This window comes from Roseivirga sp. (assembly GCF_049099775.1).
Taxonomy (GTDB): Bacteria; Bacteroidota; Bacteroidia; order Cytophagales; family Cyclobacteriaceae; genus Roseivirga.
This window is the reverse complement of sequence record NZ_JAGDZM010000002.1, coordinates 1-115,343: the sequence shown is the minus strand read 5'-3', so window position 1 is coordinate 115,343 and position 115,343 is coordinate 1. Positions and strand designations below refer to the sequence as shown.

Sequence of the window (115,343 nt, the reverse complement as noted above, 5' to 3'; positions counted from 1 at the left end):
ATACTGATACTTTTGAATTTACTATTAAGCGAGACTTCTGGAAAATGTGGGGGTATTGGATTATAATAGCCTTTGCCTTAACGCTTATTTTTTTCATTATCTACAGAATTAATGTTTCAAGAAAACTTCAGAATGCAGATCTCTTAAAACAACTATCTGAGGCTGAACTCAAGGCAATTCGATCACAACTGAACCCGCACTTTTTATTCAATGCACTAAATGCAATTCAAAACTTGGTAAATAAGAATGACACGGAAAAGGCAAACGATTATATAGTGAAACTATCTCGTTTAATGAGAACAGTGTTGTCCCAATCTGATGAATCATTGCATAGTATTGATGAAGAAATAAAGTTAAGTCAGCTCTATTTAGCGCTAGAAAATATGAGAAATCCTTTTGACTTTGAAATTGAGGTTGCTGAAGCGATTGATCAAAACTTGCTGGTGCCTACTATGATTTTACAACCATACTTAGAAAATGCGGTGCTACATGGAGTAGGTAATTGTGGTGCCACGGAAATTAAGGTACAGGTGAATGTAGAGCATTCTAGTTTAGTTCTTCAAATTAGTGATAATGGTAAGCCAGCTACTACTGAGATTAAAGAAGGAAGGGGCATGAGCTTGGGAAAAGAACGTATGGAGATAATTAGAAAGCAACTAGGTATAGAATCCGAAATAGGTGTCAAAACTAGATCGTCTTCTGAAAAGGGGTTTGTTGTCATTATTCGTTTACCATTAAACTTATAAAATGAGACAGTTTACGGCCATAATTGTTGATGACGAGCTTAATAATAGGGAGAATCTATTTGGGCTATTGTCTAAATATTGTCCCAAAATTGAGATAATTGGTCAAGCATCATCGGTAGTCGAAGCAAAAACACTTATAAACACCACCTCTCCAGAGGTGGTGTTTTTAGACATTGAAATGCCTGGAGCCAACGGCTTTTCGCTCTTGGAGCATTTCCCAAATCAAAATTTCCAAGTCATATTTATTACTGCTTATGATTCCTATGCCTTAAAGGCCATAAAATTTAGTGCCCTCGATTACATTTTAAAGCCAATTGATAAGGAAGAGCTTATTGGGGCAGTAGAAAAGATCAAATCACTTACAGAAAATGATAACAGGAAGCTTAAAAACCTAGGTCATTTCTTAAATGGTGAAACGAAGAAAATTGCCCTGAGTCTTATCGATGAAGTCCGTTTGATTGATATTGATAAAATCGTTCGGATAGAGGCCGATAACAATTATTCCACTTTTGTTCTGCAGCATGGTGAACGTATTATCGTGTCTAAAAATTTAGGTCATTTCTATGATTTATTGAAAGACCATGGATTCTCAAGAGTACATCAGTCGCACCTTATCAACCAGAAATTCTTGGAGCGCTATGTTCGCAAAGATGGAGGCTATTTGGTTATGGAGAACCAGGATGAAGTACCCGTATCACGAACACAGAAACAAAATGTAGCCAAGCTGTTTTCTTCGCTTTAGGAGAATGGATTATTCGTTCGGATTCTTTGTATCAGTAAACTTTGCCACAATACTTCCGATTTGCTTGGGTGTCAGAGTTAGGTTTTCGACCGGTATAAGAACAGGCTCATTTTTACCATGAAGTTTCAGCAAAAGGCTTGATTTTTCAGCATCGAGGTATATGTAAGAGAACTGTACGTCTTCCCAAGGCAAATACTTTTCTTTGTCCCATTTTATGCCCTTTTCATTGATTATAATGCGTTCACCTTTTTTGAATTTTATGAAGGCCTGAAAAGAATAAAGTATGAAGAGGATTATTACCTCTTGCGCACCCAAACTTCGATTGAAATAATAAAGCGCACCAGCTAGTAAAGTGAATCCAAAAAGGAAAAACCCGAAATTAAATTCGGCAGATTGAATATCATACGCTCTTCGATATACCTTATTTGGGTTAATATTGGTTGCTTTGAAATTACCGGTATACTTTTCTTCTTCAAGTTGTACTCTATATTCTTGGTAATCAGTTGACTTTGTTGAAATCGGATCGACTTTGGCATTTATTTTATCAGAAAACCGCTCTAAATAATCAATAATGGAAAACCAGCGTTTGTGAATCAAATTGGTTAGAATAACCAGTAACAAACCGAGTAATAATTTTAAATAAAAGTTATACTGATTTCTACTTTCGATCAGTTCTTCATATTCTTCAAAGTCGACAAACGTGTCGTCATCTGACCAATATGAATAAGCTTTAATAGTTGAGCTTATGTCTATTCCTCTTCGGATTTTCACATTCAAGCTATACGAAATACTGAACTCTAAATACTCTCCTTTTTCCGGTAAGACTAAATTTTTAGAGCGCAAAAGATGCTGAACATCCTGATTGAATTCTACTGTAACCGTATCTGCTAACTCATAGGAGTACAACGTAAATTTTTCTTGCACACTTGAGCCTTCAATTAGATAACCACTTAAAGTATAAGGTGCGTAAACCGATGATTCACGAGTCATTTCAGCATAAAAAGGGAAGATTACCATCAAGCCAATCAAACCTCTAAATAGAACTTTGTTTGACTTGATGAGATCTTTTGCTTTAGCTGAAATGATAGGAGTCTGTTTATTGCCCTACTAAGAAAATCGCGTTTGCCATAAACATCTTCCCGTTTTCCCAGAATGCACGGAAAAGAGGGTTGTCGGCAAAATAAATCATGGCACCACCACCTTTATTTTCAACACCAAACACCATTGATTTAGCCAATTGTGCTTTAGCATCTTTACCTGCAACTCCAGAAACATGAGACTCCGCACTTTCGATGGTGCCTACATTCCAACCATTTGGTAGGTAAGCCAATCTAGAACTATTGTTTTTTATTGTGAAGTATTGGTTGCTATAGCCAAACCCTAATGGATGTGTATTGTCAATTTTTAATTTAAAAATAGCACCCGGCAACCTAGAATCTTCAAATCGTTTTCCACGATCAGCGTAAGCTGTAAGGGCATTCTTTTCTTTTTCTTCAGCCGTTCTCTTTTTAGGCTTGTTATCTTCAGAAGTTCGTTTCAGTTGGAAACCTTTTTTGCCAACAAATGAATTGATTGCTCTTTCTATCGCTATCACTTTTCCACCTCTTCTTACCCAATCCATGAGTGTTTTCATGCCCGCTTCAGTTAAGATACTTCCGTACCCACCTGATGGCATTACGATAACGTTGTAGTTGTCTAGGTTTACTCTGCCGAAGGCATCTGTATTTACCATGGTAATCGGGTAGTTGAGTTCTTGCTCCATAAAATACCAGAACTCACCAAAACCAAGTGATGAAACACCATTGCCGCGAAGCGCTAGGACTTTCGGTTTTTGAATGAATGGCACATTATTAGAACCAAAGTCTTTTCCAGACTCAACAAACGTTGTAGGGGTAGAGTAAAGGCTTCGGTTATATTTGGAAGCAGTGCTTTTTACAAGCTCGTCGAACTTGCCTTTCATGCTGGTATTACCTTTTCGAGTAATGATTATTGTACCCGGGTTGAACTCCCTTCCGGTAACGCTAAACTTCTCTACTGCGTAACGAATCTTAATATCATGCTTCAGTAGTTCACCAAGGAATTTAGCATCCTCAAGCGTCTCCCATTTCGCTAAATAAGCAGCCGGTTTATTACCAACTAATACCTTTTCAGGTTTTGCAATAGTGATTTCAGCAGGGCTCACATTTACTTTAGTTTCTGTGGCAAAAGCTTCTAAACCTAGCATATAAGGTGCTGCCCATGCAGTAATATCGTAGGTGTTGGTGGTGCTTGTGTAAGTATCTGGCTCAAAAAATGCTTGAACCAAAACCGCTTTAGGTTGGAAAGCAGAAATTACGATATCGCCATTTTGAATTGACATGTTTTTCGTAGTTCCGGTTGAATAATCGAATGCTGATACTGCTTTTCTTGTAGAACCCGTGCCATATTGAATCTGGTGCCTTTTCAAGAAGTCTTCTAACTGCGCTAGTTTATCAGGGTGATTCGTTCCTCTGATCACATAGGTCTTGAATTTGGCTTTTGGATTATTGACAGCATTGTCAAAATAAGCTGTAAACTCATCAACCATTTTTGTTGAATTGACCGATGCCGTTTCAACAGTAGACATTCCTGTCGTATAGTGATGAGCAATCGCATCTTTTAACCTAAGTGTATCTCCTTCATCCGTAAGGATTTCAAGGTCACTACTCCCTTGTTCGTAAGTCATACCAATAGCACCATTATACATTGGGTAAGAATCGCCATAGCTTGGGTATAGAATATCAAAACTCTCTTTGGTAAAAAACAACCATCCATTTTCGTCGAAATATTTTGCATGGTTTTTACCAATCATTTCTTGTAAGTCTCTTTGCCATTGTGTTACCTGCTCGTGAACAGGTTCAGCTGCCGGGGCGAAATAATAAGGGCTATTGCTGCCTTGTTCATGAAAATCAACATGAATATGTGGCATGATGGTATTATAAAGTTTCATGCGATGCTGAGACTCTATTTGCTTCTGCCAAGCCCAATCTCTATTTAAGTCAAATAAGTAATGGTTGGCTCTTCCTCCTGGCCAAGGCTCATCGTGCTCTGCTGCATCTCTGCTTGGGTTTGGCGTAGTGCCAGCTACTTGGTTTATCCAGTTAGAGTATCTGTCTCTACCATCAGGGTTGACACATGGGTCCATGATAATTACTGTGTTTTTTAACCACGCTTTTGATTTAGCGTTATCAGGCCTAGCGAGTTCATACAATGTTTTCATAGCCGTTTCTGTTGAATTGGCTTCGTTTCCGTGAACATTGTAGCTCAACCAAACAATTCCGATTTTTTCACCAACCGGATCTCCTGCCATAAGGTTGGCACGCTTTAGGTTATCCGTTCGAATTTGCTCCCAGTTGTCCATGTTCTCTTGAGAAGAGAGCATGTTCACAATTAAAGGCCTAAGCTCATTGGTTTGACCATACTCTTGAGTAGTTACATTACTCATTTCGCGGGCCACGTATTGGTAATAGGCTACTACTTTATAGTGAGGAGTAAATCGAGTACCCAACTCATACCCCAAAAAGTCATCAGGGCTTTTTAAAGATTGCGCAAAACTGCTGGTAACGGCAAAAAGTAGTAAAACGATAATACTCAGAATTCTTTTCATTATGTCGGTTTTAAGGATGCGGAATTTACATGAAATGCTTTCCCTAAACAATAGATTCTTATGTAGGAGAACAGCACGCGGATTTCTTAAAATCTTAAGGGTTGTTTAGAACTGATATGGTTTTCAGGAGTCTTCATTTCCTGATAGTCATTAAAATATTAAAATAATGACTAATATGATTTAAATAATTATCTAATTTTTTTATTTTTCTATTCTTAATTAGAGCTGGCAGGCAAAATATTACTTACCAATAATGGTTTTATTATGACTGCGGTTAAAAAACACACTATAAAGGACATACAGGCCTATTATTTAAAATTTGGAAGGCAATGGGTTGTAGAGCAGAAAAATGAAAAAAATGTCTTTGACACTTTTGAATCCATGATCGAATCTTTTCCAATTCTTATGAAATTGCCTGTAATGCAAACAGCTTTTAAAAGAAGAAAAAGATTAAAGTTTAGACCTTATAAGCGAAAAAATACACAGCCTTTTTTGGACAAAGTGCCAAAAGTTGTCACGGAAAAGTTAGTAGCCTGTTACTATTGTTCTGGTAAAGGGGAATTATCTCACGGAATGCTTTGCCCTAATTGTAAAGGGCAGAAAGAAATTCTTGTGACGTCTAAAGGTTTTGGTTAGTGTTTAGTCAGTTACAACTTTCAGTTTGTAGAAAGTTATGAATTCAGGTTCTTCGTCAATATCACTGAGGTCTTTTTGTGCCCAAATATATCCCTGATCATCAGATATTATAAGGCTGGCAATCTTTTCTGGAATTCTGAGTCTTGTATTCATTCGTTGACCGTCTTTAAGAATCAAATACTTTTGATAATCTTCTTTAGCAAGTATTTGTCTTATGTCGGGTGAAGTTTTATCGAATTTTTGCATTTCAGACATTTTCATGCCTGAATGGTAATTGACAATATCAAACCCATCTACACTAAAAACCTTTAATATTCTTCCCGACCTATCACTCGGTTTGTCTTGTTCTGCAATACCAGCTGGCCCCATAGCATAGCCGTTAAAATTGATAAACTTATCGAAAGGTATTTTGTATTGCTCAAACATTTCACCTGAAGGTAATTGTCGTTTGTAAAGTGTTGTATCGTCTTTAAAGGCATAAATCAAATCATTGTCTTTAACATCAAAAACAGGTGTGATGAAGTAAAATGCACGGCCAGATAAGTACTTACTATCTTGAGTAAATTCTCCTATAGGCTTGAAAAGCTCTGCGTTTGATAATTCGGTTGTAAGAGACTCGTTGCTGATTACTAGATTTGGATCTACAATATCAGCAATGTTATACTGTTCGTAGAATTCTTTTTTAAGTGGGCTGGTGTTCACTTGAGGCCCTCCGAAAAATGCGAAAAGCTGTTTGTTTTCGTTTCCAAACTCTATCAAATGATTATACCCTGAAAAAAACATTCCTGTAGGGCTGTAATGTGGCTTGAGAGATTTTCTGACTTTAAACTCCATATCATATGTTTTTAGACGCATTTGGCCCATTAATGCGACGCCATCTTCATAAAACTCTCCAGAATGTATTGAATTACCTACTCCACGAGGATCATCACCAGGCCTTTCAAATTTTCGGATCACTTTTCCTTTAGGGTCAAGTATGTAGGCTGTGGGTGGTCCATTACGAAGTGCTAAGATGTTTCCGGTTCCATCTTGTACATCTACTAAGGATAAGTAATTCGCGAAAATGTCAACTTGAATTGAATCGACTATCGCTAACTTGAAATTGTTTATAGCCCCAGTGGAGGCTTGATTCTTCTGATTTCCACAAGCCGAAACCAGTAATATTAGCGATAGAAATGTGATGTTTTTTGCCCATATTTTCATACAATGAATAAGGTAGTTGATTCACGCGGTAAGCCCTAACAAAGCAATTGTAAATTCAGTTGAGTAAGAACAATCACATGTTTCTTCAAACAAGAATTATGACTAGTTTTCCTGCGTGAAGCCGAATCAACGTCGATATTTTCTTGCATTAATTCCTCCAGAACCACTTCAAAGTGAGGTTCTTCAAATTAAAGATTACTTCCTTGAAAAATATGATAGTAAAGGAGCCTTGAGATCCCCAGGGCACATAACGCTTCATATGCCTTTCCTTTGGAGAGCTGATAAAGAAGAAAAATTGAAAAACTTACTTGTGCATGCAACTAAAGAATCATCATTTACCATTCAACTAGATGGATTTGACTGTTTTGTGCCTAGGTCAATATTTATTAAGAATAAGAAGTCACAAGAACTGATTGATTTTCAAAAGAGGCTTTCTAATTACACCAAAAGGTCAATGAACCTATTCAATTCTACACACAATAAGGGTTTTCATCCTCATATGACAGTGGCATTTAGAGACTTGAAAAAAGAGAAGTTTAACGAAGCCTGGTCGGAATTTGAATCAAAGTCCTTTCAAGCGGATTTCAAAGTGGACTCTTTTTGGCTTTTAAAACATGATGGTAAGGTTTGGGAACCTTATCATGAGTTTCAGTTCGAAGCATAAGGAAGTTTTATTTCTATCCTTACATTGTCGCCAAGTATTAAATGGTTTTTACCTACTTTATAATCTCTTCTATCAAGCGCTAAGCCACCAATGAAAAACCAGGAATCCGTGCTTTTATCTAAAGTAAAATCAATCTGGACTTCACGTTTCGTCCCTTTTATGGTTAAGTCACCTCGCATGGAATAGCCCTCGCTAGTTTTGGTAATACGATTTGATTTGAAGCTTAAATTAGGATGATTTTCAACATCGAAGTATTTAGTCTTTCTCAGGTGTTTATCTCTAGCTTTGTTACCTGTATTAATGGATTTAGTAGGGATAGTTACTTCAAACCGAGATTCATTAAGATTTTCGGCATTGAATTTCTGTGTTACTGATATTTCATTGAATGTTCCATCAACGGTAATGCCCGCATTCTTGATGAAAAATGTCACCTCAGCTTTATCCGTTTGCCCATAACCAATTGATGTTAGGCAAATGAAAAGAATGATATGGCTAATTCTTGTAAGCATTTAGTACTCCTGTCTCTTTAATTAAATTCACGTAATCTGTCAATTTCAATTCCAATTCTGTAGGTCCTACGGCATAAGGCGCTATTTCGAATGGGTTGAAGTAAAAAATTAAGCTTTTATTGATGATGGCGAAATTGTCGTTCAACTCGAACTTGCCGTTTTCAAAGAAATAGCCCTTTACCTTCAATGCTTGTGAAGGCGGAATTTCTTTGAGCATTCTAAATTCAATCTCAGCCGCTTCATTTAAATCTCTTTCAAAACCGAGGCCAAGAATATCGCTAAGCTTGATTGGGTCACCTGTGGCTAAATCATAACTTCTATAAACTTGGTAAGCGTCAGGGTGTGCGCCTCCTGTATAAGAAAAAATGGTAGAAGCGACACTTATAAATGCTGTATCCTGATAGATAATATCAGAATTTACTTCCATTGACCAAGAGGCCTTGTACTCAGGAATATCTTTCAATACGTCGTTATAAGCTGTTGCCAACTCACTCACTAAACTTTCGAAGCTTTCAGGCTTTTCGGATATAAAGGCATACTCGAAAATATTTAGTTTTATGTTCTGATTGATTTTTTGAATAACGCGCTCAGGGATTTTCCCCGTTAATTTTGGGTACTCTACGCTATAATCGAGACACTGGGTGGAAAGGCTATCAGCCTCACAGGGGCCTTTCTGACCAATTAGCCTTTCTACCTTATAGTCTACAAATGAAGGAACCGCTTCAGGAACCTCAATTGGTAAATTTTGCTCTGATTTAGAGCCGAAATTGCATGATGATAGCGTAAGAATAAGTAGAAAAGGTAGCAGGTAGGATTTCACTCGTTGAATTTGAAGTTGATGAACTTAGTGTCTTTATCAAGCTTATAACTCTTAAGCTTACCTTTTGATTTAAAATGCACAATGTTTTGTTGATCGTCAAAGGTTTCCATCAAAGCCATATTGGTTACTTCTGCCTCATTCACCGTTTCCACGTCTGATATTTCATAGTAACACCACCGAGCATCCCCTTCCAGTTCAGAGCCAAGAAAAGTGAATTCCTCTTTCGATCCATTGATTAAGAACGAAACTTTTTTCTTCAAATAAGTCCCGATAAGGCTGTCTAAAACTTGCAGATTCTCCGGTTCATAAGTATCTAATCGTTCAATCTTGTGAAACTGCTTTAGCCCCATTTCTAAATCATCAAGAAAAATACGATGACTTATTTGAACAGATTTAGTTTCCGCATTGTGCTCAATATCTGTAACACTTACGTGAAAGGGGTGCCATAACAGATAAGCACTGAATAAAACCGAATAAATAAGGTTTAGCTGCATGCCTTTAAGTTTTATAGGGTGATTCAAAATTAAACTTTATTATTGCATTCCTTACAAATTCCGGACCCTAATTAAATCCACCTTATGAGCCAATTTGGCATGTATTTCGACATTGGAAGAGCACATATCCTTGATTGGCAAGCGTATGATCATATCTTGTTCCTAGTCGCTCTATGTGCTATTTACCTCCTACAAGATTGGAAAAAGGTCTTAATCTTGGTTACAGCTTTTACCATCGGTCATTCAATTACACTTGCCCTCAGTACGCTTGAAATTGTAAATGTGAGCTCCGACCTGATCGAGTTTCTAATACCGGTAACTATCTTTATAACAGCCTTGTCCAACATGCTGCGGAAACAAAGTGCGCTCACGCCGTCAAATTTGAACATGAATTATTTCTTCGGAATGTTCTTTGGCCTGATTCATGGTTTAGGGTTCTCAAATTATTTAAAAAGCATTTTAGGAAAAGAAGACAGTCTTGTAACGCCTCTTTTATCCTTCAACCTAGGTTTAGAACTAGGTCAGATTATCATTGTACTTGTATTTATGATAATTTCTTTTGTCTTCGTAAACCTATTTAATGTGGCGAGAAGAGATTGGAACTTAATAATTTCATCGGCTGTCGGAGGAATAGCTTTGACCATGATGATAGAAACGAAATTTTGGTAAACTAAACATAATTAAGAATGAAAAGACTTTGGCTTATTACAATGGCTATGACATTTATGGGTGTCGGTGCTTTTGCGCAGGTGGTAAATAGTAACCACGGCAAAAGGTTTGAGCAGCTTGAGCGAATGTTGCGAGATCCTAGTGTATACAGGTCCGCATCAGGAGCCCCTGGACCTCAGTATTGGCAGCAAAAAGCAGATTATAAAATTGAAGCAACGTTAGATGATGAAAATCAAAGACTAACTGGGGCTGAAACAATTACTTATTATAATAACTCTCCTGACCCACTTGAATACCTGTGGATTGCGCTAGATGAGAATGTAAGAAAGCCGGATAATGACTCCTATAAGTATGAGCCAAGCAGCATTCGTCCTAGAATGACTTATGGCCAGCTTGAAGGATTAGATGGACATGACAATGACTGGGGTTTCCATATTATGGAAGTCAAAGATGCAAAAGGTGCCGATATGAAATACATCATCAATCAAACAATGATGCGCGTTGACCTAAAGTCTACATTAAAGCCAGGTGCTAAAATTGAATTGAATATCAAATGGTGGTACAATACTACGCCGAGAGCCATTTCTGGAGCACGCGGTGGACATGAGTATTTCCCAGAAGATGGCAATTATATCTATACTCTCACAGGATGGTTTCCAAGAATGGCTGTTTACTCTGATTTCCAAGGTTGGAATAACAAGCAATTTACGGGTAGAGGTGAGTTCGCTTTGACATTTGGCGATTATGACGTGAAAATGACCGTGCCTTCTGACCACGTAGTTGGGTCTACTGGTGTTTTAAGCAATGCTAAATCAATCCTTACTTCTGAACAGCAAAAGAGATGGTCACAAGCCCAAAAAGAGCTTGTTGAGCCAGTGAAAATTGTGACCTTGGAAGAAGCTAAAGAGAACGAAAAGACAAAAGCTTCAGGAACAAAAACGTGGCATTATAAAGCCGAAGATGTACGTGATTTTGCATGGACTTCTTCAAGAAAATTCGTTTGGGATGCAATGGCTGTTGAGATTGAAGGTAGAAGCGATAAGCCGATGGCTATGTCTTACTACGCCAAAGAAGCCTATGGCATTTACGAAAGATATTCTACTAAAGCAGTAGCACATACGCTTCGTACGTACTCTAATTTTACAATTCCGTACCCATATCCAGTAGCTATTTCAGTGGAAGCATCAAATGGTATGGAGTACCCAATGATTTGTTTCAACTACGGAAGAACATTGCCTGATGGCTCATATGCGGAATCAACGAAATATGGTGCTATTGGTGTAATTATTCACGAAGTAGGACACAACTTCTTCCCGATGATTGTGAATTCTGACGAACGTCAGTGGACTTGGATGGATGAAGGGCTTAATACATTCATGCAGTATTTAACAGAGCAAGAGTTTGATCCAAACTATCCGCATAGAAGAGGCCCAGCACACAAAATTGCTCCATACATGGCTTTACCAAAAACACAATTGGAGCCAATTATGACTAACTCAGAGAATATTATCGGCTTCGGTAATAATGCTTATGCCAAAGCTGCTGCAGGACTTAATATTCTTCGTGAAACCATTATGGGTCGTGAGTTATTCGACTTTGCCTTTAAAGAATATGCAAGAAGATGGGCCTTTAAACACCCAACGCCAGACGATCTTTTTAGAACATTAGAAGATGCTTCTGCCGTAGATATTGACTGGTTTATTAAAGGATGGTACTTCACGATCGACAACGTAGACATTGCCATCGATGATGTAAAATGGTATCAATTAAGCACTAAGAACCCTGAAATTGAATACCCAATCTTAAAAGAAAGAGCTAAGAATTCCCAAAGCCAAATGGCGGCAAACAGAAATAGAGCTGAAGGACGTAAGTTCTATGTTGAAGAAGATGAAAGGCTTCAAGACTTCTATTATTCTTACGATCAGTTTGAAGTGACAGATCAAGCTAAAGCTGCTTATGAGAGGTTCGACGCTTCGTTGTCTGATGATGAACGTGCTATTTTAGGCGATAAAGCCAACTTCTACGAAATAGAGTTTTCTAACGTGGGTGGTTTAGTGATGCCTTTAATTATTGAATGGACTTTCGCTGATGGTTCTAAAGAAGTAGACAGAATTCCTGCTTATATCTGGAGAAAGAATGAAGAGAAAGTGACTAAGGCTTTTATGAAGAAGAAGCAAGTCGTTCAGATTACGCTCGATCCGGATAGAGAAACTGCTGATACTGATGTGGAAAACAATAGTTTCCCAAGAATCAACAAGCCTTCAAGATTTGAATTATTCAAAAGTAGAGGAGGCGCAGCTAGAGGCCAATCTTCAGGTTCTAACCCAATGCAAAGAGCTGGCGGTAGATAAAAATTTCTAAAGCATCACATTAAAAGCCTTTCCTGATTTCAGGAAAGGCTTTTTGTTTTCTCAAAATAGTTTCTTGAAAAAATATAAATAATATTAGTCTGATAAGATTGTATTATATATGTTTGGAAAAACTCTAAAATAATATTAGAGACTATAGAAAAGAAAATAAAGTATAATTATTCCATTACCTTAAAAGAATTACCAGTGTATTTCTTTTAGTATTCTTGATGCTAGCCTTTTTCCAAAATCAAAAAGTTGAAGCAAAACAGGCTGAATTCAAGTATAAGTCAATTACGTACATAGAAATGGAGGTAAGGAGATTTAATATTTGTTGGCACCCTACTACTGAATGTACAAATGAAAAAGGTAGCTCATGTACTTTAGTGGGTTCTAAGGTTAGAGGGATTGCGCATTGTCTATTAACTAATTTTATATAATCATGAAGAGTTTGATCAGATGAATGTATTCATTATCATATTGATTGCGATAGTCGTGCTTCTCTTTCTGCTAGTCGCAGGCACTATTATTAAAGGCTTTAATGAAGTCATTAAGTCAAACCAAGAGGTTTACAATGTGCTTAAGAGAATTGAAGACAAAATGGACTGATGAAGTGGTTTAAGGCCTATTTTTTATGCTTTGGCTAGGGTTAATTTTGAGGTTCTAGTTTTAAGTACTTTCTCTCAGGTACTTCCAAGCCATCATATATGGGAAAGAAAACCCCTTTTAACTCATTCTCTTGATCCTGAAAAATGTAGACCGTACCCAGTTCTTGCTGAAACCCTGTGCCTGCTTCAGGATAGAAGTCAAACTCAAACGCACTAATATCATCTAAGTCATATGTAAAGAATACTTTCCTTAATGATCCCGCTTTGTTATTAAATACTTGAGTAGTATCGGTTGTAAATGTGAGTTTATTGTTACTGAGAATGTGATTATCGATATTGACGGTATAGGTTTTGCTTACTAAATTATTTGTGGATAGTGTTTTGGCATCTAACTTTTCGAAATAATAAAATGTCGGTCGATCATCTAGTGTAGAACTCAAAACGATTTGCTTATTTTCAACTTTTCCATACAAAGTGTCCCTTTGTCCGTAAAGTTGTATTTCATTTTGGTCTAAATCGAAGGTCCACTTTTCTGGACCATCCCAAGAAATGCTTGTCGCCCTATTTTGAGCGCCAAACTTAAAAGTCATTAAGCCTGAATTGTAAAGGAAAGATGAATCTTGAGGGGCAGAATCATCAATTTCAAACGATCCATTATTATCGACCATAGTATACACCGGCTGGAGTACTTTTACGTAGGTCATAATCCATAACTCGTTTTGCTTTTGGGCAATGGCTGGTATAGAACAGAGAATTAAGCTGAATACGACAAGATGTTTTCGCATAACCAAATATACATGGAAAGAACTAATTCCTAAAGCCTTAGTTATGCGAGTTTTCCGAACTGTAGTCGCCAAACTTTCTTATAACGGACAAAGAATACGGTTCCAAGCATCATGATAGCCGCCGTGGCAATACCGACCATTCCAAAAAATGGCGTTTCCGGTATACGCGTAAGTGCTTCAGAGGCAAATGCGGCATAGAGGCCTATGACTGACCAGTACATAAATGAGAAATGTCGGTAAATCCAGCCCTTATCTTTGCGTCTTATTATGGGAACCATTCCTCCTATGAGTGTAAGCATACTGGCAACAGCAGCAACGTGAAATATTCCGAACCCACCGAAAAGCCTGTAGGTCATGAAGGCAGTAATGTTAAGCACGAGCATTGACCCAGTATAGACATAACCGAGCTGAATATGTCGCCGAGTTCCTTTTGTAATGATGAGCACGATAGAACCAGTGAGCGTTGCTAATAGTGCCGAAATCAGGTGTACTAAACCAATATCACTAACTATTAAGTTGTTCATACAACTACTTGTCTAACCACTTTTTGAATTCCTGCACTTTATCTCTACTTACAATGGCATCCATTTCGTCAGATCCATTTAGAATTAGCCTTAAACGACTATTTGAGTAAGTAACAATATCTTTAACCGCTTCTAATGTGACGAGGTATTTCCTATTGATACGAAAGAATTTTTCGGGATCGACAAGTTGTTCTACCTGCTCCATGGTATAGTCAATAATAAAACGCTTGTGTTCTAAGGTTTGCAGGTACGTAGCCTTTTCCTGACTAAAGAAAAACCCAGTTTCAGAAACCGCAAGCGTTCGAATGTGCTCCCCTATTTTCACCACAAAACGTTCTTTGTACTTTTTAGTCATCATTTGAACGGCCTGCTCAATGAGTGTCATATTGACTTGTGCTGGTTGCTGAGATTGAAACCGATTTTGATATTTATTGAGTGCATTTTCTAATTCCTCTGGATCAATTGGTTTCAGGAGATAGTCAACACTATTGAGTTTAAAAGCTTGGATTGCATACTCATCAAATGCTGTAGTGAATATAATTGGGGAAGTCACTTGTGCTTGCTCAAGAATTTCGAAACTGAGCCCATCGGCAAGTTGAATATCAAAAAACAGTAGATCTGCCTGGTTTTCATTTAACCAAGCAACGGCTCTTTTTACAGAATCCAATTTGGCTAATATTTCAATAGTCGGATCAAGTTTTTCGAGCAAGGAGATCAACCTTTTTGCAGCCATTGATTCATCTTCTACAATAAGTACTTTCATGGTATAAAGGACAATAGAGGTAGTTTGACAATAAATTCAGATGTTGTTTCCTGTATTTCTACTTTCTGCTCACTTAAGAAATCATAGCGAGCGATAATGTTTTTTAGGCCTACTCCTGCCGATTCTTCGATAGGGATATTCTTCTTTTGCAAATTGTTTTTCACAATCAGCATGTCGTTATTCTCAACAGAGATATCAATAGTTAGTGGCTCCTCTTCTGCTATAGTATTATGTTTTATGGCATTTTCAAGTAGCATTTGAAGCGCTATCGGAGGAACCATTTTTTGCTCATGGCCAGCAATGTCAATATTGACCTTCAGTTTATCGTCGAACCTGATTTCCTGAAGAAATAGATAGGACTTCACAAACGCCATTTCCTTTTCCAAAGAAACTACTTCTTGAGACTGAGTATCAAGTACGTAACGATAAACTTTTGACAGTTTTCTAATGAAATCTGCGGCCATATCTTGGTTTTCGTAAACCAAGTTTGTTAATGCGTTTAAACTATTAAATAAGAAGTGTGGGTTTACTTGGTTTTTGAGAGATTCATATTTCGAGGACATTTGTTCTCGCTTGATGCGTTCTGAATCGAGCGACGCTTTTCGCCAGTTGTCGAGAAAGGTTTTTGCGAATAGAAAAAAGGAGATAAAAAAGGTGATTCCGATCGAAATCCAAATATCGTTGCTCCCCCAAGTTGTGCTTACACCAGGAAATAGATTATAGGCCCAATTTAGAAAAACTATAACCAGGGGAGTATAGATGAAAACAGTTAGAACGCCCAGGATGAATCTTTTCCCAGGGTTTTCAAGCCAAGAAATTTTATTATTCCAAAAGTCGACTAAGTACTGATTCCCCTTCCAGAAGAAAAGCCACATAAACCCAGAGTAGGACACACTGTATTTTATGATAATCCAGCTCTTATCCACCATGTTTGGATTGAAAGCGAATGACATGGCACAGCCAAGCATGAAAATCAAGAATCCTTGAAATATTTCGTTTTGCCAGCGTTTTTTAAATTCAGGAATCCTCATTTCTAAATATAAGATTTATACAGATTGTGATTTGAACTGCGCTCGATATTTCCTGCTCCAATAACTGATGATGGGTGAGCCTACAAAAGCAGGTAAAACCCAAAGTATCCAACTCATTTCCGAAGGAACCTTGAATATTTCTCCGTTTTGAACAAGGAAAGCAGTTATGGAAGCGATAAGACTGCCGGCCATGGCATTCATATGTGCAAACCACCACCACATTTTTTCAGCCGATGCTAAGTTTTTGAATCCTTTGATACTCAGCCTACCTGTTTGCGTTGTAAAGTATCCGAAGAAAAGGCAGAGGTAACCGAGTATGGATGAGAAATCTGATTCGATAAGATAATTAACGCCCATACCGATCATAACTAAGCCGAAACCCATGGTGATAACTGCTGCTATCCAGTCAATGGGAGCGGCTTTCATCGTTTTCTTAATCTTGATGACTCTATAACCCGAAAAGGCCATGTAAAAGCTGAAAACGGCAATCACCATTAAGAAAGAGTTGAATCTAATCAGGCTTATAATGAGCATTGCACTAATGAAAACCCAGAACATGCACCAGAAATATATCCTACCTACTTGTCTGTGCAACTTTTCGCCTTTCTTTCCAATAAATGCGGATGATAGTCCAGCTAAAAGAGATATAATAGCAGTAACAACATGCGAGGTAATGAGTGTTTTTTCTAGCAGTTCCATGCCTATAATTCAATTGTGTTTTATCGTAAGTTAATAGTTTGGTTCTCCCAAAAGAGAACCAAATTATGTTATTTACCGCACTGTCCAATCATAGACTCAGCCATGTCTTTACCCCAAGTTGGGTCAAGGCTTTTTCCCGTTTCTTGTGCGTCAAAAGCAGGTAGCGTTTGCTTAGCCATTGCACATGGTTTGTCAGTTGGTGATCCAAAGAATTGAGCCATTCCGTACTGCATTTGTGCTAATAAAGCTTGAGCTCTCGGGTTTTCAGGGTTTAATTTTAATGCCATACTAAAGTTTTGCATAGCCTTTGGCGAAAGCATTTGGCCTCTGTTTCCAGAGTCTGCTGCCAATTGAGCCATATAGTTATAACCTTGCAAAGCAACAACTTCAGAGTTGTTTGGTGCCGCCGCTTTGGCTTTGTCTATGAATGTTTGTGCTTTAGCAGTATAGCTGTCTTTAGTAGCAAGATCTTGCGCCATAAAAGACATATTGATGTAGTTTAATCCCGCGTAATAGTGTGGGTGCCATTCGGTCTCTACTTTGGCTGCAATTCTTTCGAACTGACTTGCTGCTGCTTGAGTTGCTTCTATGCCTTTGGCCTCTCCCATGGCCGTTAAGCCCTTTTGCATGGCTTTGATATAGGCTTCCTGACCTTGACCGTGTAATGCGAAACCTGCTACTAATAATCCGATTAATAAAAATATCTTTTTCATGATTTTGAATTTTGCGTTTGTGATGATATAAAAGTAATGTCCCCATGGTCTGAGAAGAAAAAAGTCTTACCCAATCGTAGTATTTCAAGGATGAGTCGTAGGTATTGCTTGATTATGTTCTAGCCTTTTTGTTTTTGAACATTCGGTCAGGTACAATTTCCTAAATAGAGGCAAAGAAATATTAAAAGAAAAAGCCCTTACTCCATGAGAGAAAGGGCTTTATTTAAACCTTAAGTAATATTACCTAGTAACCTCCTAAATACATTACTTCTATATACTGATCGCTATCTTCTGTTACTTCAAATGCAGCATCATCGAAATCCGGAGGACCCATTTCACCTTGTGCTTCATTCGAAAATCCGTAACCTTCTAAAGGCATTCCATAGCTATTAAAATCTAGTTCTTCATTACCGTTTTCATCGTGCATAACGGCAATTGCATATTCTCCTTTAGGAACTTCTTCAAATACTATTTCGATGGCACCTTCTTCCACAGCTACAGATTTAGTTTTAAAAGCATCGTCGCTCGGAAACTCTGTTTCGCCATTGAAGAGTGCTACCATAACGTAACCATCTTCATTTCTTAAACCATCTACAGTTACTGTAATAGTTACTTCTTCTTGTTTCGTTGGCACCATTCCTAATACAAGTCCCAAGGTTAATATCATTGCTGTAATTGTTTTCATAACTCTGTTTTTTAGTTTTTGATATTATAAATGTAGGGTGACATGGAGTGCCAATGAAAAAGGACTTACCGAATCGTAGAATCACACCGATGAATCGTAATTATCCAATTCTTTAGTGTTAATCAGGCTTTTTGAAAACAAAAAAAGCCCACTATTTAAGTGGGCCCTTTAATTAAGCTTTATGGATTTACATGCCCATATAGACTATTTCTATACTATGATCGGTGTCTTTTTTGATTTCGAACGACGCATCGTTAAAACCAGGAGGGCCCATTTCGGCGGTAGCTTCATTTGAGAAACCAAAACCTTCGATTGGCATCCCGTACTCGTTAAAATCCATCTCTTCATTACCGTTTTCATCGTGTAATACGGCGATGGCATATTCTCCGACCGGTACTTTTTTAAATACCACTTCAATACTGCCTTTTTTAGCATCAGCAGACTTTGTCATAAAGCCTTCATCTCCGGGAAATTCGGTTTCTCCGTTGTGAAGGACTACGGTTACGCTGCCATCACTATTTCTAAGGCCATCGATTGTTACAGTAAGTGTCACGTCTTCTCTTTGTTCTTTAAAAGGGACGAATAAAATGCCTAGGGCAACGATTAATGTTGTAAGAGTTTTCATCTGTTTTATATTATAAGTTATCTAATTGATTTTCCTGACCGTCTTTAGTCAGTGTAATGAACAAGCCTAGAAAAATAAATCTTTTGGCAGCTTGTCTTATAGGTTGTCTATCGTAAAACCCAGTGTTATCAGGCTGAGCAGCATATTGGTAACCAAATACGTTGTCTCTTCCTAAAACATTAGATGATGATACATATATGATAATATTCTGTTTCAAAAGAATGGCCGCACCAAGGCTTATATCATGATAAGCAGGCGTTTGGTCGTTCTGAAATCCATCTCTATTCGGATTATGAAACCCTCTAGCCGAAGCATAATTGTAAGTAGCACCAAACTGAACTCTCAAAGGCTCTACAAAGTGTTTTAAAACGAAAGAGAAATTGTGTTTCGATAAAAATGAAGGTGTCGCTACACTGTTAAAATCTTGGTAGTCACGCTCAGAATCTACATAAGAGTATGAAACCCAGTAGTCCGTTTCTTTGAACGTTTTTCCATCTCTCCAGAACACATCTACACCTTTAGCTTTTCCAAAACCGTTGTTATTGAAGTTCAATGGATTAAAATCATTCAAATCCTGATACTTCACTAAGTTGTCATAATCCTTCAAGTAAGTTTCAACTCTGAAAACACGACTATCCTTAAAATACTGATAATTCAAAATATAGTGTGTCGCGCGTTCAGGCGCCAAATTGTTGTTTACCAAGGCAAATTCATTTTGAGGTGCCTGCAAAAACTTGCCATAGGCCAATGAAAATTGACCAGCTTCGCTCACTTTGTATGACATGGCAATTCTTGGGCTTACCCATGCCTGATTTAAGAGCGATGAATGTTCAAATCGAAGTCCCGTTCTCAAGATCAATTTATTGGAAGCAAAGTAATCTGACTCAACAAATGTAGCCATCGTGTTGTCTTCAAAATTGAAGGCGTCCTGAGCGTTCGTTACTTCAAACTCACGATCGAATCGCTTGTGAAAAACTTCAGTACCCATGTTTACGGAAATTTTCTCGTTGGCATCCCAGTTGAAGGCCAATTTGCCATGTACACCGCGCTCAGTCTCATCAATTTGATCAGTATTGAAACCGATATCTTCCTTATTATAAGTAGTAGAAAGCCCACCGCGAACCGACCACTTTTTATTCAGAATGTCTTTATAGTTTGCGTTTACATAGAAGTATTTATTGTCTATGCTGATGGTGTCTTTTAAACCACCTCTATCAATGTTTGGCTGGCGAATAGTAAAATTCGACAAATCAACATTTGCGTATACTTTGAGTAGACCATTGTTCTTCACTTTCTGACGGAAAACAAATTCTCCGACCTTACCAACTGGCGCGCTTTCCCAATCAAAATTCTGACTGATTAAGTCTTGATAAGGACGTAAATCAGTGTACTGAATTTTCCCTGAAATAGAAGTCTTATCCCATCTTTTAGTGTAAGCTAAATCGCCACCAACCGACATTACTGAAATATCACCTTGTGTTTTCTCCGCAATATCATTCGAGTTTAAAACCAACGCAGAAGAAAGCGCTTGACCATATTCCGAAGAATAACCCCCTGTACTAAACGTAGTACCTTTGAATAAAAAAGGGCTAAATCTACCACGAGTTGGCACATTAGGGGCAGTGGCGCCAAAAGCGTTTCTAACCTCCAGTCCATCAATGAATACTTTGGTTTCGTAACCCTCTCCACCGCGAACGAATAATCGACCGGATTCTCCCACGGTTGCAGTTCCAGGTAAGGTGTTGATAGCACCCATGATATCGCCAGCAGCACTTGCTGTTGTTACGATATCAAGAGGTTTCAGTACCGTGATTTTCTTTACATCACTGGCTTCGAAAGCACCAGCAGTAATAGTTACACCATCGAGTTTGTTAATAGCCTCTTTGATGATCAAATTTAGATCGATGACTTTTCCGTCGATCTTAATGGCTTGTTCGAGTGTTTTGTAACCAATGAAACTAACGATCAGTATTTTATCACCAGTTTCTGTGGTTTCAAATGAGAACGACCCGTCTGACTTAGTACTAGTACCGTCGAACGAGTCTTTCACATAAACATTCGCCCCTGGAATGGATTCTCCTTTATTATCACTGACCTTACCTTTTATTAAAGTTTGCGACCAAGCATTGACAGTGCTGATAAGGATGATTGTTAGAATTAATTTGAGCCTTTGCATATCTTGTTGTTTTGATACTCAAATGTGCAATGACTCACGCACTCCTATAAATAAGACTTACCGAATCGTAGAATTTATAGGATGGATCGTAAGATGTAGAGTTTTAGAAGCTGGAGATTAGTACTTCAGCACTTCTTTCAACTTAGAATGGCCGCTTCTGCTCACGGGAAGTTGACTACCAGTTTTAAGAGATAAGAGGTAAGAGTCCTTTTCGTAAAGTTCTAGCTTTTCAATTTGCTTTACGTTTACTATATGTGATCTGTGAATTCTCACAAACTCACCATTTGGTAACTTGTTCTCCAAGTGCTTCATCCGCATGAGCTTCAAGAACTTCCCTTGCTCGGAATGAATCGCCACATAATCGTCTTGGGCCTCAAAATGAGAGATTACATCTAAAGGAAGGATTTGAATTTTATTGCCTGTTTTCACCACAATTCTATCCAGCGACTCATCACTTTCCGATCTTGTTTCTTGCAGTTCGGTCAGTTCCTCTTTCACCACGGTTTTGCTTCCTATTTTAGCTTTAGCCTTGGTGACAGCCTCATTAAAACGCTCCTCGGCATACGGCTTTAATAAATAGTCAGTGGCGTTTAATTCAAAAGCCTTAATGGCATATTGGTCGAATGCGGTGCTAAAAATGATTACTGGTGGCTCATCGAGTAACTCTAGCATTTCAAAGCCGGTAATCTTTGGCATCTGAACATCTAAAAAGATAAGATCAGGTTTGTGTTCTTGAATAGCTTTTAGGCCTTGAAATCCATCACCACATTCTTGAATGACGTCAATATCATCGAATTTTTGCAAGTAGGCTTTTATCAAGTCCCTTGCTAAACTTTCATCATCAATAATTATAGTGCGGATCATTCGTCGGTTGCAATTTGTGGTATATCGAGCCTAACAGTGAATAAGTTATCAGTCTTCTCGGTAACAACCAATTGGGGAACGCCATAAATAAGTCGAAGTCGCTCAGTTACATTTTTCAACCCTATGCCTTTTCCTTTTTTACCAACCGCTTTTGGGTCGAATTGATTGCTTACTTCAATTCTCAAGAGACTTTGTTCTTTCCAAGCCTTTAACTTAATCGTTACCTGCTCTAAACTTTCATAGATGCCATGCTTAATGGTATTCTCAAAAATTGGTTGAAGAATTAAGTTCGGAAGGTTTAAGTTCAAACAGTCTTTTTCAATTTCACTTTCTACCGAAAGCCGATCTCCAAACCTTACTTTTTCAATATCTAGGTACAACATGATGTTTTTGATTTCATCATCCATTGTATTCATCTGGTCGTTTTCTTTACCTAGTGAGTAGCGCAAGAATTCGGATAGTTTTACCACCATATTTCTCGCTTTCTCAGGTGAAATTATCGTTAATGAAGCTATTGAATTCAGGCTATTGAATATAAAGTGAGGGTTTATCTGAGATTTAAGCATCTCAAGTTCGGAGCTTTTGAGCATCGTCTCCAATTGCGATCGCTCTTGACTCTTTTGATTGACATCATCATAGTATAGGATAAGGTAATACACCAAAATGATGATGAAATAATACATTAAACCCAAGGCACCTCGCCATGGTAAGGATTCTCGCAGAAAGTTTAGGTACTCTTCTTCGTGACCTAGCCGGCTAAGAATACTATTTGTAAGAAAAAGAGCTAAGCCTACTGAAATAACCAATGCTGCGGCATGGCTTATAATAAGATTGAGTAGTTGTGATTTGTCGAATGAACTATAGCGAACATTGAACCAATATGATAGGCCTAAACCGAAGAAAATCCCATTAAAAATGGCACTGTCTATAGCAGCCATTTTTACTTCAAGGTCATTAAAGTAATATAACCCAAAAGCAAATAGGATACTGATCATCAGCCAAATGGCCGTGTAAACAATGATATTTCTATTTCGGATAAAAGGGTGGTTCATAAAAAAATCCGCCGAAGCGGAAATTACAAAAAAGCTAGAAAGGAATAACGGTGGGCTTCATTAATAAAGCTGAAGCCCACCTATTTAGAACCTGTTGTTTATTTAACCTCTCCGCCTCCAAAGAGTACTAAACCTTTAATAACCAATTCTTTGCCGTCGTTAGCATCATTTTCGTTGATTACTTTGCGCTCATCTGAGAAGCCTCCAAAAATTGCAGTGACTTTTACTTTCACATTCATGTCTGATGGTACTCTTATGTCGCAACCTCCGAATAGAACAAATACATCCAATACGTTCGTGCCCCAGGCTAAATCAGAGTTGGTAAGGTTTAAACTTGTTCCTCCAAATATTGAAGTGAGTTTGCCTCCTTTGAATTCTTTTGATGTGACCACTCGCTCGGCTCCTGAAAATACTGCCAGTTCGTCGACGTAGTCGAGTTCATTTTCAAAACTTTTTTTTTCATACTGATCTTTATGGCTGTTACGCTTCAATATTAAGGAGAGACCAACTCCTACAAGCGCTAATGGCCATAAGTCGAATATGTCATTGAAACCAAAGTTCCAGTAGTAATAATCTGCCATGTCGTCCAGCAAGAAGATACCGCCAATGATGAGCAATGTGATTCCTAGTCCGACCTTATCTCTAACGGTTAGCATAAATACACCAATTATGATAAGTATTGAATGCCATCTGAAAAGATAGTAAGGTAGATTAAATCTGAAGATTTCGAGATTATCGAAAGTCAATAGAAGGCCTATGATTAAGAAGGCTGCTCCTACAAATATTCGTCTGTTTAATTTTGATTCCATGATTGTTAGCTTTTAAGCGTTTTGTTGTTTTTGAGTTTTGACCTTTGGACTTTTAAAATGTCTCTGACCAAAGAGACGTACCGACCAAAAGTTGTTTTGTTGTTTTTGACTATTCAAATGTACGCTGATTAATAACCGAATAGATTCGTGAAATCGGTAAACAAACGCCACGTCTCGGTAAACGGTCAGAGCTTTCGACCAAGTATTTTCACTTCTGGCTACCGTTCGGTGAATAACCCGAGTTTTCCTTTATGTTCAACCTGCCAATGCCTAATTTTGAGCTGCTTAAAAACATCTCATTCACAATGGAATACAGAATAGAAAAAGATACAATGGGCAATGTAGAAGTACCTGCTGAAAAGTACTGGGGTGCCCAAACTCAAAGATCTCGTAATAACTTTAAAATAGGCCCTGAGGCCAGCATGCCTTTAGAAGTGGTTCATGGATTTGCCTATCTAAAAAAAGCAGCTGCGCACACTAATTGTGAATTGGGAGTGCTAAGCGAAGAAAAGCGCGATTTAATTTCTGCTGTTTGTGATGAAATTCTTACTGGTTCTCTAGACGATCAATTTCCGTTGGTGGTATGGCAAACCGGTTCAGGAACGCAGTCTAATATGAATGTGAATGAAGTTGTTGCCAACAGATCTCACGTTTTAGCAGGCAACAAATTAGGTGAAGGAACCACTTTTATTCATCCGAATGACGATGTGAATAAATCCCAATCATCAAACGATACCTATCCAACAGGTATGCACATAGCAGCCTATAAGATGATTGTAGAAACTACTATTCCTGGAGTAGAGCATTTAAGAGATACCCTCAAGGCAAAGTCAGAGGCTTTTATGAATGTGGTAAAAATTGGACGTACTCACCTAATGGATGCTACTCCGCTTACCTTAGGCCAAGAGTTTTCTGGCTATGTTTCCCAGTTGGATCACGGTCTTAAAGCCCTTAACAATACATTGGCTCACCTTTCAGAATTGGCATTGGGCGGTACGGCTGTAGGTACGGGTATTAATACACCAGAAGGCTATGCTGAGCTAGTGGCAAAAAAGATTGCTGAGTTTACAGGCTTACCTTTTGTAACGGCCGAGAATAAGTTTGAAGCACTAGCAGCTCATGATGCCTTTGTAGAAACACATGGTGCCTTAAAACAACTCTCAGTATCTCTAAATAAGATAGCCAACGACATTAGAATGCTTGCTTCTGGGCCAAGGTCTGGAATCGGCGAAATCATAATTCCTTCAAATGAGCCAGGTTCGTCAATTATGCCTGGTAAAGTTAATCCTACCCAATGTGAAGCTATAACTATGGTATGTGCTCAAGTAATGGGTAATGATACTACAGTATCAGTTGCAGGTGCCCAAGGACATTATGAACTAAACGTATTTAAGCCGGTAATGGCTTATAACCTGTTGCAATCTGCCCGACTGATAGGAGATGCTTGTGTTTCTTTTGAGCAGAATTGTGCTATAGGCATAGAACCAAACCATAAGAGCATTCAGCAGCACTTGAATAACTCACTAATGTTAGTTACTGCATTAAACACCAAAATCGGCTATGAAAAGGCTGCAAAGATTGCTAAAACGGCACACGAGAATGGCACTACGTTGAAGGAAGAATCTGTTAATTTAGGTTACTTAACCGCAGAGGAATTCGACGAATGGGTGCGCCCTGAGGATATGATCGGTAGTTTGAAAAGCTGATCATATTGTCATAACTTGTAAAACTGAATCCAATTTTACCCGAATGAAAGGTCAAAAAGTATTTTTAACCATGCTGCTTGGCGTTTTTGTTGCAACCGCAGCACTAGCCCAAACCATAGATGTTAGACCCTTAACTAAGAAGGAAATTAGTGAGTGGAAGAAGCGTAAAAAGAAGCTAACGGTCGAGGAGTTTAAAAGACTTTCTGACGAAAATGTTGAGCAAAAGGCGCAAATAGCGGCTAGCCAAGGAGAGATCCAAAACCTAGAAAGGCAACTCTCTAGCAAGGATGATCGAATTAGTGAATTGCAAAAGCAAGTAACTAGAATGCAGGCGGCCTTTCAGGTTTCTCAGCGTGAAATTGAAAACCTAAAATCTCAACCGAACAGACGTCCAGTTAAAGTGGAAAGAGACGGTGGAGAAGATTTTAGTGTCGGGGTGGTATTCAAAGTACAAGTAGGAGCATTCAGAAAAATTGACCTGAACAAATATGCTAACAGCGCTAAAGATTTCTCTGAGGAGGAAATGGAAGAGTTGAGAAAGTACGTAATCGGTAATTTCAGGAATTACGATGACGCTAACGTATTGAAAAGATACCTAAGAGAAATGGGTGTAGAAGACGCATGGATCGTTCCTTACAGGGATGGGAAGCGTGTTCCACTAAAAGAAGTTTTGGACATAAAGAAAGTGTCTAACTAGTTTTTTAAACGTATTCTTAGGCAGTGCCTTTTCTAGGGCACTGCTTTTTTTTTGCCTTTAATAAAGGATTATAAAGTAAATTTAACTTAATGCAGAAACGGTGGCTATTTGAAGAAGGGCATAATGAAGAGGCCCTCAATGTTCTTCAAGAAGAGCTTAAAGTTGATGAGACTTTAGCCAAGTTACTGGTGCAAAGGGGTGTTTCGACTTTCGAGGGGGCTAAAAGCTTCTTTCGCCCCTCACTAGAACAGCTGCACGATCCTTTTTTAATGAAAGACATGGATCGGGCGGTAAACCGCCTGACGGATGCCATAGCCAATGATGAGAAAATCATGATCTATGGAGATTATGACGTTGATGGTACCACTTCCGTAGCCACTGTTTTCGGGTTTTTACGAGAGATTTACGACAAGTTAGGCTATTACATTCCCAACAGATATAAAGAAGGTTATGGCGTTTCTAGTCAAGGCATTCAATACGCAAAAGCGGAAGGCTATTCCCTTATTATAACGCTAGATTGTGGTATAAAGGCAGTCGATCGGGTGCAAGAAGCTAATGATCTTGATATAGATGTTATCATTTGTGATCATCATACCCCGGGAGAAGAATTGCCTGCAGCTTTTGCCGTCTTAGACCCTAAAAGAACGGATTGTACTTACCCTTATAAAGAGCTTTCAGGCTGCGGCGTTGGCTTTAAATTACTGCAAGGCTTCTGTATCCAGTCCGGTATAGAACTTTCAAGACTCTACCCTTATTTAGACTTATTAGCCGTAAGTATTGCCTCAGATATAGTGCCGATTACAGGCGAAAACCGAGTGATGGCTTTTTTCGGTTTACAAAAAGTGAACAAGGAACCGCGTCCAGGATTAAAAGCACTCATCGAGTTGTGTAGGGCCCAAAAAGCACTCACAATTTCAAGTATTGTATTTGGTATTGGGCCAAGAATAAATGCAGCTGGAAGAATGGACGACGCTGGAGCCGCAGTAGATCTTTTACTTGCGGAAACGGAAGAAGAAGCTTTAAAGTTGGCCGCGACCGTTAATGATAAAAACGATGCTAGACGAAATTTTGATAGTGCTAATACTGAGGAAGCGATTGAAATGATAGCGTCAAATGACGAATTCAGGAATGCAAAGTCTACCGTATTATATAAGGAAGATTGGCACAAAGGCGTTATCGGAATTGTAGCCTCACGTTGTATCGATAAGTTTTATAAACCGACCGTTATTCTGACGGAGTCGAATGATATGGTTACAGGTTCTGCTAGGTCCGTTATGGGATTTGATGTTTATGCCGCTATTTCTGAATGTTCAGACTTATTGGAACAGTACGGAGGACATATGTATGCCGCAGGTGTTACCATGCCGATAAACAATGTGGATGCCTTTAGAAAGAAGTTTGAAGAAGTAGTGTCACGTGACATTACAGAAGATCAACTTACACCTGCCATCAATATTGACAGCCTAGTCAATTTAGAAGTAATCAATGACCGATTTTATAGCATAATTTCTCAAATGGCACCTTTCGGACCGGGGAACCCACAACCAGTCTTAGTAACAGAGCATGTACATGCCGAAAATGTAAAAGTCCTGAAAGAGCAGCATTTAAAGTTTACAGTCCGACAACAAGGAACGAATGTTGCTTATGATGTGATAGGCTTTGGATTCGGAGAGTATTCAGATTTGATTTCTAGCGGAATGCGATTTCATATTGCTTTTTCGGTAGAAGAGAATGATTTTCGTGGAAGAAAGTCGCTTCAACTCTTTCTAAAAGACCTCAAGTTTGATTGATTAGACTAATTTTACAAAAATGAAGTTATCCGCTGAACATCTTGTTAAAACCTACAAAAAGAGAAAAGTAGTTAATGACGTTTCAGTAGAAGTAAAACAAGGAGAGATTGTAGGGCTGTTAGGGCCGAATGGAGCCGGAAAAACCACTACTTTCTATATGATAGTAGGCTTGGTAAGACCAAACGAAGGCCAGGTATTATTGGATGGCGAAGATATTACCGCACTCCCCATGTTTAAAAGAGCACAAGCCGGCTTAGGGTATTTAGCGCAAGAACCTTCCGTTTTCCGAAAACTAACAGTAGAGCAGAATATTATGGCGGTGCTCGAAATGACAAAATTGCCAAAGCAAGCTCAGAAAGAGAAAATGGAATCTTTGTTGGAGGAATTTAGCCTTACCCATGTTCGGAAAAACCTTGGGCGTGTACTTTCAGGAGGAGAACGCCGTAGAACCGAGATTGCAAGAGCACTTTCTGTAGACCCAAATTTTGTTTTGCTCGATGAGCCTTTCGCTGGTGTAGACCCAATTGCAGTAGAAGAAATACAGACCATTGTAGCCAAATTGAAAGATCGTAACATCGGTATTCTCATTACCGATCATAATGTGCAAGAAACCCTTTCTATTACAGATAGAGCCTATCTTATGTTTGAAGGGAAACTTTTGAAGGCCGGTACGGCGGAAGAACTTGCTGCTGACGAACAAGTCAGAAAAGTGTATCTTGGTAAACACTTTGAATTGAAAAGAAAAATTTAAGCTTTGGCCATTCTGAATTCCATACTCACCTGGGTCATGAAGAAACGCATGCATCAGATTGAGCTATTCATGAAATACCCTCATGATGTTCAGGAAGAACTATTTAAAAAACTCATTACCACAGGAAGAAATACTGAGTTTGGAAGAACACACGGATTTTCGGATGTACACACCGAAGAGCAGTTCAGGCGATTAATTCCAATTTCCTCTTATGAAGACATTTGTCCTTACATAGAAAGGAATATGGCAGGAGAGCAAAACTTGCTTTGGCCGTCGGATGTGAAGTGGTTTGCGAAGTCTTCCGGAACCACCAATGCAAGGAGTAAGTTTATTCCTGTCTCGTATGAAGCTTTAGAGGAGTGCCACTTTAAGGGAGGTAAAGATATGCTCTCCATTTATTGTAATAATTACCCACAAACAAAGATGTTTGATGGGAAAGGACTAACGATAGGAGGTAGCCAGCAAATCAACCAATTTGATAGTAATAGTGAATCCTTTTACGGAGATGTTTCCGCTGTTATTATGTCTAATTTACCTTATTGGACCAAGTTTGTAAGAACGCCAACGCTTGATATTGCCCTTTTAGAGGAATGGGAAAGTAAAATAGACCTGATGGCACAGCATACCATGAATGAAAATGTGACGAGCATTTCTGGCGTGCCGACATGGACCATAATCCTTCTTCAAAAAATAATGGAACTCAAAGGCGTGGATAATATTCATGAAGTTTGGCCAAACCTGGAAGTATTCTTCCACGGTGCCGTCGCCTTTGGCCCATATAAGAGCATTTTTAAAAGCATAATTCCATCGGATGACATGCGCTATATGGAAACTTATAATGCGTCCGAAGGGTTTTTCGGTATTCAAAACGAAGTAGGTTCCGAGGACATGCTGCTTATGCTAGACTATGGCATTTACTATGAATTTATTCCGTTTGCTGAAATTCATAAAGAGTCACCACAAACAATAGGACTAAGTGAAGTGAAACTAGGAGAACAATATGCCTTAATTATCTCCACTAATGCCGGTCTTTGGCGTTATAAGATTGGTGATACCATTCAGTTTACTTCCATTAACCCCTTTCGCTTTAAAATTTCTGGTAGAACAAAACACTTTATCAATGCTTTTGGAGAAGAAGTGGTTGTAGAAAATGCTGAAAGAGCAATTGCCCTCGCTTCTGAAAAAACAGGAGCTCAGATAAATAATTTTACAGCCGCTCCACGCTACTTCAAGGAAAACGAAAAAGGCGCCCACGAGTGGATTGTGGAATTCGAAAGAGACCCTGACGATATGGATCGTTTCGTTAAGCTGTTAGATGAAACTTTGAGAGATATCAACTCAGACTACGATGCCAAACGGCATAGAAGCTTAGCCTTGGAACAACCCATTGTTCACCAAGCGGCTACAGGAACTTTCTATGAGTGGATGCGGAGTCGAGGTAAGCTAGGTGGGCAGCATAAAGTACCAAGGCTCTCCAATTCAAGAGAATACCTAGACGATATCCTTACCCTGATGAGTATTGGTAAAGCGCAATAAAAAGAAATTCAAATTTTGGCTATTTCGGTAGCTTCTTCTACGTGGATTATCCGCATTTATTTCACTTTATCTTAAACTCAAGAATTTGATATTTGCAGCTATAAAAATGTAGCGTATTCCTTAATTTAAAATTGTACTATTCCAAGTAGGGCGGTTTTCAGAGTCTATCCAATGTGTACAAAAAGTTAATCGAATGTAAAAAACTATAATCCATTGTCTTAGTGTTCTTAATATTTAGGTAATCAATGATTTAAAACAATGTGGCTAGGTTAGGTAAGCGATGACTAATTAGGAGCGAAATAATGAAGTCAATTATTTACGCCTTATATTAAGTGAAATACTGGTAAAACCATATTTTTGATTGTCATCAAAATTGACCGTTTTTAGACAAAAAAAAGAATCAAAAAAATGACCTATTTTTTTTCCACATTTTTCGTTTTTTATCCACAGGGTTTGCTTAAAAACCCATAAACACCAGTAAATCAGTGAGTTATGGAACAAATTTAAAGCTAAAATTTTGTTGATAACTATTTCAAGATTGCACCAAAAGAGAAAATACCGAAAGTTTTATCTTATTGGTTTTCAAGGGCTTTGAGGCTATTTTAGGGGCTTATTCCTTGTTTTGCCTTTTGAGCTTTGTTCTATAGGTATTAAAGATTCTGGATTTGGATACAATACCTACGTACTCGTCATTATCTATGACTGGTAAATTCCAAGCACCAGTTTTTTCGAATTTACCCATTACCTGTTGCATGTTTTCTTTTGAACTAACCGTTTCAGGGGGTTTATGCATCAATGTTCCAACAATTACATTTTTCTGTGATTCCTTGTCAAACATGATTTCCCGAATATCATCAAGTGTAATTATGCCTTTTAGTACGTTATTTTCATCTACAACAGGAAAGATATTCCGCTTAGATTTCTTCACTAAATCTACCAAATCATCGAGTTTTCTCTCGGGATGAATAGTCAGCAAGTCTTTCTCAATTAACTTGCTAATGTTCATTAAGCTCAGCAGCTGTTTGTCTTTATCGTATTGAATTAAATCACCTGATTCAATGAGTTTCGAAGTATAGAAAGAGTGCTTTTGGAAATAGCTGTTGGTGCTGTAGGCAATAGCAGATACGAGCATTAATGGTAAAAACAAAGTATAGCCGCTGGTGATCTCGGCAATTAAGAAAATTGCGGTGAGCGGAGCATGTAAAACACCACTCATTACGCCACACATTCCTACTAAAGTGAAGTTGCTTACAGATATAGTTTTGCCCAATTCTAGAAGGTTATTTACCGAGGCAAAAAGAAACCCTGTGATCCCACCTATAAACAAAGAAGGAGCGAAAATACCACCGTTACCTCCTGCACCAATTGTAAAGCCAGTAGCAAAGGGCTTGAGCAATAAAACTAATAAGGCAAAGGCTACAATAGCCCATGGGTCGGAGAAGCCAGATAAGAATTCGCTTTGGCTAAATACAGAGGAAGCTTCGTCATTGAGAATCAATTTAATTGTATTGTAGCCTTCACCGTAAAGTGGATTAAAGACTAGTATCAATACACCGAGGGCAAGACCACCAACTAAGGCTTTAATGATGGGCTGTTTAATTTTAGAGACAAGTCTTTCGGCAAATAACGTGGTGTTGGTAAAGTAATAGGCTACTAAGCCGCAAATAGCACCGAGTAATAAGTAAAACAGAAAGTCATTGGTTAAAAATGGATCCGTTAGGTTGAATGAAAAAAGAACATCGTCCCCTGAAAACAACATTGAAATGAGTGAACCGAGTACAGAAGCGATTAATAGAGGAATGAAAGCACCAATGGTAACCTCGCTTAAGATTACTTCAATACTAAAAATTACTCCTGCCACAGGTGAGTTGAATATACCTGATATTGCCGCTGCCGCACCACACCCAATCATTAAGGTTCGCTGTCTATAATTGAGGTGCATTAAACGGCCAATGTTAGATCCGATAGCTGAACCAGTAACAACAATTGGTGCCTCTAGACCTACTGAACCTCCAAAACCAACAGTAATGGCAGAGGTAATCATCCTGCTATACATTTTTATACGCTTAATGATACTCGACTTTTTGGAAATGGCGTATAGAATGTACGTTACCCCATGGCCAAGCCTTTCTTTAAGCACGTATTTGGCGATGATAGCTGTAATCAGTATTCCTACGACAGGAAAGAAGATATAAGCAAAAGATAGGTTTAACGATAGTAAACCTGATTGTATTAAATGAACAGTACCTTTTAGTGTAACGGCTGCAAGGCCACCAATCACTCCAATCACTCCTGCCAAAAGGATGACGAAATTTTTGATGCTCAAATGTCTGATTCTCCAGACGAGAAATTTACCAAGGAGTCGTTTAAAGATCATTTTAATGCTTTGGCTTTTTCCCAATACTCATCCATTTCAGCTAAGCTCATGTCAGAAATACTTTTTCCATCTTTTTTAGACTCATTTTCTAAGTATTGAAAACGCTTAATAAATTTCAAATTAGTTCGTTCCAGCGCTTCTTCAGGGTCTATTTCGATGAATCTCGAATAATTGACTAGAGAAAATAATAGGTCACCAAATTCTGCTTGTGCTCTTTCTTTATTCATCTCTTTATCGGAAGACACATTGAATTCCTCTTTGAACTCTTGCATTTCCTCTTCCACCTTCTCCCAAACCTGCTCCTTCTTTTCCCAATCAAAACCAATTCCACGTGCCTTGTCTTGTATTCTAATGGCCTTTACCAAAGCGGGTAAAGATTTAGGTACACCGCCTAATACTGAGACATTACCTTTCTCCTTTAACTTAATCTTCTCCCAATTCGCTTTTACAGCTTCCTCATCTTCCGCTTTCACATCCCCATAAATGTGTGGGTGTCGGTGAACGAGTTTATCACAAATGGCGGTTAGCGCATCAGCCACATCAAACGCTTCTTTTTCATCAGCAATTTTTGAGTAAAACACCATGTGAAGCATAAGATCACCAATCTCCTTTTTTACTTCATCAAGGTTTTCATTAATGATGGCATCAGAAAGCTCATAAGTTTCTTCTATCGTTAAATGCCTAATCGTTTCAAGCGTCTGTTTTTTATCCCAAGGACAATTGAGCCTTAATTCATCCATAATGGTCAATAATCTATCAAAGGCAGCTAGTTTTTCTTTCCTTTTGAGATCTTTTGGTGGTTGAATCATTGAGCTATTGGGTTTTATCGAAACTTATGTTGCAAAGGTAGTGTTATGAAACCAAGTATATTTAAATTTGCTTCAAATTAGTCTGTTATGACCACTCTCGTATTAACATTAATTTTAGTCGGGTTATTCTTTGTAGGAATGTCAGTAAGACTCATCTTATTGAAGAATGGAGAATTCAAGGGTACATGCGCTTCGCAAAGCCCTTTCTTAAATAAAGAAGGTGTTCGCTGTGGCTTTTGCGGCAAAGATGTCCAAGCTGGTGAGTCTTGTGGTAACCCTGATAATGAGGTTGACAAGGTCTTAGCAAAGTTTAAATAACACCTCTAGTTATTTCCTTTTTACATCGTGGATAATTGGCTTGTTTCTGCACTTGTTTTGCTACTTTTGTAGCTAAATCAAACAAGGTACAGTGACATTAATTAAGTCTATCTCAGGAATTCGCGGAACCATAGGAGGAAGTGTTGATCAAGCATTGACTCCCATCGATGCGGTTAAGTTTGCAGCAGCGTTTGGAACCTGGGTAAAAGAAAAATCTGGCAAGTCTAAAATCGTAATTGGTAGAGACGCACGCCCTTCTGGAGAGATGATTTCTAACCTCGTTTCTTCCACACTAATTGGATTGGGAATCGATGTCATTGATTTAGGATTGTCAACAACTCCAACTGTCGAGTTTGCCGTACCATTAGAAGAAGCAGGGGGGGGAATCATTCTAACTGCAAGTCATAATCCGGTGCAGTGGAATGCACTCAAACTACTTAATGAAACTGGGGAATTTATAAGCGGACAAGACGGGCAAGAGGTTTTAGCGATTGCAGAGAACGACGCTTACAGTTTTGCTGAAGTTAGGGACCTAGGAAAAATCAGCCAAGACGATACTTATATCGACAAGCATATACAGTCCGTTTTAGAATTAGCTTTAGTAGACGCAGAAGCCATAAAAGACGCTCGCTTTAAAGTAATTATTGATTGTGTAAACTCTACAGGAGGCATCTCGCTACCACCGCTTTTAAAAGCGTTAGGAGTAGAAGTTGAAGAAATGTTTTGTGAACCAAATGGTCAGTTTCCACACAATCCCGAGCCTTTGCCCGAGCATTTAGGACAAATTTCCTCGGCTATGGAAAGCCGAAAATATGATTTAGGCATTGTAGTAGACCCTGACGTAGATCGTTTGGCCTTTCTTACGGAAGATGGTACTCCTTTTGGGGAAGAATATACCTTAGTAGCAGTAGCCGATTATGTGCTTTCACAAACAAAAGGCAATACAGTATCTAACCTATCATCGACTAGAGCTTTAAGGGATGTTACCGAAAAGCATGGTGGAACCTATAATGCTTCAGCCGTGGGAGAAGTGAATGTGGTAACTAAAATGAAGGATACCAATGCTGTAATTGGTGGCGAAGGAAATGGTGGAATCATTTATCCAGACTCACATTATGGTAGAGATGCGCTAGTAGGAATTGCCCTATTTCTAACACATTTAGCTAAATACGGAAAACCAGTTTCAAGACTTAGATCTTCCTATCCGAGCTATTTTATTTCTAAAAATAAAATTGACCTTTCACCAGATATCGATGTAGATAAAGTATTGGAATCGATGAAAGAAAAGTATAGCGATCAGCCCGTTAATACTATTGACGGGGTAAAAATCGAGTTTGACAAGGAATGGGTACATTTAAGGAAGTCAAACACTGAACCAATTATTAGAATATATGCCGAATCTGAATCGCTGAATACTGCGGATCATTTGGCAAACAAAATTATTTCTGATATTAAAGAAATTGTGTCCAATTAATATTACTGACATGAATATCTATTTCGATAATGCAGCAACCACACCACTAGACCCTGAAGTGTTTGAGGAAATGAAGCCTCTTATGCTCGATGTATTTGGTAACCCATCTTCCACGCATGCTCACGGCCGAGAGGCACGTACTAAAATTGAACACGCCAGAAGGAAAGTTGCAGATTTGTTGAATACGGCTCCTTCCGAAATATTCTTTACCTCTGGAGGAACCGAGGCCGATAATACAGCCATTACATGTTCAGTTGATGCCTATGGATTAAAGCATATCATTACTACAGAAATTGAACATAAAGCCGTACTAGAAACTTCCAGGAAAATGGAAGAAATGGGTTTAGCCAAAGTAAGCTATGTGGAGTTAGATGATCAAGGGCACGTTAATCTAGACCACTTGCAATCGCTGCTTAAGAACAATAGCCGATCGCTCGTTTCGATTATGCACGCCAATAATGAGATTGGCACACTAAATGATATCAATACTATAGGAGAGATAGCTTCTGAATACGACGCTGTTTTTCATTCAGATACTGTGCAAACCATGGGGCATTTTGCTCATGATACGCAAAACCTAAAGTGTCACTTCTTAGTAGGTGCAGGCCATAAATTTCATGGACCGAAGGGTGTCGGCTTTTTAAGAGTTTGCAAGAGTAAAAGAATAGGCCGTTTTATCCACGGAGGTGGCCAAGAAAGAAACCATAGAGGAGGAACAGAGAATCTCTACGGTATTATAGGTATGGCTAAGGCTTTAGAGATAGCATACCGCGAAATGGATCAACATCAAAAGCACGTGAGAGGCTTAAAAGACAGAATGATTGCTGGTCTGACCGAAAAAATTTCAGGCGTTTCTTTCAACGGAGACGTTAGAGATGGGCACAGTTTATACACGGTGCTTAATGTTAGTTTCCCGCCATCGGAGGACAATGACATGCTCTTGTTCAATCTGGACATCAATGGAGTTTCTGCATCAGGAGGTAGCGCTTGCAATAGTGGTGCTGCTACAGGATCTCACGTGTTGAATGGCATAAAAGCCGATCCGGACAGACAAGGAATTAGATTCTCTTTTTCAAAATATAATACGGCCCAAGAAGTTGATTATGTACTAGAGAAGTTGGTCGAAATTTTAGACCCAGTTCTAGCTTAAGACAACTTTTTTCACTTTTGACAGTCTATTTAGTGTAACGGTTATAAACTATGAACCTAAAACCCCTCATTTTATGTCTATTGCTGACAGCTGCTATGTCTTGTAGTAACGAGGGAGTCCAAACAACAACGGCTAATGGGACAATAGTTGATGGTTCAACTCAAACTGGATTCGAATCCTGTGGTTTTCTAATTCGTATAAATGGCACCCTCTACAAACCAACTTATTTGAATTTGGAATACGAACAAGATGGTCTTGACGTTTTCTTAAAAGTTGAATTTTTGAATCAAACAAATGATTGTGGGGGGACAAATAGTATTTCGATGCTTAGAATTGAGCAAATAAGTCCGTCGAATTAATATTGTCCGTATATTGTAGCCTAAATCCTCAACATGTATGCTTACCGTTTAAATCTACGGCAGAATCGTAGATGAAAATGATATAAAACATGAAGTTAAAACACGCAGTATTCTTAGGTTTAATCCTTTTCCTCTCCAGTTGTAAAACTGTGAATGTAAAAGCTGAACAGCTGGCTACAATTCGAAGTGGCTCAAGTGTAACGGGTTTTCAGAATTGTGCATTTGTTATACAATTCGATAATGAGTTTGGGTCAACAGTAGTTCCTATTAACCTTGATCCTATTTATCAAATAAACGGGCTAAAAGTAGAGGTAATACTAACGAACAGTACCGAATTGGCCACCTGTGCCCAAGGTTCTCCACCAATGGTTGAAGTTGTTTTTATAAGAGAATTGCCGCAGAATTAGGCTTTCTTAACCAAGTCTTCTAAGCATTCAATCCAAGTATCAGAATCGTTCAAACTAGGAACTAAATCCCAAACTTCGCCACCCGCTTCAATAAACTCTTCTTTAAATTCTTCGCCCACCTCAATGGTTGTTTCAAGGCAATCAGAAATAAATGCAGGAGAGAACACTAATGCTTTTTTGATGCCTTTTCCTGGAAGGTCTTTCAAAACCTCATCCGTATAAGGTTTAATCCAAGGATCTTTACCAAGTCTCGATTGGAAGGTCGTAGTGTAGTCATCTTCCTTCAGGCCCAAACGCTTGGCTAATTCTCTAGAAGTATAGAAGCATTGAGCCCTATAGCAATATCGATTTCTTTCATGAAGCACACTGCAACAAGATCCGAGTTGACACTGATTTCCTACAGAGCCTTTTTTAATATGCCGCTCAGGTAAACCGTGGTAACTAAAAATCACATGATCATATTCCTGTTTTTCCATAAACGTCTTGCCATTGTTGGCGAAAGCTTCTAGGAATTTCGGATGATCCATGAATTGATTTATATGAGATACTGAAGGAATAATTTGCCATTTGCTAACAAGTTCATTCACTTTTTCAGAAACAGAACCAGTACTCGCTGAAGCATACTGTGGGAACAAGGGTATAACGATAATACGCTTTACATTTTCTGATTTCAGCTCGTTTAATCCTTCTTCAATACTAGGGCTTTGATACCTCATTGCCAGAGTAACCTTGTAGTCGTCACCCAATGCCTTTTGAAGCAAGTCACGAACATCGAACCCATAGAATTTTAAAGGGGAACCACGCTCCACCCATAATTTTCTATATTCTTTTGCGGATTTAGGGGCCCGTAAAGGTGCAATGATTCCATTAACAAGTAAAAACCTAGGGATAACAGGTATGTCGATAACTCTACCGTCCATTAAGAATTCTCTCAAATATTTTCGAACATCCTTAGTAGCAGGGCTATCTGGTGTCCCTAAATTGACTATTAATACGCCTATTTTTTCTTTTCCCATTTGTAAAGACTATTGCACCAAAACAGGTTGCAAAGATATTTGTTTTGCTGATAAGGCCTATTTCTACTTAAATATGATTCTGGACAAAAATAAAGCCCTGTCTTAGTAGGCAGGGCTCGTGATTTATGGTCTCGTTATCAAATCGAATGCTTGTTGCAACCAGTAATTTCCTCACTTTCCGGTAGCCATCGACGCAAACAACGGACTTAAATGGTAGTCTATTAAAGAACACCTAAAAAATTGGTTACCCTTATAATTCAAGAAATAATGCGCTTATGTAGGTTGAAAGACACCCGTTTTCCTGCTAGAATTTCATTTTTGTTAGGTCATGGGGCGTCAAGAACACAACAAAAAGAGGAATCTGCTGAAAAGTATTTTTTCAGATAAGGCTAATTTGATGCTCGCCATTAAAATGTCGCTCATTGTTGGTACCACACTAAACTGTATAAATCAATGGGAATGCTTAGTAAACCAAGAATTGGATCAGCTGAATATTTCTAAGTTATTGATCACTTACTCAGTACCCTTTTTCGTGTCTTTATACTCCACAAGTATCATAAAACTCAAAGGCTGAGATCGAACTTTTTCTGGTGGAATCCGCTTTCTTTATAAATCACGGTTATGAAAACAATTAGACTTCACTTTCCAAATGCTCATGGCGAGCAGCTATCTGCCAAATTGGAAATGCCGGTAGATAAAAAACCAGTGGCCTTTGCACTCTTTGCGCATTGTTTTACGTGTTCTAAAAACTTAATGGCGGTAACGCATATTAGTAGAGGTTTAACCGCAAAAGGGATTGCCGTTTTAAGATTTGACTTTACGGGTTTGGGTGAAAGCGAGGGCGATTTTGCAGACACGAATTTCTCAAGTAATGTAGAAGACTTGATTGTAGCGGCGGAATATTTGAAAACTGAATATGAAGCACCGAAACTATTAGTAGGCCATTCATTAGGAGGCGCAGCGGTGCTGATAGCAGCGAATAAGTTAGCATATATAGAAGCCGTAGCCACAGTAGGTGCACCAGCTGACCCTCCACACATTAAACACCTTTTTAGTAGTTCAATTGACGAGATTAAAGCCTCTGGGAAAGCTGATGTATCTTTAGGTGGACGACCTTTTACGATAAAAAAACAGTTTATAGACGACCTCAAGCACTATGAACAGTCAGAAGGAATCAAAAACCTGAATAAGCCACTCCTTATTTTACACTCACCACAAGATGAGACGGTAGATATTAAAAACGCAGAAAAAATATATACTACCGCAATGCACCCAAAGAGCTATATTTCTTTAGATGGTGCAGATCATTTACTAACAGACAAAGTGGATGCACAATATGTTGGTGAAGTAGTAGCATCATGGGCAAAAAGATACGTGAGCTTTGAAGAATCAATAGATTTAACTACTGACAGGCAAGTTGTCGTGAGAAATGAAAAAGACAACGGTTTGCTTACAGAAGTAGTTGCTAACGGGCACTACTTAATAACGGACGAACCAACTGATGTTGGTGGCACTAACTTAGGAGGAACACCATATGATTTATTAGTGGCTTCATTGGGAGCATGTACTGCCATGACGATCAGAATGTATGCCAACCATAAAGGAATTGACCTACAAGAAGTAAAAGTTCATCTATCGAGAGAGAAACGTCATGCTGCCGATGCTATGAACTTAGATGAAAACAGCAAAGTAGAATTTATAGATAGAGAACTAGAACTTACAGGAAACCTGTCTGAAGCCGAAAGAAATAGGATCGTAGAAATTGCTGATAAATGTCCTGTTCACAAAACACTTACAAAAGGACTTCAGGTTACAACAGTCTTGAAATAATCACGTCAATTTGTGTCTGTTTGGCGCGTTTCGTAAGCGAAATTTGTTAATTTGGTAGCTTACACAAAACTCAATTTTGTTAAAAAACCATTGATTTGTTCGTGAATGACTGATATTCAACAAGTTTTATTATTGTTAGGCGGCTTTATTATTGTGGCTGTGGCTGCCAATCAGATCGCTGGTTTTTTTCAGAAGATTAAACTGCCCTTTATTACAGGAATTCTTGTTGTAGGACTCTTTTCTGGACCTTTCATTTTCAAGCTTCTTCCTCAAAACACCGGTGCAGGGCTTCAATTCATAAATGATATTTCCCTTGCCTTTATTGCCTTTGCCGCCGCCGCTGAGCTCTATTTAAAAGAACTTAGAGGTAGAATGAGAAGCATTAAGTGGATGACCTTCGGCCAGTTAATGGTGACCTTCGTGGGGAGTTCGGTGCTGATCTATTTTCTATCAGATCAAATAGCCTTTATGCGATCAATGAATGCAGCCTCTAAAATTGGCGTATCTATAATGATGGCAACAATTTTTGTGGCACGATCACCAGCCTCTGCCATCGCCGTGATTAATGAAATGAGGGCCAAAGGACCATTCGTTCAAATGGCCATGGGAGTCACAGTCATTAAGGACTTTCTAGTGATTATTTTGTTCGCAGTTTGTCTATCCGTTTCAACAACGCTGATTAACGGAGACCCTTTCAATATTCAGTTTTTGCTTGTCCTTTTAGCCGAATTGGCGGCCTCATTTGGTTTAGGATATGTCGTGGGGCGCTTACTGATACTAACCTTAAGTATTCGAGTCAACGCCTATATGAAAATGGCGCTTATACTCGTTGTCGGCTATGCTGTTTACCTCTTTTACTATTTCGTAAAGCACTATACCGAAGATCACTTTGGTTTTGAATTCCACATTGAACCGTTATTAATCTGTATCATCGGTAGTTTTATAGTCACCAATTATTCGCGCTTCAGGCATGAGTTTATCAAGCTGTTGGAAGAAATGGGCCCAATTATTTACATCTGTTTCTTTACATTGACAGGAGCCTCCGTTTCCATAGATATACTCGTTAAAGTAATTGGTGTGGCCTTTATGCTTTTCGGTATTAGACTCGTCACCATGATTGCTGGTTCCTTCTTGGGGGGTGCACTAGCAGGTGATTCAGCACTTTTTAGAAAAATTGGATGGATGCCTTTCGTTACCCAAGCAGGTGTTGGTTTAGGGCTTGCTACAATTGTGGCCAACGCCTTTCCAGCGTGGGGTTCTGAGTTTCAAACTATCGTTGTAGCGGTTATCGTTTTAAATCAATTTGTAGGGCCACCGCTCTTCAAGTGGTCAATTCAAATGGTGGGAGAAGCCAGAGTAAAAGCCAATACACCGCATTTTGATGGTGTAAGAGATGCAATGATTATTGGCGTTGAATCTCAATCTGTCGCTTTGGCAAAACAGCTTAAAGAACACGGTTGGGAGGCTGAATTAATCACCAAGAAGCAAGACATTCAAGCTGATGAATATCCAGATTTGGTTATCCATAAAGTCAATGAGTTCTCACTAGCGTCTCTAACTGAAAACAATGTTCAAAAAGCCGAAGCAGTAGTACTTACCTTAACTGATGAAGAGAACTTGGCCATTGCCGAAATCCTTTATGAACATGTAGGTACTAAGGATATTGTGGTACGCTTAAACCACCGCTATAACTTCGAGAAGTTCCATAAGCTAGACTGTCTAATAGTAGACCCTTCTACAGCTATGGTAAGTCTAATGGATCATTTAGTAAGATCTCCGCAAGCCGCAACCCTCTTATTGGGTATGCAAGAAAATCAGGATACTATGGACGTAGAAGTTCAGAATCCGAATCTTCGAGGCTTGGCTTTAAGAGATTTACGTTTACCATCCGATATCATTGTGCTATCTGTAAACCGCGGAGGCCAAAGTATTATTACCCACGGCTATACTAGACTTAGACTTGGAGATGTACTCACTATGGTAGGTTCCAATGACAGCCTTCAAGATGTGTCCTTGCGCTTTGACCGATAATCAGGTTGCCGTTGGTAAATTGGCGTTTAGCACTTTTCGGTAGCTTTATTATCTTTCAGTAAATCGCATGGCCATGAAAACCTCTTTATCCTTAGTCCTCAGTCTTTTATGCTTTTTTATTGGATCAACATTAGTTGCTCAGAACCTTTACATCAAAGGAGGACACTATTTCGACACCGAGTCGGGAGGAATGATTGAGAATAACGGAATTGTAGTGCGGAGCGGAAAGTTTGTTTCGGTCAATCAGTTACTTGAAAATGCCGAAGGATATGAAGTCATCACGCTGGCTGAAAATCAATATCTGTTACCCGGTTTATTCGACTTACATGCGCACTATCGGGTTACTTTCGACGGCGTGCGCCGAGACGAGGTTGAAGCTAACCCTGTTATTTTTCTAGCCAATGGCGTTACGTCGACGTTTCCCGGCGGTGAAATCCAACCAGAGGTGATGCTAGAGGCGAGAAGAAAGATTAATCGGGGTGAAAAAGTAGGGGCAAGAATTCATAGTTCAGGTCCATATTTTGGTACAGCATTTCCTGCCTGGAATAGAGGCACTACCATTCAAGATATATACGATAAAGTAGATAAATGGGCCGAGCTTGGTGTTGCTGGGTTTAAGGCCAAAGGCATATCCCCCGTTTTATTGAAAGCTTTAGTCGAAAGAGCGCATATGCATGGCTTGCCAGTAACCGGTCATTTAGGTTCGGGTTTCCGTAATACGGTAAATCCACGCGACGCCATTAGTATGGGTATCGACAGGATTGAGCACTTTTTGGGTGGAGATGCCCTGCCAAATTCACAATCGGCATATGCAACACTACAAAACTTGGACACAAGTGATCCAGCGATCGACAAACAGATTGATCATTTTATTCAAAACGGAGTCTTTTTTGATGCTACTTTAACAGCCTATGGCTACTATGGGAACCGAGATCAGTTTTATGATTATTGGCATGACGAACGCAAATATTTAACCCCATATGCTTTCGAAATCACGAAAGAAACCCGTCAAGAACTGGGCATGTTCCAAAAGATATTCGACGTTAAAAAAGTGACTGTAAAGCGTTATTTCGATAAAGGAGGTAAAATTACATTAGGCACCGATCATCCTTCAGTAGGAGAATATATACCTGGTTTTAGTGCTCACCGAGAAATGGAAGCCTTAGTTTCAGTAGGCATACCGAATAGTGATGTGCTTAAGATTGCTACAATTAATGGTGCGAATGCTTTGAGAAAAGGCGATATACTGGGCAGTATATCTGTAAGCAAATTAGCCGATGCTTTTGTGGTGACAGGAAACCCTCTTGTAGAAATTACAAATACTAGAAACGTAAGTCAGGTAATAAAAGGAGGAAAAGTTTATGATGCGAAGACGCTTCTAAAAAGCGTAGAAGGAAAAATGGGCCCAAAGAACGAGGCCGATTGGAAATAAAAAAGGGGCAATTCCCAATGCCCCTTGTTATCTAAACGTGATATAATCTAATTTCCACCACCATTTTCTTTTTCTTCTGCTTCTTTCCGCTGCTTAGGTGCATGAGCTCTTCTTTTCATAACCATTCGTCGTCTCATTAAACTATCTCTTACGGGTCTTCTGTCTTGTCCTATTCTACTTCTACCCTGGAAACGTCCTCTTTCTCGTGAATCTTGGCCTCTTTTGCCTCTGTTCAGCATAGCACCCTTTACCCTCTTTTTCGAACTTTCATACTTCTTCCACTGCTCTGGGGTAAGAATTTCCTTCAGTTTAGCCTCACGCGCCTGTCTGGCAACAAAAGCATCCCTTTTCATTTCCTCTCGAATAGCTTTGGCTTTTTCCATGGCAGCTTTCCTTTCTACCTGAGCTGCTTTTAGCTCTTTATCCAACGCCGACTTTTGCTTATCTGTAAGCTCCAAAGCCTTAGCCATTCTTTCCGTTTGAAGCAAGGTTTTGTTTTTGTCTTGTGCTAATAATTGGCTGCTGGAAAATACGGTAGCAGCTATGAAAAATAATTTTATAAATGACCTCATGATTTTTTCTTTTAATGTGCTGTTTGGATGAGCAAAAAATTAAAAGGTTTAATGGGGCAGCAGAATTTTTGTAGACCGCAGGGCGCTAACGCAGCTGATTTACTGCACTGTAAATGGTACTGAGACCTTGGTGTTGTCCCAGGCTAAAATAAGGGCAGGATTGCCGTTTTTCTCAGTAAAATCGATGGTAAAGAGCTCAACTACACCGGGCAAACTTTCTACTTTTCCGTTGACTCTTGCCGCGTCAAATTCTGGAAAATAATCTGTCCCCCAGTCGGGTATTTTTGTGTTAAATATTATAGTCCACTCGTTTTTTTCTGGGATAGTTACCAATGAATATTTGCCTGCCGGAAGGAGCTGATTATTGGTAAAAAGTATGTCTCTAGAAAGTTCAATTTCAGTAGTTTCATTAGCCCCTGTTCTCCACCATTTTCCATAAGGTACTAAGTTTCCAAAAATGACTCTTCCATTTTTAGAAGGTCGGCTATAAGTAACCCTAATATTAACTTCGCTATTTGTAAACTGAGAAGTGGACTCTGGACTGTACTGCTTCGTTAGATATAACTGATATTGTTGTATGGCGATGATGGCCAATAAAATGACAATTATACTTCCAAAAATGACGATTAAGCGTCTAGACATCTTCAGTAAAGATACCTAATTACCTGAATACAGCCGTTTTTTTAACTCACATATTGTTTAAACGATTGATACTAGGGCATTTTCCTTTTTTCTAAAGCGCTTGTTTTAGTTGCCCCCCTTTTGCATATCTTTGCGGCATGGCACAGAATGAAGATAATTTGCTCAAAAAGATTGCAAGTCACGCGAAGGAATATGGCTTTATATTTCCGTCAAGCGAAATTTACGATGGATTAGGAGCAGCTTATGACTACGGGCAAAACGGCGTAGAACTCAAGAATAATATTAAGCAGTACTGGTGGAAAGCCATGGTGCAAATGCACGAGAATATAGTCGGTATCGATGCCTCTATCTTTATGCACCCTACTACTTGGAAAGCTTCAGGCCATGTAGATGCATTTAACGACCCGATGATCGATAATAAAGACTCTAAGAAAAGATATAGAGCCGATGTTTTGATTGAAGATTACATTGCCAAAGTCGAGGCCAAGATTCAGAAAGAAGTAACTAAGGCGGAAAAACGCTTCGGAGATTCTTTCGATAAGGATCAGTTTCTAGCGACTAACCCCAATGTGCTCAGAAATCAGTCTAAAATTGATAGCATCAATGAAAGACTGGGAAATGGCCTTGAGAACGGTGACCTAGCCGATGTTAAAGCACTTATCGAAGAACTTGGGATTGCCGATCCTGTATCGGGATCTAAAAACTGGACGGATGTACGCCAGTTTAACCTGATGTTTTCTACTGAGATGGGTTCCGTGGCAGAAGATGCCAACAAGATTTACCTTAGACCTGAAACAGCACAAGGCATTTTTGTCAACTTCCTTAACGTGCAAAAAACAGGCAGAATGAAGATTCCTTTTGGTATAGCCCAAATAGGTAAAGCCTTCAGAAATGAAATTATCGCCAGACAGTTCATCTTCAGAATGCGTGAATTTGAGCAAATGGAAATGCAATATTTCGTAAAACCGGGCGAAGAGATGGAATGGTACCAGACTTGGAAGGCCAAACGAATTGCTTGGCATAAATCTCTCGGTTTAGGAGAAGAAAACTATCGATTCCACGACCATATAAACTTGGCACATTATGCAAACGCTGCTGCCGATATTCAGTTTAATTTCCCAATGGGCTTCAAAGAATTAGAAGGAGTTCATTCTAGAACTGATTTTGATCTAAAAGCCCACGAAGAGCATTCTGGTAAGAAATTGCAGTTCTTCGATACGGTTGAGAATAAGGCCTATGTACCTTATGTGGTTGAAACATCGCTTGGTTTGGACCGTATGTTTTTGGCCGTGCTGACAAGCGCTTATACCGAAGAAACGCTCGAAGATGGTAGCGAAAGAACTGTATTGAAACTGCCTGCTCCATTAGCACCATATCATGTAGCCGTTCTTCCATTATTGAAGAAAGTAGATTCCGGGTTGCCGGCTAAAGCTCGAGAAATCTTAAGTGAACTTCAGTTTGATTTCAATTGTCAGTATGATGAGAAAGATGCCATCGGAAAACGTTATAGAAGACAAGATGCCATTGGTACACCATATTGTGTCACGGTAGACCATCAAACCTTAGAAGATAATACCGTAACGATTCGCGATAGAGATGACCTTTCTCAAATAAGAGTTTCTATAGATGAGGTAAAAGACAAGCTCAAAGAGACTACTGCTATGCAGTCTCTTTTAAGGAAGCTTTAAAACTCAAAACAGCCCCATCTGGCCTTTATTAGTTCTCACAAATAAATCGGTGCGAAGGGGAGGTCTTTGGGGCGAACCTTTAAAATATTTGGCTTTACTAAGCTCGAACATACGGTGAATGGATTGAACAATTCGGCCATCACCTCGCATGCGTTTACCAAAACGACTGTCGTTTAGCTTGCCACCATGAGCCCCCTTTATTTGACTTAGAATCTTCTCTGCCCTATTAGGAAACGCTTGTTGCACCCAGTTTTCGAATACTTCTCCAATCTGACCATTGAGCCGAACCATAGTAAATCCGGCACCTCTAGCACCTACACCAGCAGTGGCTTTCATTATTTCTGGAATTTCATGATCGTTTAGGCCTGGAATAACCGGCCCAATCATTATACTAACTGGAATACCTCGATTAGTGAGTTTTTCGATCGCTTTTAGCTTCTGTTTTACGGTAGCCGTTCTTGGCTCAAGTTTTCTTCTCACTTTTTCATCCATTGAGGTAAGCGAGAAATGCAATCCTACCAAATTCATATCGGCAAGGGGGCCCAATAAATCAATATCTCGCGTTACCACCACGTTTTTTGTGATCATGCCTACCGGGTGCTGATATTTTAAGAAAACCTCAAGCAAGCTTCTGGTGAGCTTTAACTTTCGCTCTAAAGGTTGGTAACAGTCTGTGTTTCCAGATAAAACTATCGTTTTGGGGCTCCAGTGAGGGCTTTGGAATTTCTTTTCGAGTAGTGTGGCAGCATTGGGCTTATAAAGGACAATCCTTTCAAAATCTAAGCCTGCATTATAACCCCAGTATTCGTGTGAATTTCTAGCGTAGCAATAAATACAACCATGTTCACAACCTTGATACGGGTTTAGAGAGTATTCCATACCAACATCAGGGCTTTCTACTTTATTGACGATAGATTTCGGGAAAACTTTAATGTATTTCGTTCTCGGCGCTTCATCATCGTATTCATCAATTCCTTCAAGGTGATCCTGAACATATTCATGGGCCAAAAACTTATTTTTTACCTGAATTTGAGCGCCTCTTCCTTTATACAATTGCTATAATATTTAGTAAACTAAAAATAATAGTTTAATGCTAAATAAAATAGCTATTTAGTAGAATATAGAAGCTGCTGATTATGGCTGTTAAACGGTCAGGAAGGCAGCACCGAAAACCCCTGCACTATCGCCGAGCTTTGGCCGGACAATTTTAGTGTCTAATCGAGGGTTGAAAACATGTTTTTGAGCAGATTCAATGCCTTCTGTGTAGAGTTCTTCAATGTTACCTACACCACCACCGAGTACTATTACATCAGGATCTAGCAAATTGATAACGGTAGAAATACCTAGTCCAAAGAAGTGAATCAAACGATTTAGTGTTTTCACTGCGTTGGGGTCTTTTCCAGATCTAGCGTCAGGAATAATTTCCTTTAAACGTTTTCTTACCCCTGTGATTTCTTCGTAGTAATTCTCCAGGCCTGTACCAGAGATAATCTTTTCCGTACACCCAGATTTACCACAATAACAGTCGCCGCCAGAAGCATCTAAAAAGTTGTGACCCCATTCTCCACCGATCCCTTGCTTACCGTTTATAACTTGTCCGTTAACCACGACGCCACCGCCACAACCTGTGCCCATAATTACACCAAAAACCACTTTGGCTTCTGGATCAACTTCTGGAACTACACCCATTTTAGCCTCTGCCAAAGCGAAACAATTGGCATCATTAGCCATTATCACTGGAATACCTAACAGTGACTGCAAGTCCTTCTGAAAAGGCTTTTTATTAATGGATTGCGAGTTGCTATTCTTTAGTAAGCCGGTAGGAGGGTCAATAGCACCGGGAGTACCAATCCCCAGTTTTATGGGTTGTTCGCCAACAGTTTCGGCCATATCATTAATAAGACTTTGGATTCTGTTGAGCACGTGTTCGTATCCTTTATCTGACTCAGTATCAATTCTTTTTCTGACAAGAACTTCAGGGTTGTCGTGAGATTTCATCACAATTCCCTCTATTTTCGTACCGCCTAAATCAATTCCCCAAAGCTTCTCTGACATCGCCTCAATTCTTTTTATCTTTTCATAATTTATAAATAGATAAGCAATGCACAAACGGATTTATAAGATCTCGATTTTATTAGCTTTCATTATGTTCATTTATTCCTGTGGAAGTTCATCGGATGAGGCTCAGAATATTAATAGTGGAGTGATTAATTATAAAGCTGAAATTGCTGATTCTGTAGTTTTTGAGCGACTTTCTTTTGTTACTATGCAGGCCTATAATGCCAATAACCAGACGCTGCTGCTGATGGACGAGCAGAAAGGTGAAATGCTAGTCATTAATGAAGAAGGCGAGGTTAAAACAATTTTTCGCCCATTTGTGGAAGGGCCCGAGTATATAGGAGGCCAAAGTATAGGGTGGAGTTTTTATGGGAAGGATGAAATCGTTGCTTATGGGATGACCCACACGTACCGTTTTTCCTCTGAAGGCAAGCGCGAACAACGAATTGAACACCCTGTTTATGCAGGTGGCCAAACTATATTAAACTATGGGGTAAGGCGGATTATTGGCTATTCTTCAGGTGATGAGTCAGCTGTTGTTTCTTTAATGCCGCTGGCAATTGGTGGTGTTAGCCGAAACCAAGAATACCATGATGCCGGTGAGTTGGTTTTTAATCTAGATTTTAAGTCACAGTCCGCGAAGTCGGTTTTTGGAAAACCAGCGCAAAGCATTTATAGAACTGGAGGGGAATACATCGGAAACGGTTTTCCTACCATGGATTATTTAGGAGGTAGTGAGTTTGTAGTCGGCTATGAAGCGGATAAGAATATCTACATTATGGACGCCCTTACCAATACCGTCAAAACGACTTTGACTTTACCGGAGGAATATTGGCCAATAGTTGAACCCGTTTCTTTCGAAGGAAAAGAAGCTCCTGATTTACTGAAAGTTATTTCAACCGTTTATAGTCTTGGGGATCAATTCATTGCCAAATATCAAGGGCTGATACCGGAGTCTCAGTTCAAAGTACTTAGGAAAATGCCAAGATGGTATGAGTCTCCTGAGCTGAAGCAGCTAGAGGAGAAATATGTGAAATCTGAAAAATTACTATTTGATAAAAATGGCTTTAAGGGCACAATTGATTGGGATTTGGGTACTACCGATTACCGCTTTTTCGGTGATAAAAACGGCTTCATTTGGGTAAAAAGAGAATATGAGGATGAGCGCGATTACCACACATTTCTAAAGATTAGAATAGTAGAAGACAACTAGTCGTTTACCCTAAAGATTTTGGCCTCCCAAGGTCTCATCAATAAATCTTCAGTAGCATCCGAATAATTGTAAACCAGTAGTTCTAAGCCGGTAATAATGGGACTAAAATCGACTTCTTGGTCTGAAAAGTTCAGCACGATTAAGAATTCATTTGTCTCATCCCACCTTCTATAAGAATATATCTGCTCATGATTATTCTCTATCGATTCATAGTCGCCGTAAACCAAGGTTGGATTGTCTTTTCTAAACTGAACCATTTTACGATAGAAATTCAATACTGATTGGGTATTCCTTTCCTGGTCTTCAACATTAATATCAGAGAAGTTAGGGTTGAGATTAATCCATGGCGTTTCGTCAGAAAAACCAGCGTTTTTACCATCGGTCCAATGCATTGGAGTTCTGGCATTATCCCTACCCATTTTGTGCACGTTGTGAATGTAATCTTTTGGGTTTTTAGCCTCAGATTCGAGCGATTTGAAATAGTTAAGCGTTTCGATGTCTCTGTAATCAGAAGGATCATTAAAAGCCACGTTAGTCATCCCTAATTCGTCTCCTTGATAGATATATGGGGTTCCCCTCATAGAAAGGAGCATGGAGGCCAGCAGTTTTGCCGCATGAATTCTATACGTTTTATCAGTAGCGAACCGTGATACCATTCTTGGGAAATCGTGGTTACCTAAAAAGATACTTCCCCAGCCTTTACCGGCTAACTTTTCATCCCACTGGTTGAAAACATTCTTAAATTCAACAAGTGAAAAAGGTATAGGATCGAACTTTCCACCCTCGCCCATGTCCATAAACATGTGGTCGAAGTGGAAAACCATGTTCAGTTCATCCCGATCTTCACCTACATAATCTAAGCCATGATCGAGCGTAATACCGGGCCCCTCGCCAACGGTCATGATGTCGTATTTAGAAAGTACTTCCTTATTTAAATTGCGTAGGAATTCATGTACTCTAGGTCCATTTGCATATTGCTTGGCAATGGTTTCTTCGAATACTGGTGAAACCATGTTATGGTATTCAGGCCGCTTAGAAATGAGTGAAATTACATCCATTCTAAAGCCGTCTACTCCCTTATCAAACCAATACTTCACGATGTCATTGACTTCGGTCTGTACTTTCGGGTTTTCCCAATTAAGGTCAGGTTGTTTAGTTGTAAAAAGATGTAAGTAATATTCTTTCGTTTTTTCGTCGTATTGCCATGCCGATCCACCAAAAAATGCCTCCCAATCATTCGGAGGGCCTCCGTTTTTACCCGGTTTCCAGATGTAATAATCGCGATATGGGTTTTCTTTCGAAGCTTTTGAAGCTTCAAACCATGCATGTTCATCTGAGCTATGGTTCACTACTAAATCCATAATAAGCTTCATACCGCGTTCATGAACACCATCGAGTAAGCGATCAAAATCAGCCATAGAACCGAACGCTTCCATAATGTTTCGGTAGTCAGAAATATCATAGCCATTATCGTCGTTTGGCGATTTGTAAACAGGGCAAAGCCATATGACATCAATTCCGAGAGAAGCGATGTAATCTAACTTTTCAATGATACCCGGTATATCACCGATGCCATCATTGTTAGAATCATTGTAGCTTCTTGGGTAAATTTGATATACGACGCTTTCCTTCCACCAGGCTTTTTTCATGGAGTTTATTTATTTGTTAACCAATAGAATTGATATGGTTTTAGCATAAGTTTTCCTTCCACCGTTTTTACAGATTTCCCGGTAATACGATCAACCATTTTGAAAGGATTTACTCCGGTCTGAGGAAAAACTAAATGAGGATATATTTCTTGATCGGAGTCTTTAAAATTAGCGACTACAAAAGTGCATTTTGATTCGTATTTCCGCTCGAAAGCAAAAACATGGTCGTTAGATACTTCTATCAGTTGCGTATTGTTGTGGTCTGCAAATTCTTCTACTATTTTTCGCACTTCCATCATCTTTTTGAGGGACTGAAATACCTTGAATTCAACCGATCTTTTTAATCTTCTCTTTTCGGCGCGTGACCAGTCCATTTTCGGTCGATGCATCCAGCGATTATCATCACTTTTTGAATCATCTTTCAGGAAAGAATAATCATTAAGCGTGGCAATTTCATCTCCCGAGTAAATCACTGGAATTCCACCATATGAAAGGATAATAGCATGCATCAGGTTAATCCGATCCGTCGCTCGGCTAATACCAAGCTTATTGCCTTCTTCAATGGCTAACTCTAAGCCTGATAAAGAAGCCATGGTGCCTGATATGCGGGCATCTCCCGTTTTAGGATTGTACATAAAGGGCAAACCTTTCGCGAAAGAACCATGAAAATCTCCTGTTAAAAACTTCGTTAAGAATTGCCGATGGGCATGCGGATCAAAACCTGATTCCTGAATGTGCCTGTCTTCGAAGCCCATTCCAATGTCGTCATGACAACGGGCATAATTAATCCATGTAGTACCGTTAGGTTTTTCAGGATTATCACGCAAGCTCGATTTCATTACTCTGGTGCTTCTAGTCGCAACGGAGTTCCAAAGCAAAGCCATTAGCGTAGCATTATACGCCATATCATGCTCATTACTCCAGACCTTCGATTCCCCAAAATATTTAACAATCTCATTCGGTGCCACAATTGCTTCTGCCAAGAAGGCGACTCCCGGAGCAGCTACTTGTGCACAAAGCTTAAAGAGTTGATGAATGATGTGTGCCTGTGGCAGGTTTTGACATGCAGTGCCAATTTGTTTCCAAACAAAAGCGACTGCATCCATTCGGAATACGTCTACGCCCATATTGGCCAAGTGCAGAATTACGTCGAGCATTTCTACTAATACATGTGGGTTTGTATAGTTCAAATCCCACTGATAAGTATTAAAAACGGTCATTACCCACTGTTGCATTTCCTCATCAAAGGTGAAGTTACCAGGTGCACTTTCTGGAAATACTTCGGGCATCGATCGTTCATACATATAGGGTGTAGAGCGGTCTTCAAAAGTGTGATAATAGTCTTGATACTGCCTGTCGCCAGCTTTGGCTTTCTTGGCCCACTCATGTTCGTCTGAAGTATGATTAACGACTAAGTCGAGCATCAAGAGCATGCCACGATCTTTCAGTGTTTTGGCAGTCGTTTTGAAGTCGGAATTGTTACCGAAACGCCGATCAATCTTACGATAGTTGCTAACTGCATAGCCACCATCGTTTTTTGATTTTGGGCTTTCGAGTAAAGGCATAAGGTGAAGAAAATTCACCCCTAGCTCTTCGAAGTAATCTATTTTCTCTGAAAGTCCTTTTAGATCTTTATTGAAACGATCGACATAGAGCATCATGCCATTGATTTCCTGGCTTCGAAACCAAGCAGGGTTTGATTCCCTTTCTAAATCTGATTTTTTTAAATGAACAGGCCTTTTTAAGTAGCCTTGAACTAAAGTGTTGCTCAGTTTTTCGAATGCTGCGATAGATTCGGGGTGCTGACCATAAAGTTGATGAAATCGTTCGTAGATATCGCTGAATAAAGCAATGTATCTGCGTTCAAAATCTTCGATGGATTTTTTGCCTGCGTCTTTTCGAATTTTAGGAAGCAGCTGTTTGAGCAAGAGGTGTGCGGTGGGATGGTACATTTTACGAGTCTCAGCAGTTAATTCTTTATTGAGAATGGTTTAAAATACGCGCTATGAATTGAAAAATCCTCGATCAACGTGAGCCGATCGAGGATTCGTTTCTACACAAATTTAAATAAACGAAATAACTATTATCGCTGTCAAAATCAGCAATAACACTGAAAGTATTCTGTAGTTTTTATACCATGGTAAGCCAACCAATTCTTTGGTTTCATCACGATAGATTTGTTTGCTCCAAATCATCCCTTCTAGTTTTTCATCAGTCGGCGCTGGGCTAAACGAACTGACCACAACATTAATAATCAATGCGATGACGAATAGTACTGGAACAATGTATAGGAAGTGAACTCCTGTCGCGTCTGTGCTAATTCCACCATAGGTACTGAAACAGTAAGCGATCCATACGAGAACAAGGCCATAAGAAAGCACTAGGCTCCAGAAACCACCATTGGCGTTTGATCTTCTACTAAATAAGCCCATTACAAATGCGGCCACAATTGGAGGTGAAATAAAGCCTAGAATCTGTTGCAGATATGTCCATAATGAACGGAAGGTTTCAATCATTGGTGCCCATGCGGCGGCTAGAATCACTAACACAACGGTGGCAATTTGTCCGGCTCTAACAAGTCCTTTAGAGCTAATACCAGGCTTAAGTTTCTGAACGAAATCCATCGTAATTAATGTTGATGCAGAGTTCAAGGTGGCGGAAATACTTGAAGACATGGCAGCCAGTAGGCCTGCTATCACTAAGCCTAAAATCCCCGTAGGTAGTAAAGAGTAAATCAGTACTGGGTAGGTCATATTAGGACAATCGGCTAAGGCACCACAGGTTTCGAATCCATCTCCTACAGGTATCTGATAGTTCAGGAAGCTAATGTCAGTATCAGAGAAAAGAAGAATGGCTAAAACACCTGGTATTACCATGATGAATAGTACTGGCAGTTTCAATAGTCCTGCAAAGATGGCGCCCCAACGACCGTGATTTAAGTCTTTCGCAGAAAGCACACGCTGTACCATAAATTGGTTGTTTGCCCAGAAGTAAAAACCTAAGAGTGGCACACCTAATAGCAAGCCAGGCCAAGGCATGGCTTCATCCGAGGCTGGCCGTATGAGACTCAGCACTTCCCCCGCATCTTTATCTATACCACCAGACTCTTTTAACGCATTTAGTCCATCAATCATGGCTCTCCACCCGCCAACTTCACTAAAGGCAAAGTAGGTAACGAGAATTGATCCAAAAATGAGAAGCACGGCTTGAATAACCTCAGTATGCACCACTGAAGACAGGCCTCCGGGTATGGTATAGGCTGCTGCTGCAAAGGCTAGTAAGGCAATGATGACCCATGAAGGAGTTCCTGGGAAAATAATTTTTAGAATAAGATTTCCTGCATAAAGTCCAGAGGCAGTATCTATAATAACATTACCTACAATGGTAATTCCAGAGAATAAATATCGTGTTCGTGTGTCATACCGTCGCTCCAAGAATTCGGGCATGGTATATACCTTTGATTTTAGATAAAACGGAAGAAAGAAGATAGCAAAGATGACTAACACTACGGCGGCCATCCACTCGTAGTTATAAACCGCTACATCAGTATTGAAGGCATCAGAAGTAAGCCCGATAAGGGTATTGCTACCGATGTTTGCTGCGAAGAGAGAAATACCAACGATTGGCCAAGCCATGTTTCTGCCCGCCAAAAAATAATCCTCAGAACTTTCCTGCTTTCCCTTTCGGATACCGTACCAAACGATACCAACAAGGTAAACCACGATAATGCCTATATCGATAGGCTGAAGTCCAATAGTTTCCATTTGCTCTTGTTAAGGTTGAAGTAGGACTTTTATGCAATCGATTGCAAAAAGACGTACTTATAAGTATACGCTATTGGGAGCGGAAATCATAGTTTTAGGACAGTAAAGGCCGAATTTGGGTATAAAAAAAGCCGGCAATAATTTGCCGGCTTTTTAAAAAATTTGAATTATTCTTAGTCTTCGTTTTGGGCAATATTCTCGTTTTGAAGCGATATTTTGTCGATTACATATTTTCCGAGCGCCTTACCTTGCGTTACACCATTGGCAATTGCAGGCATGTAATGAATTCCACCGTACATTCTACTAATGGCTGCTTCTTCAGAAGCATCGATAAAGGAGGTAAATGATCTTATTGGAAGGCCATATTTTACTTCAGTGTCATCGTCAAAAGCGAATTCGTTCCCAAAAATTGAGCTTAAAGCAATTGCTGCTGCATTTGAAATTACCGAATGGCCACTTGTGTATTCCGGGAAAGGAGGAGTTTGTAATAGCGGCAACCATTCTTCATCGATGTGCTTATTAATAAGCGTTTCAGGTCTGATTAGGTTACTTCTAAATTTTTCGTCCCAGCAACTAATAAAACCATCGGCTAAAGCTATTGAAGTTAAGGCATAGGCCGAAGCAGTTTTCATTGGGTCAGTTGCTTCTTTTTGGCAAGCGATTTTCACGATGCCAATCCAATGCCCACCAGGTGTAATCTTCTTTGTTGCAGCCATCACATGGCCTGTTACATTCATTACATATGGATTACAATCCCAAAAAGAGGCAATTTCTTTTTCTTCATCCGATAGGTTATTCCCAACGGTATAAACCTCCATTACTTCTTTATAAAAAGGACTTCCTTCGTTCATATCGAATGGAGTGGGGCGTTCGGGAACGAATTGTGTGGCAGAGTCAATCACGAAAGGTCTAATTCTTGACCAACTTGGTTCAATCGCTTCCATATAACCCGGAGGTGTTGGCTGCCATCTTGTTGGGTCGTCAGTCACCGTGAATTTTGGAAATGTACGCGTCTGCTTGTACATGTCTCCATCGGCCCATGCTAGAATGTGTTCTGCTACCTGATCTCCATAGGCCAAAGAAGCATTGAAATATGATTTGTTTACCCCTTTCTTTAATTCTTTAAAAAGCTCAGCTTTGTAAGTGTCCATTTTATCTTCAGAGAAAATAAAGTTCGTTCCTAGTTTTAAGAAGGCTTCAAGGGCAGCTAGCTGGTAACTCACTTCTTCGGTTGGCTCTGGAATTGCTTCGAAATCCGTTAACTGACCTGCAAGTGATTTATAAGCAGGGTCTACTTTCGCCATGATTTCGTACATGCCGATACTTGGGTAAGCATAAATTCGACTTGCGACTGGAGGCGAAAATATATCATGTACAATCACTTCTGAAAGTTTTTCCATTGACTCATGGTAGATATCCGATGATATCGTGATTTCTTTTTCACCTGAATCGCAGGCGCTAAAGAGTATTATGGTCAACGTGAGTAATAAGCAGTGCTTCTTCATCTATTCCAACATTTCTAATTCTTCCGCAAATTTTGCCGTTCTTAAGTTCAATCGCAAACTATTGGGGTATCATTTTTTATGATAGACCTTGATATTGAGGCTCTTCAATTGCCTGATATGGGCTATAAATAGCGCGTTATTAGTTTTAGGCCTTTTTAATTATCTGACTTATGGCCAAAGGAATTCGTCGGGGGCTAGTATTGAATGTGAATTCCCCTAAAATTTTAACCTTTTATAGCAGCAAGTACAACCAATTACTTAGTTGGTTTATTCTTCTCTAAATAACTTCATAAGCTCAGTATTATCTGGGTGCTGATTGAACTTATCGAATTCATAGTAATAACCACCTAAATCGAAACCAACGAAGGCCTTATATCGCCCATCGGGTTCTTCTTCAAAAGCATTATCTCTTAATTTGAAGGGCTTCTTGTTATTTACATATTCATACCAGCCATCTAGATTTTCCAGTATAAATGAAACTGTCACGGCTTTTTCTTCAGAGAATTTGTGCATGCCTCGTCTTTCGTCAACAAGGCCGATAAATCCTGAATCTGTGACGCGATATATCTTAGTCCAACCTTGGTCAGCCACCAATTCAAAGCCCATTACATTTTCAGAGAAGTCTTGCATTGCTAAAACGTCTTGATAGTAGAGCCATGTGATAGCTCCATGGAAATTCAATGTTTTTCCGTCATAGTTTACAGTTGTTTCTGTGGGCTCGTTTTGCTCTAAATAAGGGACAAAAGCTTCGTTCTCTTTATGTTGTTTGAAAAGTTCAAATTCCAAGAGATAACCTTCTGGGTCTATCGCTACAAAACCGTCGTGAGGGCCACCAGTTTTTGGCTTGTAAGTATACTTAATCTCGACATTTTTCTCCTGCAGGTAGGCATACCATTCTGGTAACTGATCGGTAAGTAGGGCCAATGCTACCGTTTTGGGTTCGTCAGCACTATGCATTCCTTTTGCTGCATCAACAAGCACTAATAGCGCTTCGTCTGTTATTTTTAAAATGCTGGCATTGTCATATGTCGTGAGTAACTCAAGGCCAAGGGTTTCAGTATAAAAAGCCGTTGCTTTCGGAAGGTCTTTGTAGTAAAGGAAAACATTGGTCGCTTGAATGTTAAAGTCATCTAAGGTTCTGTAAGCTGTATTCTCTGCGATGAGTTTATTTATTTTTCTTGGTGTATAGCTAAGCAAGCGTCCAAATCGTCGGGCAATTTCGTGTTGCTCAGCTTCATCGTATGCGTTCTCTTTGATTAACTCTAATTGATCTTTTTTAATTTGATCGTAGGCGTATTTGGTATTGCCTTGAAAGAGCAAAAGCACTTCTTTTCCTGCAGCAATGTCCTCAGGGAAAAGGGCAGTTTTTATCAAATCAGATTCTCTAGCTACTGAAACGCCATGTTTGGCAGCGGCTTCTTTGGCCAACGGATAGAATCTTTCCATTTCCGCGGGAGTCATAGTGCTGCTAAGCGCTAAGTCTTTCACACCTGCATTCACTAATTCTGAAAATGCAGCTACTACGCCTAGTTCATGTTCAATATTATCGGGTGTTGCACAACTGAAAACTAAGCAGGCTGAAAGTAGGAGTGCGGCGAGTGATTTTGTTCTACTAATCATTGATTTGATTTTGAGAAAAGTGGAGGATGTTTTTCGTCGAATTCTGTTTCTGCTTGGTATGCTTTGGCCAATGCTAGAATACTGCCTTCATCGTACAAGTTACCGATAAAGGTCATGCTGGTTGGTCTACTGCGTTTGTCGAAACCAGTGGGAATACTCACCACTGGGTGACCTGTTAGGTTGGTAATAAATAGTTGTCTGCCTCTGAAGGATGGGGCTATAATAACATCGTAATTTTTAAAGAGCTCATGAATATCATCCATCAACTGTCGCCTTTGTCTATTGGCTTGAAGGTACTCTACTGCCGGAATAAAGCGAGACTGTCTGAGGGAATTAGCTCGAGATCCGTAATTCTGCTCTACCATTTTATCAACCTCTTGAGAAAACACGAGTTCATCGAAAAAGGCACCGGCTTCGGCCCTAAGAATAATGTCAAATACATTGAAGGGGTAGTTTTTTGGAAGTGAAATGGCCGTTGGGTTCACTCCTAGTTCTTTTAAGACTGCTAATCCTTTGATAAGGTTTTTACCCATTGAGGAAGTAGAATCTGCATCAATATCATCTTTAAGGTAGGCTACTTTTAGTTCGCTTGGGGCTTTTTTCACCTGATGAAATGCTACATCATTTGTTGTGGGGTCAAGTTCGTCTTTGCCATAAATAGCGTCGAATACTATTTCGCAATCTTCTGCCGATCGGCACATTGGACCTATTTTATCCATAGACCAACTTAGGCTCATGGTGCCATTTCTACTCACTCTACCATACGTAGGTCTTAAGCCTGTTATTCCATTTCTTGTGGATGGCGACGTTATAGAACCCAAGGTTTCTGTGCCTAATGAAAAGGCTACTAAACCTGCCGCTGTGGCCGACCCTGGCCCGGCTGACGATCCGCTCGCGCCTTGTTTTAAGTCCCATGGGTTTTTGGTTTTCCCACCGAACCAAACATCGCCTCTGGCTAACGATCCTGAGACTAGTTTGGCAATGAGAACGGCTCCTTTTTCTTCTAGCATCTTTACAACTGTGGCTGTATAATCAATCATTTGGTTCTTATAAGGAGCAGCACCCCAAGTGGTTGGGTAGCCTTCAACGGCCATTAGGTCTTTTACGCCGTAGGGTATGCCGTGGAGTAGTCCTTTGTAATTGCCACTTTGAATGTCGTTATCGGCTTGCCTGGCTTGCTTTAAGGCAAGTGCTTTGGTCACGGTGATTACGCTGAATAGTTGACTATCGTATTTTTCTATTCTGTCTAAATAGATTTGAGTGAGCCTTTCTGAGGTTAGTTTTTTGGAACGAAGTAAACCTGCTAGTTCAGGGATATTCAAGAAAGCAATTTCTTCGTCTGTAGCTGGTAGTGGTGTTCCTGAGGGAATGTCCCATGTATTATTTGGCGTTTTTACTTCTGGGAACTCGAAGCCTGCTGGGTGTGGATCGAAAGTAAGTGCGGGGAAGGTTTCATTGTCGATAGGGTACTTTCGCATCGAATCATAACCGGCTTTGTTCCGACCAATATATCGATGCATATCGCCTATATATTGATCTTCAATTTCTAGTCCGATAAGTTTTTGACTACTCTGAACATCTTTTTTAGTAAAGTTTAAATCTGAACTTTTGCAGGCTGACAGCAGCACGAGAAGCAAAATGATAAGGACGGAGGGAATCGATATTGTTATTTTCATTCTACCTCCAATATACTCATTGCCTGTGAATCTTAGCGCCGAAAGTATACCAATGGGTCGATGCGGATTTTACTGCTTTTTGAATAGTACTGGGGAGTTGTTATTTCTTAGGCCTAAATAGTTCTGCTGCCCATTGATCGTAATTTTTCTTGCAGATCGGAATTCTCCCCAATTTTCCATTGCATTTAAATGGCTGTCTTTTTTAGCCTTGAACTCACCTTTTCCGTCGCCTAGTAAAAGCGTAATTGGCTTGGCATCGGCTCGGCCATAGTCGTTTCTGTAGGTATAGTTATTTCCATAGAGGATTAAGTCCATAGTACCGTCTCCGTCCAAATCATCCACGACAATACTCATCACAGGGCTGTACTGAGCTTCTTGTGGTAGGGCAAATTCTTCAAAATTTCCATTGCCTTTATTGATCAATACTTTGGATTGGAAGGTGGAGGCTTCTTTAATCAATGTGTTTTCATTCAGTTTTTCACCAAATAGTTCTTCTGGGCCATTCAGTTGGGAATAATCCTCATAATCGGCATGAAGCTTTTTAATAGCTGCCATTTGCTTCACTAGGTCGTCGCGCGTAGCATAAGGAGATTCAATTCCATTTTGATAGTGAAAAACAAAAGGGTCTGTTTGACCATTGTCATCAAAATCATTGAGGTAAAGCCTTACAGGTTCCTTTGCAGTTGCTTTCAGCTTGGTGTTAGTTCCTAAATTTCCAACCACTATGTCTGGTTTACCATCTTGGTTGAGATCAGCAATTTTTAGACTATACCACCACCCTTTATTGTTCTTCAAACCTTCGTTTTCTACTGGTTGAAACGTTCCTTTACCATCATTTTGATAAAGCTGAATAGCCGTCCATTCTCCTGCTACTATTAAATCTTGATCTCCATCACTGTCATAATCAATCCAGCTAGCAGCGTTTAGCATTCCCATTGTGTTTGCATTAGGAATTCTTTGGTTAATCTGATCTTGAAAACGGCCTTTGCCATCGTTTATAAGCAGGTATTGTTTTGGATTTACACCGTAAGCCCCCGATACAATATTTGACCCAACAAATACATCGAGATCACCATCCTGATCGATGTCTTGTATTGCTAATGTTTTTCCTTGAGCGCCAATCTGTGGAAGTGCTCTTGGTGAAAAACGGAAATTGCCTTGGCCATCATTTAGGTAAAGTCTGTCGTAGGAAAAGAGCTGACCTTCTGGAAATTCATTACCGCCAGTGCTGATGTAAAGGTCCTGATCACCGTCATTGTCGGCGTCGAAAAACTCGGCGGCAATATCTTCGGCTCTAGCCAATTGATTAAAAACGGGAGAGTCTTTTGATAAAAACGTTCCATTTTCACTTTGCAGCCACAGTTCGCCAGCTTGCTCTTTTGCTCCTCCAAAATATACATCGTCCAAACCATCATTATTTACATCGGCAACGGCTACTGCGGGGCCTTCATGGTTGTAATTTCTCGGCATTAAATATTCTCGATCAAAATCATTGAAATCATCCTCTTTATGAGTAAAAGTGAAAGGGAGTGGTTGGCTTTCAAGTAATTGAAAATTGGCTGCTGCGCTTGATTCATTCGGAATTGCTGCGTTTTTATAATCTACTGTAAGGGTTTCATTCACCTGCTGGTTTGTCAAAACTTCCCTTTTTCCATCAGGCCATCTCACTTCAATTCTATCAATTGTGGTGTTTTTACCCAATCCAAAATGAAGTTCTGGGGCGATAGATGACTGAAACCCTCGGGTATTAAAATTTTCCCTACTTAATATTTGTGCTCCAATGGTTACGGATACTTTTGTTCCTATTCCAAAAGGATTTTGTTTAGGCCCATTGAATCGAATTTTCAGGTGGTTGCTGGTGGCGTTGGTTAAGTTTTCATAAATGAAAGCCTCCTGCCGTACATTATTCACGATCAGTTCTAAGTCACCATCGTTGTCCAAATCGGCATAGGTCGATCCATTTGAATAGGAGGGTTGGTCCAGTCCCCAATCGGCAGCTTTATTTTCAATATTGAAGTTGCCATGGTTTTGGCCTGTATAATTCGAAATTTTAAGGGTAGGTAAGGTCTCAATGAGAAATTCTTCTAGTTCATCTTGACTTTTCTGCCTGATCTCGTTGGCACTTGATTGATAGTTTAAATAATCGAGGTCATTGGGTCTTTTGTAGATGCCATTGGTAATGTGGATGTCTTGGTAGCCATCATTATCCATATCGAAGATTAATGGAGACCAACTCCAGTCCGATGCAAATGAATTTGTAAATAGGCTTAGGTCTGAAAATTGCCCATTGCCTAAATTGTGTTGCAGGGTGTTTCGTACGTATTGATGCCCATAACCAAAGCCAAGCTTAATTTTATATACCTCTGATTTATCTTCAACTACCGATTTTTTCCATATGGTAGGGTCTGCTGGAAGCATATCAGTTGTGATAATTTCTCCCAGACCATCATTGTTCAGGTCTGCTATTTCATTTCCCATTGAAAAACGACTGGTGTGCTGAATTCTACGCTCAAGTTCTTCTGTAAATGTGCCGTTTTGATTGTTGATGTAGAGGTAGTCGTTTTCGGTAAAGTCATTGGATACGTAGATATCTGGCCAAGCGTCGTTATTAATGTCGCTTATGGCAACTCCGAGGCCGAAGCCTATGATACTGGAGTAGATTCCTGCTTTTTCAGTTACATCAATAAATTTTTGGGTTCCTGAATTGGCTTGGTTCTCGAATAACTTATCTCCTTGTTCACTGGGTTTATTTCTAGAATTGGCCTCTGTAAAGACTTCGGGGTTTTTGATGGAGTGGTTGAGGAGGTACATATCAAGATCTCCATCTAAATCGTAATCAAAGAAGGTTGCTTGTGTTGAAAAACCGACAAAGTCTAGTCCGTAGGCTTCAGCAGATTCAGTGAAGGTGCCATCGTGATTGTTTATAAATAACTCGTTCTTTCCTTGGGCAAGTTTATAGTCTCCTACTTGTGAAACGTAAATGTCTAAGTAACCGTCGCCATTTACGTCTGCCATGGTAACACCGGTGGACCAAGTGCCATTTCCTGCTACTCCTGCTTGATCGGTGATGTCTTCAAATGTCAAATTACCTTTATTGAGGTAAAGTTTGTTTGGCTTTTGGTTGGCCGTGAAATAAAGATCGATTAGACCATCATTGTTAATGTCTCCAGCAGAAACACCTCCTCCGTTGTAGAAATATAGATATTCGAGAATATTGAAGTCTTTTGATGAGGTGACTTCATTTTGGAAACTTATCCCAGTGCTTTCAGCAGGTAATAATTGAAATACAGCGGGTGCATTGCTATTATCAGCACAGCCGAAAGTTAAAATTAAACACAGGAATATGAGGTGCTTTTTCATTGGGCCTAGAACTTAAAGGCCTTCACTGGTTCGTTGTTCATGGCAATAAGCAGGACGCGTTCTCCATTTAACATCTGAACTTTGAAATCTCTGACTTCTCCTTGAATTGACAAGCCAGTATCCTTTTTGCTCATCGCTTTAAAACCACCTTTTCCATCGCCAATTAATAGCACGCCGTAGTTGGCGTCATACTTACCGACTTGAGGTTTTACGCGATGCAAGTTGCCTCCAAGGAGTATATCTAAGTTACCATCTTCATTAAAGTCAAATGTACTTATGGCATAGCTCGGTGAAAGTTGTGCTTCAACTGGAAGTGTTTTTACTTCGAAAGTGCCATCGCCATTATTTATCATAACGGATGTAGCTAATGAATACACTTCGGATACCTCTGCCTTTTCTAACTGTGCTGGGGTAAAAATATCTGTAATGGATTGGTCTTTAAAGGCCTCATATTTCAAGTACTTTTTCTTGATGGCAGGTACTTGCATTTGTAGCTCATGCTTGAGCGTATATGGCATATCTTTTCCATCGATTGTACGTGTGAAAATTTGCTCAGCACTGCCATTTTGATCAAAGTCATTTACAAAGAGCTTGATGGGTTTTTCTTTTGATGCTCTGAAGCGGGAGTTCAAACCATGATTGGCCAGTATATAATCATCATCACCATCATTGTCTATATCGGCAGTTTCTACTTTGTTGTACCATCCTTTGTGGTTTATCAAGTTGCTGTTTGCTGATATATCTTTAAACGTCCCGTTGTTATTTTGTAAAACAGTTGGGTTCATCCATTCTCCAACGATGACTAAATCATTGTCACCATCTTGGTCAAAATCACTCCAAGTAGCATCGGTAACCATACCCAAATTGTCAAGCATTGAGGCGATGTCTTTCGTGGCATTTTCGAAGCCACCACGTTTGTTGTTTATGTAGATAAAGCTTGGGGCGGAAACACCATAAAGAAATGGTCTTAAGCGTGAACCCACGAAAAGATCCATATAGCCATCGCCATTGATGTCTTGCGGCGCAATTACCGCAGTACTCCAAATATTAGCCGAAAGAATAGGGTCAGTTTTAGACTTGAAATTACCTTGGCCATCATTAATATATAGCCTGTCGATAAGTTGAAGAGCGCCTACGCCAAATTCGTTACCTCCACTGGCAACTATTAAGTCTTGGTCGCCATCGTTGTCCATATCAAAGAAAGCAGCATCTACATCTTCTGAAAGTTTGTGTTGCTCAAATTCGGGCTGAACCATTTTCTGATACTTACCCGCTTTTGTCTGTTTGTATACGGCTCCAGTTTGTCCTTTTGCTCCACCAATGTAGACATCTTCAAGTCCATCGCCATTTACATCTCCTGCGGCAAATTTTGGCCCTTCGTTGGAGAGCATGTGGTAGGTTAATCGGTCTCTGTCAAAATCAATAAACTGACTTTCTTCATGGGTAAAATCAAGAAGTTCATCGGCATTTATGGCTGTAAAAACGGAGGCATCATTTTCAGCTGCGATGCTTTTCGACGTTGATGCATCTTCCCAGTTTAGTTTGAGGGTTTGATTGGTAGGCTCGTTCTTTAAAACCGTTTCCTGACCATCAGGCCATGTTACGGTAATTAGATCGACGCTTTTTAGGTCTCCTAAGCCAACATTTGGTCGTGGATCAACAGTAGATTGAAAGCCTCGAATAGGAACTTGTTCGATATAAAACTGTTGGCCTTCACTTTGAATATTGATCTTGGTACCGATGGCAAAAGTGTTTTTATCTTTTCCTTTTAATTCGAATTTGAGATAGCGGTTGTGATCCGCTTTATCGGAAGTTTGATTCCGAAAGATATTGGAAGTGGCATTTACGTTGTTCACGACTAAATCCAGATCTCCGTCGTTATCTAAATCTCCAAAAGCGGAACCGTTTGAATGGACGGGTTCGCCAAGGCCCCAGTCCGCTGCCTTATTCTCAAATTTTAGGTTACCTAAGTTCTTGTAGGCGTAATTCGGAATCGGTGTGACAGGAATTGGTGCTATCAGTGTTTCATAATCAACTCCTTCTTGTCTTATGGCTTGGGCTTTTGTGTTATTATCCGCTGCAAAGTTCAAGTAATCTAAGTCTGTAATGTCTTGGTAGATGCCATTAGCGACAAATAGGTCTTTGTTGCCATCATTATCCATATCAAAAAATAGTGCCCCCCAACTCCAATCTGTGGCTTCAACACCAGCTAGTCTGCCTATTTCTGTATAGGTGCCATCGCCGTTGTTCATGTGCAGCATGTTACGGATAAACTGATGATGATATCCGTTTTGCACACCGTAATCGTAGCGGTCCCAGCTTTCAAAAGTCGTCACCTGCTTTAGTCGTTCGTCTTTTTCTGGAAGCATATCAGTTACGAAAATGTCTGACTTGCCATCGTTGTTTATGTCAGCCATATCGGCGCCCATAGAGGCTTGACTAATAGAACGCATGCTCTTTTCTAGTACTTCGTCGAAAGTGCCATCACCATTATTTATGTAGAGATAGTCGCGCTCAAAAAAGTCATTAGAAATAAAGATATCGAGCCAGTTATCGTCATTTACGTCACCAACGGTTACTCCAAGACCAAAACCAATGACACTTCCATATATTCCCGCTTCTTGACTTACATCGGTAAATTTTCCGTCATCATTACGGTAGAGTTTATCTCCTCCTACTTCATCGCGAACCGGGCGTATGTTTTTCCGAAGGTTGAAGCTTTTTATAGCGGTATATGAATTGTTCAGTAGGTAAACATCTAAATCACCGTCCTGATCGTAATCGAAAAATGCGGCGTGGGTTGAGAAGCCTCTATCGGCTAAACCATAAGCTTCGGCTTGCTCTGAGAATGTGCCATCTCCATTATTAATGAAAAGCTCGTTTTGTTTGTTGTCGCCGCTAATATCTCCTGAATTACAAACGTAAATGTCTAAGAAGCCATCTCCGTTTATGTCGGCCATACTTACACCAGTGCTCCAGGCACGATCGCCCTGTACTCCGGCTTTTTCGCTGATGTCTTCGAATTTGAAGTCGCCTAGGTTTTTATAGAGCTTGTTTTTTACCAAGTTACCGGTAAAGTAAACGTCACTCAGTCCATCATTATCAATATCGCCAATGGCAACGCCGCCGCCATTATAGAAGTTTCGGTAAGTGTAAATGTTGAATTTTTCGTCGAAGGGAAGTTCATTCGTGAAAGAAACTCCAGATACTTCGGGTGTTACTTTATTAAAAACCTGATCATTTTCTTTTGGTGAGGAGCATCCGAAAGTAAACGCTAAAAGGCCTGTTAGTATGGTTGATTTCAATAGTCTCATTGGTCGAATTCCCTTTATGACTTCTCTTCCTTTTTAGCGTCGAGTTCTAAGAGATCGGTAATTACGACGGAAACTTCCGATATGCTTTTACGGAAAACTCTTATTCTTCTGTTCCCATCTACTTTAACCCAAACTGTTTTCGTTCCTTCTTCATTAACCATTTTTATGAAGCTTCCTCCATACCATTCTAATAATGTAGCTTTTACTTCTTCAAGAAGGTTTTCAATTTTTAAATCTTCATTCCAAAGCGCCCACTCGGCGTATTGGAAATCTATAGGCATTTCAACGATTTTACCATCTTGGAATTTTGGGTAAAAGAACATCAGCGTTTTATTCTCAAAATAATCGCTGGCATCATATTTTATCTGATTTCCTACACCATTGGTTAATACGCCTTGCTTATTTAGCTCCCAACAATGGCCAAAAAATGATTTTGAATCCATTTGCAGACTCATGCCTAGAAAAAGGCTGTCTTGCCTAATGTTAGTGGCTAGTTCACTATCTACTAGTCTTTGGTATTCTGATTTCTGCTTGCAAGATGAGTAAGCAAAAGTGAAAAACAGAAATATGATTATCGTGTTAATTAACCCCTTCTTCATTCTTAATTTTTTTGTAGCCAATACTTTCTGCATTGTTTCTGACAAATAAATAAATCTCTTGTCCGCCCAGAATAATCTTTTTGATTTGACGTGTGTCGTCTTTAACCAAAATGCCTGACTCAGATGGCTTTAGAGGCGTAAATTGCCCTTTGCCATTATTAAGTAAAGTTAAGCCATATGAAGCATTATTGATACCTATTTCAGGCTTCATTCTGGTTTGATTTCCGGCAATTAGAAGATCAATCGCCCCATCGTCGTTAAAATCGGTTGGCAGGATGGCATAAACTTGTGAAAACTGTGCTTCTATCGGCAATTCACCTTTTTTGAAGCTTCCGTCCTCAAATTGAAAGAAAATAGATGTTTCAAGTTCTCTTGCATTGCTAACTACTGATTTTGAGAGTACTTCGGTTTCGAAAATGTCTGTGATCGTCTGATCTTTATAGCTCTCGTGTTTCACATATTTCTTTCTTAGGCTAGGGAGCTGTTTCACAAGGTCGGGCAACAAAACGATTGGGTAGTCTTTCTCGCCTTCAAATTGCGTGATGATTTGCTCAACTGATCCATTCTGATCAAAATCATTTACATACATGGTCAGCGGATGGTCTTTATCTGCTTTTAACCTGCTATTAGCGCCATGATTTCCTGCGATAATATCAAGCCTTCCGTCTTGGTTTATGTCGGCCAAGGCTACACTGTGCCATAGACCTTCTGTAAATGGAATTTCTTGTTTTGTAAACTCACTGTTTTCGTTTAGAAAGACCACAATAGGCATCCATTCGCCTACGGCGATAATGTCTTCATCTCCGTCACCATCAATATCAATTACTTGGGCTCCGGTGATCATTCCAAGGTTAGAAAAGGCTTTAACGGCGGAAGTTTTTACTTCGGTAAACAGATTGTTTTTATTCTCATATAGGTGAAGACTACCTGGGATTCCATACGCAAAAGGTGTACTCCTTGTGCCTGAAATAAGGTCTAAGTCTCCATCTTGATCGAAGTCAATGGGTTTTAGAAAGCTTGAGCTTTCGCTGACCGCTGGAAACTTGGTCCAAGGAAGTCTTTTGAAATTTCCTGATCCATTATTGATATAAATTCGATCTTGAAAAGCTGGGGCGTTTGCGCCATATTCATAACCTCCACTAGCGACAAGCAGGTCTAGGTCATTATCCCCGTCTATATCTACAAAAGTGGCATCAGTATCTTCAAATAATGGATTTCCTTCGAAGGCGTGTGTCGAACCTAGAGCTCCGCTTTTTCCTTGACGGTAAAGTATTCCGTCAAAACCTTTTGAGCCTCCTAAGTAAATGTCTTCTAGTCCATCTCCATTAACGTCTCCAACCGCAGCGGCTGGGCCTTCATTAGAACTCATTTGGAATAAGAGCCGATCTCGGTCAAAGTCTGAGAATTGATTTTCAGTATGGACGAGGGTATTCTCTAAATCGACTTTTTGAAATAACGGATTGGCTGAGGGTATCTGGTTTTCGGAGCTGTTTGAAGTCTTACTTTTTGAAATTTTGAGCTTCTGGTTGATCGCTACATCTGTTAAAATTGACTTTGTGTCATCTGGCCAAGTGATTTCAATTTCATCGATAGAATTGTTCTTGCCTAGCCCAAAATGTAGCATGTGGTCCATTGAAGACATATAGCCTTTCACTGGGTGATATTCTTTTGTTTGTTTTAGTATTCCAGCTTTTACTTTTATGCGTGTTCCGAACATTTTAGAGGCTTCGCTTTCTTCGAAAACAACTTCTATATAGTTATTACCATTTTTTTCGCTGCTCTGATTCTGGTAGAGTATTGCAGGACTATTGATGTTGTTGACTACAAGGTCTAAGTCGCCATCATTGTCTAAGTCGCCATAAGCGGCGCCATTCGAGAATACTTTGTCATCAAGACCACTTTCTAAGGCCACATCTTGGAAGTCGAAATCTCCCATGTTTTTAAAGAGGTGGTTTTCTAATGGAACGGAAGGAATGGCGTCGATGAGTTTAGTGACGATTAAACTGTCTTCACGATACTGTTCATAAGCCAGCGTATTATTAGCGTAAAAATTAATATAATCTTGGTCAGTTAAGTCTTTGAAGACTCCATTTGCAACGAAAATATCTGACTTTCCGTCATTGTCGAAATCGAAAAGCAGTGCCCCCCAACTCCAATCTGTTGCATGAACACCTTTCAGGCGCCCTACTTCACTGAATACAACTTCTTGAGGGTTATTGGGGTTTGGTCCCATGTTTTGTTGTAGCGTATTTCTTGTAAACTGATGATGATATCCGCTGCCTAAATTGGCTTGATACTTATCCCAACTCTCGAAAAGTGTTTTAGTCTTTACCCTTTCATTTGATCGAGGAAGCATTTCTGTGACATATATCTCAGGGAAACCATCTTCGTTTAAGTCTGCAATATCTGCTCCCATGGAACCCATACTGGTTTCTGAAATCATTTCCTCTAATACTTCATTGAAGGTGCCGTTTTGGTTATTCAGGTAGAGATAATCACGTTCAAAAAAGTCGTTTGATACAAATATGTCGGGCCAATTGTCTTGATTAATATCTGCTATTGTAACGCCTAGGCCAAAACCAATGGCGCTTCCATAAATTCCTGCTTCTTCACTTACGTCCGTAAAATGATCGCCATCATTTCTATAAAGTTTATTACCGCCATTAGGATCTCTTCTATCTCTTTGGTCTTTTCGGAGATCATATCCTCCTACTGACCTTGTGCTATTATTGAGCAAATAAAAATCTAAATCTCCATCTCTGTCATAATCGAAAAATGCAGAATGGATTGATAGCCCAATTTCATCTACACCATAAGACTTGGCCATATCGGTGAACGTGAGATCACCATTATTTATAAAAAGCTGATTGTAACGTTTTTCTCCTCCAAGTGGGCCGGACTTACAGACGAATATGTCAAGGAAACCATCGCCATTAACATCTGCCATAGAGACACCTGATGACCAAATATCCGGGCAGTCCACACCAGCTGTTACAGATATATCTTCAAACTCCATATTGCCTTTATTGAGGTAGAGTTTGTTGTCTACTAAGTTTCCTGAAAAGTAGATGTCTGAGAGGCCATCATTGTTGATATCACCAATGGCTACACCGGCGCCATTGTAAAAGTTTTTATAGGTGTATGCGTTTAGCTTTTCAGTATAATCCAACCTGTTTTCAAAGGATATTCCTGAAGCTGCGGGGCTCACTTTGGAGAATAGTTTTTTGCTATTTTCTTCACTGTCACAGCTGCTTGTGAGTGTGATTACTAAGAGTAAAAGGAATAAAGACTTGAGCCTTTGAAACATGAGGTAAAGATGCTAAAAAAAGGACAAAAAAAGAGCCTCGATTTCTCGAGGCCCTTTCAATGATTATGTAAAGTATTACTAATTAATAACCTGGGTTTTGAACCAAATCCGCGTTCGCATCAATTTGCGTTTGTGGAATTGGGAAAATGTTTCTAAAAGGATCAGAAGCTGGTTTTTCCCACCAAGCACCGTTGTAAGCACCGAACCTGATCATGTCAGATCTTCTGTGCCCTTCAGCAAACATTTCTCTTCCTCTTTCTGCAAGAAGAATTTCATCAGTTAAAGCAGTTAACGGATCGATACCCGCTCTTGATCTTACTTGATTCACATAAGTTAATGCGCCAGCAGTGTTACCCGCTCTGTGCATTACTTCAGCTTTCATTAAAAGAACATCGGCATATCTGAATATCGGGAAGTCATTACTTAAGTTTGGAGTAGCTCCAATTCTGTACTCAAATTTCGCAACTCTAACACCGGCTTGTCTCAAAGAGTTTGGCGCTAATTCGTTGATTTCTGGAGTAAAGTTAAGTCCTGGTCCATCAGGGTCAGCACCTTCTGCGTTATCGTCAGTTAAAGGTGTACCGTCACTAGCAAACTGAGGTCCTGCAAGGAATCCGTTTCTACGCGCATCAGTTGCATCGTAAGCGTTATAGAACTCTTCTAAAGAAGCGTATCCATTCCACGGTGAATCCTGTAGATCAAACGTTGCTTGTGTCTGGTAATGACCAGTCATTTGAGCGATGTTAAATCCACCTGCATTGTTCTCATCATAAGGTAAAGTCAAGATGTTTTCACTTGAACCTTCATTGTTTGTTGAGAAGTTAGAGAAGAAGTTATTCTCTAAGCTGAATACACCACCATTGATTACAAGATCAATTTGAGTTTCAGCGTCAGTATATCTGGCAGTACCAGTGTATACTTCAGCATTTAAATAAAGCTTAGCTAATAATGTTCTTGCAGACCACTGATTCAAAGTAGTTTTTGTGTTATCAGTAGAGAGCTCGCTGATGTTATCTAGAATAGAACTTTCAATGAACGCAAATACGTCAGCTCTAGATCTAGTTGGAGGCGTAGGATCAGAATCAGTTTCGATAATGATCGGTACGTTACCGTAAGCATCGATTAACCACCAGTAGATTAGTGCTCTTAACACCTTAAGTTCTGCAACTAGTGCAGTCACATTCGGGTTTTGCTGAATCAAAAGGTTGATATCACCTACTGCAGTATAGCAATAGTTCCAGCCGTTGTTAATTGCTTCCTCAGTAGCCACATATTCGTGTCTGTGAGTTCTAAGCCACTGTCCACCATCTTCCCAGTCAGCACCTTTATGTGCGATAACCAATTCGTCAGATGCTACTTCGTGCATTGACCATAGTGAGTTGTGACCTCCCCATGTACCAATAATCCTCTGATAAGCAGATGCTTTAAGTACATCGATCAACGCTGGATCAGTACTTTGTGCAAGCTCTTCTGGCGTAATACCATCGAAGATTTCCTGCTCAGGTTCCTCACAAGCAGATACTATAAATAGCATCGCTAAAAGGAAGACTGTCGTTTTAGTATATTTTATCATTTCTATTATTATTTAATATTGAATTTTACACCTAAAGTGAACGATCTAGTAGGGATGAAAGTATTTCTTCTTTCAAGACCAGGTACTAACTGATTACCACCATCAGATGTTCTAGCTTCAGGATCTAAACCTTGGTAATTGGTAATTGTGAATAGGTTCTGTGCTGCGAAGTACAGGTTAATATTCTCAATCCAATCAGAATTCGAAGGAAGTCTGTAACCTAACTGCAAGTTATCTAACCTAATGAAACTAGCATCTTCAATGAATAAATCAGAGAATGTTGGCGATGCAGAAACAGTAGGAGTTTTGTCAGTTACGATACTATTCCATGCACTTGTACTAGCATCTTGGTTCTCGTAGAAACCTCTGAATGAGTTGTACAATTCGTGTCCTAGTGTTCCTCTTAAGAAGAAGCTTAGGTTCCAATCTCCATAAGAGAATGCGTTATTGATACCGAATTCAGCATCAGGAAGTGCGTTACCAATGATTGGAAGATCTTCGATATTGAAATCAGCCGCAGAAGAACCTCTAACACCGTTAGCATCTTCTAAAACGTACTGACCATTCTCGTCGATTCCGATGAATCTTGGACCAACAAAGTTACCAAGCGTTTTACCTACTTCATTGAAGATAATCTGCGTGTTGTTTTGTCCTGGAGAACCAAGGTTACCACCTCTAATGTTCTCAAATCCTAAACCGTTTGTTAAAGTAAGAGACTCAATTGTCGTCTTATCATAAATGGTAAAGTTGATTGATGGAGACCAAGCAACATCACCGATTTTTAAACCGTTATAAGAAGCTGCGAATTCAAATCCAGCAGATCTTAAGTCAGCAAGGTTTACCCAAGTGTTATTTACTGTGTTGAAGTTTCCAATGTCAAATGCACTAGGAGCTCCAATTGGCACTACAATGTTGAAGATTAGATCTTCAATGTTTCTAGTGTAGTAATCCGTCGTACCAGTAATTTTTCCGTCTAAAATTGAGAAGTCAAAACCAATGTTGAATTCTTTTTTAGTTTCCCACTTCAACTCAGGGTTTGCATTTTGAGTTTGTCTAGGAGCGATTCTGATATCGTCAGTAGTGTTAGCATCACCATCAAGGTCAATTCTACCACCGTTTCTAATTACAGGTAATGCGTAATCAGATGCGCCAGGAAGTGCACCTGTGATACCGTAAGAAGCTCTGAACTTAAGTTGGCTAATTGGGCCAAGGTCAGCAATCTCAGTTAATTCAGCACCTGCAGAAACAGTTGGGAAGTAACCAGTCTTGTTGTTCTCACCGAATCCAGAGTATGAATCCGCTCTAACACTAGCAGACACAAAGTATGTTCCTTTGTAGTTTGCATTAGCTCTGAAGAATGCAGAGTTCAAGATGTTCTGAGATTTGTAAGAGTAATAGTTAGTGTTAGGACCAGTAATAATGGCACCAGCAGCTAAGTTATTTGCTCCAAAAGAATCAAATAAGAACTGACGACTTTGAAGACCGAAACCTTCGAAGTTTTGAGTTTGCTTTTCGAAACCTACTAATACAGTAGCAGAAAGGTCTGAAGAAATTTCAGTATCCCAGTTTAACGTACCAGTAATGATTTCAGTAAATCTATCATCAACAGTTCTACCAGCTTGTCCATTCTGTCCAAGTCCTTGAGCGAAGTCAGTTTTAGACCATACTTGGCTGTTTAGGCCATTAGATCTGTCTTGGTTATACTGAATAGCAGCAGTCAAATTATCTAAGATATCGAACTCACCTCTGAATGAAAGCAATGAAGTTTTAGTAGTTCCAGAGAAGTTTTGCTGTTGTCTAAGTGCTTCAGGGTTGAAGTAATCAGAAGATGCAAGTGTTTGGAAGAAACCTCCTACACTGTTAGAACTTAAAGTTCCATCGTCAAATACTGGAGCAGTTGGGTTGTAAGTTAATGCAAAGTCGAACAAACCATTGTTCCTAGCACCGTAAGAACCGTTAGTAATGTTCACATTAGCAGTTAATCTTAAACGATCGTTGATCGCATTGTGAGTAACGTTTAAACGAGTATTCAATCTCTCGTTTTTGAATCCTTTTACAATACCTTCATTATTTCTGTAGTTAACAGAAGCTCTATAAGAAGTACCACCGAAAGATCCGCTTACACTAAGGTTAGTAGCATAAGAAAATGCGTTTTGTGTAATTAAGTCTACCCAATCAGTTTCAGAACCGAAGTCTGTACCACCAGCAGCAACAAATTCGCTAGGGCTTAATACACTGATTTTGTCAAGTGCTTTAGTATCAACTGTTGCAAATGTGTTTAAAGAGATGTTAGTCACTCCATCTTCACCGCTACCTTTTGTAGTAGTAATAAGGATAACACCTGAAGATCCTCTTGCACCATAGATTGCTGCAGCAGAACCATCCTTTAATACATCAATTGAAGCAATGTCATTTGGATCAACATTACCCAAGTCAGCACCAGGAACACCATCCAATACAATAAGAGGAGATGAGTTAGCACCGAAAGTAGAGATACCTCTTAAACGGATATTGAAAGCTCCGTTCGGGTCACCACCTGGTCTTGTAATTGAAAGACCTGCAACTTTACCTTGTAGCAATTGAGTAGGATTAGCAATGTTACCATTGTTAAAATCTTCAGGCTTAAGGCTAGCTACAGCACTTGTGATCTCTTTTCTTTCTTGAGATCCGTAACCCACAACTACAACCTCTTCTAGTTCGGCGTAATCTGGTTCTAATACTACGTCAATCGTAGTCTGGTTACCCACAAGTACTTCTTTCGAGACATAGCCTACAAAAGAGAATACTAGGGTTTCGTTGGATGCAACCTCGACAGAATACGTTCCATCTAGGTTAGTGGCATTTCCACGTGTTGTGCCTTTTATAGTCACACTCACACGAGGGATTCCTAAACCATCATCCCCACCTGTAACCGTACCGGTCACAGTCTTTGTTTGAGCCAGTAGTGCTCCTTGGAAACCTACTGACATAACAAGTAGAGTTAGTAAAAACTTTTTCATACAATCATTTTAAATTTACTTGATTATTGGCCGTACTTGGCCAAAAAAGTGCAATCGAATGCTTAAAGTACAATGACTGGGTGGCAATTCATAGGTTCTTTAACTTAAAATTAACGCAATCGTTTGCAGAAATCAGCGTTTGAAGCGTTCTAGGCAAGAATTGCATATATGGCCTATTTTTTTTGCTGTCACCTTTGTTAACTCATTGTTATCTCTCTCCAAACGGCGATTCTAGCCTATATTCTCCTTCAAAATAATGCAAACGTTTCACGTGTTTTCGCCTGAAAACGGCTATCACCTTTACTGGTCAAACCTTTGTTGCCTCGAAGATCATTTCTAATTTCAAGAAAAATAGTAGCTATATGAATTGGGAAGCACTTTTAGGGGGGTTAGAGTCGAATAGCATGAATTTGGATAGGTCCTTGTTCGAAAAAGACTTTGATCGAATCATCTTTTCACATCCTTTTCGAAAGCTTCAGGACAAAACGCAGGTTCATCCGCTTCCAGAACAAGACTTTGTACACAATCGTTTGACACATAGCCTAGAGGTTTCTAGCGTTGGCCGATCATTGGGTCGATCTGTTGGTTCACAAATCTTAAAAAGGCACCCAAGTTTAAAAACACATTTCACCGCAAGTGATTTTGGAGTAATCACTGCATCTGCCGCACTAGCACATGATATTGGCAACCCACCTTTCGGACATTCCGGAGAAGACGCCATATCAGATTACTTCTTATCCAACCGTCAATTGCTAGAATCAGAATTCAAGGAGCAAGAATGGTTTGATCTAGTCAATTTTGAAGGAAACGCTCAAGGGTTTAGACTCCTTAATAAGAGTGGGTATCAAGGATTGAAACTAACAGCCCCCACTCTTGCAGCATTTACCAAGTATCCGAGACCTTCTAAAGTTGAGGATCAATTTAAACCGAGAAGGAGTCAAAAGAAATATGGCTACTACATTAGCGAAGGTGATGTTTTTAAAACATTAGCCACGGATTTGGGACTTGAAGCCTTATCTGAAAATCAATGGGTCAGACACCCGCTCGCTTTCTTGGTAGAAGCCGCCGATGATATTTGCTACCATATCATAGATTTAGAAGATGGGTGTAATCTTGGCTTAGTTTCTCATGAACAAACTGTTGCCTTGTACGCCGAAGTAATTGGCAAAAGGTTCAACAGAGAAAAACTGAATGCTATTAAGAGTAAACCCGAACAGATTGGTTTGCTGAGAGCTTTAGCCATTGGCGAACTAATCGCACAATGTGAAACCCTTTTTCTCGACAATGAGCAAAATATCTTATCAGGCAAGTACGACATTTCGCTTACAGACGCCATTCTAGCGGAACCCGCTTTGTTAGAGATCAAGAAAGTCTCTATCGATAAAATTTACCGCTCTCGAAATGTTGTCGAAATTGAAGCTGCGGGTTTCAATGTGCTTAACGGTCTTCTGGAAACATTTGTGCCAGCTGTTTTGAGTTTAGGGCAAATGAACAAACGCCAGTCGGTGGCATTCCGTTTATTACCTCAAGATTTAAAAGAGGAACTAAAAACATCGACCAATACCTATTTGGCCCTTCGTGCCCTTTTGGACTACATTTCAGGATTAACAGATTCAAATGCAATGAGTCTTTATCGCAAATTGATGGGCATATCTTTACCCGGAATGCGCTAAGGAAAAGCCACACTTTAATAAGAAGCATTTGAGATATGATACAAAGGGGAAAATACTACCTTTGTGATCTTGTTTTAAAATGTGGTCTAAACTTCCCCATATCGTACTGAAATACAGGTTAATATTGATCACCTCGATCTTCCTGCTGACTGCCTTCATGGCTTATCAGGCAAGGGATGTCAAGATGGCGTTTAACTTCAATACGGCCGTTCCTTCTACCGATGAAAACTTCAAGTACTTTCAAAGCTTTAAAGAGAAGTTTGGGGAAGATGGGAATATACTCGTACTCGGTGCAAAGGATAGTTCGCTCTACGAACTAGAGAACTTTCAGAAGTATAATGCACTTAACGAAACTATCACCAATTTAGAAGGGATCAGTAATGTGATTTCCCTTGCATCACTACAGCGGATTGTCAAAAACCGAGACAATAGGAGTTTCGATCTTCAGCCCTTAATGGAGGACACCCCTCAGACGCAAGAAGAACTAGACAAAGTGCTTGAAGAGGCCGTAAAACTAAAGCTTTACACAGGCCAATTGCTCAATCCTGAAAACGGTGCAACGCTCATTCTAGTTAATATGGAGCGAGAAGTGCTTAATTCTAAAGGCAGAAACGACCTAGTTAATGATATTAAAGCATTAGGCGAAGAATTTGTTGCCGAAACAGGTATTGAATTGCACTACTCAGGTATGCCATTCGTGAGAACGATAATGCAGCAAAAGACGGACAAAGAGCTAAGACTCTTCATTGTGCTTTCGTTAAGTATTACGGCGATTATCTTGTTTCTATTCTTTAGATCTTGGACATCGGTATTCGTACCACTCATCGTCATTAGTGTGGTGGTAGTTTGGGTATTGGGAACTATTGGGCTCTTTAATTATAATATTACTATTCTGATGGGGCTGATCCCATCCATTATAGTCGTCATTGGTATACCAAATGGAGTATACCTTATTAATAAGTATCATCAAGAATTTGCGAGGCATGGCAATAAGCCAAAGGCTTTAAGCAGAATGGTTCGAAAAATTGGGATGGTTACATTCATTACCAATTTCACTACGGCCATAGGCTTTTTAGTTTTAATAACTACGGATATAAAGTTGCTCAAAGAGTTCGGCTTAGTGGCGGGAATCAATATTCTGGCCACTTTTATTGTCAGTATAATTTTAATTCCAGGGATACTATCTTATCTACCGAGCCCGAAGAAAAAGCATTTACAACATTTAGAATTCAAGGCAGTCGGTAAGTTCTTAGGCCTGTTAGATTCAATTGTCCATAGGCATAGGTATAGAGTTTTTGCCGTAACAGCCGTAATTCTTGGTGTAGCCATTTTCGGACTCACAAAGCTGTATTCAGTAGCCTATATGGTGGATGATATTCCTGAACAATCTACCTTAAAACAAGACTTATACTTCTTCGAAGACAATTTTAGCGGAGTGATGCCATTAGAGATCATCATTGACTTTGGTAAACCCAAATCGACGATAAATGCTAGAAACCTTCGAAAAGTAGATCGGTTAGAAAAGGCGCTTGAACCATTGGAGAATATCTCATCGCCGATCTCCATTGTATCCTTTGCCAAAGCAGTGCGGCAAGCTTTTTATAATGGGAATGAAAGATTTTATGGCCTCCCGAGCCCAAGTGATCGGAATGTGATTCTTAGCTACCTGAGTAATCGATCGGATGAATCAGACTTTTTAAATTCATTTGTTGATTCTACAGGTCAAGTGATGCGAGTTTCTTTAAAAATCGCGGATATCGGTTCTAAGAAAATGGACTCGTTGATCACCAATGTAGTTCAGCCAGAGATTGACAAGGTATTCGACGATGAAAGTGTAGATACGGCAGTTACTGGGTCTACCTTATTATTCGTAAAAGGGAACCAGTTTTTAATAGAGAATCTTCGTTTTTCATTGCTGTTGGCCTTTGCGATTATCGCGGTAATTATGGCCATACTCTTCGCCAACATCAGAATGATTATCATTTCTCTGATCCCGAATTTTATACCATTAATTATGACAGCGGGAATTATGGGCTTCTTTGGCATTCCGCTAAAGCCAAGTACAGCGCTTATATTCAGTATAGCCTTTGGAATTTCGGTAGATGACTCCATACACTTTTTGGCTAAATATAGACAAGAGCTATTTGCAAAGAATTTCTTTGTGCCGGTAGCCATTAGTAATAGTATTAAAGAAACAGGGTCAAGTATGTTATATACTTCTATCATCCTGTTTTTCGGTTTTATAATTTTTGTGTTTTCAGATTTTGGAGGAACAGTCGCCCTAGGTTTATTAACCTCGCTCACGCTGTTTTTCGCCATGATCACTAATTTGACATTGCTTCCAGCGCTACTTATGGTTTTCGATAGTGGTAAAAGGAACCAAAAAATTCATCCATTGATTGAGCATTATGAGTTCTACATTGAAGATGAAGATGAAGAAATTGACACACAAAATCTATTGATTAAAGAAAACGATCCATTTGTAGGTTCTACCGACAAGTAATTACCATAGAAAAGGAGTTAAAGTGACTAAGTACAACGAGTATAAGAAACCCGAATTTGCCAAGGTTGGAGAAGACATGCTTCAATTCTGGAAAGACAACGGAATCTTTGAAAAGTCTGTTTCTGAAAAAGAAGGCAACCCAACCTTTACTTTTTTTGAAGGCCCACCATCGGCTAATGGAATGCCTGGTATTCACCACGTAATGGCAAGAACGGTAAAAGACATTTTTTGCCGATACAAAACCCAAAAAGGCTTTCAAGTAAAAAGAAAAGGTGGTTGGGATACGCATGGCCTTCCAGTAGAACTTCAGGTAGAAAAGGAATTAGGGATTAAAAAAGAAGATATCGGTAAAAAGGTATCTGTAGACGAATACAATCAAAAGTGTCGTGAAACGGTTATGCGTTTCAAAAGCGTTTGGGATGATTTAACAGAGAAAATGGGTTACTGGGTAGACCTTGAAAACCCATACATCACTTTCGAGAAAGAATACATAGAGTCTGTTTGGAGCATGCTAAAGCAGCTTTACGATAAAGACTTGATTTATAAAGGTTATACCATTCAGCCATACTCACCTGCTGCTGGTACAGGGTTAAGCTCGCACGAACTTAACCAGCCCGGAACCTATCAAGACATAAAAGACACCTCAATGGTGGCGCAGTTCAAAGTAACAGGAACTGACAATGACTTTATCTTAGCATGGACCACAACACCTTGGACATTACCCGCAAATAACGGTTTGGCCGTAGGCGCGGGAATTAACTATGTAAAAGTTAAAACCTTCAACCAATACACCTTTGAGCCTATCAATGTGATTTTGGCCAAGGATAGAATGAGCTCTTATTTCAGTGATAAGGCGAAAGACATTAAGCTAGAAGACTACAAACCTGGTGATAAACTGATTCCTTTTGAAGTGGTTGATAGCTTTAAAGGAAGAGATATGGAAGGCATGGATTATGAGCAATTGATGCCATATATCCCGCTGGAAAAACCTGCCTTTACCGTTGTAATCGGTGATTTTGTCACCACTGAAGATGGTACAGGCATCGTGCATATCTCTAAGACTTTTGGAGCCGATGACTTTAAAACTTCTGTACAATACAACCTGCCCGGCGTATTTGTCAAAGATGAAGAAGGCAATGACGTGCCGATCGTGGACAAACAAGGACGGTATGTAAAAGAGATTACGGATTTCGCCGGCATGTACGTGAAAAACCAGTACTATAAAGCCGAAGAAGCACCAGAAAAGTCGCTAGATGTCCTTATTTCTATCAAGCTAAAAGAAGAGAATAGAGCATTTAAAGTAGAAAAATACGAGCATTCATATCCGCACTGTTGGCGAACAGATAAACCGATACTCTATTACCCTTTAGATTCTTGGTTTATTAAAACTACGGCCTATAAAGACCGTTTGGTAGAATTGAACAAGACCATCAATTGGAAACCAGCTTCAACTGGAGAAGGTCGTTTTGGAAACTGGTTGGAAAACTTAGTAGACTGGAACCTGAGCAGGTCAAGATATTGGGGGACACCACTACCAATTTGGGTTTCAGAAGATAGAAAAGAACAGAAATGCATAGGATCTATCGCTGAGCTAAAAACTGAAGTACAGAAATCGGTAGATGCTGGTTTTATGACCGAGCAAATTGGTGATGACTTCGATTTACATAGACCTTACGTTGATGATATCATTTTGGTGAGTGATTCTGGCCAAAAAATGAAGCGTGAACTAGACCTAATTGATGTTTGGTTCGATTCAGGGGCTATGCCTTATGCACAATGGCACTATCCTTTCGAAAACGACGATGTCTTTAAAAAGAGTTTTCCGGCAGACTTTATTGCAGAAGGTGTAGATCAAACTAGAGGATGGTTCTTTACACTACACACCCTTGGTGTAATGCTTCACGATAAAGTGGCCTTTAAAAATGTTATTGCCAATGGATTAGTACTCGATAAGAGTGGCAACAAGATGTCTAAACGCTTAGGCAATGCCGTCGATCCGTTTAAAACGATTGGAGAATACGGTCCAGATGCTACCCGTTGGTATATGATATCCAACGCAAACCCATGGGACAACTTAAAATTCAATATCGAAGGTGTAGGAGAAGTACAAAGAAGGTTCTTCGGAACGCTTTATAATACCTATAACTTCTTTGCACTTTACGCCAATCTTGATGGATTTACCTTTAAGGAAGGTGTTGTTCCATTAAATCAAAGGCCAGAAAGTGATAAATGGATACTTTCTAGATTGAACACATTGATTAAATCGGTAGATCAGGCATATGACGAGTACGAACCAACACGCGCTTCTCGTATGATCATGGACTTTGTGGCCGATGAAATGAGTAACTGGTATGTACGCTTAAACAGGAAACGTTTCTGGAAAGGCGAATACAACGAAGATAAAAGAGCGGCTTATCAAACGCTTTATACCTGTCTGATGACAATCGCCAAGATTGGTGCCCCAATAGCGCCATTCTATATGGAGAAGCTCTATCAAGACCTTAATGCAGTTACAGGGTTAGATCAAGGAGAATCAGTTCACTTAACGGATTTCCCTCAAGCCGATGATGCTTGCATTGATACGGATTTAGAGCAGCAAATGTCGTTAGCGCAGACTATATCTTCTTTAACGCATTCTTTGCGTAAAAAAGAAAAGATCAAAGTGAGGCAGCCGCTATCAAAAATCATGATCCCCGTTTTAGATGATAAAACAAGGCATTATGTAGAAGCAGTAGCCGATCTTATCAAGTCTGAAGTAAACATTAAGACAGTCGACTTTTTGGATGATACTTCTGGCATTTTAGTGAAGAAAATAAAGCCAAACTTTAGAGCCCTAGGTCAAAAGTTCGGTCCAAAAGTGAAATTCATCGCGGGTGCTGTAAATCAATGGGGTCAAGAAGAAATCTCTGCCATTGAAAGAGATAATCAATTCGACTTAACTATAAATGGTGAAACGATTCAGTTGTCTCTAGAGGATGTTGAAATCAGCAGTGAGGATATCCCAGGTTGGGCAGTAGCTACCGAAGGTAAAACAACTGTAGCCTTAGATATGACCATTACTGAAGAGCTTCGACAGGAAGGAATTGCCAGAGATTTGGTTAACAGAGTTCAGAACCTTAGAAAGGATATGGGCTTAGACGTTCAAGATAAGATTGACATCAAAGTAGTTAAGAACGAGGCATTAATTAATGCTGCATTAGAAGCTAACTCGGCATATGTATGTGAGGAAACACAAGCCATATCGCTCGAAATAGTGGACGAAATAGAGAATGTCCAGACCGTGGAAATTGATGAATGGACACTAAATCTCTATATTTCTGTGAGATAAACTCAATTTGAAGCTTTTAAGATATTTCCTGTTTGCGCTCGGAGTCATAATCATTGATCAAGTGGTTAAACTTCTTGTGCATTTTAATATGGCTATGGGTTCTGCCGGAGAAATCAGTGTTTTCGGCAATTGGTTTAAGCTCCACTATATTCTAAACAGAGGAATGGCCTTCGGTTTACGCTTTGGCTTTGAATATGGCAAACTAAGCCTGACCATCTTTAGATTGCTTGCCATGATAGTGATAGGCTATATTCTCTATTACCTCTCTAAAAAGAATTACCACGCTGGGCTTCTATGGAGTATTGCCGCCATTCTTGGTGGTGCTGTCGGTAACTTAATTGATAGTATATTTTATGGGGTACTCTTAGACAACGCCCCGTATGATGTGATTACCCCATGGTTTCACGGTCAAGTAATAGACATGCTCTACTTAAACTTTTGGGAAGGCTATGTTGCCGACTGGGTGCCCATATGGGGAGGAAGTAAAATGGCACTTTTACCTATTTTCAATATCGCAGACGTTGCAATTTTTTGTGGAGTATTAACAATTCTTCTCTTTCAGAAGCGCTTTATGCGCAGAACAACACACTAGAATCTTGTATTTTATTAAAATAACATGAATTAAGTAGATTAAATTTTGCTTATACCATTCTATGCCATAAGTTTATCTACCGAAATTGAAAATCGATACAAATGAACAGCACAAAAAGATACATGATCATACTGATGGCGTTGGTGTTATTAGCACCAGCGCCAGTTTTTGGGTACCAAGAACTGCCGATAGACACATCAGTAAAAATTGGTAAGCTAAGCAATGGCTTCACCTACTACTTAAAAGAAAACGCACTGCCTGAAAAGCGAGTCGAATTTCGCTTGGCGATTAAAGCAGGATCAATCCTGGAAGATGATGATCAACAAGGGTTAGCACACTTTACCGAACACATGCTTTTTAATGGAACAAAGAACTTCCAGAAAAATGAGTTGATAGATTTCTTACAGAAAATGGGTTTAGAGTTCGGCGGTGACTTAAATGCCTACACGAGTTTTGATGAAACAGTCTATTTCCTACCAATTCCCACAGAAGATGAAGGAAACCTAGACAAAGCACTTACAGTATTAAGCGATTGGGCCTATCAAGCTACTTTCGATAACGAAGAGATTGACAAAGAAAGAGGCGTGGTAATGGAAGAATGGCGTTTGAGACTTGGCGCAAGTGAGCGAATGAGACAACAGGTTTGGCCTATTACACTAGCAGGATCTCGTTATGCCGAAAGGTTACCAATCGGTAAACCAGAGGTTCTAGAGAATTTTAAATATGAAGCTGCCAAAAGGTTTTATAAAGACTGGTACCGACCAGATTTAATGGCACTTATAGCAGTAGGTGATTTCGATGCTACTGAAATGGAGAAAAAAATCACAGCTCTTTTTGGCCAAATGAAGTCCCCAGAAAACGCTAGGGAGAGAAAGTACTATTCAAGAAATGATTTTGAAGGAACAAGAATCGCGGTTGCAAGTGACGACGAAGCCACAGGCAATACCATAAGTGTTGAATTTATAACACCAGGAACAGTAAAGTCTGAAAACACGCTGGAAAGTTTCCGTAAATCGGTAATGCGAGGCCTTTATGGCACAATGATTAATCAAAGATTGAATGAGCTTGTACAGTCTGAAAACCCTCCTTTTCAGTTTAGCTTTAGTAACTATGGAGGAACTTTAGGGAGAGATAAGTCAGCATATTCCATCTATGTAAATGTAAAAGACGATAAGTTTAAAGAAGGGCTAAAAGCTGCTGTTTCGGCCAATGAGCGCGTAAGAAGGTACGGGTTTACAAAAGCGGAATTGGAAAGATCAATGGCTCTTTACCGCAATGGCTATGAAAGAGGAGTAAAAGAAGCCAATAAGACGCAATCCAGTAGATTGGTAGGTGGATACTTAAACCACTTCCTCAATGGCGGTTCTTTACAAAATCCGCAGCAAAGGTTAGACAATTTAAATGCAGTATTGCCAACCATTCAAATTGAAGAAATAAACGGTTTTGTAAAAGATTGGATTACTACTACCAACCGTACCATTGAAATTAATGCGAAGTCCGATGATGCCGATCAGATTCCTACGGAAGCTGAGCTTTTGGGAATTTTAGACAATGCTAAGTCTGATCAATCTATTCAACCTTACGTAGAAGAGGAAATAGCAGCTAGTCTATTGGAGTCAATGCCGAAAGCAGGAAGCATCGTATCCGAATCTACCAATCCGACTACAGGAATTACCGAAATGACTTTGTCTAACGGGGTAAGTCTTTTCTTAAAACCAACAGATTTTAAGAATGATGAAATCATTTTGAATGCTTACAGCTTTGGTGGAGGCTCACTCTACAGTCCAGAGGATTTAATGTCGGCCCAAATGGCCGACCAAGCAATCAGAGAAATGGGTTATGGTCAATTTAACTCAATAGATTTAAGGAAGTTTATGACGGGCAAAACGGCCTCCGTCAATACAGGAATTGGCATCTATGAGGAGAGTATCTCTGGATTGTCAAGTAAGAAGGACTTAGAAACATTTATGCAATTGCTCCATGTTAAGCTTACTTCGCCGAGAACAGACGAAAAGGCGTTTAATAGCTGGTTGAGTAGAACAAAGAATCTATATGCCAATGTTACTTCTAGCCCCGATTTTCAATTCCAGATTGAAATGCAAAAGATTATGATGGGTGAGGACAATCCTTGGATTGCATTTCCTACCACCGAGAAACTTGACGAGATAAATATGGAAAGAGCGGTAGCCATTTATAAAGAAAGGTTTGCCGATGCAAGCGACTTTAAATTCGTTTTTGTAGGTAACCTTGAAATGGATAAGTTCAGACCACTTGTAGAGCAATATATTGCAAGTCTTCCATCCAAAAACTCTAAAGAATCTTACAAAGATGTTGGTCTGAACTTCCGAAAAGGAGAAATCTCAGAGAACGTCTATGTAGGTGTTGATGAGAAAAGTCAAGTGACTATTGTCTTATCAGGAGATTATGAATATAGTCTTGAAAACAATGGACTGATGAGTGCAATTGCCGGAATTTTGACAAACAAAATGATAGAAACCCTCAGAGAAGAAATGGGAGGAGTTTATGGCGCAGGAGCAAATGCTTCACCAACCTCAAGGCCAAAGCCGCAGTTTGCTTTTCAAATTTCATTCCCTTGTAAGCCTGAAAATGTAGAAGCATTGACACAAGCCGCACTCAAGGAACTGGAAAAGATCAAGAATGGTGATTTTACCGACGAGGATGTGCAGAAAATCGTTACTTCTAGAAAACAGAATTACGATGAATCGATCAAGCAGAATAGATATTGGTCATCCATTATGACATCGTATTTAAAAGATGATGTGGACTTCGAATCGATTTTAAAGGGTAACGAAAGAGCCGACGCCATTACGAAAGAAGCGATTGTAGCCATGGCCAATAAGTACCTTACAAAAGAGAATATTATTAGTGTAACCAAACTTCCTGAAAGCTATAAAGACAAAGATTTGAATCAGGAAATAAAGAAAAAATAACACATACTAAATCAGATGCTTTACGCATGAAGAGGGCTTTCGACTATGTTCGGGGCCCTCTTTTAGATTTCCTCAAATACTATTTAATAATCACCTCATTGACAATTTGCTGACCAAATTCCTTAGTAAGCAAAACCAATATTTTTTCCCTAGACATACTCAGCTCGTGCTTCAATGGGGCCGATGAAATGTGAACGAAGAGTTTCTTGTTGCGAATATAAAGCTTGCTCGTGCGGTTGGCGATAGCTTTTCCCATTACCCTTTCCCAAGAATTTACCAGATCGGTTTCGTAAAACTTGCCGTCTATTTTAAAAGCCTTTAGCATTTCGGAAATAGCGTTACCAACCGTTTCAGGTTCACTCTTTCTATATCTGTACACTGGCTTTTGTTTCATTGAAATGTATATTCAGTCGTTAAAATTACTGATTCGGCAGGAGGTATTTGCCTTTAGGTGGAATTTAGTCAATATTTATCCTAAAGTATAAGCCCATGTTTATTCGAAAACTCTTTAAAATTGGTGATAAGGCAAAGTGGTTAACACTTGAACTACTAATAGTTTTTATAGGCGTTTATCTGGCCTTCTTGTTCCAAGGCTATGCTGAAAACACCAAGATTGATAAAGAGAAAGAGAAAGTTCTGGTTGGGCTAAAGCTAGAGCTAGAAGAATTTAGAACGGGCTTTCAACGATTTGCTGATTTTCAAGGTGAAAAGGTAAAAGAGTGGGACTCACTTTTTCGGGCTAAAGAAGTCGCTACTTACTACGATTGGCGATATATCGAGCCACAATACAATTTCAAAATCATTGAATATGCCTTAAACCAGAAGGGCACGGACATCGTTACCTTCGAGCTTTATACAAAACTATCAGAGCTTTATGTTGAAATAAAGAAATTAGAATATACCGAAAGGCTTATGACTGAGTTAGCACTCAATTATAACATTATACCAAATGACTTAGACCGAACCAAAGGACAAGGGGCCATTCTAGCTGCGCAAAACAGGTTTCATTTTTACAAATTCAAAAACTTTGCCCGAGATAGAACGGGAGAATTAAGAAGAGTCTGGAAAGAATCGTCAGAAGCCATTGTGATGATTAATGAAGAGCTGGGACCAAAGAAAATTAAAGAAGTTGAGATGGCTTTACTCGAAAAGTATTTAACAGGAGGGGTAAAGATTGAATTTGTGAAAGAAATATTCGATGAATATTTCCCGAATTACACCGAGGCTGATTTTCAAGAAATGGTAGATCAGATTAGGTCAAAAAAGAATGCTAAGCCTAAATAAATAGGTCTGAAGCGATTTTGTCCGCTAACAACTTTCCGCTATTAGTTAAAATCAGGAAACCCTCATCTTCAAAAACGAAATCTTGGCGTGCTAGTTTGTTAAGATAAGCTTTGTGAACATGCAATAAGTCCACCTCATATTTAGCCTTTAGAAGGTTAAGGTCGCAACCCCATTTAGTGCGTAAAGAGGTAAGCAAATACTCGTTTACCTGATCTTCAGGAGAAAGGGTTATGATTTCGAAGGGTATTTTCTTCTCTGCTAAGCCTTTCAAATATTTAGCGTTATTAGAAACATTAGCCTTCCTAAATTTCCCATTATATGAATGCGCCGATGGCCCAATTCCTAAGTATTTTTCATCTTTCCAGTAGGCGCTATTGTGTTGCGATTCATAGCCAGGTAAGGCAAAGTTTGAAATCTCATATTGATCATAGCCCTTTTTAGTAAGCGTATCTAGGAGTATTTCAAATTGCTCTGCAGCAAAGTCTTCATCAATCGGTTTTATTTTTCCTTTCTGAAGCCAGTTGCCAAAAGCGGTTTTGGGTTCAATAGTCAAGCAATAAGAGGAAATGTGTTCAGGCCTGAGCGCTAAAATTTGCTTTAAGTCCGATTGCCATAGATCGTGATTCTTATACGGCAGCGCATAAATTAAGTCTAAGCTTATGTTTTCAAAACCAATTTGACGAGCATTATGAAAAGTATCTATGGCTTGCATTTGCGAATGCTGACGGTTCATCCACTTTAATTTTTCATCATTAAATGACTGAACCCCAATACTGAGCCTATTAATGCCTTCACTGAAGAAGATTTGTAACTTCTCTGCTGTTAAATCATCCGGATTGCCCTCAAGCGTTACTTCAGGATTACTCGATAGACTATATACATGTTGAATAACACGCATTATTTTTCTCAAATGTTCTTCTTCCAGCAAAGAAGGTGTACCACCTCCAAAATAAATGGTATAGACGGTATCGTTACCTAGAAAATCCTTTTGCATTTCTAACTCTAGGCAAATAGCGTCCACCATATCATTAATCTGTTTTAAAGATTGAGTGAAATGAAAGTCGCAATAGTGACAGGCTTTCTTACAGTAGGGAATGTGGATATATAATCCGGCCAAAGTTTCGTTATTTTAACCACTGTGTGGTATTCGCAAGATAAGTGGTTCAAGCGTTTTCATAAACTTTTTAATCATTTAGATGAAGCCATAATAAAACGAGCTGGCCATGTAGGCTATAGCTGGCTAGATACGTAGTATTTATATCAATTATCGACACCAAAAATTAGAAGATTGCTCGTCTATGATAAGACTGATAAAAGGCTTATTTCTTTTTTTAATAGTCAATTTATTTTGGGTACATGAAACGCACGCCCAAAAAAGCATATCCCTTACCATAGAATCCAGCGAAGAATCAAAATCGGTAATAAGTAAATATCGATATGAGCGAAAGGCAGTAGATTCTCTCGCTGCCATTCAAACCGCGCAATCCTTAATTAATCAGTTACATAACGATGGTTATCTTTTAGCCACTATTACTGAAATAGACCTGGTTGAAAACCAAATGCGAATTGCGGTTGCGCCAGGGAGTCCTTTTCAGTGGCTCATTCTTTCGGCCGATAACATAGAGAAAGGCATTATTAGAAAAACGAGTTACAGGGAGAAGCGCTTCAAAAATAGCAGGGTAGATTATAACCAAATAGCACGCATAGAAAATGGCATATTATCTTATGCAGAAGAAAATGGGTACCCTTTTGCTGCCGTTTCATATGACTCTTTGAAGATAGTTGAGAACCAACTTAGTGCCTCATTAAAATTGGAGCTCGGCCCGTTAATTAAGTTCGATTCAGTAGAAGTGCTGGGCGAACAAGTGCTGAAATCACGATTTGTCACTAGCTATTTGGGCATAAGCCTTGGTGCAGAATACAATCAAAATATAATCGATGGTGTGGTTCAGAAGCTCAGCCGGCTACCTTACCTGAGATTGGTAAAAAGTCCGTCACTTACTTTTCAGAATAGTGAGGCAAAAGTGACCCTGTCATTAGAAAAAAGGCCAATCAATACGATAGATGGCATTATTGGTTTTTTACCAAATACAAGTCGTGATAATGGCCTGTTAATTACCGGTCAATTCGATTTAGAATTGTATAATCCATTTGCTACAGGGAAGAAAATAGGCTTGCATTGGAGACGGTTGAGTGAAGAAACACAATCGTTGCGGATGAATTACTTTCACCCGAATGCGCTGAGGAGCCCTTTGTCTGTTGATGTAGATTTTGAGTTTTTGAAGCAAGACACCACATTCACAAGACGAGATTTTCAGGTAGACTTTTCTTATGATTTGAGCATACATGGTAAACTCAGCTTCTTTACGAATTTTCGGGCGACAGATCTTTTAGCAACAAGTCAGTTTGAAAACGCTAACAGCCTTCCTGATATCGTTGATTTTTCTTTAGGCCGGTATGGTTTAAGTTTTGGTTTAGACTATCTAGATGATGTCTTTCTGCCCAAGAATGGTTTTAAACTAGAGCTTTCCGCATCTGTTGGTAATAAAACCATTCGCCAAAACGCAGATTTACCCACTGAGCTTTACCGAGGAGTTGATTTGAAAACGCTGCAATATCAATACGACCTAAGTGCCGATCATTACCTCGCATTTAACCCGAAACACATTTTCTATAGTTCACTGCAAGCCGGAGTGCTTTCAAATGATCGGCTTTTTAGAAATGATGCATATCGCTTAGGTGGACTGAATACAATAAGAGGGTTTAGTGAGAACTTCTTCTTTGCCACATCCTTTGCTTTTTCTACGTTAGAATCAAGAGTTTTCTTCGATGAGACTTCTTATCTCTCATTATTCTCAGATTTTGGCTATATAAAAGGAGATTTTGAAGAAGTTGGTTTAAGTGGTGAAGAGTTTATTTTAGGTATCGGTGCCGGAATTAATTTTTCTACTGGGAATGGAATATTTAACTTTGTCTATGCTTTGGGCACCTCTGAAAGTACGGGTGGACTAAACTTCAATCAATCAAAAATACATTTCGGGTATACCACTCGCTTTTAGCATGGAAACACTCACAGAAAGTTCTCAATTTTTATTTAGAAACATCTCAATCACAATATCAGTGATTATGCTGTCGACTTTTGCCGTTTCTAGGATTGTGTTTCCGAAAATGTTTAGTGCGGTTTATAACTTCTCAAAATTTGGCCACTTCAAGATCAAAGAAGACTTCGGTTCAAACATTAGACTTTTTAGCACCGAGAATTTCTATTTCACCCTATTGCTATCCGCATCAATCAGTTATGTAGGCTTGAATATGCTCATGTTTTCCACAGGCTTGCCTGAGTTTATGGAATGGGCAGTGCCTAAGAACTTCGGCGCAGGTGTACTGATCTGGTTACTTTTGACCATCACTGTCCAACTGTTTTTTCTGCTGAAATTCCTCTTTCTATCAGGGTTTGGGGGGTTATTTGGCCTTCCGCTCAGTACAAGTAGACATTTTCAGGAAGTTCAAGGACTCAATAATTGCTTTATACTCTTTCTAGTAGGCATATGTGCCATTACCACTTACAGCAACTACTACTTTCCTACGAACCTGATCGGCATACTGATGATGAGTATTCTCATCTATTTGCTATACAGGTTGTTAAACATATTTTTCAAGCTGTCGCAACTCAAAATATATAGTAATTTATATATATTTTCTTACCTTTGCACCACAGAAATTTTGCCCACTGTAATTGGAATTAAATTACTGTTTAACTAGCCAAATCGGGTTTAAAGTAGGGAAGTATATGTCTAATAGCATCAATGAGGAGAGGCTTAAAGAAGTCAAGAGTTTGCTTGTTTCGCAACCAAAGCCGTCTGATCCAAAATCACCATATTATACATTAGCAAGGAAATACGGAATCAAGGTTGATTTTAGGCCTTTCATTCAAGTTGACCCAATTTCAGCTAAAGATTTTAGAAAGCAGAAAGTTGATATCTTAAAGCACACAGCGATAATTTTTACCAGTAGAAATGCTGTCGATCATTTCTTCGCTATTTGCCAAGACTTAAAGGTTGATGTACCTGCAGATATGAAATACTTCTGTATTTCAGAACAAACAGCTAATTATCTTCAGAAATACATAGTTGTTAGGAAGAGAAAAATCTTTACGGGCTCTAGAACTGCTCAAGATCTAATTGAGATTTTGAAGAAGCATAAGAACGAGAAGTATTTATTCCCTTGTTCTAACATTCGTAAGAACGATATTCCAAAATTCTTAGCGGACAGCGGATACCAATTCTCAGAAGCGGTCATCTATGAGACTGTTGCGAGCGATCTTTCTGATTTGGATGATGTTTATTATGATATTATAGCGTTCTACAGTCCAAGTGGTATAAACTCACTATTTGTGAACTTTGAAGATTATAAACAAAATGACACCAGAATGGCCGTTTTCGGTCCTACAACGGCAAAAGCTGCTAGGGATGCTGGGTTAATTTTGGATATTGAGGCGCCACAACCTAACGCACCTTCTATGACAGGGGCTTTAGAACTGTATATTAAGAAAGCGAATAAACTATAGAATTGTCGCAACCTCTAAGGGCTATTGCGAGTTCTGTTGTAATATGTTCGTGGAAATTAAATAAATGGGAAAGATTTCGCGTTATCACTTTATGACTAGAACCTTTGTACTGACCATACTTTTGGCGTGCTGTCATTTTGGATTGCGGGCTCAGCAAGACGCTCAGTTTACTCAGTACATGTTTAATTCCCTTTATTACAATCCTGCTTTTGCTGGTTTATCAAACGGAAACACGTTGACGGCCATTCATAGGTCGCAGTGGTTTGGTTATGAAGGTACTATAAACGACGGCGGTGCACCTACTACTCAAATGGTGAGTTACAACACTACTTCCAAATTTTGGAATGGTGGTTTGGGCTTTCATGTAGTTAACGATAACCTAGGTCCTTCTACCAATTTTGAATTTCAAGTTTCAGGCTCATATTTCTTAGAACTACCTAATAATGCATCCTTAAGCGTTGGTGTTAAGGTAGGTATGTTCTCCAGTGCCATCGACTTTGACCAAGTTGTAGTGGTAGATCCAAGAGATGGGTTAGTCAATTTAACTGGAAAAGAATCGCAAATAAGACCAGATATTGGATTAGGCGTACTTTATAGAAATGGAAATTTTTTTGGTGGTTTCAGTACAAATCATTTAATTCAACCCGAATTCGACTTCGGTCAGGATCAAATAGCCAATCAATTACTTCGACATTATTATTTGACCGCAGGGTATGACTATGTTTTGACCCCTGAGCTCACGATAACCCCAACCTTATTAATAAGATCAATAGGTTTTGATGCATATAACTGGGACTTAAGCGTAATCGGGCGCTTTAGAGACCAATTATGGGGAGGTGTTTCTTATAGGCAATCGGAATCTGCTTCGGCAATGATTGGATATAAAATACTAAAAGACAGAAGTTTATCGTTGGCATACGCAGTCGATGTAGTATTGACACAAGCAGCTAGTAAAGAGCCTACCTCGCAAGAGATCATGCTCATTTACACGTTTAAGTCAAAAAATAGAATAAGAAATCTTGGAAGGAATATCATAAGAACACCAAGATACCGTTACTAAACAGAATGATCTGTTGAACAGTTAAGAGGAGATTAACTTGGACTGTGATACAGTAGAAGAACAATAAAATACTAATTTTCGGTTTGAGGAGTTAATACTTATTACCGAGAAAACTATAAAAACTGAAATGATGAGAAAGACGTTACTGGGTCTTATGATTGTACTATTACTTGGCTCCGGAGTCAGTTGTAGTATGTTCGATGGCTTTTTAGCAGGCGGTGGTAAGGAATCTAAACTTATCGAAGATGGTCAGCTACTAGGCGTACTCGATCGAGATGGTTGGTACCAAGAACTTCCTTACGGAATGGTGCCTATTTCGGGCGGTACTTTCTATATGGGTCAAGCCGACGAAGATGTTGCTGCCTCACAAATCAATTTCAACAGGCAAATCACGGTAAGTCCATTCTTTATGGATGCCGAAGAGATTACCAATAATGAATACCGCCAATTCCTTTATCATATTTCTGAATTAGCGCAGAATGGAGATAGATACTGGGACGCTACAATGATTGCGTCAGTATTACCAAACCCTAAAGTTTGGGAAGAAGAATTCACTTATCACTATGCAGATCGTATGGTGCAATATTATAACGAACATGTTTCTTTTGACAACTATCCTGTAGTTGGTGTAAGCTATGATGCTGCGGAGAAGTTCGCAGAATGGAGAACCATTTGGTTAAATAATGGTCAGCAAGCCAAATATGAAGGCCGAAGTGGCGGAGGTTTATTTGGCGGAAGAAACAAATCTGCAGATGCTGCGGCTGATATTGGGCCTGTACTGGGTGCTACTCCTGTAGGACCTGCTGGAACAGCCGCCAATTCTGGTGCTGAAGCAAGTACCTTCGTGGATACATCCCCAATCGAAACCAGATACCCTCAATTTAGAATGCCAACAGAAGCCGAATGGGAATGGGCAGCTAAAGGAGGAAGAGAAATAGTAAAATACCCTTGGGGTAACCCTTACACTAGAAATAAGGATGGATGCTTTTTAGCAAACTTCAAACCTGGTAGAGGTGCTTATGCTGATGATGGATATCAGTATACGGCTCCAGTAAATGCTTTCTTACCAAACCCATTTAACTTGTTTAACATGGCAGGGAATGTGGCAGAATGGTGTAGAGATGATTTTTCGCCAGTTTACAACCCCTTGGTTTGGGATTTGAACCCAATGTTCTTGTACGACCCGGATACGCAAGCTGATAACCCTCACTACGGAAAGAAAGTAGTTAGAGGCGGAGCTTGGAACGACGTTTCATACTACCTACAAACGGGTACAAGATCTTTTGAATACCGTGATGTAGCTTCTGCTTCCATCGGTTTTAGATGTGCAATGGACTACCTAGGACAATAAAGAATTTCACCTAATACAATTTATACTCAACCTAACTGAATAAAAAATGGCTAGTAATATCGTAAACAAATTTTATGGCAATGTAATGCCCAAGATCTATGGACTAGGAGCGTCTGTAGTAATTATTGGGGCTATGTTTAAGTTAGAAGGCTGGAATGGTGCTACCGTTATGCTTGTAACTGGACTAAGTGTTGAAGCCTTAATTTTTGCTTTCTCTGCTTTCGAACCAAAAGGAACAGACTATACTAAGCTTTTGTATGATCACTCAAAAGATGGATCAAGCAATGGCCAAGGAAATAAGGATGACGTATCCTTCCAAAAAGTGCTTAAAGAAGCAGCTTTCAATAAGGAAGGCTTGCAAAACTTAAAAGCAGGTATGGACAATTTAGCAACTAATGCTAAGCAAATGGCCAACATGACTAGCGCATCTGTTGCCACAGATGAATACGCAAAAAATGCAAAAACTGCGGCAGCTTCATTAGCAAAAATTGATGCCTCTACAGCACAAGCAGCAACTGCTTTTAGTGAAGTAGCCACAACAGTAAAAGGTTCTGGAAATAACCAAGCACAACTTAAAGGTGCAACTGAAGCTTACCAAGTTCAGTTAAAGGAGGCCGCTACGCAGCTTCAAGCCCTGAGTGGAGCCTACAAATCAGAATTAGCTGATACAGAATCAGTAGCCAAGTATATGAAAGGCTATCTGTCTAACATGGAAACTATGATTAAAGGAGCCATGAATACAGCAAAACAAACAGAAGAATTACAAGGCCAAATGGCTAAACTGAATACTAACGTCACTTCCTTAAATAAGGTATATGGCGCTATGTTATCTGCAATGAAACAAACTAACTCCTAAGCAAAAGTATTATGGCAGGAGGTAAGGAAACCCCAAGGCAGAAGATGATAGGCATGATGTATCTCGTGCTGACAGCTCTTCTTGCGTTGCAGATCAAGGACTCCGTTCTTGAGAAGTTTGTATTAATGGAAAGTGGTTTGGAAGTATCAAACTCTTCTCTTTTAGATTACAATGAAACGATTCTCACAGGTATTCAAGCTGATGTTACCAACCAAGGTGATAAACCAGGTGATATTGCTGTACAGAAGACAGCGGAGAATATTAGAGACTACACAAGAGGTGTAATAGCTTACATAGAGGACATGAAAATGAATGTAGGCGCTGTGGCTAGTGGTGGAGATACTGCGAAAGTTTACAAACGATCTACTCTGAAGAAAACCGAAGAGCCATCTAACTACCTTTATGAAAGACACTTTGGTGATTCTTTAAAAGTTGTTTTGGATGCTTTCCCGGTTCAAGTAAATTCTTCGATTGATAATCTTGGAAAAGGAGGGATGACGCCTGAATGGATGAAGAGTATTGCTTTAGATGCCAATGGCATTAAGTTTTACGAGGATAACCAAGAAGAAAAGAAAAAAGGTTTTTCTGAGTTCAATTTCTACAAGGCTCCTTTGGCAGCTGTTTTAGCGCAATTGACTTTCTATAAGAATCAGATTTATAGTAAAGAAGCGGTAGCGCTGAATAAGTTGAAATCTTTGATAGGCACGGCAGTTGCTGTTGACCCGAGTAGTATACGTTCGCTAGGTGGCTTATCAGCCGCTCCGGCAACACCAAGCGCTCAGCCAACAGCTCAGGCCTCTAACGATAATGTGTCTCAGACGCCTCAAAGTACGCCAAGTGGTTCTGCTAATGGTTCCGCAAACACGGAAATAAAGCCAGAAGATCGCCTTGAGCGCCAGTTTGTAGGTATTGACTATGCGCAAGCTATTGTGCTTTCAGAGTCTAATATTGTTACAGCAGGTTTGGATTTTAATGCGCAAGCTTTCTTAACCTTAGGTAATTCGCAATTGAGTCCAACGGTGAAGATCAATGGACAAGAGATTGATGTAGAGAATGGTAGAGGTTTATATACTGTTAAGGCATCAGCAGCACTTTCTGACTACGATGCTAATGGTTTAGCCAAGAAGTCGTTCGAAGTAGAGATTACTGCTGAAGATGGTACAGGTGCAGAAATCACAAGAACGACGACGCACGAATATTATGTGGCAAGACCTGTCATTGACATTCGTTCACAATCAGTTGATATTCTATACTTGAATTGCAGAAATGATTTAAATATTAATGTACCTGCATTAGGGCCCGCTTACCAACCTTCATTGAAAATTTCTGGTGGAACTGTAGAGCTAGGATCTCAAAAGGGACAGGTTTCAGTATTTCCAACAAATAGAGCTGTGAAGATAGATGTTTCCAGTGGAGGTCAATATATCGATTCAAGAGAGTTTGAAGCTAGAAGTGTACCACTTCCAGTATTTGAGGTATATGTGGATGGTAATGCCTATAATCCGAATGCGGGTTTAGATAACTTCCCTTCGACTTTAGATTTGCGTTTAAATCCAGATGCAGGCTTTGCAGAAAGATATCCTGATGATGCTAACTTTTTTGTTACCAAAGGACAAGTAACAATTACCTCTGGAAAGAATAGAGTTGCACTTTTAGAAATTAACGGATTAACGCCGAGTGTTGATTTAGCACAAATAAGGTCAAGAATGAAATCAGGGCAGCAGTTAGTTGTAGTGATTGAAGAGATCGTAAGAGTGAACTACAAACAAGAGCAAATTCCTGTTCCTTTTGTAGGTAAGATTGGTATGGCGATAAACTAGAATAAAAGATTATGTGGAGAAAGTTAAGCTGTTTATTATTGTTGGTTTTATCCGTTTCTGTTTTAGCACAAGAAGAGGAAGGTACAGGTATTGATCCAGCAAAATTTTTACGAACGCTAGAAAGCACTACGAAAGTAGCAGGTTTAAATAGTGCGCGTAAAATTCATAATGACTTTTCTGTTCGCCCAATCAGAGATGAGGATGTGATGTTCAGTATCAGACTATGGTCTAAGCTGAATTTTAGTGAGAAAATGAATCAGCCTTGGGATGCTAAAGATTCAAGAATTACTCAAATCCTTATTAACGGTATCAAAGAATACTATACTGCTAAAAATGAAGCACTTGATCAGGTAGTCGGCATAACGCCTTATCAGACAATGGAGAATGGCTTTCCTGTCTTTGAAGATGACGCAATTATGTTGGAAGAAGATTTCAACAAAGGAATGTCGGATTACTCAACGCAACAAGGTAACTACGATGAGTCGCAGAGACCTAGAGCTAGAACGGCATTGAAACTTCGAGATGGTGGCATTTATCAGAACTATACAAATGCGCGTTTGGATTCAATTATTGATTTAGAATATGCTTCAACTTCTGCTGCAAAATCTTTAGATCCTGCTGTTAAAGGGAATCTTAATGTGCTTTTGATTGAGGAAGATTTAATTTTCGATAGAAATGAGTCTGTGGCTAAATGGGATATTGTTTCAATAACCTTAATAGCGCCCTCTACTGCATCTGCGGATGGAACAGAACGAGAAATTGTTCGTGTGAAGTACGAAGACTTTGCCAATTATGTGGAGAAAGTTTTTGCAGAGAGCAATAAGAATAAAGGCTATTGGTATAACCCTAGGAACCCGAGAAACAAAGAGATTAACTTTTCTCATGCTTTCGATTTAAGGTTGTTTAGTAGTTATATCACTAAGTTTCAAAATCCAGACGACAGTAATATTCAGACGCTTTATGGTAAAGCTGAGTATGATTACTCAATCATTGAGTTAGCTCGGAAAAAGAGAAACGAATTGCTCGAGAAAATGCATAATCTTTGGGAGTATTAACACTCACCAAAACGATATATAAAACGAAAAAAGCCTCGATTAATCGAGGCTTTTTTGATGCCTACTTTTGTTGGAAAAAGTTTTGAATCAGCCGAGCTCTGGCTTCGCCTACAATTGAGATTAACTCTTCTTCACTCGCCGCTTCTATCTTGCTCATGGTTCGGAATTCTTTCAGCAATTTGTCCACTGTTACACGACCGAGTCCCTTCACATTTTCTAGTTCAAATTGAAAACTATTTTTACTTCTTAAATCTCTATGGAAATTAATCGCAAAGCGGTGTGCTTCGTCTCGAAGCCTTTGAATTAGTCTTAAGGCTTCAGATTTCTTGTCAATGTGTAGAGGGAATTGGTCACCTGGGAAGTAGAGTTCTTCAAGTCGTTTAGCGATTCCAATAATCGGTATTTTCCCGTACAAATTAAGTTCAACCAGCGCATCGCATGCAGCATTTAGTTGCCCTTTACCACCATCTACAACAATGAGCTTTGGAAGAGGTGCACTCTCTTCTACCAATCGTTTATAACGCCTCCCTACCACTTCTTTCATCGAACCAAAATCATCTGGTCCAACGACTGTTTTGATTTTATAATGGCGATAATCTTTTTTTGAAGGCCGACCCATTTTGAAGCATACCATCGAGGCTACTGGGTTAGTGCCTTGAATATTTGAGTTGTCAAAACACTCTATATGCGTAGGAAGCTCTTTTAACTGGAGGTCGCTCTGTAACTGTCTTAAAACGCGATTTCCTTTATCCTTTACATTTTCTAAAGACGCATACTTTTCCTTTTTAGCGAATAATGCATTCTTGAGAGATAGGTCAATCAATTTTCTTTTATCCCCAATCTGCGGTTGTATAGTCTTAAAATTTTCTGATTCAAAAGCTACTGGTTTATTCACTAAAACTTCCTTGGCGCTACTCTGATATTGGTCTCTTAACTGAACCAGTAGCAACATTAATATTTCTTCATCAGCTTCATTGAGTTTTTTCCTTACTTCCGAGGTTTGTGAAAGGTTAATAGTCCCATTTTTAATCCTCAAATAGTTAACAAAAGCATACTTCTCATCTGAGATTACGGTGAAGACATCTAAATCGGCAATTTTCGGACTGACAACGATCGATTTTGACTGGAATTTATCCACCATATCAAGCTTTTCTTTGAAACGCTGAGCTTGTTCAAACTCTAGGCCTGAGGAGGCTTCAACCATTCTTTCCTTGAAGTAATTCTTGGGTATCGACAAGTTACCCTTTAGGATATTCTTGGCCTGATCTATATCCTTCAGATAGTCTTCTTCGGTTTGAAGGCCTTCGCAGGGTCCTTTACAATTACCGATGTGATATTCCAGGCATACCTTGAACTTTCCTTTATTGATATTTTCTTCTGAAAGATCGTAACGACAAGTTCGTAAAGTAAAAAGGGTGTTAATGAGCTTCAAAACGTTATTCATCACCTTCACATTGGCATAGGGGCCAAAATAAGTGCCATTGGCATGAATCAGTTTTCTAGTACTATAAACTCTGGGGAAACGCTCATTCGAAACGCAGATATAGGGGAAGGTCTTATCGTCTTTCAGCAGAATATTGTACTTCGGCTGATTTTGCTTGATCAAATTGTTTTCAAGCAATAGCGCATCGAATTCGGAGTTGACTAGCGTGACTTCGATAGCCTTTATTTCACTTACGAGCTTTTTCGTTTTGCGATTTACCCCTTGATTCTTGTTGAAGTAACTCCCAACCCTTTTCCTTAGACTTTTGGCTTTTCCCACATAGATTAAAGTACTCTCGTCGTTGAAATACCGGTATACCCCCGGACTATCGGGAAGCTTTGATATTTCTGATGGACTGAGTCGAGTTACCTCCATAGATCGAAATTAGTAGGTAAAGCATATGGAGCCAAACCAATGTCTAATTTTCACGAATGATTAAGGAATAGAAAAAGGATTATTTAGGCTGGTAGATCTCGTCGTCGTAAATGATTGTACTGTCCGAAGGGCTCACGATATCTGCAAACTTTTGACAGTCAATTTCTCGGTTTAGATCAGCAGGTCTGTCGAAGAAAGATCTTTCAATTCCTAAAGTGCTATCGGCATATACGTTTTGCATAAATAGCCCAACTATTGGCATAGCCGTTCTAGCGCCTTGTCCATTTATCCAGCTTGAAAAGTGAATCGATCGATCATCTCCTCCAACCCAAGCACCTGCGATTAGATCTTGCGTAACAGCCATAAACCAACCATCTGAAGCATTTTGTGTTGTACCTGTTTTAGCACCAATTTCGTTTTTTTCCTGCTTGGCATCTACAAGCTGGTAGGTGTAATTCAACCCTCTGCCAGAACCTGATTTTACTGTTTCTTGAAGCATATTTAGCATTACGTAGGCTACATCCTCACTTATGGCTCTGCTTTTTCTAGGGGGCTCGTTATAGATTACATTTCCGAATCTGTCCTCAATCCTACTGACATAATACGGCTCTATATGCACGCCTTTATTGGCAAAGGCTCCGTAAGCTCCAATGAGCTCATGCAGTGTAGCGTTTTCAGTTCCCAAGGCAATAGAATAGTATGGCGGAATTTTACTCTTGATGCCTAGTCGACGTGTCATATCAACCACTTTCTCTGGTTTAACGATATCCATAACACGTGCGGTGATGGAGTTTACAGAGTTGGCCATGGCTTGTTTTAAAGTCATTTCTTTGCCGCTAAATCTTCCTTCGGCATTTTGAGGACTCCAAGGTTCATCCTGAAATGGTATATCGATAGATACTGCCTCATCTTTGAACGCGTAACATGGGGAGTAACCTTGCTCAACGGCTGTTGCATAAACAAACGGCTTGAAAAGAGAGCCCGGTTGCCTACCACCAGTTCTTACATGGTCATATTTGAAATAGTTGAAGTTGATACCGCCTACCCAAGCTTTAATAGCACCGGTTTTGGGGTCGCTGGCTAAAAATCCACTTTGTAAAAATTGCTTGTAATATCTAACCGAATCCACTGAACTCATCAAGGTGTCAATTTCCCCTTGCCATGAGAATACCCTGAGTTTTTTCTTCTTGTTCATGTAGTATTCCACGGAGTCTGATTCAGATCCGAACTTTTTTACCAAATTCCTATACGCCGATGATCTTGGTAGAAGCTCATCTTCAAAGAAATCTTCGATTGGTCGCCCCTTACTATCTATCCATAGGCTCCTATCTTCTCTTGTAAGTTCAGCATCAAAAAGTGCTTGTAGTTTTGACATGGCAGAATCTGTAGCCTGTTCTGCATAGGTTTGCATTCTGCTGTCAATGGTTGTAAATATTTTTAAACCATCGGCATAAAGATCATATCCTAGCTCTTTGCAAAGTTCCCTTAAGTCTACCCGAGCTACTTCCCTAAAATATTGTGCTAGTCCAGTATTCTGATCTTGTTGTTTAAGGCTCAATTCAATGTCTGGCACTCTAAGCGTGTCGTAAGCTTCTTGGGCTAGGTAGTCATACTTTACCATTTGGCTCATTACTACGTTTCTTCTTCGTTTCGATGCTTCTGCGTTATTATCAGGGCGGAAAGTGGTAACACCTTTTTGCATTCCGGCTAAAACTGCCGCTTCTGGTATCGAAAGCTCGTTCGGTAGTTTATTGAAATAAGTTTTGGCTGCCGATTTTATCCCGAAAGCGTTATTACCAAATTCTACCGTATTGTAGTACATGGCCATAATTTCTTGCTTGGTATAAGACCTTTCAAGTCTTACTGAAAGCACCCATTCTTTAGTTTTATAGATCAATTCATCCAAATACTTATTTTTCCCTTCTAGTTTACCTTTCTTATCATCGGAAATTACCCTTGTAGAGAAAAGCTGCTTGGCTAATTGCTGGCTAATGGTACTACCTCCACCTTTTCGGTTAAAGGTGAGTACCCCAAAAGCTACACGGAACATACTTGGTAAGTCGATACCCGAGTGTTTTTCAAAACGAAAATCTTCAGCAGCCGTGAGTGCATTCACTAAGTTATTGCCTAACTGATCATAGGTTACAGGGTTACGGTTGTCTCTAAAATACCCAGAACCCAATTGCAGCCCATCGGAAGTATAAAGTGTGGAAGTAAGGTTTTGATCAGGGTTTTCTAACTGGCTATAACTCGGTAAATCACCGAACCAATTGTTTACGTTTGAGCTTACAGCCCAGATATAAGTAGGAAGACCCACGACGCCTAAAACGAAAAATACCCATGCCACTATTGTCAGCTTTTTGAGGAGTGGTCGGTTTTGGGTGATTTTACTTTTTAAACTCATTTATTTATAAAATTTCTCGTGAAAGGCTTTGTATGCCTCGATCTTTTCGTTGTCAAATAAGAACTGAAAGTTGTCTATCGATATTGCAAAATTATGAAAATTAACGTCATCCTTATTCATGGCTTCATTTAGAACTTCAGCCAGTATATCTCTGTAACGCTGAGATGCCGATTTAGTCTTAAATGAATTGACATAGATGATGGCAATATTTGTGTTTTTTCTAAACGGAAGGCTAGTTGTAGCTAACCTTTGATTTTTGAACTTCTCCTCGTTTAAACCATTGACAATATCCAGCACTTTCTGCACGCTATTAATGGTTGTGTCTACTGTAACAGCAATTAAATGTAGCTTTTGGAAATCTTCGCTAAAGTCAAAACCACGATCGCCAAGGATATTTACTTTCGTTGGTTTCAATGCATCGACTAGCGATTTAGCGTAATCGACTAATGGGCCTTCCGAATATTTAGTCATGAAATCATTAAGTGATTTTTCATAAGCAAATAACCCTTCAGTTTTCGCTTTTAGAATGGCAGAAAGTAATTCTACTGTCGGTAAAAAATCCACATCTTCGAATGAAGACAGCGCATTTCTGATCATTTGATCAGCTTCTACATAGTTTCCTGCCTCATACTGCCCATATGCTTCAGCATAGCGCTGCTGCAGCCTTATATTTCGAGCTTCTTTTTCTTCAACATAATTCGGGTTGATGAGAATTTTAGCGGTTAAACTTTCAGGGAAATCAGCAATGATTCGGTTTTTGTAACCTTCGGCACGCGCCACATCTTTATCCTTAAAAATGGTGTAGAGTGAAAAAAGTGCTTCTAATTTAAATTCAGTATTCGGGAAACGGCTTAACAGGGTCTCATAACTTTCTACTGATTTTCCCTCTCTTGTAAGCCCGAATAAGTAGATTCTACCCAGATTAAAGTAAGCCTCTTCCATGGCTAAATAGGCCTGTTTTTTTGCCTCAGTGGAAGTAGGAATAGTTTCGAGTAAGGCTTGTTTTTGGCTAGCAAACTCTTCACTTCTCGAAGGATCCTCTTCAACTTGTTGAACGTCCGTCTCAGTACTTTCAGTAGCCAATGACTTGGCCACATCATTAGAAGATATTTTCGTCGATCGCCTCCAATCATCCTCTAGTGGCCTGTTTCCCCATACACGCCTAAATTCCAGTTGTCCTTGGTCGATAGCAGCTTGATTGTAGAAATACCAAGTATCGTCTCCTGAAGTATCGGTATTGGCAGAAGCTACAATTCCACTACTTGCTGCTCCTTCGGAACGCTTTTTCTTTTTCTCTTCCGCCTTTTTCTTGGCTTCTTCTGCTACAATGTATTGTTCCAGAAACGCATCTAACTGCACACTATTCAATTCAGCAAGGGCTAAAAGACTATCATTCAAGGCAATAGTATTCAACTGGGTAACAAAGTCTTTCAACACCAATTGCTTTTCTACAACTTTTTCGTACCCAGCCTCGTCATTAGGCAGTTTTGCCACAGCACTATCATAATTTAAACTGGCTTGCTGATAATTTTGAAAAGGTTCGAAATACAATTCTCCAAGTCTTAGGAATAATAAACCCTGCTGGCGAGTATCTGGCTGCTCTACTTGTGTGCCTACCTTATAATAGCGCATGGCTACCTGAAGTCTTTCTCTGCGTTGTTCAAGAATACCCCATACGTAGTATATTTTATCTTGGTATTCTAAGTTTTTGCCATCCTTCAGCAGCTTATCAAATATTTTGTAAACCTTCTCAACCTGATCTTCGCTGGCGTTTCCAAAATCAGCCAGCGACATTTTGTTCAGTTGAGAGTGGAAAACCAACTCATAAGGTGGGTTGCCTTTTAATGCCAAATTGTAATAATCAATGGCGTCTACATTCTTACCTTCTTTTTGTGCCAATTGACCCAAAATAAAGTTTGTTCTTGCTTTTTGATCTCTGTTTTTAATGACTTCGTTTACTTCCTCTAGCGCTGTAAACATTCCAGTTTCATTCTCTTCAAGTTGGTGGTAATAGGCCAAGAGTAATTTGTAATCCAAGTTATTATCCTCAGTTATTTCTTCCTCTAGTTGCAAATAGTTCGATACCTCCAAGGCCTTGTCCATGTCGCCCATGTCCATATAGGTGCGCATCAATCCTATCAAAGCTTGTTGTCTTGCTGCAGGGTCTTTACTCGTTTGATTTACATATTGGAAAGTCTCAATGGCGTACTGGAACTGAGCCCGTAGGTGCCTGATTTTACCAATTAAAATGTAGCTGTCGTCAGTCCAGTCACTCGATTTATACCATTCTATGGTTTGAGAAGCTTTTTTAAACGCGTCGTCTAATTTTTCTTTGTTACCATTTACCGTTCCTGAATCTATCTCAGGAAACACCTTTAAAACATCATTAAAGTTGTAGGCATATTTTTCTTCTAAGCTCTGGTAAACGTCGTTTATGTATTGGTTTGCATAGAAATATCCATTATAGCGTGCGTTCATATTCTGATACCCTTTGGAGTTGCACCCCCAAATGACAATCACTAGGAACAGATAAAAAAATCTTAAGCTATATGTTCTGCTGGTTTTCAAATCAGATTAAGTTCTGAATAGCAACGTTGAATAATGCGCAATTAATACAATAAAAGGTATCTGGTTAGGTTTTAATCAATATTTTTGTTTCCCTTGTTTTTTAATTGTGGCTAGATTCAAGAAAACACTATCTAACTGGTTAAACGCCAGACACATCTTCATCATACAGAATGAGGAGGATTTTTCTGAAAAGGCAACCTATAAGTTTACTTACGCTAAGGTTGTGCTTCTCGGATTCATCACCTTTCTAATTGTTCTAACCATTGGCATTTACTTGGTGAATACCGTTATGGCGCAATGGTTCGATCCAAGATATGCCGAACAAGAAACGAGAAAAGATTTGGTGCAAATGAGTATTTCACTGGATTCTCTGGCCCAAGAACTGGAAGATCGCGATCGGTTTATTACCAGTTTTAAAAAGATAATGCGTGGCGATGTTAGCACCGATGAGATTACTGCAGAACAGCCCGTTAGACAACTAAGCGCTTCCGATACGGAAGACTTAGAAAGGTCCGATTCGATTTTTAAAGCTGAATTTGAAAAAGGAAGTGACTTTTTGCTGACTGGAGATATTGAGAATGACGAACTCAGGCAACTTTACTTCTTCTCGCCGATTTCAGGAACTATCTCAGAACCATTTGACCCTAAAGGCGAGCATTTCGGTGTAGATATTGTTTCAAAGAAAGATGAACCCGTAAAGTGTATTGCCGATGGTACAGTAATTATGGCCGGGTGGACACAAGCTGAAGGCAACGTAATAGCTGTGCAGCATAGAGATAACCTTATCTCTATTTACAAACACAATGCTACGCTTATCAAAGCAGTAGGTGATTTTGTAACTTCAGGAGATATTGTGGCCATTATTGGTAACACCGGAGAATTAACTTCTGGGCCTCACCTACATTTTGAACTATGGTATAATGGGTCGGCCGTAAACCCCATAGAATTTATTTCGTTTTAGACTGAAAATTGACCAGACTATGTTTTCTAAAGAAGAAAAAAAATCCACTAACGAATTAAGCCAAATCAGCAATGTTATTGGTAGAGCGACTGTTTTAGAAGGAAGTATAGAATCTGCTGGAAATATTAGAATTGAAGGTAAGGTACATGGCAACGCTAAGGCAAAAGCTAAATTTGTAATGGGCAATGAAGCCTATGTACATGGAAACGTAGTGGCCAGATCGGGCGAAGTTGCAGGAAAAGTAAATGGCAATATTGAAATTTCAGAATTGCTGATCTTAAAACCCACTGCCATAATTAATGGTGACATTTTAACCAATCAGCTCGTGGTAGAACCAGGCGCTACTTTTAATGGCGGTTGTAAAATGGGACATTTGGCGAAAGATATTGCCATAGAAATACCGCAAAGCAGAGCTACTGAAAAGCAGGCTTAATCTGTGAACAACTATTTGATTAGTTGAAAGTATTTCTATACTTTCACTCAATGGCCTCAACTACCCAAAGGGTTAAAACCCAGAACTTCTCTATTCTTACTATCCTTTCTGCACTCTTTGTAATTATCTGCTTCCCCTCTTGTCAATCCGATAAACCAACTAAAGAAGTTGAAATTCCTCAAGAGCCATCACCAACCTCAGTTTGGGTATCTGTTAAAAACGAAGCTGATGTCGTGATTCGGCTTAGATTTCAAACAGGTTTAAATGACTCTATTCAAGAAAGTCATTTAAGCGTAAAGCCTCTGGATACCTTAGTTATAAATCTTACCGAAGAAAGGCTCATGGTTATTGAAAGTAAAGTTAGCTTGAAAAAAGATGTGCTTGTATCTCCGGGAGACTCTCTATATGTAGATTTAGTGAGCGATCAAATGAAGATAACTTCAAACCGTGAACAGCTTTTTGCTAATACGCTGAGCGCACAGTTCCCAACAGAACAATCAGCCAACATAGATTCGCTTCACAAGCTGCTAGTTTACACTGATAGTACGAATAGTATGCTGGGATTCAATGATTATTCAAAAACCAGGCTTTATCCGGTTTTGTTTCAAAAGGATTTTATCGAAAACAATCCGGAAGTTCTGAGCGAATTTGTCTCTGCCACTTACTTAGAAATTGAAGGAATTAGGAATAAAGTGAATAACGAATTGCAAAAAGTCGATGGGATTGGTTTAGATATGAAGGAGGAAATTGAATTACACCGCCATTTTCTTAGACTCTCTTTTTTATCTAGAAGACTGGAAGACAAGTCTTATGTGAAAAGCCTTTTAGAGAGCCCTTTTTTTGAAGAAGACTTTCTAATGCAGAGCAAGTACGGAGTTGCTTACTTATTCTATTATATCTCGCAAGGCATTCTGGCTGGGGAAGAAATAAAGACATCGAACAAACGATATACCGATTACCCTAAGGCTTATGACCTTTTAGAGCAACACTTTTCAGGAAAACTGCTCGCTAGAGCTAGGTTGTTTTGCTTGGAAAGAATGGTGTCCAATAATGTTAACTACGAAACAATCGGGCAGTATGCTACTAAGTATCAAAACACTTATCCCGAAGACACGGCTTTTATACAACGGTTTCAAGATAACTTCTTGTTAAGCCAAGAAGCTTTGGTCCAAAGCGCTATTGGTCTAAACCTACTGACCGAAAGTGGTATGAATAAAGATTTAACAGGTTTATTGAATGACTTAAAGGGTAAAGTAGTCTATGTCGATTATTGGGCCAGTTGGTGTGCACCTTGTCGTGTAGCTATGCCTCATTCTATGGCCTTAAGGCGGAAAATGAAAGATCAAGACGTTGCATTCGTATATTTTTCGGTAGATAATGGTCAAGAAGCTTGGAAGCAAGCAAGCGAATCGGATGGGCTTAATGACTATAAACATAATTACCTTGTGCTGAATCATGAGAAATCTGAAATGAGAAGGAACTTGAATATAGATGCCATTCCCAGGTATTTGATTTTTAATAAAGAAGGTAAATTAGTGGAAAGGAATGCCCCAAGTCCAAAAGATGCGAACCTAGAAGCCATGCTGAATAAGTATATTGCGAACTGATTGATGCCAGATAAAAACCCCAATAATTACCTTAAGTACTCACAGTTAGGTATTCAGTTGTTCCTTACAATTGGTATCTGTGCTTGGTTAGGATACAAAATGGACGAATGGTGGAACAGCGGAAAACCACTCTTTATTATACTCATGATCCTTATCGGAACTACTGGTGCTATCTATCAATTATATAGATCGTTGCCCAAGCACTAAAAAACAAACTCTACTCTTTACTGAATCAGTACAAATCTTTGAGCCTTCTATATAGAACTAACCTAAGGTTTACTACCTTTGCGCGATGCAAAGTATGGGCAGAGAAATCTTAAAATCCCTGATCGCTTCGTTGCTTTTGGCAGCCGTGATTTTAGGACTACACCAGATTAGTGGTGCGGAGAGATTTATTCACCCTCAGATATGGACCATTGTCATATTTTCAGCGTTGCTGGGAATGCTCGTGGTAGCCATAGGACATTGGGGCCTAACTTCTTTGGATGCTCAAACCAGGACTAATTTATTCCTTGGATTGACAGTTTTAAGACTAATCATAAGTATGATATTTATCGGTATTGTAGTGTTTGCCGGTCTAGAAGGTAAAGTCCTCTGGGTTGCAAACTTTTTTGCCGTCTATTTATTCTACTTAGTGTTTGAAATATATACCATTCTATCTAACTTGCGCGCGATTTCGACTGAGGGCGAAAAGACATGATGAAAAATAGCAGAACTAACTTTCCCAATTTACTGATCATAAGCTTCTTAATAGCGCTTTTCAGTTTTTCAAATAGTTCAAATTTGTTAGCCTCATCTGGCAGCGGAGAAGAACAAAAAGAGGAAGGTGCAACCGACTTCATTATGCACCATATCGCTGATGATTATCAGTGGCACATTGTAACGCTCGGTCACACTCACATTACCATCCCTCTACCAATGATTATCAGAGATCATGGTGAATGGAAATTCTTCATGTCATCAGACTTCTATGACGATCACCATGAGCCAATCGCCCATGATGGTTATATGATTTCTCATGGTAAGTTGGTGAGAGCTGGTGAAGGTCATGGCGATGATACAGGACATGAAGTAGAAGATGATCATGCCACAGCAGCAGCTGATGAACACGCGCCTGCTCAAGGAGGTTTCTTAAATCTATCCATCACCAAGAATGTAGCATCACTTTTCTTAAGTGTATTCCTAATGTTGATCACTTTCATCACCATTGCCAAACGATACAAAAACGGTGTTGCTGCACCAAAAGGACTTCAGTCTTTATTCGAACCAATCATTGTTTTCATTAGAGACGATATCGCAAAGACTAATATTGGAGAAGATAAGTACCAGCGCTTTATGCCTTACTTATTGACATTATTCTTCTTCATTCTCTACAATAACTTATTAGGCCTAACGCCAGGTGCTGCTAACCTTACAGGTAACATAGCAGTAACGCTGTCTTTGGCACTCTTTACTTTCGTCATTACTCAGTTTAATGGTAAGAAGGCATATTGGATGCATATTTTATGGACACCAGGCGTACCGCTTCCATTAAGACCAATTATTTTGGTTGTTGAGATTATCGGAATTTTCACTAAGCCTATTTCACTAACACTTCGTTTGTTCGCTTCTATTACAGCGGGCCATATTGTAGTGTTAAGTATTATCGGTTTAGGTTTCATATTAAATAGTATTGCACTGGGTGTGGTTGGAACGTTGTTCTCAACTATCATTACAGTGATTGAAATTTTAGTGGCAGTTATTCAAGCGTATGTATTTACGTTGTTCTCCTCGATGTATATCGGGCAGGCAGTTGATGACGGTCACCACTAGTTTAGAACCATTGTTTCACATATAACAAACAAATTATGTTATCTATTTTATTAACTGCTGGCTATGCCCTTATGGGAGCTGGTATTGGTGCTGGTCTTGTTGCAATAGGCGCAGGTCTTGGTATCGGAAAAATTGGTGCTTCTGCTATGGAAGGTATGGCACGTCAACCTGAAGCTGCAGGTAAATTGCAGTCTGGTATGTTGATTATTGCTGCACTTATCGAGGTAATCGCGCTTTTCGGTGTTGTTGCATGTTTCTTACTTGCAGTGAACACTGATATCGTTGACAAACTGTAAGAAGTAGTAGAATAGCTTCGGGCTTTGCATTAGGCAGGCCTGAGGCTTTTCTTTATCTAACTAACTCAAAAAAAGAAACATGGAATTACTGTTACCAGATACCGGTTTATTTATCTTCCAAGTAGTAGCCTTTATGTTGCTATTATTCTTATTAGGCAAGTTTGCTTGGAAACCTATATTAAGCGGATTAAAAGAAAGAGAAGAAACTATTGAGTCTGCCTTACTTTCAGCTGAACAAGCTAAGAAAGATATGGAAGCGCTCAATGCAGACAATGCAAAACTTTTAGCTGAAGCGCGTTCTGAACGTGATGCCATGTTGAAAGAAGCAATGGCCGCTGCGAATAAAATTAAAGAAGAAGCAAAGGAGGAAACTTCTAAGATTACTTCTAAAATGATGGAAGATGCGAAAGCAGGTATCGAAGTGGAGAAGAAAGCCGCAATGGCTGAAATTAAAACAATGGTAGCAGCGCTTTCATTAGATATCACTGAAAAAGTGCTTCGTAAGCAACTAGGCGATGACAAAGCTCAGAAAGCCTTGGTTGACGAATATGTAAATGATTTGAACCTTAACTAATTCTGACTAATGTCTGAATATAGAATTGCTTCCAGGTATGCTAAATCTTTACTCGACCTTGCTGTCGAGAAAGGAAAGTTGGAAGAAGTAAATAACGACATGGTGTCTTTTTCTCGAATGATTGAGGAAAGCAGAGACTTCGTGTTGATGTTGAAAAGCCCTGTAATTACTAGCGATAAAAAACTCGCTATTCTTAATCAAGTGTTTGAAGGTAAAGTAAGCGATCTTACGTTATCCATCTTCCAAATACTGACAAGGAAGCATAGAGAAGGTTACTTGCCGCAAATTGCTGAAGAGTTTCATCATCAGTATAATTTCAATCTTGGTATTGAAGAGGCCACAGTGACTACGACTTTTCCACTTACTGATAAGCTAAGAGCAGAGTTTTCTAACGCGGTAGAAAAAATTTCAAATAAAAAAGTAGAGCTCACAGAAGTAATAGATGAAACTCTAATTGGAGGCTTTGTGCTAAAAATTGGTGATCGTCAGATTGATGATTCTGTAAGTTCAAGATTGCAAGCTTTACGTGTAGAGTTCACCAAGAACCATTACGAAAAAGCTTACTAAAAAAGATTTATAACAATAACTGTAATATAAAATGGCAGATGTAAGACCAGACGAAGTTTCAGCAATTTTGAGAGAACAACTCTCAAACTTCAGATCAGAAGCTGAATTAGAAGAAGTAGGTACTGTACTTCAAGTAGGTGATGGTGTTGCTAGAATCTACGGATTGTCTAAAGCGCAGTCAGGAGAGCTTTTAGAATTCGATAACGGATTAAACGCACTAGTACTAAACTTAGAAGAAGACAACGTAGGAGCTGTACTTCTAGGTGATTCTGCAGGTGTAAAAGAAGGCGACACAGTAAAAAGAACTGGACGTATTGCATCAGTTAACGTAGGCGAAGGTGTTGTTGGCCGTGTGGTTGATACATTAGGTAACCCAATTGATGGTAAAGGTCCTATCGCTGGTGAAACTTTCGAAATGCCACTTGAGCGTAAAGCACCAGGTGTAATTTATCGTCAGCCAGTAAATGAGCCGTTACAGACAGGTATTAAAGCGATTGACTCAATGATTCCTATCGGAAGAGGTCAACGTGAATTAGTAATTGGTGACCGTCAGACAGGTAAGACTGCTGTAGTTATCGATACTATTTTGAACCAAAGAGAGTTTTACGAAGCTGGCGAGCCAGTATTTTGTATCTACGTAGCCATCGGTCAGAAAGCTTCTACTGTTGCAGGTATTGTTGCAGCACTTGAAAAAGGCGGCGCAATGGATTATACAGTAGTAGTTTCAGCGTCTGCTGCAGATCCTGCACCAATGCAATTCTTTGCACCGTTTACCGGAGCAGCAATTGGTGAGTACTTCAGAGACACAGGACGTCCAGCCCTAGTGGTTTATGATGACCTTTCTAAGCAAGCAGTTGCTTATCGTGAAGTATCTCTATTATTGAGAAGACCTCCGGGACGTGAAGCATACCCTGGTGATGTATTCTACCTTCACTCTAGATTGTTAGAAAGAGCTGCCAAGGTGAATGATAATGATGAAATTGCTGCGGCAATGAATGACCTTCCTGAATCCCTAAAAGGAAAAGTTAAAGGTGGTGGATCATTAACAGCACTTCCAATTATTGAAACACAAGCGGGTGACGTTTCTGCCTATATTCCTACCAACGTAATTTCAATTACCGATGGACAGATCTTCTTAGAAACTAACCTATTTAACTCTGGTGTACGTCCTGCAATTAACGTGGGTATCTCAGTATCTCGAGTAGGAGGTAGTGCTCAGATTAAGTCAATGAAGAAAGTATCAGGTACGTTAAAACTTGACCAAGCGCAGTTCCGTGAATTGGAAGCTTTCGCTAAGTTCGGTTCTGACCTAGATGCGGCAACACAGTTGACAATTGATAGAGGTAGAAGAAACCAAGAGATTCTTAAGCAAGCACAATTTTCTCCAGTAGCGGTAGAAGAGCAAGTAGCTATTATTTATGCTTCTACAAAAGGTCTTATTGACAAAGTACCTGTTGACAAGGTAAAAGAGTTTGAGGCAGAATTTCAGACTATTTTAAGAGCAAGTCACGCTGACGCTTTAAACGATCTTAAAGCAGGCAAACTTAGCGACGAAGCAATTTCAGCTTTGAAGCAAGTAGCTAAAGATGTGTCTTCTAAATATTAATTAAGAATTGGACATTAGTCCACTTTAAAAATAGCCTATGGCAAGCTTAAAGGAAGTAAAAGAAAGGATTGTATCGGTTAGTTCAACCCAACAGATCACTAAAGCCATGAAAATGGTGGCGGCCGCTAAGTTGAGGAGAGCCCAAGACCGAATCATCCAATTACGCCCTTATTCTGAAAAACTAGGTGGCCTTTTAGCCAATGTTTCTTCAGGTAATTCTGAAGAAGGGATGAATACCTATACAGAAGTAAGAGATGTAAAGCGTGTGCTTTTTGTCCCTGTAACTTCAGATAGAGGTCTATGTGGTGCATTTAACTCAAACATATTTAAGGCAGTAAAAAATGCTTTAACGGATGAAGAGTATGCAAACGCAAAGGTTGAAATTCTACCAATTGGTAAGAAAGCTTTCGATTTCTTTAGAAAGAAGAATGACCCAGTGATTGAAGAGCACTGGAATGCATTTTCAAACCTTTCTTTCGATGTAGTGAGAGCTGCTGCTGAAGAAGCCATGGAAGGCTTTGCTTCAGGTAAGTATGACAAAGTTGTATTAGTATATAATGAGTTTAAAAACGTTGCTACTCAAATTGTAAGAACAGAACAGTTTTTACCGATCGTTGAGTTAGCTACGGAAGAAGGCGCATCAAATACCAACACAGATTATATTTACGAACCTTCAAAAGACTATATCATTGACGAGTTAATCCCTAAGTCATTAAAAATTCAGATGTATAAATCAGTATTAGAATCTAATGCTTCAGAGCACGGCGCTCGTATGACAGCAATGGGTAAAGCTACTGATAACGCTGCTGACTTATTGAAGGAGTTGAAGTTGACATATAACAGAACGCGTCAAGCTGCAATTACTAAGGAAATCTTAGAGATTGTTGGTGGAGCTGAGGCCTTGGCATCAGATTAACGAAGTTTTAATAGAAACTAGATATATTGAACCCTGGCTAATTAGTCAGGGTTTTTTTATGCAGAAGGTTGTTTCCATAGTTCAAAACCTAAGCCTAGATATCACCATCGGGGCATTGATATCTTGCCTTTTTATTGGTAAAGTCTTTCAAGTGAATATCAGCCTTCACATGCTCTTCGGTTTGGGGATAGCTATTTGGTTAATTTATACATTTGATCACCTCAGAGACGCTCAAAGCGCAAAATCAAGGCCTTCAAATCCACGTCATGCCTTTCACTATGATTATAGAAAGCCATTGATTGTTGTTGCCGTTATTTTCTTCATCGTTGGTTTGGTAAACGCTTTTTATTTACCCTTTGAAACAATTCAAATGGGAGTTGTACTGGCAATACTAAGCGTATTGTATTTTGTATACATACGAATAAGCAAACGGCAGCTAAGCAAAGAGATATTTGCAGCACTAGTATATACTGCCGGTGTATTTACGGCCCCATTGAGCTTGGTAGAATCTATGGATTGGACGTACTGGATACTCATGTTCCAGTTTCTTTTAATGGCTTGCGCTAACCTGATGATTATACCGCTTTATGAAGTACGAATAGATAAGAGAGATGAAGTCAATTCCCTTGTAATCTATCTAGGCGAACCTCGATCGAAAGTAGTGATTCAAGCTATTTTAGGCTTGAACCTAGTGATCATCGCACTGTTCTTGACAGTGATAAAGGCCCATGAAAATGCTCAGTTTATATTCTTTGCGATGGGCTTGGCACTGGTGATTTTACTTGGGCGAAACGAGTTTTTTCGAAAACATCAACTCTATAGAATCATCTGTGACGGAATCTTCTTTTTACCCATATTCTATTGGCTATGAAGAATGATTTTGACTTGGTAGCACCATTTTATGATAGAATGGCAAGACTAGTTTTTGGACATCAACTAGAGCGTGCGCAGCAGTGTTTTTTGTCCCAGTTACCTGAGGGGGCACGATTACTTATAGCAGGAGGAGGTAGAGGCCGCGTTTTAAGATGGTTACCCACAGATAAGGCTTTGAAGATTACTTACGTCGACCTTTCAAAACAAATGATTAAGGCAGCCAAGCAGCAAATTTATGATAATCTTGATGTTGAGTTTATAGCGAAGGATGTTAGAGATATTGATGGCCAATATGATGTGGTAGTAGCAAACTTCTTTTTCGATTGTTTTGAAAGAGATGGCTTGAACGAAGTATTAGCGAAACTCAAAGAACTGATGCCTTTGCATGGTCAGCTTATTGTCACTGATTTTGGAATTCCAATGAATTTCAAACAGCGTTTGTTATTAAAAGCGATGCACCTATTTTTTGGTCTAGCAGCTAATTTGGAAGCTAAAGCCTTACAAGATATCAGATGTGTCATTGGCGAATCGGGATTTGACCTTAAGTGTGAAGAACACTTTTCAAATCAGCTGATCTTCTCAGCACTATTTCAAAAGTCTAACGAACAATCACTTTGAGCGTAGTTGTGGCCCCTGATTGATCAATGATTCTGATAAGGTTGAGTCCTGTTTCGAATCCTTCGGTGCTGAGCTCGATATACTCTTCAGTGAGTAGGGCTGTATGTTCTTCTTTTCTAATGATTTTACCGGTTCTATTGAACATGACGAACTGTAAATCTTTGTCCTCGTCTAAATGATAAGCAATTCTAAGAGTTT

Annotated in this window: 93 protein-coding genes (1 of these 93 running past the window's edge); 50 read left to right on the top strand and 43 right to left on the bottom strand. The window is 39.4% G+C overall.

The window, feature by feature from the left end:
- Both JXQ92_RS02795 and JXQ92_RS02790 read left to right on the top strand, forming a co-directional pair.
- Positions 1 to 746 carry the final stretch of a sensor histidine kinase gene (locus JXQ92_RS02795; RefSeq protein WP_421985055.1) on the top strand. 802 nt of this gene lie to the left of the window's left edge, so the window shows 746 of its 1,548 coding nt (coding positions 803–1,548); its start codon lies beyond the left edge, outside the window; it ends in the stop codon at positions 744 to 746.
- Position 747: 1 nt separating this feature from the next.
- The gene (locus tag JXQ92_RS02790) at positions 748 to 1,488 is read left to right on the top strand and encodes a LytR/AlgR family response regulator transcription factor (protein WP_421985054.1); all 741 of its coding nucleotides are present in this window, start codon (positions 748 to 750) and stop codon (positions 1,486 to 1,488) included.
- Between the two features lie 9 nt (positions 1,489 to 1,497).
- On the opposite strand, the gene JXQ92_RS02785 is transcribed toward JXQ92_RS02790, so the two are convergent.
- Positions 1,498 to 2,508, bottom strand: a complete 1,011-nt coding sequence (locus JXQ92_RS02785; protein ID WP_421985053.1) for a hypothetical protein — start codon at positions 2,506 to 2,508, stop codon at positions 1,498 to 1,500.
- Between the two features lie 76 nt (positions 2,509 to 2,584).
- On the bottom strand, positions 2,585 to 5,113 hold the full coding sequence (locus JXQ92_RS02780; RefSeq protein WP_421985052.1) for a M14 family metallopeptidase: 2,529 nt from the start codon (positions 5,111 to 5,113) through the stop codon (positions 2,585 to 2,587).
- Positions 5,114 to 5,377: 264 nt separating this feature from the next.
- Between JXQ92_RS02780 and JXQ92_RS02775 the strand changes: the two genes are divergently transcribed.
- Positions 5,378 to 5,749: a hypothetical protein gene (locus JXQ92_RS02775; protein ID WP_421985051.1), complete on the top strand. Its 372-nt coding sequence runs from the start codon at positions 5,378 to 5,380 to the stop codon at positions 5,747 to 5,749.
- 3 nt (positions 5,750 to 5,752) lie between these two features.
- On the opposite strand, the gene JXQ92_RS02770 is transcribed toward JXQ92_RS02775, so the two are convergent.
- The gene (locus JXQ92_RS02770) at positions 5,753 to 6,952 is read right to left on the bottom strand and encodes a hypothetical protein (protein ID WP_421985050.1); all 1,200 of its coding nucleotides are present in this window, start codon (positions 6,950 to 6,952) and stop codon (positions 5,753 to 5,755) included.
- A 115-nt stretch (positions 6,953 to 7,067) separates the two neighbouring features.
- Here JXQ92_RS02770 and JXQ92_RS02765 point away from each other — a divergent pair, with 115 nt between their 5' ends.
- Positions 7,068 to 7,616 (top strand): 2'-5' RNA ligase family protein, encoded by a 549-nt coding sequence (locus JXQ92_RS02765; RefSeq protein ID WP_421985049.1) that lies wholly within the window; start codon positions 7,068 to 7,070, stop codon positions 7,614 to 7,616.
- Here JXQ92_RS02765 and JXQ92_RS02760 read toward each other — a convergent pair.
- Genes JXQ92_RS02760 through JXQ92_RS02750 form a run of 3 tightly spaced genes read right to left on the bottom strand, consistent with a single transcriptional unit; the run spans position 7,601 to position 9,439 of the window.
- Positions 7,601 to 8,125, bottom strand: coding sequence for a YceI family protein (locus JXQ92_RS02760; protein WP_421985048.1), 525 nt, complete (start codon positions 8,123 to 8,125; stop codon positions 7,601 to 7,603). The genes JXQ92_RS02765 and JXQ92_RS02760 overlap by 16 nt on opposite strands.
- A complete protein-coding gene (locus JXQ92_RS02755; RefSeq protein ID WP_421985047.1) occupies positions 8,109 to 8,945 on the bottom strand; it encodes a DUF3298 domain-containing protein in 837 nt (278 codons plus the stop codon). The genes JXQ92_RS02760 and JXQ92_RS02755 overlap by 17 nt, the downstream gene beginning before the upstream one ends.
- The gene (locus JXQ92_RS02750) at positions 8,942 to 9,439 is read right to left on the bottom strand and encodes a DUF6702 family protein (protein WP_421985046.1); all 498 of its coding nucleotides are present in this window, start codon (positions 9,437 to 9,439) and stop codon (positions 8,942 to 8,944) included. Before JXQ92_RS02750 ends, JXQ92_RS02755 begins: the two co-directional genes overlap by 4 nt.
- Positions 9,440 to 9,523: 84 nt before the next feature.
- Here JXQ92_RS02750 and JXQ92_RS02745 point away from each other — a divergent pair, with 84 nt between their 5' ends.
- The 3 genes from JXQ92_RS02745 (at position 9,524) to JXQ92_RS02735 (ending at position 13,065) form a co-directional block, all read left to right on the top strand.
- Positions 9,524 to 10,108, top strand: a complete 585-nt coding sequence (locus tag JXQ92_RS02745) for a HupE/UreJ family protein (RefSeq protein ID WP_421985045.1) — start codon at positions 9,524 to 9,526, stop codon at positions 10,106 to 10,108.
- A gap of 17 nt (positions 10,109 to 10,125) precedes the next feature.
- Positions 10,126 to 12,459: a M1 family metallopeptidase gene (locus JXQ92_RS02740; RefSeq protein ID WP_421985044.1), complete on the top strand. Its 2,334-nt coding sequence runs from the start codon at positions 10,126 to 10,128 to the stop codon at positions 12,457 to 12,459.
- Positions 12,460 to 12,915: 456 nt separating this feature from the next.
- On the top strand, positions 12,916 to 13,065 hold the full coding sequence (locus tag JXQ92_RS02735; protein ID WP_421985043.1) for a hypothetical protein: 150 nt from the start codon (positions 12,916 to 12,918) through the stop codon (positions 13,063 to 13,065).
- A 40-nt stretch (positions 13,066 to 13,105) separates the two neighbouring features.
- Here JXQ92_RS02735 and JXQ92_RS02730 read toward each other — a convergent pair whose 3' ends face one another.
- The 12 genes from JXQ92_RS02730 to JXQ92_RS02675 all read right to left on the bottom strand — a co-directional run bounded on the left by JXQ92_RS02730 (position 13,106) and on the right by JXQ92_RS02675 (position 23,790).
- Positions 13,106 to 13,849: a hypothetical protein gene (locus tag JXQ92_RS02730; protein ID WP_421985042.1), complete on the bottom strand. Its 744-nt coding sequence runs from the start codon at positions 13,847 to 13,849 to the stop codon at positions 13,106 to 13,108.
- A gap of 41 nt (positions 13,850 to 13,890) precedes the next feature.
- Entirely contained in the window at positions 13,891 to 14,373 is a 483-nt protein-coding gene (locus tag JXQ92_RS02725) for a DUF2306 domain-containing protein (RefSeq protein ID WP_421985041.1), read from the bottom strand.
- Between the two features lie 4 nt (positions 14,374 to 14,377).
- On the bottom strand, positions 14,378 to 15,136 hold the full coding sequence (locus JXQ92_RS02720) for a LytR/AlgR family response regulator transcription factor (protein ID WP_421985040.1): 759 nt from the start codon (positions 15,134 to 15,136) through the stop codon (positions 14,378 to 14,380).
- Positions 15,133 to 16,167 carry a sensor histidine kinase gene (locus tag JXQ92_RS02715; protein ID WP_421985039.1) on the bottom strand — a complete coding sequence of 345 codons (1,035 nt, stop codon included), beginning with the start codon at positions 16,165 to 16,167 and terminating at the stop codon, positions 15,133 to 15,135. The genes JXQ92_RS02720 and JXQ92_RS02715 overlap by 4 nt, the downstream gene beginning before the upstream one ends.
- Before the next feature lie 15 nt (positions 16,168 to 16,182).
- Positions 16,183 to 16,866 carry a hypothetical protein gene (locus tag JXQ92_RS02710; RefSeq protein ID WP_421985038.1) on the bottom strand — a complete coding sequence of 228 codons (684 nt, stop codon included), beginning with the start codon at positions 16,864 to 16,866 and terminating at the stop codon, positions 16,183 to 16,185.
- A gap of 68 nt (positions 16,867 to 16,934) precedes the next feature.
- Entirely contained in the window at positions 16,935 to 17,579 is a 645-nt protein-coding gene (locus JXQ92_RS02705) for a hypothetical protein (protein WP_421985037.1), read from the bottom strand.
- A gap of 244 nt (positions 17,580 to 17,823) precedes the next feature.
- The gene (locus tag JXQ92_RS02700; protein ID WP_421985036.1) at positions 17,824 to 18,264 is read right to left on the bottom strand and encodes a DUF2141 domain-containing protein; all 441 of its coding nucleotides are present in this window, start codon (positions 18,262 to 18,264) and stop codon (positions 17,824 to 17,826) included.
- A gap of 187 nt (positions 18,265 to 18,451) precedes the next feature.
- Positions 18,452 to 18,889, bottom strand: a complete 438-nt coding sequence (locus JXQ92_RS02695) for a DUF2141 domain-containing protein (RefSeq protein ID WP_421985035.1) — start codon at positions 18,887 to 18,889, stop codon at positions 18,452 to 18,454.
- A gap of 10 nt (positions 18,890 to 18,899) precedes the next feature.
- Complete coding sequence (locus tag JXQ92_RS02690; protein ID WP_421985034.1) at positions 18,900 to 21,065, bottom strand: TonB-dependent receptor; 2,166 nt, start codon at positions 21,063 to 21,065, stop codon at positions 18,900 to 18,902.
- Positions 21,066 to 21,182: 117 nt separating this feature from the next.
- Positions 21,183 to 21,929, bottom strand: coding sequence for a LytR/AlgR family response regulator transcription factor (locus JXQ92_RS02685; protein ID WP_421985033.1), 747 nt, complete (start codon positions 21,927 to 21,929; stop codon positions 21,183 to 21,185).
- Positions 21,926 to 22,981: a sensor histidine kinase gene (locus tag JXQ92_RS02680; RefSeq protein ID WP_421985032.1), complete on the bottom strand. Its 1,056-nt coding sequence runs from the start codon at positions 22,979 to 22,981 to the stop codon at positions 21,926 to 21,928. Before JXQ92_RS02680 ends, JXQ92_RS02685 begins: the two co-directional genes overlap by 4 nt.
- A gap of 98 nt (positions 22,982 to 23,079) precedes the next feature.
- Positions 23,080 to 23,790: a LiaF transmembrane domain-containing protein gene (locus JXQ92_RS02675; protein WP_421985031.1), complete on the bottom strand. Its 711-nt coding sequence runs from the start codon at positions 23,788 to 23,790 to the stop codon at positions 23,080 to 23,082.
- A 305-nt stretch (positions 23,791 to 24,095) separates the two neighbouring features.
- On the opposite strand from JXQ92_RS02675, the gene fumC reads away from it, so the two are divergent.
- The 5 genes from fumC (at position 24,096) to JXQ92_RS02650 (ending at position 30,270) form a co-directional block, all read left to right on the top strand.
- Positions 24,096 to 25,496 carry a class II fumarate hydratase gene (fumC, locus tag JXQ92_RS02670; RefSeq protein ID WP_421985392.1) on the top strand — a complete coding sequence of 467 codons (1,401 nt, stop codon included), beginning with the start codon at positions 24,096 to 24,098 and terminating at the stop codon, positions 25,494 to 25,496.
- A 43-nt stretch (positions 25,497 to 25,539) separates the two neighbouring features.
- A complete protein-coding gene (locus tag JXQ92_RS02665; RefSeq protein ID WP_421985030.1) occupies positions 25,540 to 26,193 on the top strand; it encodes an Ezrin/radixin/moesin family protein in 654 nt (217 codons plus the stop codon).
- A gap of 89 nt (positions 26,194 to 26,282) precedes the next feature.
- Complete coding sequence (gene recJ, locus JXQ92_RS02660) at positions 26,283 to 27,983, top strand: single-stranded-DNA-specific exonuclease RecJ (protein WP_421985029.1); 1,701 nt, start codon at positions 26,283 to 26,285, stop codon at positions 27,981 to 27,983.
- 19 nt (positions 27,984 to 28,002) lie between these two features.
- Positions 28,003 to 28,734: an LPS export ABC transporter ATP-binding protein gene (gene lptB, locus JXQ92_RS02655; RefSeq protein WP_421985028.1), complete on the top strand. Its 732-nt coding sequence runs from the start codon at positions 28,003 to 28,005 to the stop codon at positions 28,732 to 28,734.
- Positions 28,735 to 28,770: 36 nt separating this feature from the next.
- Complete coding sequence (locus JXQ92_RS02650; RefSeq protein WP_421985027.1) at positions 28,771 to 30,270, top strand: GH3 auxin-responsive promoter family protein; 1,500 nt, start codon at positions 28,771 to 28,773, stop codon at positions 30,268 to 30,270.
- A gap of 610 nt (positions 30,271 to 30,880) precedes the next feature.
- Here JXQ92_RS02650 and JXQ92_RS02645 read toward each other — a convergent pair.
- Together JXQ92_RS02645 and mazG are read right to left on the bottom strand one after the other, a co-directional pair.
- Positions 30,881 to 32,647 carry a chloride channel protein gene (locus tag JXQ92_RS02645; RefSeq protein ID WP_421985026.1) on the bottom strand — a complete coding sequence of 589 codons (1,767 nt, stop codon included), beginning with the start codon at positions 32,645 to 32,647 and terminating at the stop codon, positions 30,881 to 30,883.
- Positions 32,644 to 33,456 (bottom strand): nucleoside triphosphate pyrophosphohydrolase, encoded by an 813-nt coding sequence (mazG, locus tag JXQ92_RS02640; protein ID WP_421985025.1) that lies wholly within the window; start codon positions 33,454 to 33,456, stop codon positions 32,644 to 32,646. The genes JXQ92_RS02645 and mazG overlap by 4 nt, the downstream gene beginning before the upstream one ends.
- Positions 33,457 to 33,543: 87 nt before the next feature.
- On the opposite strand from mazG, the gene JXQ92_RS02635 reads away from it, so the two are divergent.
- The 5 genes from JXQ92_RS02635 to JXQ92_RS02615 all read left to right on the top strand — a co-directional run bounded on the left by JXQ92_RS02635 (position 33,544) and on the right by JXQ92_RS02615 (position 37,164).
- Positions 33,544 to 33,774, top strand: coding sequence for a hypothetical protein (locus tag JXQ92_RS02635; RefSeq protein WP_421985024.1), 231 nt, complete (start codon positions 33,544 to 33,546; stop codon positions 33,772 to 33,774).
- A gap of 91 nt (positions 33,775 to 33,865) precedes the next feature.
- On the top strand, positions 33,866 to 35,248 hold the full coding sequence (gene glmM, locus JXQ92_RS02630; RefSeq protein WP_421985023.1) for a phosphoglucosamine mutase: 1,383 nt from the start codon (positions 33,866 to 33,868) through the stop codon (positions 35,246 to 35,248).
- 10 nt (positions 35,249 to 35,258) lie between these two features.
- Positions 35,259 to 36,398 (top strand): cysteine desulfurase family protein, encoded by a 1,140-nt coding sequence (locus JXQ92_RS02625; RefSeq protein WP_421985022.1) that lies wholly within the window; start codon positions 35,259 to 35,261, stop codon positions 36,396 to 36,398.
- A 50-nt stretch (positions 36,399 to 36,448) separates the two neighbouring features.
- Positions 36,449 to 36,757 carry a hypothetical protein gene (locus JXQ92_RS02620; protein ID WP_421985021.1) on the top strand — a complete coding sequence of 103 codons (309 nt, stop codon included), beginning with the start codon at positions 36,449 to 36,451 and terminating at the stop codon, positions 36,755 to 36,757.
- Between the two features lie 89 nt (positions 36,758 to 36,846).
- Positions 36,847 to 37,164 (top strand): hypothetical protein, encoded by a 318-nt coding sequence (locus tag JXQ92_RS02615; RefSeq protein ID WP_421985020.1) that lies wholly within the window; start codon positions 36,847 to 36,849, stop codon positions 37,162 to 37,164.
- On the opposite strand, the gene hemH is transcribed toward JXQ92_RS02615, so the two are convergent.
- A complete protein-coding gene (gene hemH / locus JXQ92_RS02610; RefSeq protein ID WP_421985019.1) occupies positions 37,161 to 38,180 on the bottom strand; it encodes a ferrochelatase in 1,020 nt (339 codons plus the stop codon). The two genes, JXQ92_RS02615 and hemH, sit on opposite strands and share 4 nt — an antisense overlap.
- A gap of 328 nt (positions 38,181 to 38,508) precedes the next feature.
- On the opposite strand from hemH, the gene nrtS reads away from it, so the two are divergent.
- From nrtS to JXQ92_RS02590, 4 genes are all read left to right on the top strand, one after another.
- Positions 38,509 to 38,754, top strand: coding sequence for a nitrate/nitrite transporter NrtS (gene nrtS, locus JXQ92_RS02605; RefSeq protein WP_421985018.1), 246 nt, complete (start codon positions 38,509 to 38,511; stop codon positions 38,752 to 38,754).
- A 47-nt stretch (positions 38,755 to 38,801) separates the two neighbouring features.
- Positions 38,802 to 40,010, top strand: a complete 1,209-nt coding sequence (locus JXQ92_RS02600; RefSeq protein WP_421985017.1) for an alpha/beta fold hydrolase — start codon at positions 38,802 to 38,804, stop codon at positions 40,008 to 40,010.
- Between the two features lie 105 nt (positions 40,011 to 40,115).
- Positions 40,116 to 42,041 carry a cation:proton antiporter gene (locus JXQ92_RS02595; RefSeq protein WP_421985016.1) on the top strand — a complete coding sequence of 642 codons (1,926 nt, stop codon included), beginning with the start codon at positions 40,116 to 40,118 and terminating at the stop codon, positions 42,039 to 42,041.
- Positions 42,042 to 42,114: 73 nt separating this feature from the next.
- Positions 42,115 to 43,473, top strand: a complete 1,359-nt coding sequence (locus JXQ92_RS02590; protein ID WP_421985015.1) for an amidohydrolase family protein — start codon at positions 42,115 to 42,117, stop codon at positions 43,471 to 43,473.
- 47 nt (positions 43,474 to 43,520) lie between these two features.
- Here JXQ92_RS02590 and JXQ92_RS02585 read toward each other — a convergent pair whose 3' ends face one another.
- Complete coding sequence (locus JXQ92_RS02585) at positions 43,521 to 44,045, bottom strand: hypothetical protein (protein ID WP_421985014.1); 525 nt, start codon at positions 44,043 to 44,045, stop codon at positions 43,521 to 43,523.
- A 99-nt stretch (positions 44,046 to 44,144) separates the two neighbouring features.
- Entirely contained in the window at positions 44,145 to 44,687 is a 543-nt protein-coding gene (locus tag JXQ92_RS02580; RefSeq protein WP_421985013.1) for a DUF2911 domain-containing protein, read from the bottom strand.
- A 137-nt stretch (positions 44,688 to 44,824) separates the two neighbouring features.
- Here JXQ92_RS02580 and JXQ92_RS02575 point away from each other — a divergent pair, with 137 nt between their 5' ends.
- Positions 44,825 to 46,375, top strand: coding sequence for a glycine--tRNA ligase (locus JXQ92_RS02575; protein ID WP_421985012.1), 1,551 nt, complete (start codon positions 44,825 to 44,827; stop codon positions 46,373 to 46,375).
- 3 nt (positions 46,376 to 46,378) lie between these two features.
- Here JXQ92_RS02575 and JXQ92_RS02570 read toward each other — a convergent pair whose 3' ends face one another.
- Together JXQ92_RS02570 and JXQ92_RS02565 are read right to left on the bottom strand one after the other, a co-directional pair.
- On the bottom strand, positions 46,379 to 47,428 hold the full coding sequence (locus JXQ92_RS02570; RefSeq protein WP_421985011.1) for a PA0069 family radical SAM protein: 1,050 nt from the start codon (positions 47,426 to 47,428) through the stop codon (positions 46,379 to 46,381).
- Between the two features lie 90 nt (positions 47,429 to 47,518).
- On the bottom strand, positions 47,519 to 48,430 hold the full coding sequence (locus JXQ92_RS02565; RefSeq protein WP_421985010.1) for an ROK family protein: 912 nt from the start codon (positions 48,428 to 48,430) through the stop codon (positions 47,519 to 47,521).
- A 46-nt stretch (positions 48,431 to 48,476) separates the two neighbouring features.
- Here JXQ92_RS02565 and JXQ92_RS02560 point away from each other — a divergent pair, with 46 nt between their 5' ends.
- Positions 48,477 to 49,646: a hypothetical protein gene (locus JXQ92_RS02560; RefSeq protein WP_421985009.1), complete on the top strand. Its 1,170-nt coding sequence runs from the start codon at positions 48,477 to 48,479 to the stop codon at positions 49,644 to 49,646.
- On the opposite strand, the gene JXQ92_RS02555 is transcribed toward JXQ92_RS02560, so the two are convergent.
- From JXQ92_RS02555 to JXQ92_RS02500, 12 genes are all read right to left on the bottom strand, one after another.
- On the bottom strand, positions 49,643 to 51,295 hold the full coding sequence (locus JXQ92_RS02555) for a glycoside hydrolase family 13 protein (RefSeq protein ID WP_421985008.1): 1,653 nt from the start codon (positions 51,293 to 51,295) through the stop codon (positions 49,643 to 49,645). The two genes, JXQ92_RS02560 and JXQ92_RS02555, sit on opposite strands and share 4 nt — an antisense overlap.
- Positions 51,296 to 51,300: 5 nt before the next feature.
- Positions 51,301 to 53,247, bottom strand: coding sequence for an alpha-amylase family glycosyl hydrolase (locus JXQ92_RS02550; protein WP_421985007.1), 1,947 nt, complete (start codon positions 53,245 to 53,247; stop codon positions 51,301 to 51,303).
- 111 nt (positions 53,248 to 53,358) lie between these two features.
- A complete protein-coding gene (locus tag JXQ92_RS02545; protein WP_421985006.1) occupies positions 53,359 to 55,059 on the bottom strand; it encodes a sodium:solute symporter in 1,701 nt (566 codons plus the stop codon).
- A 173-nt stretch (positions 55,060 to 55,232) separates the two neighbouring features.
- Positions 55,233 to 56,564 carry a vanadium-dependent haloperoxidase gene (locus JXQ92_RS02540; RefSeq protein WP_421985005.1) on the bottom strand — a complete coding sequence of 444 codons (1,332 nt, stop codon included), beginning with the start codon at positions 56,562 to 56,564 and terminating at the stop codon, positions 55,233 to 55,235.
- 267 nt (positions 56,565 to 56,831) lie between these two features.
- Complete coding sequence (locus tag JXQ92_RS02535) at positions 56,832 to 58,184, bottom strand: VOC family protein (RefSeq protein WP_421985004.1); 1,353 nt, start codon at positions 58,182 to 58,184, stop codon at positions 56,832 to 56,834.
- The gene (locus JXQ92_RS02530; protein WP_421985003.1) at positions 58,181 to 59,860 is read right to left on the bottom strand and encodes an amidase; all 1,680 of its coding nucleotides are present in this window, start codon (positions 59,858 to 59,860) and stop codon (positions 58,181 to 58,183) included. Before JXQ92_RS02530 ends, JXQ92_RS02535 begins: the two co-directional genes overlap by 4 nt.
- A gap of 69 nt (positions 59,861 to 59,929) precedes the next feature.
- Positions 59,930 to 63,220 (bottom strand): VCBS repeat-containing protein, encoded by a 3,291-nt coding sequence (locus JXQ92_RS02525; protein ID WP_421985002.1) that lies wholly within the window; start codon positions 63,218 to 63,220, stop codon positions 59,930 to 59,932.
- Between the two features lie 5 nt (positions 63,221 to 63,225).
- Positions 63,226 to 66,534: a VCBS repeat-containing protein gene (locus JXQ92_RS02520; RefSeq protein WP_421985001.1), complete on the bottom strand. Its 3,309-nt coding sequence runs from the start codon at positions 66,532 to 66,534 to the stop codon at positions 63,226 to 63,228.
- A gap of 14 nt (positions 66,535 to 66,548) precedes the next feature.
- The gene (locus JXQ92_RS02515; RefSeq protein WP_421985000.1) at positions 66,549 to 67,133 is read right to left on the bottom strand and encodes a hypothetical protein; all 585 of its coding nucleotides are present in this window, start codon (positions 67,131 to 67,133) and stop codon (positions 66,549 to 66,551) included.
- A complete protein-coding gene (locus JXQ92_RS02510) occupies positions 67,114 to 70,440 on the bottom strand; it encodes a VCBS repeat-containing protein (RefSeq protein ID WP_421984999.1) in 3,327 nt (1,108 codons plus the stop codon). The genes JXQ92_RS02515 and JXQ92_RS02510 overlap by 20 nt, the downstream gene beginning before the upstream one ends.
- An 82-nt stretch (positions 70,441 to 70,522) precedes the next feature.
- Positions 70,523 to 72,013, bottom strand: coding sequence for a RagB/SusD family nutrient uptake outer membrane protein (locus tag JXQ92_RS02505; RefSeq protein ID WP_421984998.1), 1,491 nt, complete (start codon positions 72,011 to 72,013; stop codon positions 70,523 to 70,525).
- An 8-nt stretch (positions 72,014 to 72,021) separates the two neighbouring features.
- Positions 72,022 to 75,012, bottom strand: a complete 2,991-nt coding sequence (locus tag JXQ92_RS02500; RefSeq protein WP_421984997.1) for a TonB-dependent receptor plug domain-containing protein — start codon at positions 75,010 to 75,012, stop codon at positions 72,022 to 72,024.
- Positions 75,013 to 75,374: 362 nt separating this feature from the next.
- Between JXQ92_RS02500 and dgt the strand changes: the two genes are divergently transcribed.
- From dgt to JXQ92_RS02475, 5 genes are all read left to right on the top strand, one after another.
- Positions 75,375 to 76,685 (top strand): dGTP triphosphohydrolase, encoded by a 1,311-nt coding sequence (gene dgt / locus JXQ92_RS02495; protein WP_421984996.1) that lies wholly within the window; start codon positions 75,375 to 75,377, stop codon positions 76,683 to 76,685.
- Positions 76,686 to 76,869: 184 nt separating this feature from the next.
- Positions 76,870 to 79,188, top strand: coding sequence for an efflux RND transporter permease subunit (locus JXQ92_RS02490; protein ID WP_421984995.1), 2,319 nt, complete (start codon positions 76,870 to 76,872; stop codon positions 79,186 to 79,188).
- Between the two features lie 76 nt (positions 79,189 to 79,264).
- Positions 79,265 to 82,516, top strand: coding sequence for an isoleucine--tRNA ligase (gene ileS, locus JXQ92_RS02485; RefSeq protein WP_421985391.1), 3,252 nt, complete (start codon positions 79,265 to 79,267; stop codon positions 82,514 to 82,516).
- 7 nt (positions 82,517 to 82,523) lie between these two features.
- The gene (locus JXQ92_RS02480) at positions 82,524 to 83,108 is read left to right on the top strand and encodes a lipoprotein signal peptidase (RefSeq protein ID WP_421984994.1); all 585 of its coding nucleotides are present in this window, start codon (positions 82,524 to 82,526) and stop codon (positions 83,106 to 83,108) included.
- Positions 83,109 to 83,209: 101 nt separating this feature from the next.
- The gene (locus JXQ92_RS02475; RefSeq protein ID WP_421984993.1) at positions 83,210 to 86,059 is read left to right on the top strand and encodes a M16 family metallopeptidase; all 2,850 of its coding nucleotides are present in this window, start codon (positions 83,210 to 83,212) and stop codon (positions 86,057 to 86,059) included.
- Between the two features lie 79 nt (positions 86,060 to 86,138).
- Here the strand turns inward: JXQ92_RS02475 and JXQ92_RS02470 are convergent, their stop codons facing one another.
- On the bottom strand, positions 86,139 to 86,453 hold the full coding sequence (locus tag JXQ92_RS02470; protein ID WP_421984992.1) for a DUF721 domain-containing protein: 315 nt from the start codon (positions 86,451 to 86,453) through the stop codon (positions 86,139 to 86,141).
- Between the two features lie 95 nt (positions 86,454 to 86,548).
- On the opposite strand from JXQ92_RS02470, the gene JXQ92_RS02465 reads away from it, so the two are divergent.
- On the top strand, positions 86,549 to 87,343 hold the full coding sequence (locus JXQ92_RS02465; RefSeq protein ID WP_421984991.1) for a hypothetical protein: 795 nt from the start codon (positions 86,549 to 86,551) through the stop codon (positions 87,341 to 87,343).
- Here the strand turns inward: JXQ92_RS02465 and hemW are convergent.
- The gene (gene hemW, locus JXQ92_RS02460; RefSeq protein WP_421984990.1) at positions 87,336 to 88,460 is read right to left on the bottom strand and encodes a radical SAM family heme chaperone HemW; all 1,125 of its coding nucleotides are present in this window, start codon (positions 88,458 to 88,460) and stop codon (positions 87,336 to 87,338) included. The two genes, JXQ92_RS02465 and hemW, sit on opposite strands and share 8 nt — an antisense overlap.
- A 181-nt stretch (positions 88,461 to 88,641) precedes the next feature.
- Between hemW and JXQ92_RS02455 the strand changes: the two genes are divergently transcribed.
- The 8 genes from JXQ92_RS02455 to JXQ92_RS02420 all read left to right on the top strand — a co-directional run bounded on the left by JXQ92_RS02455 (position 88,642) and on the right by JXQ92_RS02420 (position 98,052).
- On the top strand, positions 88,642 to 90,402 hold the full coding sequence (locus tag JXQ92_RS02455; RefSeq protein WP_421984989.1) for a ShlB/FhaC/HecB family hemolysin secretion/activation protein: 1,761 nt from the start codon (positions 88,642 to 88,644) through the stop codon (positions 90,400 to 90,402).
- Position 90,403: 1 nt separating this feature from the next.
- Positions 90,404 to 91,105 carry a DUF4271 domain-containing protein gene (locus tag JXQ92_RS02450; RefSeq protein WP_421984988.1) on the top strand — a complete coding sequence of 234 codons (702 nt, stop codon included), beginning with the start codon at positions 90,404 to 90,406 and terminating at the stop codon, positions 91,103 to 91,105.
- 28 nt (positions 91,106 to 91,133) lie between these two features.
- On the top strand, positions 91,134 to 91,910 hold the full coding sequence (locus JXQ92_RS02445; RefSeq protein ID WP_421984987.1) for a uroporphyrinogen-III synthase: 777 nt from the start codon (positions 91,134 to 91,136) through the stop codon (positions 91,908 to 91,910).
- Positions 91,911 to 91,974: 64 nt separating this feature from the next.
- Entirely contained in the window at positions 91,975 to 92,970 is a 996-nt protein-coding gene (locus JXQ92_RS02440; protein ID WP_421984986.1) for a type IX secretion system membrane protein PorP/SprF, read from the top strand.
- Between the two features lie 130 nt (positions 92,971 to 93,100).
- A complete protein-coding gene (locus JXQ92_RS02435) occupies positions 93,101 to 94,321 on the top strand; it encodes an SUMF1/EgtB/PvdO family nonheme iron enzyme (RefSeq protein ID WP_421984985.1) in 1,221 nt (406 codons plus the stop codon).
- A 46-nt stretch (positions 94,322 to 94,367) separates the two neighbouring features.
- Positions 94,368 to 95,177, top strand: a complete 810-nt coding sequence (gldL, locus tag JXQ92_RS02430) for a gliding motility protein GldL (protein WP_421984984.1) — start codon at positions 94,368 to 94,370, stop codon at positions 95,175 to 95,177.
- A gap of 11 nt (positions 95,178 to 95,188) precedes the next feature.
- Entirely contained in the window at positions 95,189 to 96,997 is a 1,809-nt protein-coding gene (locus JXQ92_RS02425; RefSeq protein ID WP_421984983.1) for a hypothetical protein, read from the top strand.
- Positions 96,998 to 97,008: 11 nt separating this feature from the next.
- Complete coding sequence (locus JXQ92_RS02420; protein ID WP_421984982.1) at positions 97,009 to 98,052, top strand: hypothetical protein; 1,044 nt, start codon at positions 97,009 to 97,011, stop codon at positions 98,050 to 98,052.
- 61 nt (positions 98,053 to 98,113) lie between these two features.
- On the opposite strand, the gene uvrC is transcribed toward JXQ92_RS02420, so the two are convergent.
- From uvrC to JXQ92_RS02405, 3 genes are all read right to left on the bottom strand, one after another.
- Entirely contained in the window at positions 98,114 to 99,910 is a 1,797-nt protein-coding gene (gene uvrC, locus JXQ92_RS02415) for an excinuclease ABC subunit UvrC (RefSeq protein WP_421984981.1), read from the bottom strand.
- Between the two features lie 79 nt (positions 99,911 to 99,989).
- Positions 99,990 to 102,314, bottom strand: coding sequence for a transglycosylase domain-containing protein (locus JXQ92_RS02410; RefSeq protein WP_421984980.1), 2,325 nt, complete (start codon positions 102,312 to 102,314; stop codon positions 99,990 to 99,992).
- Positions 102,315 to 104,792 carry a tetratricopeptide repeat protein gene (locus tag JXQ92_RS02405; protein WP_421984979.1) on the bottom strand — a complete coding sequence of 826 codons (2,478 nt, stop codon included), beginning with the start codon at positions 104,790 to 104,792 and terminating at the stop codon, positions 102,315 to 102,317.
- Positions 104,793 to 104,988: 196 nt separating this feature from the next.
- Here JXQ92_RS02405 and JXQ92_RS02400 point away from each other — a divergent pair, with 196 nt between their 5' ends.
- The 13 genes from JXQ92_RS02400 to JXQ92_RS02340 all read left to right on the top strand — a co-directional run bounded on the left by JXQ92_RS02400 (position 104,989) and on the right by JXQ92_RS02340 (position 115,145).
- Positions 104,989 to 105,843, top strand: a complete 855-nt coding sequence (locus JXQ92_RS02400) for a M23 family metallopeptidase (RefSeq protein WP_421984978.1) — start codon at positions 104,989 to 104,991, stop codon at positions 105,841 to 105,843.
- A gap of 19 nt (positions 105,844 to 105,862) precedes the next feature.
- Entirely contained in the window at positions 105,863 to 106,276 is a 414-nt protein-coding gene (locus tag JXQ92_RS02395; protein ID WP_421984977.1) for a bactofilin family protein, read from the top strand.
- Positions 106,277 to 106,326: 50 nt separating this feature from the next.
- The gene (locus tag JXQ92_RS02390; RefSeq protein WP_421984976.1) at positions 106,327 to 107,883 is read left to right on the top strand and encodes a TlpA family protein disulfide reductase; all 1,557 of its coding nucleotides are present in this window, start codon (positions 106,327 to 106,329) and stop codon (positions 107,881 to 107,883) included.
- A 3-nt stretch (positions 107,884 to 107,886) separates the two neighbouring features.
- Positions 107,887 to 108,090, top strand: coding sequence for an AtpZ/AtpI family protein (locus JXQ92_RS02385; RefSeq protein WP_421984975.1), 204 nt, complete (start codon positions 107,887 to 107,889; stop codon positions 108,088 to 108,090).
- Positions 108,091 to 108,184: 94 nt separating this feature from the next.
- Positions 108,185 to 108,583: a hypothetical protein gene (locus JXQ92_RS02380; RefSeq protein ID WP_421984974.1), complete on the top strand. Its 399-nt coding sequence runs from the start codon at positions 108,185 to 108,187 to the stop codon at positions 108,581 to 108,583.
- Between the two features lie 83 nt (positions 108,584 to 108,666).
- Positions 108,667 to 109,695 carry a F0F1 ATP synthase subunit A gene (gene atpB, locus JXQ92_RS02375; protein WP_421984973.1) on the top strand — a complete coding sequence of 343 codons (1,029 nt, stop codon included), beginning with the start codon at positions 108,667 to 108,669 and terminating at the stop codon, positions 109,693 to 109,695.
- A 32-nt stretch (positions 109,696 to 109,727) separates the two neighbouring features.
- A complete protein-coding gene (gene atpE, locus JXQ92_RS02370) occupies positions 109,728 to 109,991 on the top strand; it encodes an ATP synthase F0 subunit C (RefSeq protein WP_421985390.1) in 264 nt (87 codons plus the stop codon).
- Between the two features lie 79 nt (positions 109,992 to 110,070).
- On the top strand, positions 110,071 to 110,565 hold the full coding sequence (locus JXQ92_RS02365) for a F0F1 ATP synthase subunit B (protein WP_421984972.1): 495 nt from the start codon (positions 110,071 to 110,073) through the stop codon (positions 110,563 to 110,565).
- A gap of 9 nt (positions 110,566 to 110,574) precedes the next feature.
- On the top strand, positions 110,575 to 111,132 hold the full coding sequence (atpH, locus tag JXQ92_RS02360; RefSeq protein ID WP_421984971.1) for an ATP synthase F1 subunit delta: 558 nt from the start codon (positions 110,575 to 110,577) through the stop codon (positions 111,130 to 111,132).
- A gap of 31 nt (positions 111,133 to 111,163) precedes the next feature.
- A complete protein-coding gene (gene atpA, locus JXQ92_RS02355) occupies positions 111,164 to 112,738 on the top strand; it encodes a F0F1 ATP synthase subunit alpha (protein WP_421984970.1) in 1,575 nt (524 codons plus the stop codon).
- Between the two features lie 37 nt (positions 112,739 to 112,775).
- Entirely contained in the window at positions 112,776 to 113,654 is an 879-nt protein-coding gene (gene atpG, locus JXQ92_RS02350; RefSeq protein ID WP_421984969.1) for an ATP synthase F1 subunit gamma, read from the top strand.
- A 58-nt stretch (positions 113,655 to 113,712) separates the two neighbouring features.
- On the top strand, positions 113,713 to 114,525 hold the full coding sequence (locus JXQ92_RS02345) for a UbiA family prenyltransferase (RefSeq protein WP_421984968.1): 813 nt from the start codon (positions 113,713 to 113,715) through the stop codon (positions 114,523 to 114,525).
- Complete coding sequence (locus tag JXQ92_RS02340) at positions 114,522 to 115,145, top strand: class I SAM-dependent methyltransferase (protein WP_421984967.1); 624 nt, start codon at positions 114,522 to 114,524, stop codon at positions 115,143 to 115,145. The genes JXQ92_RS02345 and JXQ92_RS02340 overlap by 4 nt, the downstream gene beginning before the upstream one ends.
- Here the strand turns inward: JXQ92_RS02340 and JXQ92_RS02335 are convergent.
- On the bottom strand, positions 115,126 to 115,343 hold a 218-nt coding region (locus JXQ92_RS02335; protein ID WP_421984966.1), incomplete at its 5' end, for a hypothetical protein. The two genes, JXQ92_RS02340 and JXQ92_RS02335, sit on opposite strands and share 20 nt — an antisense overlap.

Bases quoted from the DNA above. Each gene is read 5' to 3' on its own strand.
- JXQ92_RS02790 (WP_421985054.1), top strand. From the start codon at position 748: ATGAGACAGTTTACGGCCATAATTGTTGATGACGAGCTTAATAATAGG.
- JXQ92_RS02780 (WP_421985052.1), bottom strand. From the start codon at position 5,113: ATGAAAAGAATTCTGAGTATTATCGTTTTACTACTTTTTGCCGTTACC.
- JXQ92_RS02775 (WP_421985051.1), top strand. From the start codon at position 5,378: ATGACTGCGGTTAAAAAACACACTATAAAGGACATACAGGCCTATTAT.
- JXQ92_RS02770 (WP_421985050.1), bottom strand. From the start codon at position 6,952: ATGAAAATATGGGCAAAAAACATCACATTTCTATCGCTAATATTACTG.
- JXQ92_RS02760 (WP_421985048.1), bottom strand. From the start codon at position 8,125: ATGCTTACAAGAATTAGCCATATCATTCTTTTCATTTGCCTAACATCA.
- JXQ92_RS02750 (WP_421985046.1), bottom strand. From the start codon at position 9,439: ATGCAGCTAAACCTTATTTATTCGGTTTTATTCAGTGCTTATCTGTTA.
- JXQ92_RS02745 (WP_421985045.1), top strand. From the start codon at position 9,524: ATGAGCCAATTTGGCATGTATTTCGACATTGGAAGAGCACATATCCTT.
- JXQ92_RS02740 (WP_421985044.1), top strand. From the start codon at position 10,126: ATGAAAAGACTTTGGCTTATTACAATGGCTATGACATTTATGGGTGTC.
- JXQ92_RS02735 (WP_421985043.1), top strand. From the start codon at position 12,916: ATGAATGTATTCATTATCATATTGATTGCGATAGTCGTGCTTCTCTTT.
- JXQ92_RS02730 (WP_421985042.1), bottom strand. From the start codon at position 13,849: ATGCGAAAACATCTTGTCGTATTCAGCTTAATTCTCTGTTCTATACCA.
- JXQ92_RS02725 (WP_421985041.1), bottom strand. From the start codon at position 14,373: ATGAACAACTTAATAGTTAGTGATATTGGTTTAGTACACCTGATTTCG.
- JXQ92_RS02720 (WP_421985040.1), bottom strand. From the start codon at position 15,136: ATGAAAGTACTTATTGTAGAAGATGAATCAATGGCTGCAAAAAGGTTG.
- JXQ92_RS02715 (WP_421985039.1), bottom strand. From the start codon at position 16,167: ATGAGGATTCCTGAATTTAAAAAACGCTGGCAAAACGAAATATTTCAA.
- JXQ92_RS02710 (WP_421985038.1), bottom strand. From the start codon at position 16,866: ATGGAACTGCTAGAAAAAACACTCATTACCTCGCATGTTGTTACTGCT.
- JXQ92_RS02705 (WP_421985037.1), bottom strand. From the start codon at position 17,579: ATGAAAAAGATATTTTTATTAATCGGATTATTAGTAGCAGGTTTCGCA.
- JXQ92_RS02700 (WP_421985036.1), bottom strand. From the start codon at position 18,264: ATGAAAACAATTACAGCAATGATATTAACCTTGGGACTTGTATTAGGA.
- JXQ92_RS02695 (WP_421985035.1), bottom strand. From the start codon at position 18,889: ATGAAAACTCTTACAACATTAATCGTTGCCCTAGGCATTTTATTCGTC.
- JXQ92_RS02690 (WP_421985034.1), bottom strand. From the start codon at position 21,065: ATGCAAAGGCTCAAATTAATTCTAACAATCATCCTTATCAGCACTGTC.
- JXQ92_RS02685 (WP_421985033.1), bottom strand. From the start codon at position 21,929: ATGATCCGCACTATAATTATTGATGATGAAAGTTTAGCAAGGGACTTG.
- JXQ92_RS02680 (WP_421985032.1), bottom strand. From the start codon at position 22,981: ATGAACCACCCTTTTATCCGAAATAGAAATATCATTGTTTACACGGCC.
- JXQ92_RS02675 (WP_421985031.1), bottom strand. From the start codon at position 23,790: ATGGAATCAAAATTAAACAGACGAATATTTGTAGGAGCAGCCTTCTTA.
- fumC (WP_421985392.1), top strand. From the start codon at position 24,096: ATGGAATACAGAATAGAAAAAGATACAATGGGCAATGTAGAAGTACCT.
- JXQ92_RS02665 (WP_421985030.1), top strand. From the start codon at position 25,540: ATGAAAGGTCAAAAAGTATTTTTAACCATGCTGCTTGGCGTTTTTGTT.
- recJ (WP_421985029.1), top strand. From the start codon at position 26,283: ATGCAGAAACGGTGGCTATTTGAAGAAGGGCATAATGAAGAGGCCCTC.
- lptB (WP_421985028.1), top strand. From the start codon at position 28,003: ATGAAGTTATCCGCTGAACATCTTGTTAAAACCTACAAAAAGAGAAAA.
- JXQ92_RS02650 (WP_421985027.1), top strand. From the start codon at position 28,771: ATGAAGAAACGCATGCATCAGATTGAGCTATTCATGAAATACCCTCAT.
- JXQ92_RS02645 (WP_421985026.1), bottom strand. From the start codon at position 32,647: ATGATCTTTAAACGACTCCTTGGTAAATTTCTCGTCTGGAGAATCAGA.
- mazG (WP_421985025.1), bottom strand. From the start codon at position 33,456: ATGATTCAACCACCAAAAGATCTCAAAAGGAAAGAAAAACTAGCTGCC.
- JXQ92_RS02635 (WP_421985024.1), top strand. From the start codon at position 33,544: ATGACCACTCTCGTATTAACATTAATTTTAGTCGGGTTATTCTTTGTA.
- JXQ92_RS02625 (WP_421985022.1), top strand. From the start codon at position 35,259: ATGAATATCTATTTCGATAATGCAGCAACCACACCACTAGACCCTGAA.
- JXQ92_RS02620 (WP_421985021.1), top strand. From the start codon at position 36,449: ATGAACCTAAAACCCCTCATTTTATGTCTATTGCTGACAGCTGCTATG.
- JXQ92_RS02615 (WP_421985020.1), top strand. From the start codon at position 36,847: ATGAAGTTAAAACACGCAGTATTCTTAGGTTTAATCCTTTTCCTCTCC.
- hemH (WP_421985019.1), bottom strand. From the start codon at position 38,180: ATGGGAAAAGAAAAAATAGGCGTATTAATAGTCAATTTAGGGACACCA.
- nrtS (WP_421985018.1), top strand. From the start codon at position 38,509: ATGGGGCGTCAAGAACACAACAAAAAGAGGAATCTGCTGAAAAGTATT.
- JXQ92_RS02600 (WP_421985017.1), top strand. From the start codon at position 38,802: ATGAAAACAATTAGACTTCACTTTCCAAATGCTCATGGCGAGCAGCTA.
- JXQ92_RS02595 (WP_421985016.1), top strand. From the start codon at position 40,116: ATGACTGATATTCAACAAGTTTTATTATTGTTAGGCGGCTTTATTATT.
- JXQ92_RS02590 (WP_421985015.1), top strand. From the start codon at position 42,115: ATGAAAACCTCTTTATCCTTAGTCCTCAGTCTTTTATGCTTTTTTATT.
- JXQ92_RS02585 (WP_421985014.1), bottom strand. From the start codon at position 44,045: ATGAGGTCATTTATAAAATTATTTTTCATAGCTGCTACCGTATTTTCC.
- JXQ92_RS02580 (WP_421985013.1), bottom strand. From the start codon at position 44,687: ATGTCTAGACGCTTAATCGTCATTTTTGGAAGTATAATTGTCATTTTA.
- JXQ92_RS02575 (WP_421985012.1), top strand. From the start codon at position 44,825: ATGGCACAGAATGAAGATAATTTGCTCAAAAAGATTGCAAGTCACGCG.
- JXQ92_RS02565 (WP_421985010.1), bottom strand. From the start codon at position 48,430: ATGTCAGAGAAGCTTTGGGGAATTGATTTAGGCGGTACGAAAATAGAG.
- JXQ92_RS02560 (WP_421985009.1), top strand. From the start codon at position 48,477: ATGCACAAACGGATTTATAAGATCTCGATTTTATTAGCTTTCATTATG.
- JXQ92_RS02555 (WP_421985008.1), bottom strand. From the start codon at position 51,295: ATGAAAAAAGCCTGGTGGAAGGAAAGCGTCGTATATCAAATTTACCCA.
- JXQ92_RS02550 (WP_421985007.1), bottom strand. From the start codon at position 53,247: ATGTACCATCCCACCGCACACCTCTTGCTCAAACAGCTGCTTCCTAAA.
- JXQ92_RS02545 (WP_421985006.1), bottom strand. From the start codon at position 55,059: ATGGAAACTATTGGACTTCAGCCTATCGATATAGGCATTATCGTGGTT.
- JXQ92_RS02540 (WP_421985005.1), bottom strand. From the start codon at position 56,564: ATGAAGAAGCACTGCTTATTACTCACGTTGACCATAATACTCTTTAGC.
- JXQ92_RS02535 (WP_421985004.1), bottom strand. From the start codon at position 58,184: ATGATTAGTAGAACAAAATCACTCGCCGCACTCCTACTTTCAGCCTGC.
- JXQ92_RS02530 (WP_421985003.1), bottom strand. From the start codon at position 59,860: ATGAAAATAACAATATCGATTCCCTCCGTCCTTATCATTTTGCTTCTC.
- JXQ92_RS02525 (WP_421985002.1), bottom strand. From the start codon at position 63,220: ATGAAAAAGCACCTCATATTCCTGTGTTTAATTTTAACTTTCGGCTGT.
- JXQ92_RS02520 (WP_421985001.1), bottom strand. From the start codon at position 66,534: ATGAGACTATTGAAATCAACCATACTAACAGGCCTTTTAGCGTTTACT.
- JXQ92_RS02515 (WP_421985000.1), bottom strand. From the start codon at position 67,133: ATGAAGAAGGGGTTAATTAACACGATAATCATATTTCTGTTTTTCACT.
- JXQ92_RS02510 (WP_421984999.1), bottom strand. From the start codon at position 70,440: ATGTTTCAAAGGCTCAAGTCTTTATTCCTTTTACTCTTAGTAATCACA.
- JXQ92_RS02505 (WP_421984998.1), bottom strand. From the start codon at position 72,013: ATGATAAAATATACTAAAACGACAGTCTTCCTTTTAGCGATGCTATTT.
- JXQ92_RS02500 (WP_421984997.1), bottom strand. From the start codon at position 75,012: ATGAAAAAGTTTTTACTAACTCTACTTGTTATGTCAGTAGGTTTCCAA.
- dgt (WP_421984996.1), top strand. From the start codon at position 75,375: ATGAATTGGGAAGCACTTTTAGGGGGGTTAGAGTCGAATAGCATGAAT.
- JXQ92_RS02490 (WP_421984995.1), top strand. From the start codon at position 76,870: ATGGCGTTTAACTTCAATACGGCCGTTCCTTCTACCGATGAAAACTTC.
- ileS (WP_421985391.1), top strand. From the start codon at position 79,265: ATGCTTCAATTCTGGAAAGACAACGGAATCTTTGAAAAGTCTGTTTCT.
- JXQ92_RS02475 (WP_421984993.1), top strand. From the start codon at position 83,210: ATGAACAGCACAAAAAGATACATGATCATACTGATGGCGTTGGTGTTA.
- JXQ92_RS02470 (WP_421984992.1), bottom strand. From the start codon at position 86,453: ATGAAACAAAAGCCAGTGTACAGATATAGAAAGAGTGAACCTGAAACG.
- JXQ92_RS02465 (WP_421984991.1), top strand. From the start codon at position 86,549: ATGTTTATTCGAAAACTCTTTAAAATTGGTGATAAGGCAAAGTGGTTA.
- JXQ92_RS02455 (WP_421984989.1), top strand. From the start codon at position 88,642: ATGATAAGACTGATAAAAGGCTTATTTCTTTTTTTAATAGTCAATTTA.
- JXQ92_RS02450 (WP_421984988.1), top strand. From the start codon at position 90,404: ATGGAAACACTCACAGAAAGTTCTCAATTTTTATTTAGAAACATCTCA.
- JXQ92_RS02445 (WP_421984987.1), top strand. From the start codon at position 91,134: ATGTCTAATAGCATCAATGAGGAGAGGCTTAAAGAAGTCAAGAGTTTG.
- JXQ92_RS02440 (WP_421984986.1), top strand. From the start codon at position 91,975: ATGGGAAAGATTTCGCGTTATCACTTTATGACTAGAACCTTTGTACTG.
- JXQ92_RS02435 (WP_421984985.1), top strand. From the start codon at position 93,101: ATGAGAAAGACGTTACTGGGTCTTATGATTGTACTATTACTTGGCTCC.
- gldL (WP_421984984.1), top strand. From the start codon at position 94,368: ATGGCTAGTAATATCGTAAACAAATTTTATGGCAATGTAATGCCCAAG.
- JXQ92_RS02425 (WP_421984983.1), top strand. From the start codon at position 95,189: ATGGCAGGAGGTAAGGAAACCCCAAGGCAGAAGATGATAGGCATGATG.
- JXQ92_RS02420 (WP_421984982.1), top strand. From the start codon at position 97,009: ATGTGGAGAAAGTTAAGCTGTTTATTATTGTTGGTTTTATCCGTTTCT.
- uvrC (WP_421984981.1), bottom strand. From the start codon at position 99,910: ATGGAGGTAACTCGACTCAGTCCATCAGAAATATCAAAGCTTCCCGAT.
- JXQ92_RS02410 (WP_421984980.1), bottom strand. From the start codon at position 102,314: ATGAGTTTAAAAAGTAAAATCACCCAAAACCGACCACTCCTCAAAAAG.
- JXQ92_RS02405 (WP_421984979.1), bottom strand. From the start codon at position 104,792: ATGAACGCACGCTATAATGGATATTTCTATGCAAACCAATACATAAAC.
- JXQ92_RS02395 (WP_421984977.1), top strand. From the start codon at position 105,863: ATGTTTTCTAAAGAAGAAAAAAAATCCACTAACGAATTAAGCCAAATC.
- JXQ92_RS02390 (WP_421984976.1), top strand. From the start codon at position 106,327: ATGGCCTCAACTACCCAAAGGGTTAAAACCCAGAACTTCTCTATTCTT.
- JXQ92_RS02385 (WP_421984975.1), top strand. From the start codon at position 107,887: ATGCCAGATAAAAACCCCAATAATTACCTTAAGTACTCACAGTTAGGT.
- JXQ92_RS02380 (WP_421984974.1), top strand. From the start codon at position 108,185: ATGGGCAGAGAAATCTTAAAATCCCTGATCGCTTCGTTGCTTTTGGCA.
- JXQ92_RS02365 (WP_421984972.1), top strand. From the start codon at position 110,071: ATGGAATTACTGTTACCAGATACCGGTTTATTTATCTTCCAAGTAGTA.
- atpH (WP_421984971.1), top strand. From the start codon at position 110,575: ATGTCTGAATATAGAATTGCTTCCAGGTATGCTAAATCTTTACTCGAC.
- atpA (WP_421984970.1), top strand. From the start codon at position 111,164: ATGGCAGATGTAAGACCAGACGAAGTTTCAGCAATTTTGAGAGAACAA.
- atpG (WP_421984969.1), top strand. From the start codon at position 112,776: ATGGCAAGCTTAAAGGAAGTAAAAGAAAGGATTGTATCGGTTAGTTCA.
- JXQ92_RS02345 (WP_421984968.1), top strand. From the start codon at position 113,713: ATGCAGAAGGTTGTTTCCATAGTTCAAAACCTAAGCCTAGATATCACC.
- JXQ92_RS02340 (WP_421984967.1), top strand. From the start codon at position 114,522: ATGAAGAATGATTTTGACTTGGTAGCACCATTTTATGATAGAATGGCA.